Raw genomic sequence first — 115,343 nt, 5'->3', positions numbered from 1 at the left:
GCGGTGGAGTTGGCGTCGCCGGGCGCGCCCGGGTTGTACGCCCAGCTGCCGTCCTGGTTCTGCTGGGCGCGCAGCCAGTCGGTGCCGCGGGTGACGGGCTGCTGGTGGCCGCCGAGCGCGGTGAGCGCCTGGACGGCCAGCGAGGTGGCGTTGGTGTCCTCGGTGGCGGGGGTGCACGGGGTGCCCTCGGCCCGGTACGACGGCCAGCCGCCGTCCTCGCACTGCTGGCCGAGCAGCCACTGCACGGCGGCGTCGGCGGGCTCGACCTTCTCCTGCCGGAGCGCGATCAGCGCCAGCGACTGCCGCCACACCCCGTCGTACTGCGGGTCGCCCTTGCCGTACAGCCCGGCCGGCACGCCCGGGGACGGCGAGGCGGACGACGAGGCGGACGACGCAGCGGGGGAGGGGGAGGCGGTGTCGGCGAGCGCGGGCGCGGCGGCCGCGCCGGCCAGCAGGGCGGCGGCGAGCGCGGTGGCGCCGAGGCGGGCGGTGGTCGGCATGGGGGAGGGGAAGCCTTTCGGTGAGCGGTCGCAGCGGGCCGGGGCGCACCCCGGGTTTTCGCCCGTAGACCCACGACGGATGAGGGCCGCTCGCCCCCGGCCGGGCAGTCCGACTGCGCCGCGCCCCGGCGGTGCGGGGGCGGCTCACGGTTGCGGGTCAGCGCCGGAATCGCACCGGCTTCCCCCGGCCTCGGAGGCGGTTGTGAAGTTGTCGCGCGCCCCGGTCGGGCCGGGCCGCGCCCCCAAGACTCTAGCCCTCGGCGCGGCCGGCCCCGGCCGCAGGTGGTGGAACGGGTTCCAGTTCCGGCCGCTCGGCGGGGCCCGGCCCGGCGGGGGCGAGCAGCCGGGCGGCGGTGTGCAGGTCGGCCCGGACCTCGGCCAGCGAGGCCCGCCCGGAGAGCCAGGCCAGCAAGGTGGCGTGCCAGGTGTGGCCGACCACCCGCAGCGCCGCCTGCTGTTCGGCGGTGGGCGGTCCGGGCAGTCGGGCGGCGGCCAGCACGATGGCGCCGGTCGCCTGGGCGACCTCGTCCACCTCGCTGCCCACCGAGCGGTCCGCGAAGGACAGCGCCCGCACCATCGCCTCCGCCAGTCGGGGTTCGCGCTGCAGCGCGCGGAAGGCGTCGGCGAGCGCCTCGGCGACTCGGGCGGCCGGGTCGGGGCCGGTCGGCGGGTGCCGCCGGACCTGCTCGTGCAGGCGCTCCAACTGTTCGCGCATCACCGCGACCAGCAGGTGCACCTTGGACGGGAAGTACCGGTACAGGGTGCCGAGCGCGACCCGCGCGCCGTCCGCGACCTCGCGCATCTGCACCGCCTCGTACCCGCCGCGGGCGGCCAGCGCGGTGGCCGCCCGCAGGATGCCGCGGCGGCGCTCGGCCTGGCGCGGCGTCAGCGGCCCGCCGGCGGCGCCGGCGGCGGGGGCGGTCACGGGCACTCCAACGGGCACTCCAGGGGCGCGGGCGCGGGGCGGTCGAGGGGGACGGGGCGGTCGGGGAGCGGTGGCGGCGCGGCGTGGTGCGAATCACCCGCCGGGGCTCCTGACCACAAGCTACGGGCCGGTAATCTTCGAGGTCCCTCGTTGTTCACTTTCTCCAACGACGAGCCCGCACCGCTGTGAAACGTGATCTACTTTACCGGTCGGCGGCCGCTGTCCGCCGCCGGTCCCGGTGAGTAGCCGAGAAGGGGACTGGGGATGACCGCTGTGTCGCCGCCACCGCTGCGGATCGCCCTGCTGTCGTACCGCGGCGACCCGTTCTGCGGAGGCCAGGGCGTGTACGTGCGCCACCTGTCGCGCGAACTGGCCCGCCTCGGCCACCACGTCGACGTGATCGGCGCCCAGCCGTACCCGGTGCTCGACGAGGTCGAGGGGCCCGGCTCGGTCCGGCTGGTCGAACTGCCCAGCCTCGACCTGTACCGCGCCGACGACCCGTTCCGGACCCCCGCCGCCGCCGAGTTCCGCGGCCCGGTGGACCTGCTGGAGTACGCGGTGATGCGCACCGGCGGCTTCCCCGAGCCGCTGACCTTCTCGCTGCGCGCCCGGGCCTTCCTGGCCCGGCACAAGGGCCGCTACGACGTCGTCCACGACAACCAGACGCTCGGCTACGGCCTGCTCGGCCTGGCCCGGCACGGCTTCCCGCTGGTCACCACCGTGCACCACCCGGTCACCGTGGACCGGAAGTTGGAGCTCGACGCGGCCCGCACCCGGCTGGAGCGGATCGGCAAGCGCCGCTGGTACGCCTTCACTCGGATGCAGCGCCGGGTCGCCGCCCGGCTGGAGCACGTCATCACCGTCTCGGAGAGCTCGAAGACCGAGATCGCCGAGCAGTTGGGCGCCGCCCCGGGCGCCGTCTCGGTCGTCCCGATCGGCGCCGACACCCGGCTCTGGTCGCCGTCCGACGCCGTCGCCCGGATCCCCGGCCGGATCGTCACCACCTCCAGCGCCGACGTCCCGCTCAAGGGCCTGGTGCACCTGGTCGAGGCGCTCGCCAAGGTCCGCACCGAGCGGGACGCCCACCTGGTCGTGGTCGGCAAGCCGCAGAAGGAGGACGGCCCGGTCGCCGACGCGGTCCGCCGGTTCGGCCTGGAGGCGCACATCGAGTTCCGCACCGGCCTGACCGACGCCGCACTCGTCGACCTGTACCGCTCCGCCGAGGCCGCCTGCGTCCCCTCGCTGTACGAGGGCTTCTCGCTGCCCGCCGCCGAGGCGATGGCCACCGCCACCCCGCTGGTCGCCACCACCGGCGGCGCCATCCCCGAGGTCGCCGGACCCGACGGCGAGACCTGCCTGGCCGTCCCGCCCGGCGACGCCGACGCGCTGGCCGCCGCCCTCGGCCGGCTGCTGGACGACCCCGCGCTGCGCGGACGGCTCGGCGCCGCCGGACGCGCACGCGTCCTGGCCCGGTTCACCTGGGCCCGGGCCGCCGAACTCACCGCCGAACGCTACCGGGCCGCGATCGCCACCGGCGCCGGCGCCGCCGCCCGCTCCGGCCCCGGCTGGCGCTACGTCGGCTGACGCGCCGTCAACCCCGCAGTACCACCCCCTCCGCGAATGGGAGCCCCGCAGTGCTGACCGTCGACTTCTCCCGCTTCCCGCTCGCCCCCGGCGACCGGGTGCTCGACCTGGGCTGCGGCGGCGGCCGGCACGCGTTCGAGTGCTACCGGCGCGGCGCCAACGTGGTCGCCCTCGACCGGAACGCCGAGGAGATCGCCGAGGTCCGCAGGTGGTTCGCCGCCATGGAACAGGCCGGCGAGGCCCCCGCCGGGGCCAGCGCCACCGCGATGGAGGGCGACGCGCTCAACCTGCCCTTCGACGACGACACCTTCGACAAGATCATCATCTCCGAGGTGATGGAGCACATCCCCGACGACAAGGGCGTGCTCGCCGAGATGGTCCGCGTCCTCAAGCCCGGCGGGCTGCTCGCCGTCACCGTGCCCCGCTACCTGCCGGAGAAGATCTGCTGGGCGCTCTCCGACGAGTACCACGAGGTCGAGGGCGGCCACATCCGGATCTACAAGGGCGACGAACTCGTCGACAAGGTCCGCGAAGCCGGCCTCACCCCGTACGGCAGCCACCACGCGCACGCCCTGCACTCCCCGTACTGGTGGATCAAGTGCGCGGTCGGCGTGAACAACGACAAGGCGCTGCCGGTCCGCGCCTACCACCAGCTGCTGGTCTGGGACATCGTCGGCACCCCGGTCATCTCCACCCTCACCAAGGCCGCCGAGAAGGCCCTCAACCCCGTCCTCGGCAAGTCCTTCGTGGTCTACGCGAGCAAGCCCCAGCGGCCCGGGGCCGGCGCGTGACGGCCGCCGTCCCCGCCGCCCTGCTGCTCGACGGCGTCCTGGACGCCGCGCAGGCCGCCGACACCGTCCGCTCGATCCTCGCCCACCAGCAGCCCGACGGCGCCATCCCCTGGTTCCACGGCGGCCACCTCGACCCCTGGGACCACACCGAGGCCGCGATGGCCCTCGACACCGCCGGCGAACACGCCGCCGCCGAAGCCGCCTACCGCTGGCTCGCCGACCGGCAGAACCCCGACGGCTCCTGGTACGCCGCCTACGCCTACGGGCAGCCCGGCACCGCCGACGGCACCGCCACCGACCTGGCCCGCGAGACCAACTTCTGCGCGTACGTCGCCGTCGGCGCCTGGCACCACCACCTCGCCACCGGCGACGACCGCTTCCTCGAACGGATCTGGCCCACCGTCAGCCGCGCCCTCGACCACACCGTCCGGCTCAGCCTGCCCGGCGGCGCGATCGCCTGGCGCCAGGACGAGAACGGCGCGGCCGCCGAGGACGCCCTGCTCACCGGCTCCTGCTCGATCCTGCACGCCCTGCGCTGCGGACTCGCCGTCGCCGACCATCTCGACCGGCCGCAACCCGACTGGGAACTCGCCACCGGACGCCTCCGGCACGCCATCGCCCGCCACCCCGAGCGGTTCCTCGACAAGGACCGCTACTCCATGGACTGGTACTACCCCGTCCTCGGCACCGCCCTGCGCGGCGACGCCGCCACCCGCCGCCTCGACGCCGACTGGGACCGCTTCGTCGTCCCCGGCCTCGGCGTCCGCTGCGTCAGCGACCGGCCCTGGGTCACCGGCGGCGAGAGCGCCGAACTCGCCCTCGCCCTCTGGGCCGCCGGCCAGTCCGACCGGGCCGTCGAGATCCTCCGCTGGATCCAGCACCTCCGCCACCACGACGGCTCCTACTGGACCGGCTACGTCTACGAGGACCACGCGATCTGGCCCGAGGAACGCACCACCTGGACCGCCGGCGCCCTCCTCCTCGCCGTCGCCGCCCTCGGCGGCGACCACGCCACGGTCAGCGTCTTCGGCGGCGAGGAACTGCCGGGCGGACTGGCGGCGGACGACTGCTGCTAGTACTCCAGCCGTAGATCGTGATCTTCATGTCGGGGACGCGGCTTGTCGCCGGTAGTGGCTGGTGCGGGACCGGACTTGATGGACGCGTCGCCAGTCGGACCAGCGCAGTCGGTGGGCTGCGTCGTGGACCGGCCGGACGATGAGCGTTATGAACAGGCGCTGGATCTCGTCGCAAGACAGCGGGACCAGCGACTCCGGGGCGGGGTTGTGCACGTGTTCGTCGGCGCGGACGACGGCGACCTGGGCGTTTTCGATCCTCCCGGCGGTGCCGGTGTACTGGCGCTGGACACCGACGGTGTGCGTGCCCTTCTTCACGTCCCCGGTCTCGTCGACCACCAGCACCGCGTCCTCGTCGTGCAGGTGCTCCAGCACGTACTCGCGCACGTCGGCGCGGACCCGGTCGGCATCCCACTCGGCCCGGCCGAGCAGGTGCTGCATGCCGCCTGGAGTGGCCTCCCCGGCCCACTCCGCGATGCTCCAGCAGTTCTTGTGCGGCAGGTCCGACAGCAGCCCCAAAACCAAGTCCCTCACCCGGCGCCGGGGTTCAACCTGTGCGAACCGGCCTGCTATCCGGGACATCAGGACCTCGAACGCCTCCTGCCAGCGGGCAGGGTCTGCGCTGTGACCTGCGGCCACCGCATGATCCTCAGTCTTCACACACCGATGATCAGCGGTGGCCGCCCCCGTTCCTCAGCCGGTCCCCCAGCAAGACCGCACTGTCCGGCTGGAGCACCAGGTCGCGCTGATACCAGGTGCCCCGACTGGTGCGAGGTGTTCAAGGACTCGCCCGCCGCAGAGGTGCAGGAGGCAAACCTCCGCTGCCGACAGGTGGTGTCCACCGAGTGGCGGCGAATCGTCTGGGACTGAACAACTGCCCCACCCTGCCCCCTCGCCGGGTGGCCAGGGTGGGGCCTTTTGCTGTTTCTGGAGCCTGTACGGGTGGTTCCGACCTGTCGCCCCCGTGCCGAGCCCGCCGATACCGCGCGTCCTGGCGGTCGAGTTGCTGAGGCTCGCCGCGCGGGGATGACGGAGCCCTGCCATCCGGGGTGTGAGCGACGGGGCTCCGTTGCATCGCGGCGTTCTCAGGGCGAGTACTCGTAGCCGATCGTGAATCGAGCCGGAAGGCATGCCTCTGTGTACTCGATCAGGCCCTCATCGTCCGACCAGCGATGCACAAGGGCGAGGATCGGACTGCCGACAGGAACCGCCAGCGCTGCCGCTTCACGCTGGTCAGCCTCTCGCGCATGCATGTCATCGCGGGCCGCCGTAATGGTCCGCCCAGTGGCTTCGAGGACCTTTGCCGTGATTCCGTCATTACGCCCGGGGGCTGTATTGAGCAAGTCCGGAACCAGCGCGGCGAAGTGGGCGGGGTACCACGACACCGCGAAGAGGGTCCGCGATCTGCCTCGGCCTGCGATGTACTCGCGTCGGATCAGTTGGGCCCCGTGTTCCAGATCGAACAGGTCGGCCACGTATAGCGGGGGAGTCACAAGGTCTGCGGCCGTTACGCGACTGGTTTCACCGTCCATCAGACTGGAACGCACGCGCTGGACCCGTTCGAGCCGGTCCCGACTGCTGGCTGTCACGCGGGGGTCGTCTGCAACGAAGGTTCCACGTGGGGACGTTCGAAGGTAGCCCTCCACCTGAAGGTGTTGCAGCGCGCGACTCACTGTCGCAACCGCGACGTTCCAGCGCCCGGAGATCTCCTTGTTGCTGGGGAGCTTGGAGCCGGGTTCAAGCTCGCCCGACAGGATGCGCTGCCGGTAGTGGTCCGCGATGACCGACCAGGTTTTCGAAGTCCCAGCAGACATGTGTCCTCACCGTCGCTCGCGGGGGCAAGTCCCCCTTGGAGTAGACTAGTTCACTCGAAACCGTTGCGGGAGAACTAGGCTGCTCAACATGCTGGACTAGTTCAGTGACTGGCCGTCACAAAGCGTGCGCGATTCGAGGCGGTGCCTTATGCATCTCACGGCTGATCAGCTCCGCCGACAGTGGCGGGACGCCGCACAGGCGGTCGGTCGTAGCCCGTTGTCCGACGACGACCCGAGGTTGAACGCGCAGGTCGGCGCGCGGCCCCTGGTCAGTCGGGATGCTTGCCGGTGCTCCCGGCCGAAGCGTCCGCACCGTTCGGAGCCTGCGGCGTGAACGGGCTGAGCCGGCGGGTCCTCGCGGACAGCGCCCTGGCGGTGGTGGTCGGTGCGGTGCCGGTCTCTCCGGTCGTTCTGGCGGCGCTCGACCCCGACCCGGTACGGCGTTGGGGACGGGTGTTCGTGGCGGTGGCCCTCTGCATGGTCGCGGTCGCGTTCGGGCCGGACTGGTACACCCGACGGCAGTACGTCCGGGGCCGACCGGGGCGGGGCCCGTCCAAGCCGCCGACGACCGCGACAGCCACGACGACGGCTACAGCGCGAAGGGCTCGATCCAGTCGGCCGGCCGGAGCAACCAGAAGGCGGCCGAGTTCGAACGCAAGGGCCGGTGATCCCGGCAGTCGGACTGGCAACACGCAGACCCCGCCCGGTTTCCCCGAGCGGTGCCGAAACCCGGGTCGCTGGGGTGCGCCCGAGTTCGGCAACTCCCGTCCCGGCGGACGGAAAGGGAACACCGCCGGGGCGGGTCGGCACAGCCCCGGTCCGGCCGTCATCCGTGGCAGGTCATCGGCCGGACCGGGGGTTCCCGCAACACCGCACGGCCCGGACGTCAACAGGCGTTCGGAAACCGCACGTTGTGAAGGAGACACCAGTATGAGCACTCCGACCGAGCGTCCGCCGGGCGACACCGGCCCCGGGCTCTTCCCCGACAGCAACCCGCGCAACCTGCTGCCCGCCGCGACGTACGACAGCGTGGTGGGCACCGTGCTGGACAGCAACCCCGGCATGGACGTGGAAACAGCCCGCCGGATCACTGGCGAGGGCATCAAGTTCACCGTCACGGCCGCGATGAACCCGGGGCTCCCGATGGCCCCGAGCCGGACCGTGGACGAGGGGTGGCACGCCCTGATCCTGCACACTGCCCCGTACGCCGCCCTGTGCGCGCAGTTCGGGGAGTTCGTCCACCACTACCCGGGGTACGACCCGGACAACCACGACCCGGACGTGATGAACAGGACCGTGCGGGCCATCGGCGCGGCCGGGTTCGAGGTGGACACGGGCCTCTGGCGGGCTCCGACGGATGCCGGCCTGGTGTCCGTGGCGGCGAACTGCGCGCACTCGCCATGCAACAACACCCCGATCCAGCCCATGCCGACCCCGCAGCCGCTCCCCTCGCCGCGGAAGGACTGACCACCTGCCGCCGGTGCCGACGGTCGGTATCCTCCGGCAGGAGAAGGAGGTACACCCGTGAACGAGTGGACTGACCCTCGGTACGCCGAGGTGGTTGAGCACTTCCGGGGCCTTCCGGTACCGACGGCCAGTGAGCCGGCGGACCCGGAACTGCCCATCGCCCCGTTGGTGGGCGGCACCCCTGCCCGAGGGTTCGTGTTGTACCGCCCCGACCCGGCATAGGCACGTTCCGGCCCCGTCCGCACGAGCAGTGGCGGACGGGGCCCTTGCCGGTCCGTGCCTCTACTCTTTGGGCGACTGCCCGGCGACGAGCGTCCCTCGCGGGTGGTGCACCGACACCCATCCTTGCTGTTCGAGGAGGGCGACGGCCTGGCGGACGGTCGGGCGGGACAGGCCGTAGTGATCGGCCAGCGTCTCCAAGGGGTCGATCCGGCGGCGCGGTGCCCAGCCTCCCCGCCTGATCCGAGCCCGAGGAATGCCCGCCAACTGCTCGTACAGAGCTTCCGGCGCCCGCGCCTGTACGGGTCTGCGGGTGGCACCGGCCGATCCACCTGCACCACCTGACCCGCACCATGCCGCCCATGCCCCTCCCGTTCCGGGTCGGCGGATGGGTCGAGCAGGGGGAGCAGACCCCCGCGACCGAACAGCGCGCGATCCGCGCCGAGCGGGCCGAGCAGCAGCAGACAGCCTGGCTCCGCCGAAAGGCCGACGCGGAGAAGCGCCGCGATACCCCCGCCGCTCGGCGACGCCGCCGTGTCGCCATGTTCGCCGCGGTGGCGGACCTGCCGGACGTGGCCGAGTCCGAGACGGACATGCGAGAGGCGATGGCGGTATGAGCGACACGACCAGCACCCCCGAGGACAGCGACCCCCGAGCCTGCTGCCTGTGCGGTGCTACGGGCCCTGACGAGGCCCCTGCGGGCACCGGAGGACGGCTGAGCGGCCCGCAGTCACCTACTGGTCTGCCCCGACTGCAAGCCCACCGTGGCCCGTATCTGCGGCTCGTAGCAGCACCTGAGAGGCCCCGTCCGGAACCGTCCGGGCGGGGCTTCTTTGCTGTTCAGGAACGGGCAGCCCATTAGTGCGAAGGGTGTATGGTCCACCCCCGCGCGGCCTGTCGGGGCGTGGGATGTGTCGGCGCGCGGTGAAGGTGAGGGGGGAAGCGGAAAGGCCCGCCCCGGGGAGGGGCGGGCCTTTCGCGGGTGGCGGGGCGGGGTGTCAGCCGCGCTGGATGCCGTTGGTGTCGTTCAGGATGCCGTGGGTGCCGTCGGGGAGCTGGGCGACCAGGGCGGTGCCGCGCTGGTCGACGGCGAGGTACCAGGTGCCGGGGACGAGCTCGCCGACCGGCGGGGCGGCCGGGTTGTCCTTGTTGCCGAGCTGGCGGACGGCCGGGACGGCGAACCAGAACGGCGAGAACGGGGCAGCGGACTGGGCCGGGACCTGGTCCTGGATGGCGGGCTGGACCGCGGTCGGCAGCGGGGCGGCGGCCGCGGCGGCCGCGGACGGCGCCGGGGCCTGCTGCTGGGCGGCCTGCGGGTAGCCGTAGCCGCCCGCGGCCGGCTGCGGCTGCTGCTGCTGCTGCTGGCCGAACGGCTGCTGCTGCTGGCCGGGGACGCCCTGCTCGGGCTGCGGCTGGCCGGGGAACGGCTGCTGCTGGGTGCCCGGGTAGCCGTAGGCACCGGGGGCGGCCTGCTGCTGCGCGCCGTACGCCGGGTACTGCTGCTGGCCGACGGCCGGGCCGGCCGCGGCGAGCGGGGCGTTCAGGGCGGGCAGGGCCGAACCGGCGATGACGACGCCGCCCATGACGAGCAGCGAGATCAGGGCGAGCCAGGCGCCGATGCCGATCTTCAGGGCGTCCGGGCCGCCACCGAGCGACCACAGGACGTCCCACACGGCGATGACGACCGCGGCGGTGCCCCACTGGTCCAGGCGGAGACCGACGATCTCCTTGGTGCCCAGGGTCGCCTTCTGGAAGCGGAAGAGCAGGATCAGCACGGCACCGATGATGCCGAGCAGGTAGACCGACTGGAGGACCGGGAAGAAGTCCGACTCCCAGGCGTTGGCGGACGAGTCGACGTTGCCGCAGAACGAGCCGCAGTCGATCTTCCGGTAGGGCAGGAAGGACGAAATCAGGAGCAATACGGCCGCACCGGCGACGGCGGCGTCTCCCCTGGTGAGAGCGCGCAGATTCACTGACGTTCCCCTCATTGGTGTAGTCGTGGTCGGCGGGCGGTTGACCGGGCCCCCGTGGTACCGGGTCGGTACGACGGGGCAAAAGCCTAGAGCCAAGCCGCCGCCGCGTGCACGGCACCCTCCGGATCCGCACCGAATCGGTACGCGGGGAGGGCGCCGGGGATCAGGGTGGAGCGGGATGGGAACGGGTTGGAGCGGGGTGGAGCAGGGGGTCCGACGGGGTCGGGGCGGGGGCGTGCCGGACGGCTCACCCGGTGAGATAGCTGGTCAGGGCGTCGGCGAGGGCCTGCGCGGCGCGCTGGCGCCACTGCGGGTCGGACATCCGCTGGGCGTCGCCCGCGTTGCGCATGTTCCCGCACTCGATGAAGACCTTCGGCACCTTCGACAGGTTCAGGCCGCCCAGGTCGCTCCGGGTGTCCAGGCCCTGCCGGCCGATGTAGCTCGCGAACGGCTCGCCGGTGCCGGCCTTGAAGGTGTCGCGCAGCAGCAGGCCCAGCCGCTGCGAGGGCTCGACGATCGCGGAGGTGTCGGCCGGGCCGGCCGCCACCCGGGCGGGCATGATCACGTGGAAGCCGCTGCCGGAGGCCGGCGCGCCGTCCGCGTGCACCGAGACCGCGGCGTCCGCCTTCGCCTCGTTGCCGATCCGGGCGCGCTCGTCGATGCACGGCCCCCAGGCCCGGTCGCCGTTCTGGGTGAGGACCACGGTGGCGCCCCGGTCCGTCAGGATCCGCTCGGCCCGGTGCACCACGTCCAGGGTGAACTCGGCCTCCGGGTAGCCCGCGTCGGTCGAGGTGCCGGTGGTGTCGCACTCCTTGTGGCTGTTGCCGATGTCGACCTTCCGGTTGATCTCGGCGGTGTGCTTGGCGTTGCCCGTGTTGTGGCCCGGGTCGAGCAGCACCGTCCGGCCCGCCAGCGGCCGGTCCGTCCCGCCCGGCGCGGCCGCCGCCGACGGGGACGGCGCGGCGGCGGACGGGGCCGCGGCGGGCCCGGTCGGATCCGCCGAGTCCGGCGAGGTCGCGGCCCGGGCGTCGTCCCCGCCGTCGCCGACCCGGTCGCCCTCCGCGTAGCTCGGCGCCTGCCGGGCGGACGCGTGCGAGCTGACGTCCCGCGCGCTGTTGGCCACGGCCTGCCAGCCCAGCCAGCCGATCAGGCAGACCGGCAGCACCACGGCCGCCGCCTTCACGGCGGGCCGCCAGGCGGCGGCCCGCCGCGCCGGCTCGGCGTACGGGTCCTGGTCGTCGGGGTCGACGCGGTACGGGGTGGTACGGCCAGTCACGTGTTCCTCAGATCCTGTCCCCGGTACGGGTGGTCAGCCCGTAGCTCTGGGCGATCGGCTTCCACTTCGCCGCGAAGTCCTGCTTCGCCTGGGTGGCCTTCGGGTTGAGGTCGTTGGCCCGGGCCAGGTCCGCGGTGCCCGGCACCTGGTTGTTCGCGCCGCAGCCCTTCTCCGAGACGGTCCGCGCCCAGGCGGCGTACGCCCGGTCGATGTCCGCCGATGTCTGCCAGGCCGTCTTCAGTGCGGAGACCGCCTCGTCGCCGCCCGGCAGACTGTCCGTCTTCAGGCCGGCCAGCTTGGTCAGCAGCGTGTCGCGCTGCTGGGCGCCGGTGTCGAAGACCTGCGCGGCGCTGTCGACCTCGGCCTTCGCCGGGCAGCTGCGCACCTTCGCCACCGCGTTGCCGATCGGCGCCTTCGCGCTCTCGCCCTCGCTCAGCAGCGCGTCCAGCGCCTTCGCCTGCGCCTGCGCCTCCGGGCCCGCCGACGGCGACGCGGACGCCGACGCCGAGGCCGAGGCCGACGGCGAAGCGGGCGCCGACGGGGACGGCGAACCGCCCTGGCCGCCCACGGCGCTGCCCGCGCTCGGCTGCGCGGTCGGCGCGGAGCCGCCGCCGCCCTTCGCGGTCGCGCCGTCCGTCGAGTCGCTGTTCTGCACGGCCCACACCACGGCCCCGCCGATCACCAGCAGCAGCACCGCGGCCGCGCCGATCAGCAGCGGGGTGCGGCGGCGGCGCGGGTCCTCGTCGTAGTCGAACTCCGGCTCCTGGTAGCTGTTGTAGCCGCCCGGCGCGTTGGTGAACTGCTGCTGGCCGCCGAAGCTCGGCTGCGGCGGCTGTGGCGGCTGGAACTGCTGCTGGCCGCCGAAGGTCTGTTGCGGCGGCTGGAACTGCTGCTGCCCGCCGAAGCTCGGCTGCGGCGGGGGCGGCGCAAAGCCCGGCTGCCCGCCGCCGAAGCTCGGCTGCGACTGCTGCGGTGGCTGGAACTGCTGCTGGCCGCCGAAGGTCTGTTGCGGCGGCTGGAACTGCTGCTGCCCGCCGAAGCTCGGCTGCGGCGGGGGCGGCGCAAAGCCCGGCTGCTGGGCCTGCTGGGCCTGCTGGGGCAGCGGTGGCTGCTGCTGTTGCTGCGGCGGGAACGGCGTGGCGGCCGGCGGCGGCACCGGGGCGGGCGCGGGCACCGGGGCGGGCGTCACGGCCTGGATCGGCGGCAGCGGGATCGCCGTGGTGGGCGGGCCCGCCGCGGCGGGGTCGTCCGCCACCGGCCGGCGGACCCAGCCGCCCGCGCCGTTGTTCGCGGTCGGGTCCCAGACGGCCCTCGCCGTACTGCCCTGTTCCGTCATGCCCTGTCCTCGCCCCCAACTGACCGGTGCCCTGCTTCGAACGGCGGCTCCCCGTCCGGACCGTTCGTCGTCTGCCGCCGCCACCGTACCGGCCGCCGGTACGGGCGGTCACGGCGGATCGGCAACGCGTCGCGGAGGGGACGACGCGGCAGCGCCGGTGATCGTTCCCGCCGCGGGGCGGGAATTCCGGGCCCGGACGGCCGCCCGGCGCCGCGCGGCAGGTCAGCGGGGGAGCGGCCGTCAGGCCGCGGCGCGGCGGCGCAGCACCCGGAGCGAACCCGTCGCCGAGAGCTCCTCGAAGCCCTCCGCGAGCGCCCGCAGGTACACCCGGTACGGGGCCTGGCCGCCGTCCGCCGGGTCCGGGAAGACGTCGTGCACCACCAGCAGGCCGGCCGCGGCCAGGTGCGGCACCCAGCCCTCGTAGTCGCCGGTGGCGTGCTCGTCGGTGTGCCCGCCGTCCACGAACACCAGCGCCAGCGGCCCCCGCCACACCGCCGCGACCTGCGGCGACCGGCCGACCAGCGCGATCACGTGCTGCTCCAGGCCGGCCGCGTGCAGGGTGCGGCGGAAGCGCGGCAGGGTGTCCATCAGACCGACCTCCGGGTCGACCAGCGACGGGTCGTGGTACTCCCAGCCGGGCTGCTGCTCCTCGGAGCCGCGGTGGTGGTCGACGGTCAGCGCGACCGTCCCGGCCCGCCGGGCCGCGTCCGCCAGCAGGACCGCCGAACGCCCGCAGTAGGTGCCGATCTCCAGCAGCGGCAGCCCGGTCCGCCCGGCCGCGTCGAGCGCCGCCGCGTACAGCGCCAGGCCCTCGTCCTCGGGCATGAACCCGGTGGCGGCCCGGAACGCGGCCAGCACCCGCTCGGACGGCGGCCCGGACGGGACGGCGGGGGTGGGGTCGGACATCGGGCGCTCCTGCCGGGCCGGGGGTGACTGCCCAGGACCCTACTGGATGGTAGCGAGCGCCCGGCCGCCGGTCGGAGCGGCCGGGCGGCCGGGCGGCCGGTCAGAGCAGCCGGGCGGCCGGTCAGAGCAGCCGGGCGGCGATCCGGGCCCGGTGCGGGGCCAGCTCGGCCTCGATCGCGGCGGCCTGCCCGGCGTCCAGCACCAGCGGGTGCCGGTCGGCCGGCGGCGGGGCGGTGGCCAGCATCCGCAGCCGCAGGTAGGTCGGCGGGTGCGACACGTCGACCGACGACACCTCCCGCTCGGAGACCCGGATCCGGCGCTCCACCTCGGTGGCCGGCACCGAGCGGGCCGCCTCGGCCAGCGACTCCCACAGGCCCGGCTCCGCCGCGGCGGCCGCCCGCCCGGCCCGGCCGCCCCCGCGCCGGGCCGGCAGCGCCCGCTGCCGGACCAGCACCGTCTCCAGCGTCGCCTCGTTGAACAGCGCCACCAGCATGCCCCGGGCGTCCGCGGCCGAGGTCAGCCGGGCCGCCATCCCGTCCGCCCGGTACTCGGCGGCCTGCCCGCTGCGCATGTGCAGCCGGTACATCAGCCCGGTCAGCGCCCGCACCCCGAGGTGCAGCAGGCCCAGCACCAGATTGGCGACGAACGAGGCGATCGCCACCACGAAGTTGCCGTGCACCTCGTTGTCGCGGCCCGGCCGGGTCAGGTACCGCCACTCGGCCAGCGCCCCCACCGCCGCCCCCGTCCACAGGCCGCGCCGGCTGTCGCCGTTCACGCAGTGCCCGAGCTCGTGGCCGAGCAGCGCGACCCGCTGCTGCCGCTCCAGCACCGTCCACAGCGGCAGGCCGATCACCAGCTGCCGGTGGCGGCGCAGCCCGAGCACCCCGAACGAGGCGTTGAAGTCGCCGTCCACCACGATCGAGTCCACCTTCGGCGCGCCCAGCTCCGCCGCGACCCGGTCCACCAGGCCGTACAGCGCCGGGGCGTCCTGCCGCGACAGCCTCCCCGTCCGCTTCGGCCGGCCCAGCCGCGGCCGCAGCAGCACCGCCACCACCAGCGCGACCACCCCCAGCGCCCGCAGCGGCCAGCTCGCCACCGGCCACCCCGCGAGCAGCGCCGCCCCGGTCAGCAGCACCACCAGCGACACCAGGTGCACCAGGCCCGCCAGCAGGAACGCGCCCACCGCCGCGCCGTGCCGCAGCGCCGACTCGCCCGACGCCACCAGCCCGAACACCTGCTCCGTCCGGGCCCTGGTCTCCCGGCGCAGCCGCTCCTCCCGCCGCTCGGCCCGGCGCCTGGCCCGGGCCGGCAGACCCGCCGGGGGCGGCACGGGCGGCAGCAGGTTCCACTCGCAGGACGGGCACCAGGTCGGAAAACGCTCGTGGGCGGCCACCCGGCCGCCGCACTCGGGGCAGCGCTCGGCGACGGCCGCAGGGGTATCGATGTCGGACACGGCGGCGGATGATTCCACTACCGGCGGCCCGCCGGTAGTGCCTCCCGGTCGGCGGACAGCCGGTGCGCCGGCCGGACGGCGGGCTGTACAACGGAGGGCGGACGGTCCGCCGAGGAACCGATCCCTCCACTCCCCACCCCGCCCACACACCCCGGGAGCAGCCCGTGCGCGCAGCGATCCTGCGACAGACCGGACAGGACACCCTGGACGTCCGCGACGACGTCGAGGCGGTCGGCTTCGGCCCCGACCGGGTCAGGGTCCGGATCCGGGCCGCCAGCCTCTGCCACTCCGACCTCTCCGCGATGGCCGGGATCCTGCCGCAGCCCGCCCCGTTCGTCCCCGGCCACGAAGGCGCCGGCGAGATCACCGAGGTCGGCGAGGCCGTCCGCGGCCTCGCCCCCGGCGACCGGGTGGTGCTCTGCTGGATGCCCCCCTGCGGCCACTGCCCCGCCTGCCGGGCCGGCCGCACCCACCTGTGCACCGCCTCGCTGCGCCGCCTCACCACCCCGGCCTTCCGGATCGGCGGCGACACCGACGCGTACGGCTTCTACAGCACCGGCGCGTTCGCCGAGGAGGTCGTGGTCGCCGCCGACAGCGTCATCCCGGTCCCCGCCGACCTGCCCTACGAACTCGCCGCGCTGATCGGCTGCGGCGTCACCACCGGACTCGGCGCGGTCGTCAACACCGCGCGGGTGGAGGCCGGTTCGACCGTCGCCGTGCTCGGCGCGGGCGGCGTCGGCATCGCCGCCGTCCAGGGCGCCCGGATCAGCGGCGCCGCCCGGATCACCGTCGTCGACCCCGTCCCGTCCCGCCGCGAACGCGCCCTCGCCTTCGGCGCCACCGACACCCTCGCCCCCGACGAACTCAAGCGCACCGCGAGGCGGTTGCCCGCCGGCGGCTACGACCACGTGATCGAGGCCGTCGGCCGCGCCGCGACCGTCCGGGCCGGCTACGACGCGGCCCGCCGCGGCGGCGCCGTCACGGTGATCGGCGCCGGCGCGGGCGACGACAAGGTCTCCTTCGACATGGGCGAGCTCTTCTTCAACGAGAAGCGCCTGCTGCCCTCGCTGTACGGCGGCGGCGACGTCCGCCGCACCGTCGACCTCGCCGTCGACCTCTGGCGCGCCGGACGGCTCGACCTGGCCGGCATGATCACCCACCGGCTGCCGCTGGACGGCGTCAACGAGGCGATCGCCCAGATGCGCGCCGGCGAGGCGCTGCGCACCGTCCTGCTCACCGACTGACGGGCGCCGCAAGGCCGTCGAACGGCCGACGCCCCCGGCGCTCCGGTCAGGACGGTGACCGGAACCGGGGGCGTCGACGGTGCGGTGGTGGTCTCTGCTACCCCCGCGACGAGGCGCTCAGCGGCGGTGGCGGCCGTGCGGGTCCGCCTCCGGGGCGTCGTCGCCGGCGTTCCCGCCCCGGTGCCGCCCGTGCGCCCCGGCGTCGGTGCTCTCGTCGGCGCCCGGCGTGCGGTGGTCGTGCTCGGTCGTGTCGTCGATGGACTCGGACATCAGGTCAGTCTTCTCCGTGCGGATGATGGCGGTCTGCGGTCGGTGCCGCCGAAGGGACTCCGGGCAGCACGCAACCGGCCGTCCTCGCGGCGGCCCGTACGGGACGCACGACAACGGCCGAATCGCTCCGGAGCCTACCGAAACCGCCCCCGCCCGCGCGGCCGGGCGCACCAGACGGCGGGGGAGCGGGGGTTGGAGCGGGGGCCCGAGCGGGGGCCGGGCTCACGCCGGGCGGCCGGTGCGGAGGAAAGTGGCGAGGAGCTCGTGCAGGACGGCGGAGCCGTGTTCGGCCAGCAGGTCGTGGCCCGCGCCGGCGGCCTCGACGTAGTGGAAGTCGGTGCCCTCGGCGCGGCCGTGGCGCAGGAGTTCGCCGCGCAGCGCGCGGGACTGGCCGACCGGGACGACGTCGTCCCGGTCGCCGTGCAGGACCAGCAGCGGCGCGGCCAGCCGGGGCACCAGCGGGAGGACGTCCCGGGGGCCGAGGGCGTCGTCCAGCGGGCGGTCGCCGCCCAGCCGCGCGGTCAGCGCCCGGACGGGCGCGGCCGCGTCGGCCAGCAGCCGGGGGCCGGAGAGGAACGGGGCGACCACCGCGCAGCGGGCCACCGAGCCGGCCGGGGCGTGCGCGGTGGCCAGCAGGGCGAGGAACGCGCCGTAGCTCACCCCGAACAGGGCCGGGGCCGGCAGGCCCAGCGCGGCCCGCCGCCCCGCGACCCCGGCCAGCACGGCGAGCACGTCCGCCAGGTCGGGCCCGCCCCACGCGCCGTGGACCGCCGCCGCGTACGGGGCGCCGTAGCCCGTCGAGCCGCGCTGGTTCGGGGCGAGCACCGCCAGGCCGTCCGCCGCCATCCGCTGCAGCACCGGGTCGAACTCCAGCCGCCAGGCGTCCGCCGGGCCGCCGTGCAGCGCCAGCACCAGCCGCGGGGCGGTCAGCCAGGAGTCGCCGCCGTACACCACGGCCTCGATCGGCCCGGCCGGGCCGGCCAGCTCCACGCACCGCGCGGAGTGCCAGCGGCCGCCGTCGCCGGGCGGCGCCGACCCGTCCAGCCGCCAGCCCGCCGAGGGCCCGGCCGGGTCCGCGAGCAGCGCCGGCACGTCCAGGGTGGCCAGCGCGGCCGGGTGGTCCGGCGCCGAGTACGGCATCCGCAGGCCCGCCGCCGACCAGTGGCCGACCGCGCCCAGCCGGCCCGGCGGCACCGGCAGCGGGCGCAGCCGCTTCTCGCCCGCCCGCCACAGCACCAGCGCGGACGCCGCGCCGTGGTCCACCTGCAGCACCACCTGCGGCTCCGACTCCGGCCCGGGCCCCGGCGCCGCCGCGATCGGCCGCAGCAGCCGCCCCGGCTGGTGCAGGCAGTCCGGGAACCGGGCCGGAGTCGGGCCGCCGACCAGCGCCCAGCCGAGCCGGTCCACGCCCGGCGCGTCGCTGCGCAGCATGCCGAAACCGGTCGCCGGGTCGAACAGCACCAGCCGGTCGTTGCTGCGCTCGCCCAGCTCCAACAGCGGTGTGGAGGTGCCCAGTTCGAGGTCCAGCACGACCGTCCGGAGCACCCCGCCGAGCAGCCGGTCCAGGGCCAGCAGCCGCCCCGCCCGGTCCAGCCACACCCCGCCGCCGTACACCCCGGGCAGCTCCGCGACGGCCCCCGCCGCCGCGCCGTCCGCCGTCAGCCGCCACACCGTGGTCACCGGCCGGGCGTCCGTCCCCAGCAGCACCGCGGCGGGCTCCCGGCCCGGCAGCCCGAGCATCCGCAGCCCCGCCGCCCGCAGCCCGGCCAGCGGCGCCTCCGGCTCCCCGGCGGCCAGCAGCACCACCCTGTGCCGCTCCCCGTCCGTGCGGCACACCAGCACCCGGCCGTCCGGCAGCGCGAGCGGCCGGGCCCGCAGGTCCTCCGCGGCCGCGGCCGGCAGCCCGACCGGCACGGCCGGCCCCGCGTCCGGCAGCCGCCAGCCCTCCGCGAACCACCCGCCGTCCGCCCGCGCGGCCAGGCACGCGGCGTGCGAGCCGTCGCCGGCGAACGTGAAACCGACCCGCCGTAGGGGCTGCGCGTCCATCGGAGACCTTTCGGCACACGGGGGAGTACGGGTGCGGGGGAGCGGGCGCGGGCGGTCGGCGGGCCCGGTCAGAGCGTCCACAGGCCGGGCCCGCCGTGGCGCAGCCGGAGGAGGAAGGCGAGCGGCCCGGCGGTGCCGGAGTGGTAGCCGGGGGTGGCGGCGGTGCCGGTGCGGTCGGGGAGGACGAGCAGGCCGTCGCGCAGGGCGGTGCGGGCGGCGATCAGGGCGGCGAGCTCGTGGGCGGCGTGCCGGAACCGGCTCTCGCCGGTCGCCTGGAACAGGTCGAGCAGGTACTCGCCGTCGCCGGCCAGGCCGTGCGCGGTGGTGTCGCGGTGCCAGCGGGCGTCCAGTACGGCGCGGCCGGCCCGCAGCGCGAGCAGCCGGGAGTCCGCGCTGTCGGTCGCCCGCCAGTGGCGGAGCAGGAACGCGCCGATGCCGGCCGTCCCGTCGCCGCGCCGCGCGGGGCGCCCGTCGGGAACGGCACCGGGCACGGCCCCGGGGTCTGCACCGGCGGCCGCGTCCGGGCCGGCGTCCGGCTCGCGCGGCCACCACGCGGTGGGGCCGTGCCGGCGGGCGGTGGCGGCCAGGGTGCGGGCGGCCCGGTCGGCCCCGGCGAGCGCGGCCCGGCCGGTCGACGCGTGCTCGGGCAGGTCGCTGCCGGCCAGGGCCGTCCCGGCGGCGAGCAGGAAGGTGCCGATGCCGGCGGCGCCGTGCGGGTGGTCGAGGCGGGCGGTGCCGGCCCGGGCGGAGTCGAAGTCGGCGGGGACCGGCCAGAGCGTGCCGGGCGGTTCGTCGCGGGTGGTGGCCAGCAGGTGGCGGGCGCAGCGGGCGGCCCGGTCGAGGAAGAGCCGGGCGCCGGTGGCCCGGTGGGCGCGGAGCTGGGCGAGGCCCGCGCCGGCGGCGCCGTGGGCCAGGCCGGGGTCGGGCCAGTCGAGCGGGAGGCGGGCGGCGAGTCCGGCGGCGCGTTCGGCGAGGCCGGGGTCGCCGAGGGCGTCGGCGGCGTCGAACAGGGCCCAGGCGGTGCCGGCCCGGCCGAGGTGCAGGCCCGGCAGGACGACGGGCTCGTCGGCGCAGTGGCGCTCGATCCAGTGGGCGGCCACGGCGGCGGTCGCCCGAGAGCGCTCCCGGGCGGGGTCGGGCAGCGGGGCGCCGGCGGCCCGGGCCAGCAGGGCGAGCACGCCGGCCGCGCCGTACCGGACGTTGCACGGGTCGGTGCGCGCCCCGTCCGGGACGGTCGGCCAGAGCCGGTCGGCGCGCTGCGGGGTGGCGCTCTGCGCGAGGTGGCGCAGGCCGTCGTGCAGCAGCCGGTCCAGCGGCGGCGGGGCGGCGGGCGGGGCCGGCACGGGCGGCGGCGCGGCGGCGAGGGCGGCCCGGACCCGTTCGGCGCTCCAGCGCCGCTCGGCGCTCTCGGCGCGCAGGCCGAGCACCAGCGGGGCGAGCCGGCGGGCGGTGCCGCCCTCGCGGGCGGCCAGCGCCAGCCAGCGGCCGAGGCGCTCGGCGACCGGCCGGGCCAGCGGGAGGTCGTCCGGCAGCAGCGGGTGGTGGCCGGTGGCCAGCAGGAAGTACAGCCCGCCGAGCGCGTATCGGTCGGCGGCCGGGCCGGCCGGGCAGACCCGGCGCAGGCCGCGCTGCTCGGGCGCGAGGTAGCCGGGGGTGCCGCCGGGTCGGGCGGGGGAGCCGGCCGGGACGGTCAGTTCGAGGTCGAGCAGCCGCAGCGTGCCGTCGGGCGAGACCAGTACGGCGTCCGGTGCGAGGCCGCGCAGCACCAGGCCGCGCCGGTGCACCTCCTCGACCAGGTCGAGCAGGGCGAGCACCACCGGGCGGGCCTCGTCCCACGGGACGCCGGGCGTGCCGTCGCGGCGCAGCCGGGCGGCCACCCAGTCGCCGAGCGGCAGGCCGGGCAGGTGCTCGCGGACCAGGAACAGCGCGTCCGGCCGCTCCACCAGGGCGAGCACCCGGGGCGTCAGCCCGCTGTCGGCGAGCCGGTCGAGCAGCGCGGCCTCGCGGCGCAGCGCGGCGCGGGCGTCGGTGCCGGACCGGTCGGTCTCGGTGTGCGCCCGGGCCTGCTTGACCACCACCGGCTCCCCGGTGGCCCGGTCGCGGCCGGTGAACACCCAGCGCCCGCTGCCGGGCCGGGGCACCGCCGCCGCCCAGCGCCCGGCCAGCAGCCCGCTGCCGCCGGGCCGGGCGGGCGGCGCCCCGACGCCGGGCGCGGGCCCGGGGCGCGGCCCGGCGGGCAGGGGTCTGCCGCCGGTGGCCGATCCCGCCCCCTCGACGGGGTCGGCCACCCAGGGCGGCCGCTGCCCCGGCAGGGCCAGGACCAGGGCGCCGCCGGGCGTGCGCAGCACCGGCCGGTAGGCGCCGTCGTTGCCGAGCACGGGCCGGGCGGCGGAGGCGTCGTAGCCGTAGTGCACCAGGCTGCCGGGCCGGTACGGGCGGGCGGCGGGGACGGTCGGCCCCGGCATTCCGGCGGTGGCCAGGTGGAGTTCCGCGGCGAGCCGCCGGAATTGCCCGTCGTCCTGCGGGTGGACGGTGATGAATTTCCCGGACGATTCGAATTCCCGGTCGCGCGCGTTGATGTCGCGCAATTTCCCGCGGTCGGCCGGGAAGGAGAACGGGCACGGGTCCTCGGCGACGGCCGCGGCCACCGCGGACAGCACCTCGTGGGCGACCGAGGAGGCGGCGCTGACGTGCAGCCGCCAGCCCTGGGCGGGGGGTTCGCGGCCGGGCGGCCGTACCGTGCACCAGGAGCCCCCGACCGCGACCGTCCAGTCGCCGCCGCCTCCCCGGGCCCTGCTGCCGGTCACGGCCGCCCGCGCCACCTCCACCAACGTGCCGTCCACACCCGGCTCGTCGTCGACCGGACCCGGCCCCCCCGTCCTGCGCAGCGGTGTGCCCGCCCCCATCTGTGCTCACACCCCTTCGCGGTGGACTGGACCGAACGGCCTGCGGAAGCCACGGGAACCCCGGGGGCGGTCGCCCGAATTCCTCGGGGGAATTCCGGCGGCCCGCCATTTCCGGCCCCCCGGTCCGGGGTAACTCCCGTTCGCAGCACCAGAATTTACTTTCGGGGCGGGTGTGACTCAACACCGGTCGGGTCACTTCACCCGTAAGGGTGATCGGCTCCGGCTTTCGGCTGCGCCCGCACCACCGGGTGTGGCCGGGGAACGCGGCCCGGTCGGGCCCCGGAAGGCGTCCGTCCGGGCCGCCGGGGCCGCAGGCGCCGGGTTGACGTGCAGGTGTACGACGGTCCGGGGCGGCCCGCGAGCGGGCGCGGGGGCGGTGGTGCGGTCGGGCGCGCGGCCGGGCCCGGCCGTGGCACGCGGTAGTCTCGACAGGTGCCGAAACTGTCCGACGTCATCGCCGTGCTCGAAGAGGTCTACCCCCCGCGCTGGGCGGAGTCCTGGGACGCGGTGGGCCTGGTCTGCGGCGACCCGGAGGCCGAGGTCCGCCGGGTGCTGTTCGCCGTCGACCCCGTGCGGGCCGTCGTGGACGAGGCCGTCGAGTGGGGCGCCGACCTGCTGGTCACCCACCACCCGCTCTACCTGCGCGGCACCACCACGGTCGCCGCGACCGGGTTCAAGGGCCGGGTGGTGCACACCCTGATCAAGCACGACATCGCGCTGCACGTCGCCCACACCAACGCCGACCACGCCGCCCCGGGCGTCTCGGACGCCCTGGCCGAGGCCGTCGGCCTGAAGGTCACCGGCCCGCTGGTGGCCGACCCGACCGACCCGGCGGGCCGCCGGGGCAGCGGCCGGATCGGCGAGCTGCCGGAGCCGATGACGCTGGCCGCGTTCGCGGCCCGGGTCGCCGCCGGGCTGCCCGCCACCGCCGCGGGCGTCCGCGCCGCCGGCGACCCGGACCGGCTGGTCCGCCGGGTCGCGGTCTGCGGCGGCTCCGGCGACTCCTTCCTGGCCGAGGCCCGCGAGGCCGGCGTGGACGCGTACGTCACCGCCGACCTGCGGCACCACCCGGCCTCCGAGGCCGTCGAGGCCGTCGAGGCGGCTCCGGTCGCCCTGGTCGACGCCGCGCACTGGGCCACCGAGTGGCCCTGGCTCACCCTCGCCGCCCGCGAACTCACCGGCCGCGCCGACAGCCGCGGCTGGCCGCTGGAGACCCGCGTCTCCACCCGGGTCACCGACCCGTGGACGGCGCACGCGCCGATGCCGTACGCCCCCTGACCTCTCCCGCTTCACCAACTCAACAGGAGCCCTGCCGCGTGAACGCCGCGCCCGCCGACCAGATCCGCCTGCTCGACCTGCAGGCCTTCGACTCCCGCCTCGACCAGCTGGCCCACCGGCGCCGCACCCTGCCCGAGCACGCCGAGATCGACAAGGCCACCGCCGACCACAACGCCCTCAAGGACCTGGTGGTCGCCGCCCAGGCCCAGCTCGGCGACACCACCCGCGAGCAGGCCAAGGCCGAGGCGGACGTCGAGCAGGTCCGCAGCCGGGCCGCCCGCAACCAGCAGCGGATGGACTCCGGCGCGGTCTCGCCCAAGGACCTGGAGAACCTCCAGCACGAGAACACCTCGCTGGCCAAGCGCCAGGGCGACCTGGAGGACATCGTCCTGGAGGTCATGGAGCGCCTGGAGTCCGCGCAGACCCGGGTGGTCGAGCTGACCGCCCGCCTGGAGCACTCCTCCGTCGTGGTCGCCGAGGCCGAGGGCCGCCGGGACGCCAAGACCGCCGAGCTCGACGCCGAGGCCGAGAAGGTCCGCCGCGACCGCGAGGCCGTCGCCAACGTCCTCCCCGCCGACCTGATCAAGTCCTACCTGCGGCTGCGCGAGCAGCAGGGCGGCGTCGGCGCGGCCCGGCTCTACCAGCGCCGCTGCGAGGGCTGCCGCACCGAGTTCTCGATCACCGAGTTCAACGCGATCAAGGCCGAGCCGGCGGACAAGGTGCTGCGCTGCGAGAACTGCGGCCGGATCCTGGTCCGCACCGGCGAGTCGGGCGTCTGACCCGGTGGCGGGCGCCAGGTACCTGGTCGAGGCCGACGGCGGGTCCCGGGGCAACCCGGGGCCGGCCGGCTACGGCGCGGTGGTCCGCGACGCCGACACCGGCCAGGTCCTGGCCGAGGCCGCCGAGTACATCGGCCACGCCACCAACAACGTCGCCGAGTACCGGGGCCTGATCGCCGGCCTGCGGGCCGCCCGCGACCTCGACCCGGACGCCCGGGTCGCCGTCCGGATGGACTCCAAGCTGGTCGTCGAGCAGATGTCCGGGCGCTGGCAGGTCAAGCACCCCGGCATGCGGCCGCTGGCCGCCGAGGCCCGCGGCATCCTGCCCGCCGGGAACGTCACCTACGACTGGATCCCGCGCGAGCGCAACAAGGACGCCGACCGGCTCGCCAACGAGGCGATGGACGCCGGGCAGCGCGGCGGCCAGTGGGAGCCCCCGGCGTCCGCCCCGGCCGCCGGCGCCGCCTCCTCCGGCGCCGACCCGGTGCCCGCCGCGCCCGCGCCCCGGGCCGGCTGGGCCGCGCCCGCCGACCTCGGCACCCCCACCACCCTGGTGCTGCTGCGGCACGGCGAGACCCCGCTCACCCCGCTCAAGCGCTTCTCCGGCAGCACCGGCAGCGACCCGGGCCTCTCCGAGAAGGGCCGCTGGCAGGCCGAGCGGGCCGCCGACGCGCTGGCCGCCCGCGGCACCGTCCAGGCCGTGGTCGCCTCCCCGATGCTCCGCACCCGGCAGACCGCCGAGGCCACCGCCCGCCGGCTCGGCCTGGAGGTGCGGATCGACGAGGGCCTGCGCGAACTCGACTTCGGCGACTGGGAGGGCCTCAGCTTCGCCGAGGTGATGGAGCGCCACCCCGCCGACCTCACCACCTGGCTCGGCTCCGCCCGGGCCAAGCCCACCGGCAGCACCGAGTCCCTCACCACCCTCGCCCAGCGGGTCGCCCAGGCCCGCGACCGGATCACCGCCCGGTACGCCGGACGGACCGTGCTGCTCGTCTCGCACGTCAGCCCGATCAAGACCCTGGTCCGGCTCGCCCTCGGCGCCCCGCCGGACGCCGTGCACCGGATGGAACTGTCCGCCGCCGCGCTCAGCGCCGTCCAGTACTACGGCGACGGCAACGCCTCGCTGCGGCTGCTCAACGACACCTCGCACCTGCGCTGAGGCGCTCCGGGGCGCGGGCTGGGGGGCGCAGCGCTCAGTGGACGTCGGTCACCACGACGTCCAGCTGCCACGGCTTGCGGTCGGTGCCGCGCGCCGAGACCTCCACCCGGTGGCCCAACTGCTCCAGCGCGTCGACCAGTTCGCCGGGGGCGGCCGGCTCCAGGCCGGCCGCCAGCAGGTCGCGGACCAGCCGGCCCTTGGTCGCCTTGTTGAAGTGCGACACCACCGAGCGCTTCGGCACCCCGTCGACCTCGCGCTCCTGCAGCACCCGCACCGTCACCGTCCGGCCCGCGACCGCCCCGGCCGGCTTCCACGCCGCCGCGTACGCCGCACTGCGCAGGTCCAGCACCAGGCCGTCCCCGGCCGCCGCCGACAGCGCCCCGTCCGACTCGCCCCGCCAGTACGCGCCCAGCGCGCCCAGCGGCGGCAGCTTCACCCCCATCGAGCAGCGGTAGGACGGGATCCGGTCACCGATCCGCACCGCCCCCCACAGTCCGGAGAACACCAGCAGCGAACGCTCCGCCCGGGCGTACGCCGCCTCGTCCAGCTTGGCCAGCCCCAGGTTGTCGAACAGCACCCCGGTGTACACCTCACCCGCCGGCCGCGCCCCCGCCGTCAGCAGGCCGGCGTTCTTGTCGACCTCCCCGCGCAGCCCCTTGCTCAGCCCCAGCACCTCGGCCGCCCGGTCCCCGTCCCCCGCGCACAGCCCCACCAGCGCGTCCAGCACCCGCCGCCGCGCCCCGGCCAGCTCCGGCAGCGACAACCCCGCCAGCTCCACCGGCGCCCCCGCCTCCGGCGCGGCCTTCCCCTCCGACGGCGGCAGCAGAACCAGCACGGCGAAACTCCTCGCGACAACCCTCGGCGACCCACGCCACCCGAACCCGCCCCACCCTAACGACCGGCCCGCCCGCACCCCGAATCCCACCGCACCCGCCCGGCCCAGCGCCCGAGCCCGTCCCCGTCCGCGGCCCCTTCCGTCGGTCAACACCCGTACGCCACAACCGCCTTCACGGCAGTTCCAGCGCGCCTTCCACACCGGCGCCGCTTACGCTGCGACCATGCCGCGCCGACACCTCAGCGTCCGGGCCGCCCAGACCGCCAGGATCAACACCGAGCTCGCCGACCTCAGGACCCGTCTGGAGATCCGCACCGACTGGTCGCCGGAGGTGCTCGCGGAGGCCGACCGGGCGGCCGCGCTGCCCCGGCTGCCGGAGTTCGACGCCACCGACCTGGAGCTCTTCACGCTCGACCCGCCGGGCTCGCTCGACCTCGACCAGGCGATGCGGCTGGCCCGCCGCGGCACCGGCTACCGGGTGCACTACGCGATCGCCGACGTCGCCGCGTTCGTCACCCCGGGCGGGGCAGTCGACACCGAGGCCGGGCACCGGGTCCAGACGCTGTACTTCCCGGACGGCAACGTGCCGCTGCACCCGGCCCGGCTCTCCGAGGGCGCGGCCAGCCTGCTGCCCGGCGAGCCGCGGCCCGCGCTGCTCTGGCAGCTCGACCTGGACGCGGACGGCGCCCTGCTGCTGGCCGACCTGCGCCGGGCCCGGGTGCGCTCCCGGCGGCGGCTCGACTACGCGGGGGCGCAGGCGCGGATCGACGCGGGCCGGGCCGACGGGCAGCTCGCGCTGCTCGCCGAGATCGGCGCGCTGCGCGAGGCCCGCGAGGCGGAGCGCGGCGGCGTCAGCCTGCCCGTCCCCGAGCAGGAGGTGTCCGCCGCCGACGGCGGCTACCGGCTCGGCTACCGCGCCCCGCGCCCGGCCGAGGGCTGGAACGCGCAGATCTCGCTGCTCACCGGCATGGCCGCCGCCGAACTCATGCTGGACGCCGGGATCGGCCTGCTGCGCACCCTGCCCGCCGCGCCCGCCGCCGCGTACGACCGGCTGCGCCGCACCGCCGCCGCGCTCGGCGTCGACTGGCCGGCCGGGCTGTCCTACCCGGCGCTGATCCGCTCGCTCGACCCGGCCCGGACCGCCGACGCCGTCTTCCTCAACGAGTGCACCGGCCTGCTGCGCGGCGCCGGCTACCGGGCCTTCGAGACCGCCCGGGGCACCGCCCCGCCCGCCGACCCGGGCCACGCCGCGCTGGCCGCCCCGTACGCGCACTGCACCGCGCCGCTGCGCCGGCTCGGCGACCGGTACGCGCTGGAGGTCTGCGCGGCGGTGGCGGGCGGCACCGAGGTGCCGGGCTGGGTGCGGGACGCGCTGCCGCTGGTGCCGGGGCTGATGGAGTCCGGCGACCGGCGGGCGCACGAGGTCGAGCGGGCCTGCGTCGACCTGGTGGAGACCGAGCTGCTGCGCGGCCGGGAGGGCGAGGAGTTCGAGGCGGTGGTGGTCGACGTGGACGAGCGCCGCCCGACCGTCGGCACCGTGCAGCTGCGCGATCCGGCGGTGGTCGCCAAGTGCGACGCCCCCGGGCGGCTGCCGCTGGGCCACCGGGTCACCGTCCGGCTGGCGCCGGCCGACCCGGCGACCAGGACCGTCCGGTTCGCGCTGGCGGCGGCGCCGTGACCCCGCCGTGCGGACGGGCGCACCGCCGGGTGACCGCCCGTCGAGGTGCCGGACGCCCGGTGCGATGATCGGACGGTGAGTCGACCGAGCACCGCTCCGGACCGCCGTCACAGGCTGCTGATCCTGGCCATCTGCTGCTGCAGCCTGTTCATCGTCGGCCTGGACAACACCGTCGTGAACATCGCCCTCCCCGCCATCCAGCAGGACCTGGACGCGCCCGCCTCCGGCCTCCAGTGGGTGATCGACGCCTACACGCTGGTGCTGGCCGTGCTGCTGATGCCGGCCGGCTCGGTGGCCGACCGGATCGGCCGCAAACGGGTCTTCACGACCGGCCTGCTGCTGTTCGCGCTCGGCTCGCTGCTGTGCAGCCTCGCGCCCGGACTCGGCTGGCTGATCGGCTTCCGCGCGGTGCAGGCGGTCGGCGGGTCGATGATGAACCCGGTCGCCATGTCGATCATCACCACCACCTTCACCGACCGGGCCGAGCGGGCCCGGGCGATCGGCGTCTGGGGCGGCGTGATCGGCATCAGCATGGCGCTCGGCCCGCTGATCGGCGGCTTCCTGGTGGACACCGCGGGCTGGCCGTCGATCTTCCTGGTCAACGTGCCGATCGGGCTGGCCGCCTGGCTGCTCACCCTGCGCCACGTGCCGGAGTCCCGGGCGCCCCGGGCCCGCCGGCTCGACCCGGTCGGCCAACTGCTGATGGCGCTGCTGCTCGGCTGCGGCACCGCCGTGATCATCGAGGGCCCCGGCCACGGCTGGACCTCGCCCGGCATCCTCGCGCTGGCCGCGCTCGCCCTCGGCGCGCTGGCCGCCTTCCCGCTCTGGGAGCGCCGGGTCGCCGAACCGCTGGTCGACCTGCGGTTCTTCCGCAGCGCCCCGTTCACCGGCGCCACCGTCACCGCGGTCTGCGCCTTCGCCTCGCTCGGCGGCTTCCTCTTCCTGAACACCCTCTACCTCCAGGACGTCCGCCACTACAGCCCGGTGGTGGCCGGCCTGTGGACGCTGCCGATGGCCGGGGTCACCCTGCTCGCCTCCCCGCTCTCCGGCCGGATCGTGGCCGCCCGCGGCCCGCGCCTGCCGCTGCTGCTGGCCGGCGGCGCCTTCGCGCTCAGCGGACTGCTGCTGACCCGGCTCACCGCCGACTCCTCCGCGCTCCTGCTGCTGCCCGCGTACGCGCTGTTCGGCCTCGGCTTCGGCATGGTGAACGCCCCGATCACCAACGCCGCGGTCTCCGGCATGCCGCTCTCCCGGGCCGGGGTGGCCGCCGCCGTCGCCTCCACCAGCCGCCAGGTCGGCCAGTCGCTGGGCGTCGCCGTGATCGGCACCGTCGTCACCAGCGCGGTCGCCTCGGCCGGCGGCTTCACCCCGGCCACCCGGGCCGGCTGGTGGGTCATCACCGGCCTCGGCCTGACCGTCCTCGCCCTCGGCCTGCTCACCACCACCCCCTGGGCCGCCGCCACCGCCGCCCGGGTCGCCGCCCGCTTCGACCACCCGCCCGCCCCCGCCCCCGCCCCGGCGGACGCGGCCGGGGCCGCTGACCGCTGACCGCTGACCGCTGACCGCTGACCGCTGAGGCTAGCGGGCGGCCGGGAAGGCGACCGTGACGGTCAGGCCGCCGTCCGGGCCGGGGCCGGTGGTCAGGTCGGCGCCGTGGGCCTCGGCGATCGCGCGGACGATCGAGAGGCCGAGCCCGAGCCCCTCGGTGCGGGCGGCCCGGGTCGTCTCCAGCCGCTGGAAGGGCTGGAACAGCCGCTCGACCTGCTCGGGCGGGACGGCCGGGCCGGTGTTGGCGACGACCAGCACCGCGCGCCCGGCCACCGCCCGGGTGGTGACCTCGACCCGGCCGTCCGGACGGTCGTGCCGCAGCGCGTTGTCGACCAGGTTGGTGAGCAGCCGCTCGGCCAGCGGCCGGTGGCCCGCCGCGCCCCGTCCGCGTCGGCGAACGCCCGCACCGACCCGGCCGCGTACGCCGCCTGCATGCGGCTGAACGGCGTCCCGGAGTTCCCCGACCCCGACAGCTACGGCGGCTACCGCCTCGACCCGGCGTCCGGCGTCGACCCCCGCACCCCCGAGTACCGCTCCGCCCACACCGCCTGCGCACACCTGGCCTGACCCGCGGTGCGGCGGCACCCCGCGGAGCCGATACGATGGCCAGTACGGCGGACGAGCCGGCCGGGCGGTCGCGTCGGGTCCCTTCGGGGGCCCGCCGAGGAACGTCCGGGCTCCACAGAGCAGGGTGGTGGGTAACGCCCACCCGGGGTGACCCGCGGGACAGTGCCACAGAAAACAGACCGCCCCCCGCCTCGGCGGAGGGTAAGGGTGAAACGGTGGTGTAAGAGACCACCAGCGACCGAGGTGACTCGGCCGGCTCGGTAAACCCCACTCGGAGCAAGGTCAAGATCGGTGCCCCCGGGCACCGTGCGCGGGTGTTCGAGGGCTGCTCGCCCGAGCTCGCGGGTAGACCGCACGAGGCTGTCGGCAACGGCAGCCCTAGATGGATGGCCGCCTCCCCCGGCCGCGCGAGCGACCAGGGAGACAGAACCCGGCGTACAGGCCGACTCGTCCGCCGCCTTCCGGGCCCCGCCCGGGAGGCGGTTCGGTTTTTCCGGCCCGGCGGCTTCGCCGGGTGCGTCGGCTCAGCGCAGCAGGCGGCGCTCCTTGGCGATGGCGACCGCGCCGGAGCGGGTGTCGGCGCCGAGTTTGGCGTAGATCCGGCCCAGGTGGGTCTTGACGGTGGCTTCGCTGATGAACAGGGCGCGGGCGATCTCCTTGTTGCCGAGGCCCTGGCCGAGTTGGTCGAGGATGTCCTGTTCGCGGTCGGTGAGCTGGGGGAGCGGGGAGCGCATCTGGGCCATCACCCGGGAGGCGATCGGCGGGGAGAGGGCGGGGCGGCCGGCGGCGGCGGAGCGGATGGCGGCGAAGAGTTCCTCCGGCTTCTCGGCCTTCAGCAGGTAGCCGGTGGCGCCCGCGCTGATCGCCCGGCTGATGTCGGTGTCGGTGTCGAAGGTGGTCAGCACCAGGACGTGGCTGGCGCCGGGGCCGGCCAGGATCCGCCGGGTGGCCTCCACGCCGTCGATGCCCTCGCCCAGTTGGAGGTCCATCAGGACCACGTCCGGCCGGAGGGCGGCGGCCAGCGAGACGGCCTCCTCCCCGGTGCTGGCCTCGCCGACCACCTCGATCGCCGGGTCGCTGGACAGCAGGGCCAGCAGCCCGGCCCGGACCATGGCGTGGTCGTCGCAGATGACCAGCCGCACGGTGTCGTTCATGAACCTCTCCTCGCTCTCCTGCCGTCCCGCCGTCGACGCTACCGCTGCGGGCGCACCCCGCCGGCCGCGGCTCAGCGGCCGGCCAGCGGGATGGCCGCGGAGACGACGGTGCCCTCGCCCGGGGCGGACTCGACGGTCAGGGTGCCGCCGAGCTGGCGCAGCCGGGCCCGCATGGCGGGCAGCCCGTGCCCGCGGCTGCCGTCGGCCGCGCGCTGCTCGCCCCGGCCGGTGCGGCCCGGGGCGAAGCCGCAGCCGTCGTCCGCGACGTCCAGCACGGCCTGGTCGCCCAGGTAGGACAGGGTGATGGTGGCCTGCCCGGCGCGGGCGTGCTCCCGGGTGTTGGCCAGCGCGCCCTGGGCGATCCGGAGCAGCGCGGACTGCGCGGCGGCCGGCATCGGGGCGGGCGTGCCGTCCAGGTGGAAGCGGACGGTCAGGCCGCTCTCGGCGGCCTCCCGGTCGGCCAGCGCCTCCAGCGCGGCCTCCAGGGTGCCCTGCTCGGCGAGGTCGGCGGGGGCGAGGTCGTGGACGAAGCGGCGGGCCTCGGCGAGGTTCCGGGCGGCGATCGAGGCGGCCGTCCGGACGTGCTCCAGGGCGGCTTCCGGGTCGTGCCGCCACGTCCGCTCGGCGGCCTGGAGCAGCATCTGCTGGCTGGACAGGCCCTGCGCCAGGGTGTCGTGGATCTCGACGGAGAGCCGTTCCCGCTCGGCCAGCGCACCCTGCCGGCGCTCCACCGCGGCCAGCTCCCGCCTGGTCCTGATCAGGTCGGTGATCAGCTTGCGCTGCCGGGCGCCCTGCCGCTGCATGTACAGGAACACGGCGGTGGCCAGCGCGGCGACGGCCGGCGGCAGCAGCACCATCGTCGGGTCGAAGCCGCCGGGCAGCCGCAGTTCGGAGACCACCACCAGCACCGTCAGCACCGTCACCAGCGGGATCGCGGCCCGCGGCGGCAGCGCCCGGAGCACCGTGTACACCAGCGGGACGGCGCACCAGGCGAAGCTCGGCGCCATCAGCACCAGCACCGCCCAGCAGGCCAGCACCGCCGCCAGCCAGGCCGGCCGCCGTTCGGACAGCCCGGTCAGGTGGCCCGCGACCAGGGCCAGGCTCAGCCCCACCACCCACGGCGTCAGCGGGCTGTACAGGTGGTGCGCCAGGTACCGGTGCAGGGAGGTGCCGAGCAGCAGCAGGAAGGCCAGCCGCATGACGACGGTGAGCCAGCCCGCGTCCGGGTCTACGGACCGGGACATGGGTTGACGCATCATGGCTGCCTCCTGGCTCGGTGCCCGCCGCCGCCCCGGCCCCGGTGCGACGGGCTGACGCGGTGTCACGTCCGCTCACGGGCGCTCACAGTGCGTCACGCCCACAGGGGGATAGTGGACCTTCGCGGCGCCCCGCGCATCAGCCGATCGGTTGACACGGATGTCCTCCATCATGCTCCGCGGAGCGAGCCGGTCCGCCGATCCGGGCCGGGGGGTCCAGGGCGAAGTATGGGTGGCGAGGCCGGAGCGGACAGGAATCCGGCGACGAACCGCCGCCCCCCGGGGCCACAGCCACAGGAGCCGAAAATGAAGAAGCTGAGCACCCGCACCCGCGTCGTCACCGGTGCCGTCGCGGTCGCCGCGGTCGGAGCCAGCGTCGTCGGCGCCGTCACCGCCAGCGCCGAGACCCCGACCGCGGCCCCCGCCACCGCCGTCAACTCCGACGTGCAGAACAAGAACACCTTCCAGTCCACCCACCTGACGGTCGAGGCCGCCACCAAGGCCGCCCAGGCCAGCCTGGACGCCGCCGCCAAGGCCGGCCAGAAGATCTCCGTCGCCGTCGTCGACCGCAACGGCAACGTGATCGTCGAGCTGCGCGGCGACGGCGCCGGCCCGCAGTCCTTCGAGTCGGCCGAGCGCAAGGCGTACACCGCGGTGTCCTGGAACGCCCCGACCTCCGAGCTGGTCAAGCGGCTGGCCCAGGCCCCGAACCTGAAGGACATCCCCGGCACCCTGTTCCTGGGCGGCGGCGCCCCGGTCCAGGTCAAGGGCGCCCCGATCGCGGCCGTCGGCGTGGCCGGCGCCCCGAGCGCGGACCAGGACGAGCAGTTCGCCCAGGCCGGCGTGGCCGCGCTCGACAAGTGACCCTCCCCGGGTGACGCCGCCCGGCCGACCCCCCTACGGCCGGGCGGCGCACAGCCCCGCGGGCCCGCTCGACGACGAGCGGGCCCGCGGGGTCCTTCGGTGTGCCGGGGCGGGGCCCCGGGCTCAGTCCTCCCGGTAGACGCAGAGCGCCCAGATCACGAACACGTCCAGCGCGATGATCACCAGCGACCACAGCGGGTAGTACGGCAGGTCCAGGAAGCTGCCGATCAGGCTGAGCGAGACCAGGAAGATACCGGCGATCCGGGCCCAGGCCGCGCCCTTGATCACGAAGAAGCCGACCAGCGCCACCAGCACGCCGATCACCAGGTGGATCCAGCCCCAGGAGGTCAGGTCGAACTTGAAGACGTACCGGGGCGTGGTGACGAACACGTCGTCCTCGGCGATCGCCATGATGCCGCGGAACACCTCCAGGATGCCGTCCACCAGCATGACCACACCGGCGAACAGCACCATCCCGGAGACCCAGCCCTTGTTCTGCGGGGGCCTGGCCGCGCCGGCACGTGATCCGGCGGGCGGCGGGGTCGCGGTGGGACCGACAGACGAGCTCATGGAACCTCCTAGGCCGAAGCAGGTCTTGCCCCGACCCTCCGCCACCGACCGCCCCCGGGCATTCGGGCGACTCCATCCGGGTGAACGGCCCGGCTTCCGCCGGTCCCCGCCCGCCCCCGGACCGCCCGGCGGGCCCGTTCGGCCGCCGCTGTGTTTACTGGTCACAGTGCCCGGTCTCCCGGTGCCCGGGCGCCCGGCGAGGAGGTGCGCCCGCCATGGCCGACGACCTCTGGGCCGCGCTGCCCCGCCCGCTGCGCCAGGTGCTGGACGGCACCGCCGCCGGCGTCGCCATCCTCGACACCGGGCTGCGCTACCGGTACGTCAACCCCGCCCTCGCCGGGATGAACGGCGTCCCCGCCGCGCTCCACCTCGGCCGCACCATCGCCGAACTGCTCCCCGACGTCGACGCCCGGGAGGACGTGCTGCGCGCCGTGCTCGCCGACGGCCGCAGCCGCGAGACCACCTCCAGCGGGCACACCCGGGCCGCCGCCCCGCCGCACCGCCGCTTCTGGCACGGCGCCTACCACCGGATCGACGCCGAGGACGGCCGCCCGCTCGGCCTGGTCGGCATCGTGCTGGAGGTCACCGCCTCCCGCCGGCAGCAGCACGAACTCGAACAGGCCCGGGCCCGGCTGGCCCTGCTGGACGCCGCCGCCACCCAGGTCGGCACCACCCTCGACGTCGACACCACCTGCGGCGAACTCGCCGCCTTCCTGGTCGCCCACCTCGCCGACGCCGCCACCGTCGAACTCCTCCCGCACCCCGACAGCGGGCACGCCCGCCCCCGCCCCGGCGGCGGCCGCCGGCTGCGCCGCGCCGCGCTCGCCGCCGACCCCGCCCTGCTGCCGGGGGTCCGCCGGCTCGGCGACCGCGGCGAACACGTCGACTACCAGCCCGGATCGGCCATCCCGCGCTGCCTGGACAGCGGCCGCCCGGTGATCGAGAACCTGCTCGACGACACCGAGCTGGCCCGCTCCGCCCCCAACGCCGCACGCGTCGCGCTCTACCGGGAGCTCGGCATCCACTCCGCCGTGATCGTCCCGCTCACCGCCCGCGGCCAGCGGATCGGCACCGTCACCCTGATGCGGGCCGGCACCTCCCCGGGCTTCACCGGCGACGACGCCGTCGCCGCCCAGGACCTGGCCGGCCGCACCGCCATCACCCTCGACAACGCCGGCCGCTACAGCCGCGAGCACGCCGTCGCCGTCGACCTGCAGCGCGCCATGCTCGCCGAACCCGGCCACCCGCACCCCGACGTCGACGTGGCCTTCCGCTACCGCCCGGCCGGCACCGGCTCGCTGGTCGGCGGCGACTGGTACGAGACGGTGGCGCTGCCCGACGGCCGCACCGTGCTGGCGATCGGCGACGTGATGGGCCACGGCATCGAGGCGGCCGCCCACATGAGCCACTACCAGGCGATGCTGCGCGCGATGGCCCTGCTCGAACCCACCGCCGACCGGCTGCTGACCCGGATGGACGGCCTGGCCTGCGAGGTGCACGACTACCGGCCCTCCACCTGCCTGGTGGTCTACGCCGAACCCGCTCGCGGCCGCTACGCGCTGGCCAGCGCCGGCCACCTGCCGCCCGCCGTGGTCCGCCCCGACGGCGCCCTCACGCTGCTCCCGGTCGAGCCCGGTCCCCCGCTCGGCACCGGCCTGAACGGCTACGTCCCGACCACCGCCGTCCTGCCGCCCGGCCACACCCTGCTGCTGTACACCGACGGCCTGGTCGAGCGCCGCGACGAGGACATCGACCGCTCGCTGGCCCGGCTCACCGCGCTCCGGCTGCCCGCCGGCGCCACCCCCGCCCGGCTGCTGGACGCGGTCCTGGCGCACGCCCCGGCCCCCGCCGAGGACGACATCGCGCTGCTCGCCGCCGCGCCCGCCGCCGCGCTCCGCCCGGGCCGGGGCCGCCGGGCCGGCGAGGTGCTCACCGTCCTGACCGGCGGCCGCCGGGCCGCCGCCCCGGACTGAGGCTCAGGCCCGCAGCGAGCGCAGCGCCAGCGTCCGCAGCGGGGCCAGCCGGCTCCGGTCCCAGCCGTGGTAGACCGCGTTGGTGCAGAGGACCACGTACCGGCCGGTGCCCGGGGCGAGGTAGAGGCTGGTGCCGGTGAAGCCGTGGTGGTAGGCCACCGCGCCGTCCGCGGTGACCAGCCAGGCCAGGCCGCGGCGCAGGCCCGGCTCGACGTCCGCCAGCGGGCGGCGGCTGCGGGCGAACCAGGCGGGCAGCGGCCCGTCCCCGCCGAGCAGGTGCTCGGCGTAGCGGGCCAGGTCGGCGGCGGTGGAGAACACCCCGGCGTGCCCGGCGACCCCGCCGAGCAGCGCCGCGCCCGGGTCGTGCGGGACGCCCCACGTCCGGGGCGCGCCGCCGAGGCGCTGCTCGGTCGGGGCGAGCCGCGGGCCGCGCGGCAGCGGGCCGTACGCGGTGGCGGTCAGGCCGAGGCCGCGCCAGAGCCGGTCGGCGAGCTCGTGCAGCGGGCGGCCGAGCAGGTCGGGCAGCAGCAGGCCGAGCAGCACGAAGCCGCGGTCGACGTACCGGTGCCGCGCGCCCGGGGCGGAGACCAGCGGTTCGGCGCACAGGTGCTCGGCCAGCGGCCGCCCGGTGTGCTCGTACCTGGCCAGCCCGGTGTGCGGGAGCAGCCCCGCGGTGTGGCTCATCAGCTGGGCGGTCGTCAGGTCCGCGCCGGGGGCGGGCAGCCGGGGGAAGGCGGCGCGCAGCGGGGCGTCCGGGTCGAGCAGCCCGGCCCGGACGGCCTCGCCGACCAGCGGCCAGGTGGCGAGCACCTTGGTGAGCGAGGCCAGGTCGTAGCGGGTGTGCTCGTCGGGCCGGGCGTCGCCGCACTCGGGGGCGACCAGGCCGCGCCCGGCCACCGCGCGCCCGGCCCCGGCCTGCCCGGCGACCAGCACCCCGCCCGGGAACCGCCCGCCGTCCACCGCCTCGCCCAGGACGGCGCCCAGCGCGGCGGCGGTCTCCCGCGCCCACTCCTGCGGATCGGTCGGCACGGCGTCCCCCTCCTCCGGGGCCCCCGCCCGGAACCCCTCCCGGATTGTCACCCGCCCCGGCCGCCCGGGCCAGACCGCGCGGGCCAGACCGCCCGGGCCAGGCCGCGCGCCCGGCTCAGGAGCGGGACGCGGCCAGCGAGTTGAGCGCCTCCAGGGCGCGGTCGGCCTCGTGCACGGGGACGAACAGGTGGTCGTGGTGGAAGCCCGCCACCACGTTGCAGCTGATCCCCCGGTCGGCGAGCGCGGTCGCGACGGCGGCGGTCAGCCCGACCGCCTCCAGCGCCGAGTGCACCCGCAGGGTCAGCCAGGCCGCGACGTACCCGTAGGGCAGGCCGAGCGCGTCGGCCTCCTCCTGCGCCACCACGAAGGTGACCCCCTCCGGCTCCGCCACGGTCACCACCGGCCGCAACCCGGCGGGCATCCGCCCGGGAAGGGTGCAGTACACGTAGCGCCCCGGATTGCGCACGGGGCGCATCCCGGAGAGCAGTTCGTCGAGGTCCTGTTCGCCCGCCATGGCGTCACGGTAGTGCGTCCGGCGGAACCCGCGGGCGGCGGCGCACCGGGGGCGGTCCCGGGGCGGGAGCCGGCCCGCGCTCAGAACGGGCCGGCCGCCGCGCTCAGGGACCGCGCGTAGCCCACCCGCGCGTTGTAGTCCTGGACCTGGCCCACCGACGACACGGGCAGTTGGACCTGGTGCAGGAAGCGGGGGCCCTGCACGACGACCTGGACCGTCCCCTCGGTGCGGTCCTCCTTGGCCAGCAGGAAGAGGAGGCCGAGGAGGCAGAACACGAAGAAGACGATCGCGCACACGATCGCCCAGGTGGGGATCGTCCGCGTGGTCCGCGACATGTCCGTGAACGTCCACGTGACCTGGCCGATCGGAGCGGTCCCGCTCGGCGTGACGACCTCCGCCCGGGTGCAGGCGATGTCCCCGATCGTGACCAGTGCCCCCGGCACCGCGGGGGGCGCGGGGACGGACGGCGCGCCGGGCGCACCGGGCGCGGCGGGGTTCTCCCAGCCGGGCCACCCGTGCTCGCGGGGCGGTTCGGAGGGCGGCGGTGGAGTCGTCACTGGGGTTCCGATCGCTGGGGGCGGGTCAGGACCCCATGCTCTTCGGCCGCTGGTCGCCGTGCAGTCCGGGAGGTCCGAGCGGGTCGGCCGCCTCCGGTGTTGAACGTCGGCAATTCGTTCAGTTGTCACACCTGTCACCAGCGGACTGAACGTTTGCCTGCGCAACCTCAGAAGAGAGACGGCGCAGGCAAACGTTCAGTGTGTCAGCGCGGGTACGGCATGGTCAGCCGGCGGCGCTGCCTGAGCGGCTGCCGGCTTCCCCTGGCTTCTTCGCCTTCACGGTGACCCGGTAGGCGGACTGGGCGAGGTCGCTGATCTCCACGGTCTCCATGAGGGGGCGGGTGATCTTCTCCTCGCCGGTGTGGACGGCCACGATCGCGGACTCGCGGAGCAGGTCGGAGAGAGCGCAGATACTTCCGCTGGTACGGTCGTGCAGGTACTGGGCCAGCTTGGCGAGGCTGCCGGCCTCGTGCTGGTACAGGCAGAGGGCGGACTCCAGCGCCAGGACGATCTTGACCCATTCGGTTTTTTCGGCAGTAGTGTTGATCTTGAACGGGGACATCGAGTGCAGGGTGTTGCGCCCACTGGTCTGGGTAGCTCGGACACTCGCGCCACGACCTTCGAGGAACAGCCCGCTCTTTTTCAGATCGACGCCGGTGTAGACGAACGTCGCCGCGACGTGGTTGGCGATGTCCTTCAGGTGGTCGTTGACGATGCGGCCCTCTCGGGCTGACAGGTCGAGAAAATGGGCGTCGTCGATGATGACCAGCTCCGTGCCGCAGAGCCGCATGACGTCGAGGACCCGGGATGTGATCGAACTCTTCGTGCCCCTGGTGGGGTTGGGGATGGCGAGGTAGTGCGCGAGGCTGCTGCTGAGGTCCTTGGGGGTGGCCGCAGCGGGGACGCTCAGGTACACCACTGGGCAGTAGTCCACGATGTACCCGTCGACCACGTAGCCGGGTTCGAACCGCTCCGGGTGCCGGCGCCGAAGGCGCCGCTCGAAGTCGGCCGCGAACCACTTCACCGCCGTGGACTTCCCGATGGTCGGCGGTCCGTCGATGACGATGCCGCGGCGGGCGCCCGCTGCCTGGTGCCGATTGACACGTATGCGCTGGTCGATCGCCTGGTGGATCTCCTGCATGCGGGAGGTCCGGACGAGTGCGAGGGCACTGTGGTGGTCGTCCCGTGCGTCGTTGAAGTCGTCTCGCTCGTCTGGCGTCATCGCCTCGTAGGTGCTGTACGGCGGGAGCTCCGGGCGGGGAGGAGCAGTGTGGTCGACGTAGGCCCGCCATTCCTCCTTGGTGCGCGGCTCGGCGAGGCCTGGGTGCATGAACGGGTGGCGCATCAGCGGGATTCCTGGGTGGGGTCGTAGATCTCGGCCGGCACGATCGTGGTCAGGTCGATGTCGCCCCAGGTGCTGTCGTCCTGGTCGGGAGCAGCGGGGACGACGGTCAGCGGTGGGTGGTTGTCGACGGGGGGCTTCGAGCGCTTCTGGTCGGCGGCCTGGGCGGCGGCGCGGTTCGCGTCGCGGAAGATCCGCTTGCGGTCCGTCTTCCAGGTCTCCGGGGCATCGGTCCGGTTCTGGAGGCCGACCAGTGCGACGGCGACGGCGTCCTGGTCGTCGGTGCCGTGTCCGCGGCTTGTGAGGAGGCGCTTAGCCTCGCGCAGGGTGATGTCCGTGAATGGCGTGTGCTCGGCTAGTGCGTGGACCCACCGCAGGACGTGCCAGGTGCCGTCGGCGGGGTCGAGGAAATAGGCGTTGAGCAGGTTCCTCGGGTCGAACCGGATAGGCCACAGTCCATTCTGGTAGGGGCTCTTCGTGCCCCTATAGCGGTAGAGGACATCCGCGTTGTAGACGAGGTGGTTCAGCTCGATGCCGTAGGGGTGGATGACGCGGTACGCGATCGGCAGCAACTCGAAGTACATACTCGGATCGCGTGGGACGTCGACGTACCCTGCTGCCGCGATGCCGAGACGGTAAGCCTCGTTCGGCGACACGGTGAGCGTCGGGAAGCCGGGGGCGTTCAACCCGCTGTGGTGAGCGCGCTGGTACACGGCGACCACGTACTCCGCGAAGAACTCGGTGATCTCGTCGATCGTCCAGCGGGCTTGCTCTTCGACGGTCAGGCCGCGGTTGGCGATGTTGTTGCCCTTGTAGCCGGCGACGTGCTGCGAGAACTGGACGCGGATCGTGCCGAAAACGCGCTCGACGTGCGGTTTGTCGGTGGGCTTGAGTTTCCTGGCGTCCTGGAGGTCGATCTTCCACCGCAGGCAGGCCCGCTGGACCACCTCCGACGTGTAGGGCTTGCCGTGGTCGAAGACGATCGTCTCCGGGTAGATCACCGGCCGGGCCGCGGCCTGCTGGAGGCGCTCGTCCACGTCGAGGAACCGGTCGGCCGTCGGCGTCAGCATCTGGTACCGCAGGACGTCCGGCCAGTGCGGGCGCATCGGCTCGGGCGTCATCACGTCGGCCAGCAGCAAGCCGATGTCGATCGCCTTCGTGCCTTCGGGGGTGATCCGCCACGCCAGGATCGACCTGGTTGCCACATCCAGCGCGATGGTCAGCTCGATCCGCATCGTGGTCGACGTCACCGGGTCGAACGCCATGACATCCAGCGGTGTCGTGTCCAGCATCACCACCTCACCGGGGCGCGTCGCGATCACGTTGCCGAACGGGCGGTCAGGCTGTTGGGCAGAGGATATGCGCTGGTAAGCAGGGCGTGCTGGTCCTGTCCCGAGGATCTCGGCGACGACACGTCGGAACGTGTCCCGGCCCGGCATGGGAACGACGCCGGCCCCGTATTGCTCCTCCAGCCGGTTCTGTGTCCGCCGCAGGAAGCGTCCTCCGATCGTCCCGGTGGAGTCCAGCCGCTCGGCGGCGGCCTGCTCTCGGATGGCCTGGACCAGCCGGGGGTCGGTGTTCTTCAGCGGGTTGCGTATCTGTGCCTTCCGCTGGTCGACGAGACCCCACAGTCCTTGTTCGGTGCGGCGCTTCCACCACTTCCAGACCCACCGGTCGGTCTTGCCGAGTTCGGTGGCCTTCGCGGCGACGCGGCTGACGACGGGTAGTTCAGGGTCGTACTCGGGTTTCGGCTCACCGGGGAGGGCCTTCATAGGATCGCCGGACCGGTAGCCGGTCATGGCCTCCAGCAGGTGCGCTTCGAGTGAGAGGGCGGCCTCCTGGACTGCTTTCGGCAGGCCTTCGAGCGCGGCGTGGATATCGAGTGTCACCTCGTTGGCGGTCTCCCGGACAGGCTCCGCATCGGCCCGGAAAGTCAGGTCGTTCAGGACCTCGGCCAGCAAGATGGTCTGAAGCCTGCCGGTCTCCGACCTGAGCCGCAGCCTCTCACCGTCCAACCCGGCAACGCGATGCGTCTCGTCCTCGAACGAGATCCAGTCGCCGACTGCTATGCGCCGCGCAGACATCAGCGGTCACCTCCGTGCTCTTGGGCGCGGACCAAGGTGGTGTCCCTGATCGGTCGCGTGATGTCGAAGCTCAGGCGGTTGCCCCACATGAGATGGAAGACAACCGAGCGTGCCAGTTCGGGGACCGCCTGGAAGCCGGTCAGTGCGGCGATCGAGACTGGCTGAGCGGCGAGGCTCAGCAGCGGCTGCACCAAGGCTGCCCCCGCACCCAGCGGCCGACGGTAGCCGGCGAGCCATTCGACGTTCGCCGCGATCTGCTTGTCGGGCTCACCGACCATCTCGTAGTCCCACCCGAGCCGCTCGCACACCAGCGCAGTCCGGTCCCGCTGCCTGACCACGTCCGGACGGTCCAGCAGCCACGCCGCCTTCACGTCGACGAGCCGCACCGAGCCGTCCACCCGGCGCACCCAGATATCTGGTACGTGCCGCCAACTGCCATCGCGGTCGTTGCCGGACAGCTCCATTGCCTGGCTGACGAACACAGCGGTGTCCGGCGCCTGGTCGATGATCTTGAGCCAGCGGGATTCGAGGTGGGACTCGTACCGGACGTGGCGGTCACCCGACGCCGACCAATAGGTCCCAGGGGTATGCCGCTGCCCGGCGTAGGACGGGATCGCCCGGATCGGGAGCGCATTCTCGAAGTCGACGCCCTTCGCGGCCTCGACGTCAGCCAGCCGCTCGACCCCGGACGCATCCGCGTACCGGATCACAACTGCCGACCCGGGCAGCCTGATCGGCCGAATCCTCCCACTCACCCTCGGCTCCCCTCCCAGACGTGATCCACCAGTCTCGCCACAGGCGCCGACACACCATCCACCGCCCCCTCCCGAGAGAGCCCCTGCAACACGCCCGACCGCCTCGCCCGCGCCAGCCACCGCTGTACGAAGCCGCCCGACGACAGGGCTTCAGCGTCAGCAAACAAGGCGGCGAGGAGCGAGGTGAGGGCCGCTGCCTCCACCGCGGAGAGCGGGCCCGACAACAACTCACTGGGACGTACCGATCGTAGGATCACGGGCACCGCGTCGGCGACAGCATCATCGGGCAGCAGCGCCTCGACTTCGCCAGGTATCGCTACCGCCCTGACCAGCGCGACAAGGAACCGTCCTGTGCGGGCCACCACCCATGGCTCTTCGCGGCGGCCCCACAGAGCTCGGTGGCGGCTGTCCATACCTCCCAGGACCGCGTGCTGACGGTCCGCCACTGTCTGCCTGACGATCACGGTTTCGACGGCTCCCAGCGTCTGCCGACAGCGGCCGTCAATGCGGCCAGGACCGGTGATCAGGTTCCCGCACTGCGCGGGGTCGAGGGGAGTCGGGGAAGCTGCTACGCGACCGATCTGCCGTGACTGCACAGACCGTGGTCGGCGTCCACAGGCAGGACAGACGTCGACCAGCAGCACATGGTGCACACGGCACACGCCGACCAGGCCGAACCTCCACTTCGTCTTGAGAACTGGCAGATCCGCCACGCACAGAGGGCAGAACCGCGATGCGAAGACGCTGACCCACTGTCCGGCCTGCCACTGCCTGAGCTGCGCCGGCTTCAGTGGCCGGTCCGGGATGTCGATCGCTGCCGCGTAGGGCTCGAACGTCATCGCAGTGACCGTCGCGGGAGTGAGGCCGGTTGCTTCGGCGAGGTGGGCGGCCGTCGAGTCCGTCACCGCTATCCCGTGACTGGGCAGCGACCCGGCGTCCGAGACGCCGACCGTTCGGAGGAACTGGGCCTGCGACAGCCCGAGCGTGAATGCCGCTCGCCCGACCCAGGACCCGAGCCATTCACCAGCGACGGGCGCTGGGGCAATTGGTAAGCGCCGGGCGAGCATACGGAACCCTTCATGAAGATTTGATCGAAGCCGGTGCGCGAGAAAGGTGCGCTGACCGACTCATCAATCGTATTCGTGTTCGATTTAACGGGGGAAGCGCTTCCCGGATATCCGAGAAATTCCGACAGGGGGTCGAATCACCCGCGGGCCAATCCTGGCGAGACGTACATTTGGGACATGACGGACCGTCGACGCCAGGCACTCAGGCTGCCGCTTGCCGGGGTGGCCATCCTGATCATGAACAAGGGCGGCCACATCCTCATGTGCGACGACGCCCGTAACGCCTTCCTCACCGGCCACGAAGGCCAGCTCTCCATCCTGTGGGAGCCGGTACCGCGCGGAGCCACCGCCGAACGGACCGCGCTCGATCTCCTCGCCGGCACCTGGGCCGACAGCCGCCTCTTCGACCTCACCCTCCTCGGGAAAGCCGAAAGCCTCCCCAGCGGCATCAGCAAGCTCACCGTCTACGCCTGTCAGGCAGACCGCTGGTCCGCTCCCTTCCCCGGGATGCGGCGCCAGGCATGGCTACCACCGACCATCAGCCTCGCGGCGTTCGCACCGATCGCCGCCAGCGCCATCCAGGTCCTCGTCGAGAAGGCGACCCGCGGCGAGACCGCAGCACTTCCCTCCTGGGCAACGGCCGGCTTCACCCGTGACAACCCGGACCGGGAACGGACCAGGCGCCTGGAGCGCCAGGTTGAGCTTCTCCGGCGCGCCCAGCGCACAATCCCGCCCCGCGAGGCAGAGCCAGCCGACCTCGTTCCGGAAGAGTACGTCGGCTCCTCCCGGCCGGACCCCGAGGTCACCGCCACGGCCGCCCGCGCTCTGCGGTACGACCCGAGGCCGCAACGCGGTCTCTCCGACGCCATGGCGACCATCGAGCGCCGCGAGGAAACCCTCATCGCTCAGATGCACGCCACCGCCGAAGCCGACGAGCAGGCCGAACTCCTCCATCAGCGACCAACTCCCGAGGAAGAGCGTCAGCATCGACTCCGGCAGCTCCTCCGGCACGGGACGAATGTCTGACCTGGCTTAGAGTGCGCAAGCTGGATGGCTCACGGCCTCCCCCTGGCTACCTGGGACCCACTGCCGTGACCTGAGCCGAGTTGCTGCGATCCGGCCAATGGCAGCTCGGTTGTCGGGCCTCCCACGTATCCTCATCGAGCTGCGCGAGGTGCCGAGGGAGGGCGCGAAGTGAACCCGGACGATCTGTTCGTGATGACACCAAGCGGGTGGGGCGAGGGGACCGTCAAACGCCTGAACCGTGAGCTGGTGAACAAGCTGCGGCGGGGTCCCGTCGCCACCCACCCGGACGCGGATGTGGCTTACCACATGGTCTGCCTGATCGAGGAGGATATACAGAGCCGCCAGCCCCACAGCCAGCTCGACGATCAGGAGACCGCCGACGTCCTGCGCTGCCTCGACGCGGTCCTCGGCCGGCTCGGGGTTGCACACCGGCTGCCGTTCCGGACGCGGCGAGGCTACTGGGAGGTCGATCGGGAGAATGGCCAACTGGGGAGCATCGCCGATCTCTGCGAGCCGATCCTGACCGAGCTTGCGGATCACGAAAGGCAGATGTCCACGGCCGGGTACCGCGGCCCCAACGGCGACTTGAGGAACGTGATCTTCGCTGCGAGGTACAAGCCGGAGATCGTGATGACCGATGTCGCCAAGGGGATCATCGCCATCACCAAGAACGCCGAGCACTGCCTCCTGTACGACAGGGCGATCACGGCCGAGGGTCTGACCGCAGCGGATCTGATCGAATGGTGGGGGCGACGCGACGAGAACATCATCCTCGACCCGGGGGCCCGGCTGGCACGGTTGGAGGTACGCCTGGAGGAGTCATGCCCCAACAGCGAGCCGGAGCGCCAACTCCTTCGTGTGTACTGGCAGTTGGCTCGCTCTAAAGGATTTGGCAGCGTGCCGGCGATCCTGCCGCAGGTGTACCTGCACTACGACCCGCTGACTCAGAAGCAGCGGGACCAGGAAGGACGCCGCGTCCTCGACAGCCAGGTCCGGGATTTCATGATGTTCCTTCCCGGAGGACGGCGAGTCATCCTGGAAATCGACGGCAAGACGCACCATGCGACCACGGGCGGAAGGGCCGATCCGAGGGCCTACGCCAAGATGGCACGGGACAGCCGACGCCTCACCCTTCAAGGCTACGAGCTGTACCGCTTCGGTGGTTGGGAGTTCATGGACAGCGAGAATCCGGAGAGGATGCTCAACGACTTCTTCGCCGAACTCATCGGGTAACTGCCAGCACCACGTCCACCGGTCAGCGGACCCCGGCCCAGTGCGCCGGGAACGCCGTCCCGGCCTATGGGGCCGGGACGGGTGACGGGAGCAGTCCTTGTCACAGGCGAATCAGGGATGCTGCACGGTGGCCGAGATCAGCGGCTCCTGGGATGCCGCGCCTGGAGTAGACGGCCATGGTCGATCGGACCGACCTGAGTTCTGCGGCTGCCCTCTTGGACGCGACACCGTCCATCAGGTCAAGTCCTTCACCCCAGAGTCCGACGGCCTCCTCGTGCCGGCCTTGGGCGGCGACCGTCTTGGCGAGGTTCGAGACGGTGAGGCCGCGAACGCGGCGGTAGGACTCGGCGAGCCGGCCGTCCAGGGCGGTTCGGTAGTGGCGTTCTGCGGCCTGGTGGTCCTTCATCTCGGTCAGGGTCTTGCCCATGTGCGAGGCAACGGTCGAGGCGACGGGGCCCGATGCGGCGGCATAGGTCGGCAGTTGATCACCCGAGTTGGCGGTCATGGCGTCCTCGGCACCCAGGATGGCGCGGGCGGCATCCCGGGGCCGTCCTCCTGCGCCGTACGCGCGGGCAGCGGTCACCAACAGCAGGGCTTCGGTCCCGCGGTCGACTTTCCCCCGCGCCGCGGCGAGAGCCGCTTCCGCCAGGTCGACGCAATGCTTCGTCTGTCCGAGGTCGAGTGCCTGATGTGTGAGCGCCCGCATCATCCATGCGGCGTGGCCCTGCGAGTCCGCTTCGGAGGCCAGCTGGAATCCGAGCAGGTAGAACTGCTGGGCGGCTCCTTCACGTCCGAGATCGTGGTGCTTCCAACCGACCAGAGTCGCCAGCTCGGCGGCGGCGCCGAAGGCGCTCGCGCGGACGATGGCGGATGTGTAGTTCGCCTTGAGCATCGGCATGACGTCGTCGATCAGGTAGGAGGCCACCATGGCCAGGCCGTGGCCTCCACCGAGTCGTTCGTCGGCGCTCCGGAAGCTCTCGGTCAGGAACCGGACCGTGGCGACCGTCTCGGCGCTGATCCTTCCCTCGGCCTTCGCTGTCCGGAGGCTTGAGGCCGCCGCCGTGTGGTCGTAGGTGAGGGGAAGGCCAACGGCTGCGGCGGAGAAGGCGAGGGCGAGGAAGTCGCGGCGGCGGTTCATGACGAGTCTCCCGAGATCTACGGCTGTGGCCAGTGGGTCTGGAGACAGGGCCTCGCCGATTCCTTCGGAGCGTAGACCGATCTCGGTAGGGGTGACCTTGCGCTTGGCCTTTCTGCTGAGAGCTTCGGCGAGATACTTGACGGTAGCCGGGTTCGGGGTGCCTCCTGAGACCCAGAAGTGCACGGCAGACGGCCCAGTACGAACGGTCTCGCCGGCTTCGGCCGCAACGAGGCGAATTTCCCTGGCCAGAGCGGCATAGGTGCATCCGATTTCCGCGATCAAGGACGCCAGTGCCTCGTTCTTCTCCTTGTCGGCGGTCAACTCACGCCTCCTCTAATGATCTTGAATGGATTGAACGGGATCGTGTTCGATCGGCGCGTCAGATCACCGGCGGACGGCCGAGTTTGGTCATGCGCCACACCGTGGCCCACCTGATCGGCCGTCGCGGCGGGCATGGGACGCGCAGGCCCTCGAAGAAGCCGCCCCACCACGCTGACAGACCGGACATCGGCGGTCGTCTTGCCAGCGTGTAGAGCGCCCACGAGGTGAGGTACAGCGGAACCAGCGGGGCCGGCAGGTGGCGTTTGGCGAGCCACACCCGGTTGCGCGCGGTCAGCCGGTAGTAGAGGGCGTGCCGGGCCGGGTCGGTGCGAGGGTGGCGGAGTACCAGGTCGGCCCGGTAGTGGATCTGCCACCCGGCGTCCAGGGCTCGCCAGGCGAAGTCGGTCTCCTCATGGGCGTAGAAGAACACCGCTGGGAAGTCGCCGACCTGGTCGATGACCGGCATGCGGATGGCGTGCGCGCCACCGAGGAAAGTGGTGACCGCGCCTGAGCGGAGCGGGTCGGAGGAGCCGAAGCGTGGGACGTGTCGACGCTGAGTACGGCCGTCCTCGTCGGCGATTCGGAAGCTGACGATGCCCAGACTCGGGTTCTCGGCGAAGGCGTCCCGCAGCAGCTCGAACGTGTCCGTGGCGGGGAGGAGGCCGTCATCGTCGAGGACCACGACGACATCTGGCTTCGCATGGTCTCGGAGCCACTGCACGCCGGCGTTGCGGCCACCCGGGATGCCCAGGTTCTTCGGTAGCTCCACTGCCGCGACCCCGTCAGGAAGCGCGGGAAGCTCGACGCCTTGGCCGAGTACAACGGTGGTGACTTCTCCTTCGCCTTCCTGAGACCGGACCGACTCAAGGAGTGCTTGCAGCTCCTCGGGGCGGTTTCCCATGGTCAACACCACCACGCCCAGGTTCAGCGGGTTGCCGTCCGTCACCTGATTCACCTCGTCATGATCTTGAAGGGTCGAGAGGACCGCACGGCGCGCGACCGCGAGGCTCAGGTCATGTTGGCGGCCCGCTCGCTGAGGTCTTCGGCGCCGTGTACGCCGCGGATGCGGCGGAGCCGCGCCTGCATGTCGTCAACGGCGTCGGAGACCTTGATGGACCTCACCCCGTTCGCGCAGTCTAGGAAGTCGCCCCACGTGGAGATGGCGGCTTCGTAGTTCTCCTGCCGGAACTGGACGGTGCCGAGGTCGGCCAGAACGATGGCACGGCTTCGTTGGCGGTCGAGTCCGTGGATGTCGAGCGAGTGGTGAAGGTGGTCCTGTGCTGCGTCGTAGTCCCCGAGGCGCGCGAGGATCATGCCGGAGTGGTGGGCCCACCGGCCGATGCTGAAGTGCGAGGCCCACGAGTCGCCTGCCTCGGTGGATGCTCGCTCGATGTGGGCCTGTGAGGCGCTGAGCATCTGCGTGGCGGTCTTGCGGTCGTCGTCCTGGGCCGCGGCGTCGGCGAGGGTCGTCTCGTAGTAGGCGAGTGCCTTGGGGTCGTCCAAGCGCTTGGCCTGGTCGACGCACTCCTCGGCGATCTGGACGGCGGCGGCCCGGTAGCCGAGGTCGATCGCCTGGACGGCGAGTCCTCGCAACGCGGTCGCGGAGAGCTCGGCGTCGCCGGCTTCGGCAGCAAGCCGGAAGGCGTGGGCGTAGTAGCGCTGCGCGAAGCCGTGGTCTCCTTCGTCCTGGGCCATCCAACCGATCAGGTGGACCAGTTGGGACGTGGCGCCGTACAGGTCGCGCCCGACTTCTTCGGTCCAGGAGCCGCTGAGCCACTTCGAGACGGAGGTGGTCAGGTAGTGGACGGCGGTGGAGCGCGCGTGGCCGCCGCCGATCTCCGCTGCCGCGTCACCCAGCGACTTGATCATGGTCCGGACCGCCGCGACCTCGCCGCGGCCGACCTTCACCGCGGATTCGCTCTGCGCGCGTGTCCTGCGGGTGATGCCGTCGAGGTCCGGCAGCCCGAGGGCGGCGAGGGCGTATCCGCCCGATGCGGTCATGAACGTACGGCGGTCCACGTCGTCGCTCCTCCCCAGCTCGATCACTGAGGCCACGGTATCGCCGGGCCGTACTGGGCTTGCATCTTCACTGGATCTTCCCTGCGGGGCTTCGAGTTGAAGCCCAAGGACCTTGACAAGGTAGGGAAGCCAGTAGTCGGGAGTCCGGTCGTCTCCCTTCTCCCAGCGCCACACTGCGTGCCGGCCGGGCCCGTCGCCGCCGCGACCCTCGGCGGCTCCGAGTTCGCGCGCTAAGCGCGCCTTGGACCAGCCGCGTTTCTCTCGGGCCTCGGTGATCTGCTCTGCGATGGGCCGTCCCCCCGACATCGCACCACTCCCTGGACTACAACCTGGCCTACATCTGGCACACGCCTGGCAACTCCCGTACGTACCGCACAGGCTAGTTGACTGTGAGTCACGCCACAGGGGGCAGGTGGACTCAATGATTCGATTCCTTCCCAGTTCGATCCGTGGCAAGCCAACTTCGTACGTGGGGAGCGTGATTCGCATGCCTGTGCCAGTCCGTACCGCACCCATCGACAGCAGCCTCACCGCTTGCGGGCGGCACCGTGGACGGCATCGAGACCCTGTGGGGGCGGCGCTTGCCGGCTTATGGGCGCTCGGCAACGCGGCCGTGATCACCCTCCTGGGCGCCTCCGTGCACAACCAGCTCGACCACCGCACGGGCCCTCACGGCATGGCGCCGGCATCCTCCTCGGACGTCGAACCGTACAGCTGAGGCACCGGTGCTCCGAGCGGCTCCGACGCGGTACTTCCGTCTACTCATCACTCCAATCCGCCACCAGCTCATGCTGGTTGAACCCGTTGAACGGATTGAACAGGACCACGGATTCGAGGCCATACCGCCGGCGTGCGGCCGGAGGTTCACTGAGTTGGCAGGCAAGACGTCCGGGGCGATCTGGGAAGTTCCCCTGCCCGCCGTAGCCCGAAAGGGGTGCCCACATGATCGAGCAGCCGCCACCCGTACAACCCCTGGGTGCCACCTGGGCGCGTTGGAGCGTGGACGTCCAGCAGGAGGACGGCGTCACACGACTTCGCGGCTACGTCCGGCGCAAGCTCACCGAATGGGAGTATCCCGAGGATGCAGAACAGGCGTTCGTCGTCTGCCTCCTGGTGACGGAGCTGGTGGGCAACGCCCTCCGCCACGGCAAGCCGATACTCGACATGGTCGACCTCCTCATCTGGTCCAGCGGCGGGACCGTGGCCGTGATCGTCTCCGACGCGAGCCCCGTAGGGCCGACGCTGACAGAGGCTGGCGACACCGACGAATCCGGGCGCGGCCTTGCTCTGACCGTTGCATCGTCCACCGCATGCGGTTGGTGCCGGAACCGATCCGGCAAGAGCATCTGGGCAACGGTCGGACCTGAGCCGCTCACCCAGGCCGAGCACCGGCTTGGCGATCTCACGGCGGCCAGAGCTTCCTGATCATCGAGGCTGCCCGAAGAGCACAGACCTCGCCCGGCGTCCCATCGGTAGGCGCACCGGACGGAACAGCGCAGATCTCGCGGTCAGCACCGCCACCTGTTCTCATACGTCGACGTTGAACGAGAGGAACCGCCCCGATGCCGCCCAACTCCCGAAGGGAACCCCACCGTTGAAGCTCTTCCCCGTACGAGACCACGCTGTCGAAGTCCTCATCCCCACCGCAGTGAGGCTCGCCGAGACCGCCGCCCCCGCCCTGTCGGCCGAGCACGAGGCCGCCATGGACCGGATGTGGGAGAAGGCCGCCCAGGCGAACCCGTCGCTGTTCGACGGCCCGGCCGTGGTGTGCACCGCCCTGGAGCAGTACGACCGGCAGGTGGAGCTTTCCTGGGCCCGCACCACCTACCGTCGCTTCGCGCTCCGCCGTGTCCCCGGCGCCCCGGTGGTGTCCTCGGTGTTCGTCAGTGTCGCGCAGCCGGTGGAGGACGGCCGACTGGTCATCGGCCGGATGTCCGGGTCGACGGCGGCCCCGGGCCGCTGGCAGCTCCCGGGCGGCAACGTCGAACCGCCGCAGCCGGGCACCGAGTTGGACGAGACAGAGCTGCGGCGCCAGGGCGTGAAGGAGCTGGCTGAGGAGGTCGGCATCACCGCAGCCCCGGACCAGCTCACGCTGCTGGCGATCACGCGCGGCGAAAACGGCAACATCGGGGTGCACTACCTCGCCCCGGCGCTGTCGGAGAAGGACGTGCACGAGAAGTTCGCCGCGCTGGTGGCCTCCGAGCTCTCCCGGGGCAGCACCCCGGAGCTGGACGAACTCACGCTGGCCGCTTTCCCCGGCGAGCTGGAGTCGGCAGTCGGCCAGCACGTCGACTACCTCGCGCCCCTGCTGGAGCGGTACGCCGCCTGGAGGTCCGATGAGTGAGACCGGTAGGACGGCCATAGCCCTGGAGGGCGAGGCGGCGCATGAACTGCGTGCTGCCGAGCTCTCCGGACTCCCGACCCAGGCCATGGCCCGGCAGGTACCGGGCCTCGACCTGGACCTGGCGTACCGCATCCAGCAGCACGGGATTGGCCTGCGGCTCACCGCCGGGGGCCGCCCGGTCGGGCACAAGATCGGCCTGACCTCCGCGGCGATGCAGCGGCAGATGGGCGTGAGCGAGCCGGACTCCGGAGTGCTCCTCGCCGACATGCAGGTTCCCCTCGGCGGTGACCTACTGATGGGACGTCTGCTGGCCCCGCGCGTCGAAGCCGAGATCGCGGTCCGACTCGGCGCTGATCTGGCGGGGCCGCACGTGGACCTGGCCGCTGTCCGTGCCGCGGTGTCCGAGGTGTTCTTGGCCCTGGAGGTCATCGACACCCGCTACGGCGACTGGCAGATCACCCTGGAGGACAGCGTCGCCGACAACGCCTCCGCCGCCCGCTTCGTGACCGGCCCGCCGGTGGTCGCCGACCGGCTCGCGGACCTCGGCGCCGAACGCATCGAAGTGCACATCGACGACGCGCTCGCCTCCACCGGGTACGGCCGCGACGTCCTCGGCGATCCGCTGCGGCCCCTCGTCTGGCTCGCCCAGCGCCTGACTGCCCTCGGCTCCGGCCTGAGCGCCGGTGACGTAGTCCTGCCCGGCTCGGTCCACGCGAGCATTCCCCTCCAGCCGGGGACGACCGTCCGGGCGTCCAGCCCGCACCTTCCCCCGGTGTGGTTCCGGGCGCGCTGACGCCCCACCCCTCTTCCTCGTCCGCCGTTCCTGGGGAGACCCATGTCCACGACCACCCCGCTGAAGGTCGCCGTCCTCGGTGCCGGCCTCATCGGCATCGACCTGCTGCACAAGATCGACCGGTCTCCGTCTCTCGACTGTGTGCTGGTCGTCGGCCGCGACAGCCAGAACACCGGACTCCGGCAGGCCGCCGCGATGGGCCTTGCCACGACAGCCGGCGGTGCCGCCGCGCTGCTGGACTCCGGCCAGCACGTCGACCTCGTCTTCGACGCCTCCAACGCCGACTCCCACGCCGAGCACTGGCGGCTGCTGGAGCCCACCGGCGCCCTGGTCGTCGACCTCACACCGCACAACAGCGGCATCCCCACGGTGCCGACGGTCAATGCCGCCGAAGCACTGACCAGCCGTCACCTCAGCCTGATCAGCTGCGGCGGCCAGGCCGCCGTCCCCCTCCTGCACGCCATAGCCCGACACCGCACGCCCGAGTACGTCGAGGTGGTCTCCACCGGGGCCAGCCGCAGCGCCGGCCGGGCGACCCGCCTGAACCTGGACGAATACATCGCCACCACCCAAGGCGCCATCCGCGCGTTCACCGGCGCCCCCGAAGTGAAGGTGCTGGTCAACGTCAGCCCCGCCACCCCGCCGCCGCCCTTCCGCGTCACCCTGACCGTCCTGGCCTCCGACATCGACCCGGGCACGGTGCGAAACCTGGTCGCCACCACCTCCCACGAAGTCAGTGCGTTCGCCCCCGGCTACGCGGTGACCTCCATCGACGCGGCCAGCGAGAAGGTCATCGTCGCCGTCGAGGTCACCGCAGTTGGCGGACGCATCCCCGCCTACGCGGGCAACCTCGACATCATCAACGCAGCCGCGATCAATCTGGCCGAGATGCACGCCGCCTCCGTACTCGCCGAAGGAGCCGCGGCATGAACCCGTCCGCACCGGCCGTACTGATCCACGACCCCACCCTGCGGGACGGCCACCACGCGGCACGCCACCAGCTCGACCGCAGCCAACTGCACGACTACGCGACTGCTGCCGACCGCGCCGGGGTGCCGGTCATCGAGGTCGGCCACGGCAACGGCCTCGGCGCCTCCTCCCTCCAGATCGGCCGGGCCAAACTGAGCGACACCGAAATGCTCACCACCGTCCGCGACGCCCTGACCCACGCCCGGATGGGCGTGTTCATGGGCCCCGGCTGGGGCACCAGCAGTGACCTGCGAGGCGCGTTCGAGCACGGTGCGCAGGTGTTCCGGATCGCCACGCACTGCACCGAAGCCGACGTCACCGAGCGCCACCTCGGCTTCGTCGCCGAGCACGGCGGCGAGGCCCAGGGCGTCCTGATGATGAGCCACATGGCCGGGCCCGGTCAGCTCGCCGAGCAATGCGCCCTCATGGTCCGCTTCGGCGCGAAGGCGGTCGGGATCTTCGACTCCGCCGGGCACTTCCTGCCCGAGGACGTCCACGCGCGGATCACCGCGATCACCGAAGCCATCGGGGACGTGCCGGTCATCTTCCACGGGCACAACAACCTCGGCATGGCGGTCGCCAACTCGGTGGCCGCCGTGCGGGCCGGCGCGCGGATCATCGACGCCTGCGCGCGGGGCTTCGGCGCCGGGGCCGGCAACACGCAGCTCGAAGTCCTCGTGGCGGTCCTCGAACGCCTGGGGTACTCGACCGGGATCGACCTCAACAAGGTGCTGGCTGCTGCCGACGTGGCCGAGCAGCGGCTGATGAACGCTCCGCCGTTCATCGACTCCGTTGCCGTGATGAGCGGCCGGGCCGGGGTGTTCTCCGGCTTCAAGAACCGCGTCCTGGACGTCGCCGCCCGTGAGGGTGTCAGTCCCGGTGACCTGTTCGACGAACTCGGCCACCGCCAGGTGATCGCCGGACAGGAAGACCTCATTCCCGAAGCCGCCCATCACCTCAAGGAGAAGGCTATGACCGACCACCCCGCCGTCGGCCTCACCCCCGACATCGAAGACCTCCTGGTCCGCGAACTGCGGGTGAAGCCCGACGCGCTCGTTGCCGATGCAGCCCTGGAGGACGCCGGACTGGACTCCCTGTCCCTGGTCGAGCTGTCCGTGATGCTCTCCGAGCACCTCGGGGTGAAGGTCGGCGAGGACGAGATCCACGCCGCCCGCACCATCGGCGGCCTCGCCATGCTGGTCGAGACCAAGCGCCAGGCCCGGTGACCGCCGCCATGCACCCTGCCGCCCTGCGGGCCGCCCGCGCATGGATCAGCGTCCCGGCTCCCGCCGTCAACCGATTCGACACCGCCAAGGACAGCGGCGCCCACGTCGCCCTGGTCGACCTCGAAGACTCCGTCGCCCTCGCCAAGAAGCATCACGCGAGGACTATCGCCGAACGCTTCTTCGACGGCCATGAGACCAGTCAGGCCCTTCTCGGCGTGCGGATGAACGCCCCCGTTCTCCTCGATGGGATCAAGGACCTCGCGACCATCGCCGCCTGGGGAAGCAAACCCGACATCGTGCTCATCCCGAAGGTCGAGTCCCCGCGCGACCTCGACATCGTCGCGGGCGCGCTCGACACCAGCGACTACCGGCCGCACCTGTTCGCCCTCATCGAGACGCCACGCGCCATCGAGCAGATCCGGGAGATCACCCGTGCGGCGCGGATCTGCGGCGTCGTGTTCGGTACCGCCGATTACGCGACCGCCCTCGGCTGCGGAATGAGCTGGGAGCCGATGCTCCACGCCCGCTCCGCGGTGGCCAACAGCGCGGCAGCAGCCGGCCTGGTCGCGATCGACTCGCCGTACTTCCAGATGGACGACCTCGACGGTCTGCGGGTGGAAGCCGAGCGGGCCAAGGCCCTCGGCTTCCACGGCAAGGGCGCCATTCACACCCGGCAACTGCCGGTGATCACCGAGGTGTTCAGCCCCTCCGAGCAGGAGATCGCGGACGCCCGCGCAATCATCGACGCCGGCCGGGACAGCGGCAGCAGCATCACCTCCGTCGGCGGCCAGATGGTCGGCAGGCCCTTCTTCACCCGGGCGCAGAACCTCCTTCAGCAGGCCGATGGCCAGCGAGAGGGGCAGCCGAGTTGAGCACCACCACGCTACCGCCCGGCTACCGCTTGGTCGGCGAAGGCCGCATCCGCGAGATTGTCGGCCTCGGCTACCACGACTTCCCCGAGGGCCTGGTTATCGAGCACCGGCCCGGCCGCACCGTCACCGAGGCCGACAACACGCTGATCACCGCGCTGTCCGGCAACACCGCGCCGATCCATCTGGACGCCCACTACGCCGCCCGCACCGCCCGCGGCCGAATCCTGGTGTGCAGCGGTGTCACCCTCGCCTTCATCGGCGGCATGACGGTGCGCGCCACCAGCGGCCTGACCTTGGCCAACCTGGGCCTGGACGACGTGAGGTTCGAGAACCCCGTCTTCGTCGGCGACACCCTCTACGCCGAGACCGAAATCACCGGCCGTCGGCTGTCCGCCAGCCGGCCCGGCGACGGCATCGTTACCTGCCGCACCTCCGGGCTCAACCAGGACGGCGAGCAGGTGGTCACCTTCACCCGGACGTTCCTGGTGCCCCTCGACCCGGACGCCGTCCGGGACGCCACCAACTACTAGAAGGGGATCGTCGTGGATTCCGACCTCACCTTCACCGAGGCCGACGACGGCCTCCTCCAGCAGTACGACGAGATGGCCACTCGCGCCTTCGGCCACACCGTCGGCGACATCACCCACCTGCGCGGCCACGCGGACGTCCGTGTTGCTCTGCGGGCCGGGCGGGTCGTCGCCGGAGGCCTGGGCATTCTCGCCGACCAGTTCTTCGGCGGTGCCGCAGTGCCCGCCGCGTGCCTGGCCGCCGGCAGCGTCGCCCCCGAGGAACGTGGTGACCGCCTCGCGGCCGACATGGTCCGCGAACGGCTCCGACACCTGCGCGAACACGGCGCCGTGGTCTCCACCATCTCCACCGTCTCCAACGGCTACGCCCGCCATATGGGCTGGGAAGCACCAGTACCGGTCTTCAGCTGGTCGGTCAGCTCCGATGACCTGAAGCGTTCCTTCGCCTCCGGGGGCCTGGAGATCGAGCACGGTCTGACCAAGGACGCCCTTGACCTCCAACAGGAGCTCGCCCGCCAGTGGAACGGCCCCGTGAGGCGGCCCGATTGGTGGTCGACGTGGACGACGGTGAAGAACGCCCTCACCACCTACCGGTTCAACCACCCCGGTGGCCCTGTAGCAGGCTGGATCTCCCTTGCTACCAAGCGCAGTGATCGCCACGGCATGAACCTGGTGGTCCACGACTTCTGGGCCGCCGACCCCGATTGCGCGACGGCGATGCTGGCCTTCCTCGGGCGATACAACAGCCGGGCCGAGACCGTGCAGTTCCGGCGCGGCGCGCTGCCGCCCTACCCGGTGCTACTGCACGGCCTCCACCGGCACCGGGCGAAGGCTGACGCCTGGCACCCATGGATGCTCCGCATCCTCGATCTCCAGGGGGCCATCCGGATGCGGGGTTGGCCGGTTGAACTCGACCTTGAGATGCCGGTCGAGATCGGCGACGAGCGCCCCGGCTCCAGCCACCGCTACCTACTGCGGATCTGCGCCGGATCGGCCGACCTCGCTCCTCACCGCGCCGACGGCGAGGTGACCTTCACCCGAGGCCAGTTCGCTGTTTGGTACGCAGGCGGCTACCGCAGCGCAGCCTCGGCCCGCATGGCCGGCGTCATGGCCCGCTCCGACGCCTCATTGACAACCCTCGTGGCGGTCACCGGCGCCCGGGAGCCATGGCTCCCAGAGCACTTCTGATCCCACGAGGCTGACGACAGACAGCCGAGCCTATCCGCGAGCAGACGCTGACACCATGGCAACTCGCCTGCTGCATCCGCGAATTCACCACATCGAGTACGCATGTGCGATACCCGGCGAGGCGCCGGCCGCGCCGGCGTAGCGTCCTGCTCTCCGACCCAACTACGGCCAAGCTCCCAGCCGCCCCCGTCGTCTCGCAGCACCCTCGCCGGAAGGAGATGTTCTTGTCGCAGGAGATGACCGACGACGATGAAATCGGCCTGATCGAGGAAGGAGACGAGTACTCGCAGCGCCTGGCTTCCATGACGTTCCGACAGATGACGACGAGACTGCCGCTCCTCACGGCACGCTCCGTCGCGCTGGCGTGGCGGGTCGACAGGCCAGCAGTCATCGGCCTGCTCCTCTGTCAGGCGGTGTCCGGGATCGCGGAGGCAACGGGCCTCCTCGCGATGGCCGGCACGATCGGCGCTCTGTTCTCCTCCGGCCGGATCGTCGAGCACCTGTTGGCCGCGTGGGTGTCCGTCCTGATCCTGGTGTCCGCAACCGGCCTGCACGCGATCCTGGGCATCGTTACGAACTGGCTGTCGTCCAGGCTCATCCCGGCCGTCCAGCAGGAAGCCGAGATCCTGTTCCTGGAGGCGACGCTGAACGTCGAGCTGTCCGCCTACGACAGCCCAGGCTTCCGCGACCGCAAGGACGCCGCCGAACGGGGCGCCGAGTGGGCCGGAGATCTCTTCTCCACCGGGCAGAACCTCATCGCCTCGGCGGCCTCCATGGTGGCCGGAGCAGTCGTCCTGGCGGCCTTCCACCCGCTTCTGCTGCCACTCCTGGTCATTGCCGGCATCCCGCAGGGCTGGGCGCAGATCCACGCCGCCAGGACGGCCCGCATGGCCTTCACCAGCACCATGAGCCTCAGCCGAATGCGATACATGCTGCGCTGGCACCTCTCCGCCCGGGAGACCGCCGATCAGATCCGCACCGGGACAATGACACCGTTCCTGATGCGCCGGTACCGGCAGGTCGCGGCGGGCCTCTACGAGTCTCAGCGCCGTTCGTCCGCCCTCGGGGCCCGAGCCTCCCTGATCGGCGCGGCCTTCGGCGGCGTCGCCTCCGGAGCAGTCTGGGCTGTTCTGATCTGGCTGCTGTCCACCGGCCGGCTCTCCGCGGCGTCCGGCGGGGCAGCGGCCTTCGCGCTCCGGTCCGTCGCCTCGGGGACGCGAGGCATCGCGAACGCCGGAGCCCGTATGTTCCGCGACGGACTGTACTTCCAGGACTGGTCGGACTTCCTCACGGAGGCCGGCGGCTATCGGATCAACCGCGGCGAGACTGCTGTGGACCGCGTCCACGAGGTCCAGGTCGAGTGCTTGAGCTACCGGTACGACGGAGCCGAGCGCGACGCCCTCACGGATGTCAGCCTCAGCGTTCGACGAGGCGAGGTGATCGCCCTGGTCGGCGAGAACGGCTCCGGGAAGACCACGCTCTCGAAGCTCCTCGCCGGGCTCTACCTCCCCACCGGCGGCGCCGTGAGATGGGACGGCGCGGACACCCGCGACATGGACCCGCACGCGGCGTGGAAGCACACCGCGGTCGTCCCGCAGGACTTCGCCCGCTGGCCGTTCACCGCCCGCCAGAACATCACCCAGGGCCAGCCGCTCCCGGGCGGCGACAAGGTCATCCGGCAGGCCTGCGAGATCTCCGGCGCGGGCGACGTCATCGACGACCTGGGCAGCGGCCTCGACACCCTCCTCACGCGCGACTGGGCCGGTGGTGAGGCACTCTCCGGCGGCCAGTGGCAGCGCATCGCCCTCGCCCGCGCCTTCTACCGCCCGGCCCCCCTGCTGATCCTGGACGAGCCCACCTCCGCCCTCGACCCTCGCGCCGAGCACCGCATCTTCGCGAACCTCCGTGAACTCGCCCAGGACCGTGCCGTAGTCCTGGTGACGCACCGGCTGGCGAATGTGTCCATCGCCGACCGAATCGTTGTCCTCGAACACGGCCAGATCATTCAGCAAGGCACCTTCGACGAACTCGTCAACCAACCCGGTCGCCTACGCGAGCTCTGGGACTTGCAGAACGACCGAGCGATCGTCCCGCCGCAGCGAGACAACCAGCACACCGAAAGGACGACGCCGTGAGCGGACCGCTTGCCCATCCGATTCCCACCGTTCGCAGGGCAACTCCCGCTGACGCCAGCGAGATTGCCCGACTCCGATCCGAGCTGATCCTCTCCGCTCCCATGGACGCCGAGTGGCTGGCGATCTGCACCGAGCAGTTGGCGGAGCGACTGGCCGACGAGAACGATGCCGTCGCCTACGTCGTCGATGCCCCCGATAGGGGCCTGGCATCGTGCGCGCTCGCGCTCATCCACCGCGTCCTGCCGGCCGCCAAGTACCCGAAGGGACTCGCAGCCCGCATCCACGCCGTAGCCACAGCCCCGGACTACCGGCGCCGCGGGTACGCGACAGCAGTGGTCAAGACAGTCGTCGAGCACCTCGCCGAACACGGCTGCACCCTGTTCGAGCTGTACGCGAGCGACGGCTCCGCGTCGCTCTACCGCGCCGTCGGCTTCGAGAGCGACCCCGCCGCCATGAGGATGACTCGCTTTTCTACCAGGTCGGCTGTGTCGCCCTGATCGCCGGTCGCTGGCCTCGGCGAAGGCTGAGCTGTGTTCAGTCTGTCGATGCGGAGCTTCGGCGTTCCCTGGCGGTACGAGCCGGTGATCTCCACCCGGAGTACCGCCGCATCTGTCGGTTGATATACGTCGAGCCCTGGATCGCGTATTCAAGGCATAGCTCTGCGAGAGGGCGGAGTGGGTTGCTTACCTGCCGGAGCGCCTGGACCTGCCAGTTGGTGTGTACCCAGTCGCTGAGGGCATGCGTGCCGTCGATACGCATTGAAACCGGCAGGATCGCACTGGCCGCTTCCAGCGGGTCATCGGCGGTGAGGACCGGTTCGGACATCAGGACTGCGGCTTCGAGTAACAGGGCGTCCCTCGGCAGCCCTGGCACCCGAGTGCTTAGGTCATACCAGCCCACCGCCTCGTTGGTTGCAGTGAAGTCCTCGAACGACTTCTGGGCGGCAGGCGAGACTCCGGAGACGGAAGCCAGCGAACCGCGTGCCAGCGTCATGAGGAGAACGGCATAGACGTCGTCAGCCGTCATCGACATCATGTCGGTCGCGTCCAGTTGGGACCGCACGACCGAGAGCAAGCGTTCCTGAGCGCGGATCAGATGAGGGTTTTCCACATAGACCGCCGGGAGCGTGCTGAGCGGCCGTCCGCAGCCCTTCTCCGTCCTCGCCCGCGCGCTGCCAGTGATCGGACAGGTGCCGACCTCCATTGTTCGTCGAGGCGGCCTGAAGATCTTGCCGCAGTCGCATGCGTCCCGTAGATAGAGACTGTGGATGGGGCACACGAGCACCCATGGAAGGTGCCAGACGAGAGACCAACGCCCTTGCCGCGCACCTACACAGCTTGGGCAAATACGGATCTGGTCGCGGCTGACGTAGCCGTAGCGCCATGCGTTGCGGCTGCCGTCCTGTAGAGCCGACAGCGGGATGTTCGAGTACAGCCGCTCGAATGTCAGGCCGGAGATCCACTCTGCCGGGAGTCCGGTGCTCTGCGATAGCCCGGCGAGCTGGGGCTCTGTGAGTCTCCGAAGCCACACGTCCGTTGTGGCGTGCATGAATCGACCCCCGCCAAGGCCAAAGAGTCTCGCGGCTTCCGAGCCTTCGATACCTGAGAGCTCCATTACGGCTAGCAACCAACTGGTCAAGGCCTCTCCCGGCAGGGGAGCCACGACCGTCGGCAGTCGTCGGACCCCGATCTCGCCAACCAGCATGCCGGTTCTCCTAACGTGCTGCGAACGAGGCCGCCCGATCCTAGCTAGCCAGCGAGTTCGAAGTGGCCTGGAGTCAGCGGGCCAGGTGGCGAAGTCGATGGCACTGAATGATCGTCTGCGCAACTGAACGACCGACTGAACGATTGAGTGCGCAACTGAACGATCTGCCGTCGTTCGACACTCGCGGTGCTGGCCGAGACGAAGAAGAAGCTGTACCTGATCCTGGCCGAGGAGGCGTGAGCGCCGGGGGAGCCGGTGCTCAGCCCTCGGGGTCGTACTCGTAGCGCCAGCGGTAGCGGCCGCCCTTGGGTCCGTACTCCTTGGCGCGGCGGTAGACCAGGGTGACCGCCGGGGTGTCCCCGTACGCGGGGACGGGCACCCGGTAGACCTTGGGGACGCTGTGCATCATGCCCAGCGGCACGGGCAGGACCCGGCCGTCCAGCGGGCCCCCGATGAACTCGGTGTCGGCGCTCTTCACCCGTCCAGGGTAGGCGGGGCCCGGGGCGCCCGGCCGGGCCGGGTGTGCGGGTCGTGCGGCGGCGGTGTGCCGCGGGTGTGACGGGGGCGGCACCGCCCCCGGTCATCCGGAGGGTCCGGGGAGCCTTATCCTGCTACGTACGCCCCCGGGGTCCACCCGGGTCCGCGGGCCCGTACGGGCCGGGCGGGGCGCGCCGCGGTGCGCCCGTCCGTCGAGCGCCACCGAGCGCCCCGTACCCGCCGCGGACGCCGGCTGCCGGAGACCCCGGCCAGGCCGGCGGCAGGACGCCGGTGCGCGCGGCGGACCCTCGGGAAGCAGCGGGTGGTTCCGTGCGTTGGCGTCGTTTGTTGCGTAGGTGGCCGTGCCGTACCTGGCACGGCAGCTCAGGCAGGTGCGTGCGGAAGGGGCCAGATGGAAGCCAGCAGCAGGTGGACGTCCTGGTGGAGGCGGGACCGGCGGGAACGCCCGGAGGCCGCCGGAGCCGGAGGGGACGCGGCCGCGAGGCTGGACCTGCTGCTGGGGGCGGCCGGGGCGGGGTTCCCGATGGCGCCCGCCGCGCACCCGGCCGGGTACCGCTGTTCGTGCGACCGGGTGGGCTGTCCGGCGCCGGCCCAGCACCCGCTCTCCTTCGCCTGGCAGTCCCAGGCCACCACCGACGCCGAGCAGTTGGCCCGCTGGCTGTCCCGGGACCCGGAGGCGAACTTCGTCACCGCGACCGGCCGCGCGCACGACGTGCTGGACGTCCCGGCCGAGGCCGGCGTGCTGGCCCTGGAGCGGCTGGCGGCGCTCGGCGCGGTCGGCCCGGTGGCCGCGGTCGGCGCCGACCGGTACCTCTTCTTCACCGCGACCCGCGGCACCCCGCAGGACGAGGACGAGTGGTGGACCAGCGCGCTGGACTCCACCCCCGACACCGTCTCCGAGCACCCCGGCCTGCGCTGGCACTGCCGCGGCTCGTACACCCTCGTCCCGCCGGCCGCGCTGCCGGACGGCTCCGAGGTGCGCTGGCTGCGCGGCCCCGAGCACCCGCTGCCGGACCCGCTGCGGGTGCTGGACGTGCTGACCGACGCCTGCACCGAGGTCGGCGCGGTGGCCCAGGAGCAGTGGCTGATCGGCTGAGCCCGCGCGGGGACGGACGGGCGCAGGAACGATACGGCGGCGGCCCGCCACCCCCTCTTCGTCGAGCAGCGGGGGTGGCGGGCCGCTCGCGGTCGCCCGCTCAGGGGAGGGTGAGGATCTCCGCGCCGTCCGCGGTGACCAGCAGGGTGTGCTCGAACTGGGCGGTGCGCTTGCGGTCCTTGGTGACCACCGTCCAGCCGTCCGGCCAGATCTCGTAGTCGTGGGTGCCCAGGGTGAGCATCGGCTCGATGGTGAAGGTCATCCCGGGCTTGATCACCTCGGTGGCCCGCTCGCTGTCGTAGTGCGGGATGATCAGGCCGGAGTGGAACGAGGTGTTGATGCCGTGGCCGGTGAAGTCGCGCACCACCCCGTAGCCGAAGCGCTTGGCGTAGGACTCGATCACCCGGCCGATCACGTTGACCTGCCGGCCCGGCCGGACCGCCTTGATCGCCCGGTTCAGCGACTCCTCGGTGCGCTCGACCAGCAGCCGGGACTCCTCGTCGACCTCGCCGCACAGGTAGGTGGCGTTCAGGTCGCCGTGCACGCCGTGGATGAACGCGGTGGCGTCGATGTTGACGATGTCGCCGTCCCGCAGCACGGTCGAGTCCGGGATGCCGTGGCAGATCACCTCGTTGACGGAGGTGCAGATCGACTTCGGGAAGCCGCGGTAGCCCAGGTCCGACGGGTACGCGCCGTGGTCGCACATGTAGGCGTGCGCGACGGCGTCCAGCTCGTCGGTGGTGACGCCGGGGGCGATCAGCTTCGCGGCCTCGGCCATCGCCCGGGCCGCGATCCGGCCGGCGATCCGCATCTTCTCGATCGTCTCGGCGTCCTGCACCTCGGGGCCGGTGTACGGCGTCGGCGCGGGCTTGCCGACGTACTCCGGACGCGCGATGTGCGCGGGGACCTTGCGGGTGGGGGACAGCGTGCCGGGTACCAGAGCCATGACGGCGAGTGTATCGGCCGCCGTCCGGCCGACCCCGGCCGTGTGCGCGGCCGGGGCGGCGGGAAAGATCACCGGTGACCGCCGCGGCACCCAACGGGACCGGGCGGGACCGAGCGGGACGAGGCAGGACGGGAGGAGCAGACGATGGTGTTCGGCCGAAGCAAGCCCACCGGGCAGCCGGGGGAGTGGTTCTACTGCATCAAGCACGGCAAGGTCGAGGAGGGCCCGGAGTGCCCGGCCAAGGACCGGCTCGGCCCCTACCCGACCCGGGAGGAGGCCGCCCGGGCGCTGGAGACCGCCGCCGAGCGCAACCAGGAGTGGCGGGACGACCCGCGCTGGAACGACGGGGAGCCGCCCGCGCAGGGCTGACGGCCGCCCGTCACACCGCCCCGGCCGCCGCCGCTGCCGCCGCCTGCCGCTCGTGCTGGGCCTTGACCGCCAGCGCGTGCGGGTCGGTGCGCGAGTCCCAGGCGAGCAGCCGCGGGATCGCCGCGGTCAGCGCCAGCACACCCGCCACGCAGAGCAGCCCGCCGGCCCAGATCGAGCCGCGCACGCCGGTCAGCGCGGCCATCCCGCCGGCCCGGACCTGGCCCAGCTGCGGGCCCACCGAGTACGACAGCAGCTCCACCCCGGCGAGCCGCCCGCGCAGCTCGTCGGGGATGGACTGGTTCCAGATCGTCGACCGGGCGACCCCGCTGATCTGGTCGGCGCCGCCCGCCAGCGCCAGGAACAGCAGCACCAGCCAGACGTTCCCGGCCAGGCCGGCCAGCGCCATCGCGCCGCCCCAGCCGATCGCCGCGAACAGCAGCATCCGCCCGTGCCGGTGCACCCGGGCCGTCCAGCCGCCGGTCGCCGCCACCAGCAGCGCCCCGGCCGCCGTCGCCCCGTACAGCAGGCCGAGCGCCCACTCCGCGTCCAGCGACGAGGCCAGGAACGGGTACAGCGCGACCGGGTAGGCGAACAGCATCGCCACCAGGTCGATCGCGTAGGTGCCCAGCAGGTCCTTGCGGCTCCAGGCGTACGCCAGGCCCTGGCCGATGCTGCGCAGCGAGGGCGCGTCGGCGCTCTCGGCGGGCGGTACCGGGCGCATCCGGGCGATCAGCGCCAGCGAGACCAGGAAGGTCAGCAGGTCCAGCGCGTAGGCGCTGCGGGCGCCGGCCACCGCGACCACCACACCGGCCAGCGGCGGGCCGGCCACCGAGGCGACGTTCCGGTACAGCGAGTTGAGGGCGAACGCGGCGGGCAGCTGGTCGTGCGCCACCACCCGGGGGACCATCGAGTCCAGCGCCGGGCGCTGCAGCCCGTCCAGCGCCGCGACCAGGGCCGCGACCAGGTAGATCGGCCACAGCAGCGGCCGCGGCAGCAGCGCGTTGACCAGCATCAGCCCCGACAGCAGCGCCAGCCCGGCCTCGCTGAGCAGCACCAGCCGGCGCCGGTCCAGCGCGTCCGCCAGGGCGCCGCCCCACAGGCCGAACACCACCAGCGGCACCAGCTCGAACGCGCCGACCAGGCCCACCGCGAAGGTCGAACCGGTCAGCTCCTTGATCTGGATCGGCAGCGCGACGAACGTCAGGAAACTGCCGAAGCCCGTGACGCAGCCGGACAGCCAGAGCAGCCGGAACTCCCGGGACGCCCGCCAGGGCGTGAAGTCCGGGAGCAGTCTGCGCAGGAACGGGGCGTCTTCGGTCACATGGCGAGATGCTGCGTCACAGGTCACCGCCGTCGCAACGGGTTTTCCGGCGGCCCGGGCCGGGACTCCCGCCGGGCGGGGCCCGGCCCGGCTACCAGCGCAGCACGGGCGGGGCGGTCAGCCGCTCGGCCAGCCGGGACAGCCGGGAGCGCCGCGGGGCCGCCGAGGCCGCCGAGCTGACCAGGTGCTGCACCAGTTCGAACGGCTCCGGAGCGGCGCCCGGGACGGTCAGCCGCTCGTGGGCCAGGTCGGCCAGCTCCGGGTCGCCGTCGTCCAGCGCCAGCAGCACCGCGCCGGCCCGGCGGGCGTCGTCCAGCCGCTCCAGCAGCGGCGCGTCCGCCGGGCCGGGCGCCACCAGCAGCACCGTCGCGCCCGCGCGCGCCTCCGCGAGCCGGGGCAGGCCGTACGCCAGGTGCCCCGGGGCGCCCGCCGGGACGGAGTGCCGCAGCAGCGTCGGGGCCAGCTCCGGCAGCCCGCCGTACGCGGCCTCGTCGCTCAGGTGCGCCGCCAGGTGCCACGGCTCGTAGCGGGGCGTGCCGACCAGCAGCAGGCCGGTCGCGCTGCGCCGGGTCACCGCGCCGCGCAGGGTGGTGGCGAAGGCGCCCGCCCGCTCGGTCCACCCGGTGCCGGCCAGTGACTGCCGGAGTGCGGAAACTCTCACCGCGTCCATGCGCGACAGCATGCTGCCCCGGCGGCGGATTTGGCAGGATCTCGGGCATGACGCAACCCGATTCAGTGAACGCGACGGCCGGACCGGCCCGGAACCTGCCCGACGTCTCCCAGCTCGTGGTGGGTGTCCTCGGCGGCACCGGCGACCAGGGCCGCGGCCTGGCCCTACGACTCGCCAAGGCCGGACAGCGGGTGGTGATCGGCTCCCGCAGCGCCGAGCGCGCCGAGACCTGCGCCGCCGAGCTGGGCCTCGGCATCCGCGGCGCCGACAACGCGGCCTGCGCCGCCGGGAGCGACGTGGTGATCGTCGCGGTGCCGTGGGACGGCCACGCCGAGACGCTGACCGCGCTGCGCGCCGAACTCGCCGGGAAGATCGTGGTCGACTGCGTCAACCCGCTGGGGTTCGACAAGCAGGGCGCCTACCCGCTCCAGGTGCCCGAGGGCTCGGCCGCCCAGCAGGCCGCCGCGCTGCTGCCCGACTCCACCGTCACCGCCGCCTTCCACCACCTGTCGGCCGTGCTGCTGCAGGACGAGAGCGTGGAGCGGATCGACACCGACGTGATGGTGCTCGGCGAGGACCGGGCCGCCACCGAGGTGGTCCAGGCGCTGGCCTCCCGGATCCCCGGCATGCGCGGCATCTTCGCCGGCCGGCTGCGCAACGCCCACCAGGTGGAGTCGCTGGTCGCCAACCTGATCTCGGTCAACCGCCGCTACAAGGCCCACGCGGGCCTGCGCATCACCGACGTGTGAGCCCGGCGCGCGCCGGGGCCCGCCCCGCGCCCCCGGCGCGCGCCCGTCCCGCTCCACCCCCGGCCCCGGCCGCCCCGTTCGGTCGGCGAGAATGGGCGGGCAGACCGCCAGCCCCGAGGAGCCCCCGCCATGCCCCGCAACGCCCTGTACGCCGTGATCGTCCTCGTCCTGGCGGTGACCGCCGCGGTGGTCTCGTTCCTCAAGGGCAACTGGCTCGGCGTGGTGTGGATCCTGATGGCCGGCGTGGCCAGCAACATCGCCTGGTACCACTTCCGCAAGGACCGCGCCCAGCGCCGCGACCCGGCCGCCGCCGAGCAGGGCTGAGCCCGCCCGCGGCCCGGCCGGGCCGCGCGGGGCCTACGAGTAGGTCTTCCAGAACGAGAACAGGATCCGGCCCAGGTCGATGTACCGGGGGTCGGCGCCGAACAGCTCGAAGACCCACACCGCCGCGTCGCGGATCCACTGCCCGGCCTGGCTCTGCCACATCAGCGCGAACAGCAGCAGCATGGTGTAGGGCGCGTACGGGGCGACCGCCCGCCGCACCTTGTACGACAGCCAGGGCTCGACGATCCCGTAGCCGTCCAGGCCCGGCACCGGCAGCAGGTTCAGGATCGCCGCCGTCACCTGCAGGTAGGCGAGGAAGCCCAGCGCGGCGGGCAGCGGCGAGAACCACAGCTCCTGGCCGTCGTAGTGGGCCGGCACGTCCGGGTTGTCGAACCAGCCCTGGCTGACCAGCACCAGCGTCACCACGCCGAACGCGATGTTCACCAGCGGGCCCGCCGCCGAGACCAGGCTGTGCTTGAACCGGCCCGCGATCCGGTCCCGCTCGATGTAGACCGCGCCGCCGGGCAGGCCGATGCCGCCCATGATCACGAAGATCACCGGCAGCACGAAGCTCAGCACCACGTGCCCGTACTTCAGCGGGTTCAGCGTCAGGTAGCCCTTGGTGCCGACCGTGATGTCGCCGCCCGCCAGCGCCGTGCGGGCGTGCGCGTACTCGTGCAGGCAGAGCGAGACCATCCAGCCGGAGACCACGAACAGGAAGACCCCGAACCGGTCGTTGCCCCAACCGGTGGCCAGGGCCCAGCCGGAGGCGATCAGGGTGGCGGCCAGCGCCAGGAAGATCGGGCTGACCCGGTTCTCCGCGCTGCGCTGGCCGGTGCTGGCGTAGGTCATGGCGAGGGGACTCCGGAAGGTGGTGGCGGGACGGGCGTCCGATCATGCCCCCGACCGGGCGCGCCGGACAAGCGGCCCCGGGTGAACGTCCGGGAGCGGACGGACGTTCCGCCAGCCGCCAGCCGCCAGCCGCCAGCCGCCAGCCGCCAGCCGCCAGCCGCCCGCCGCGCGCTCGCCCCCGCCGCCCGCCGTCAGCCGCTGCGCGGGCCGGTCGTGGCCCGCACTGGCTGCCGCCTCGGCTGCTGCCCGCGTCGGCCGCTGCGCCCGCCCGCCGCCCGCCGCCAGCCGCCAGCCGCCAGCCGCCAGCCGCCAGCCGCTGCGCGGCTGGTCGTGGCCCGCACTGGCTGCGGCCTCGGCTGCTGCCCGCGTCGGCCGCTGTGCCCGTCGGTCTGCTTCCCGCCCGCCGCGCGCCGCGCGCTCGCCCCCGCCGCCCGTCCGTGGCGGCCTTCCGGTCGGGCCGGGCTTCCGTACGGGTGTGCGTCCGGCGGGTCGGCGCGTCCCCCAGAATGGGCGGGTGCACTACGGCATCCTCGGCACCACCACGGCCCACCACGACGACGGCACCCCGGTCGTGCTCGGCGGCGCCCGGCTGCGCGCGCTGCTGGCCGCGCTCGTGCTGCGCGAGGGCCGCCCGGTGCCCGCCGAGCTGCTCGCCGAGGAGGTGTGGGCCGACGATCCGCCGCAGGACGCCGCGGCCGCGCTGCAGACCCTGGTCGGCCGGCTGCGCCGCACCGTCGGCCGGGCCGAGGTCGGTTCCGGCCCGGCCGGCTACTGGCTGACCGACCCGCGCACCGACGTCGCCGAGTTCCGCCGCCGGGCCGCCGACGGCGTCCGCGCGCTGACCGGCGGCGACCCGGCCGCGGCCGCCGAGCAGTTGACCGCCGCGCTCGCGCTGTGGCGCGGCCCCGCGCTCGCCGACCTGCCCGACCGGGCCGCCCCGGCCGCCCGGCTGGAGGCCCAGCGGGCCGAGGCCCGCCGGCACCGGCTGACCGCCGACCTCGGGCTCGGCCGGACCGCCGAGGTGGCCGCCGAGCTCGCCGAGCTCTGCCGGGACCACCCCTTCGACGAGCGGCTCCAGGCGCTGCGGCTGCGCGCCCTGCGCGCGGCCGGCCGGACCGCCGAGGCGCTCGGCGGCTACGAGGAGGTCCGGCGCACCCTGGCCGAGGAGCTGGGCACCGATCCGGGCCCCGAACTGCGCGCCCTGCACCGCGAGTTGCTCCAGGCCGAACCGATCCCGGCGCCGGCCCCCGCCCCCGCCCCCGCGGCCGTGACCGTACCCGCGCCGGCCGGGAACCTCCGGCCCGGGCGGACCAGCTTCGTCGGCCGGGACGGCGAACTCGGCGCCGTCGCCGACGCGCTGGCCGCCGGCCGGCTGACCACGCTGACCGGCCCCGGCGGCTCCGGCAAGACCCGGCTGTCGGTCGAGGCCGGCCGCCGCGAACAGGACGCGGCCCGCTGGCCCGGCGGCGTCTGGCAGGTCGAACTCGCCCCGCTGGAGGACCCGGCCGCCGTCCCGGACGCGGTCGCCTCCGCGCTCGGCCTGCGCGAGACCGTGCTGCACACCGGCGGCGCCGTCGCCGAGGCGATCGAGGGCACCCGCAAGGACCCGGTCTCCCGGCTGGTCGACCACCTCGGCCGCCGCCGCGTCCTGCTGCTGCTCGACAACTGCGAGCACGTCGTCCAGGCCGCCGCCGACCTCGCCGACCGGCTGCTCGCCGACTGCCCCGGCGTCACCGTGCTGGCCACCAGCCGCGAACCGCTCGGCGTCCCCGGCGAGGCCGTGCTGCCGGTCGAGCCGCTGCCCGACCCGGCCGCGCTGCGGCTGCTCGCCGAGCGCGGCGCGGCCGCCCGCCCCGGCTTCCGCACCGACCAGGACCCGGAGGCGTGCGCCGAGGTCTGCCGCCGCCTGGACGGCCTGCCGCTGGCGATCGAGCTGGCCGCCGCCCGGCTGCGCGGCCTCACCCCGCGCCAGTTGGCCGACCGGCTCGACTCCCGGTTCGCCCTGCTCACCGCCGGCTCCCGCACCCTGCTGCCCCGCCAGCAGACCCTGCGGGCCGTCGTCGACTGGTCCTGGGACCTGCTCGGCACCCGCGAGCGCGCCGTGCTGCGCCGGCTCTCGGTGTTCGCCGGCGGCTGCACCCTGGAGGCCGCCGAACAGGTCCTGGCCGACGGCGAGCTGGTCCGCCGCGAGGACGTCGCCGACCTGCTGCTCTCGCTGGTCGACAAGTCGCTGGTGATCGTCGGCCTCGGCGAGCGGCCGCGCTACTGGATGCTGGAGACCATCCACGAGTACGCCGCCGAGCGCCTCGCCGAGGCCGGCGAACCCGGCACCGGCCACCGGCACACCGCGCACTACCGCGAACTCGCCCGCACCGCCTACCTCGGCCTGCACGGCCCCGGCCAGCTCGACGAGCTGGACCGGCTCGACCGCGAGCAGGAGAACGTCCGGGCCGCGCTGCGCCGCGCCGTCGACGGCGGCCAGGAGCAGGAGGGCCTGGCGCTGGTCCTGTCGATGGCCGGCTACTGGATGCTGCGCGACTACCGCGCCGAGTCCCGGGCCTGGTGCGAGGCGGTCGCCGCGCTCGGCCCCGACCCGTACGCCGACGGCGCCCCGCCGCCCGTCCCGCTCACCGCCGACCCGCTGGACGCGCCGCCGCCGATGACGGCCGACCTGCTCGACGAGGCCCGCCGCCAGCTCGGCCTGCACCGGCTGATCGGCATGTTCTCCGGCGACATGAGCCTGCTCGACGACGGCCGCGCGCTGGACACCGCCCGGCGGATCCTGGAGACCTACACCCCCGACCTGCCGCAGTCCTACCGGCAGCCGGTGCTCAGCCGGGTCTTCACCGTCTTCCTCACCGGCGAGATGGAGCGCACCCGGGCCGTGATGGACGACGCGGTGGCCGGCGCCCGGATCCACGGCGGCCCGCTCGACCTGGCGTTCGCCCTGCAACTGCGGGCCCGGCTGCTCAACGACCTGGCGGGCTCGCTCGACCAGGCGATCGCCGACAGCGAGGAGGCGCTCGCCCTCTACACCGGGCTCGGCGACCGCTGGGGCATGGCCGACGCGCTCTCCGGCACGGCCGAGAACGCCACCAAGTCCGGCGACGCCGCCCAGGCCGAGGCGGCCTTCCGGCAGGCCATCGCGCTGTCCGAGCAGCTCGGCGCGCACCAGGAGGTGCCGATGCTGCGGGCCCGGCTCGGCGAGGTGCTGGCCGAACGCGACCCGGCGGGCGGCGAGGCGATGGTCCGGCAGGCCGTCGCCGACGCCGCCGGGGGCGGCACCGACGCCGAGGGCGCCCGGATGTACGGCCGGCTGGTGCTGTGCAACCTGGCGGTGCGCCGCGGCGACCACGCCGAGGCGCTCGCCCTGCTCGACGAACTGCCCGCCGATCCGGGTCGGCGCGGCCCGGTCCCCTCGGTCTTCGCCGGCATCGTCACCTGCATCCGCGGCTGGGTCACCGCCCGGGCCGGCGACCCGGCGACCGGACTCGCGCTGGCCCGCGCGGGCCGCCGCGCGATGACCGAGGTCGAGGGCGGCGCCACCATCTTCGTCGAGCACATGGCGATGATGCTGATGACCCCGATCGCCGGGACCCTGGTCGAGTACGCCCGGCTGCACGGCGAACCCGCCGCCGCCCGCCGGGCCGCCGTCCTGCTCGGCGCCCACGACGGCCTCAGCGGCATGCCCGGCTCGTTCATGGAGCGCGCCGAGCACGCCCGCTGCGTCGCCGCCGCCCGCGAACTGCTCGGCGCGGACGACTACCTGGCCTCGTACGAACAGGGCGGACGCCTCACGCTGCGCGAGGCGTCCGCCCTGATGAACGATCCCGGCTCGTTCTGACCGCCGCACCGGCCGCCGCACCGGTCGAGGTGGCGGCCGCACCGCCGCCGCTCAGGTCCGCTTGCGGAAGCGGGCCACCGCCAGCGGCGCGGTCACCGCGGTGATCGCCGCCGACCAGAGCAGCACCGTGACGACCGAGCCGCCGACCGGCTGGTCGTTGATCAGCGCCCGGCAGGCGTCGGCCAGCGCCGACAGCGGGTTGTGCTCGGTGAAGGCCCGCAGCCAGCCCGGCATGGTGGTCGGGTCGGCGAAGATCGAGCTGCCGAACTGGAGCGGCATCATCACCAGCATCGACATGCCCTGCACCGCCTGGGCGCTGCGCAGCGACATGCCCAGCAGCATCGAGACCCACATCAGCGAGGAGCCGAACACCAGCGACAGGCCGACCGCGGCCAGCAGCTTCAGCGGCCCGCCGGCCACGTCGAGGCCGAGGACCATCGAGAAGCCGATCAGCACCGCGAAGGCCACCACCGCGCGCAGCGTCTCCGCGATCATCTTCGACAGCAGCACCGCGGCCCGCCCGATCGGCAGGGTGCGGAAGCGGTCCATCACGCCGGTCTGGAAGTCGGTGTTCAGGCCGGTGCCGAGCGCCATCGCCAGGTTCAGGCCGGTGGTGCCGAGCAGGCCGGGCACCATGTACTGCATGTAGGTGTGCTGGTCGGAGGCCATCGCGCCGCCGAACACGTAGACGAACAGCACGATCATGATGACCGGGACGAGCAGCGCGTCCAGCATCGACTCCGGGTCGGCCTTGATCCGCATCAGGTTCCGGCGGGTCAGCGCGCCCAGGTGCCGCAGGTTGGCCCGCAGGCCGAGCCGGGGGTCGTCCCGGTCGGCCGGGGCGGTGGCGGGAGCGGGGGTCAGCGTGGCGGCGCTCATGCGACGGCCTCCTTGGCGCGGGGCTGGGCGGGGACGGCGGACTTGCCGGTGATGGTGAGGAACACCTCGTCCAGGCTGGGCAGTTGGGTGTCGATCCCGGCGACCGGGAAGCCGCCGGTGCCCAGCACCCCGATGACGGTGGTCAGTTGGGCGTCGTCGGTGAGGTGCACCGACAGCAGCTCGGACTCGGCGGAGAAGGTCGCCGGGACGCCGGCCCCGTGCAGGGCGCGGGCCATCTCCGGCAGCCGCGCCGGATCGCCCGGGCGGACCTGCAGGCGCCGGCCGCCGACCTGGGCCTTCAGCTCCCGGACGCCGCCGTTGGCGATCACCCGGCCCTTGTCGATCACGGTCAGGGCGTGCGCGAGCTGCTCGGCCTCCTCCATGTACTGGGTGGTCAGCAGCACCGTCGAGCCCTCGGCGACCATCCGCTGCACCTCGTCCCACACCTCGTTGCGGGTGCGCGGGTCCAGGCCGGTGGTGGGCTCGTCCAGGTAGAGCACCTTCGGGCGGCCGATCATCGACGCGGCGAGGTCCAGCCGGCGGCGCATGCCGCCGGAGTAGCCCTTGGCGGGCCGCCCGGCCGCCTCGGTCAGCGAGAAGCGCTCCAGCAGTTCGGCGGCCCGGGCCTTGGCCTGCCTGCCGGAGAGGTCCAGCAACCGGCCGATCAGGTACAGGTTCTCGTAGCCCGACAGCAGCTCGTCCACCGAGGCGTACTGGCCGGTCAGGCCGATGGTGCGGCGCAGCTGCCGGGGCTGCCGCAGCACGTCGTACCCGCCGACGAACGCCGTGCCCGCGTCCGGCTTGATCAGCGTCGACAGCACCCGCACCAGGGTGGTCTTCCCGGCGCCGTTCGGCCCGAGCAGGCCCAGCACCGTCCCCTCGCGCACCGTCAGGTCGACCCCGTCCAGGGCCTTCGTCTCCCCGTAGTGCTTCACGATGCCGTGGACCTCCACGGCGTTCCGCTCGATTCGTGTCATGGGAACACCGTGCCGGGGGCGGCTGTCACCCGGCTGTCAGCCCGCTGTCAGGCTGGCTCCGGGGGTCCGGGGCGGCTGACAGCGGGCTGACGGGGTGTTCGCGGGGCTCAGCTGAAGCTGTGCTCCGGGCCGGGGAAGGTGCCCTCGCGGACGTCGGCGGCGAACTCGGCGGCGGCCCGGGCGAGGGTCCCGCGGAGGTCGGCGTACTGCTTGACGAACTTGGGGACGCGGCCGGCCGTCATGCCGGCGAAGTCGGTCCAGACCAGCACCTGGGCGTCGGTGCCGTTGCCGCCGCCGATGCCGACGGTGGGGATCGCGGAGTGCTCGGTGACCTGGGCGGCGAGGTCGGCGGGGACGGCCTCCAGGACGACGGCGAAGGCGCCGGCCTGCTGGACGGCCTTCGCGTCGCGGAGCAGTTGGTGGGCGGCCTCGTCGCCGCGGCCCTGGACGGGGTAGCCGCCGAAGGCGTGTACGGACTGCGGGGTGAGGCCGATGTGGGCCATCACCGGGATGCCGGCGTCGACCAGCAGCTCGATGGTGCGGGCGCTGCGCTCGCCGCCCTCCAGCTTGACGGCCTGCACGCCGGCCTCCTTCATCAGCCGGGCGGCGTTGTGCATGGCCTGCGCGGGGGACTCCTGGTAGGAGCCGAACGGCAGGTCGGCGACGACCAGCGCGCGCTGGGTGCCGCGGACGACGGCGGCGGAGAGCATCACCATCTGGTCCATGGTCACCGGCACGGTGGTCTCGTAGCCGAGGTGGCAGTTGCCCGCGGAGTCGCCGACCAGCAGGACGGGGATGCCGGCCTCGTCGAAGACCCCGGCGGTGAGGGCGTCGTAGGCGGTGAGCATCGCCCAGCGCTCGCCGGTGCGCTTGGCCTTGGCGAGGTCCCGGACGGTCACCCGGCGGTTGGTGACGCCGCCGTAGAGGCTGGTGCCGACGGGTGCGTCCTGCGTCTGGGCAGGCTGGAGCGGAGAGGCGTTCATCGAACAGACTCCTGGTGTGTGTCGTCTCGTGGCGCCGTGCGGCGTCCCCGGATCTGGCTCCATGCTTGCACGCCCCGGGCCGTGCGCAAAGAGTCGGGAGTCCCGTCCGTGTCGGGCGGCGGGCGGCGGGGTCCCTTGAGGAAAGCTTTACCCTCCCTTGCCCGCGAATCAGCGATACGAGACCGTCTCGTATTGAAAAGCTGTCTAGGCTGTCCGCATGACCTCGCCGACCCCCGCTCCACAGGCCCTCCGGGTGCCGGAAGCCGTGCACCGCCGACGCTGGTGGATCCTGGGCACCCTGGTGCTCTCCCTGCTCGTCGTCGTCCTCGACAACTCGATCCTCAACGTGGCGATGAAGACCATCGCCACCCCCGCCCCGGTGGGCCTCGGCGCGAGCCAGAGCGACCTGGAGTGGGCGATCAACTCGTACACCCTGGTCTTCGCCGGCCTGCTGTTCACCGCCGGCCTGCTCGGCGACCGCTTCGGCCGCAAGTGGGTGCTGCTGGCCGGCATGGTGGTCTTCGGCCTCGGCTCGCTGCTCTCGGCGTTCGCCGGCGGCCCCGGCGAACTGATCACCTACCGCGCGGTGATGGGCCTCGGCGGCGCCTTCGTGATGCCCGCCACGCTGGCCATCATCATGAACGTCTTCGAGCGGCACGAGCAGCCCAAGGCGATCGGCATCTGGGCCGGCGCGGTCGGCCTGGCCATCGCGATCGGCCCGATCACCGGCGGCCTGCTGATCGAGCACTTCTGGTGGGGCTCGGTCTTCCTGGTGAACGTCCCGATCGTGGTCGTGGCGCTCGGCGTGATGGGCTGGCTGGTCCCGGACTCCAAGGACCCCGACCCCGGCCGGCTCGACCCGGTCGGCGTGCTGCTCTCCATCGTCGGCCTGGTGGCGCTGATCTACGGCATCATCAAGGGCGGCGAACTGGCCGACTTCACCGCCCCCGCGGCCTGGGTCCCGACCCTGGTCGGCGTGCTGGCCCTGGTCGGCTTCGTCCTGTTCGAACGGCGCACCCGGTACCCGGCGCTGGACGTCACCTGGTTCCGGAACAAGGTGTTCTCCGCCTCGATCGGCGTGGTCGGCATCGTGTTCTTCGCGCTGATGGGCGTCTCCTTCTTCGGCGTCTTCTACACCCAGAGCGTCCGCGGCTACAGCGCCCTGGAGGCCGGCGAGCTGATGCTGCCGCTGGCCCTCGCCCAGCTGTTCTTCGCGCCCCGGGCCCGGTTCGTGGTCGACCGCTTCGGCGTCCGGGCGACCTGCGCCGGCGGCATGCTGCTGGTCACCGTCGGCTTCCTCGGCTACGCCTTCCTGACCGCGACCAGCCCGATCTGGATCCTGGTCGTGCTCGGCTTCGTGATGGGCGCCGGCATGGCGCACGTGATGCCGCCGGTGACGGTCGCCATCATGGGCGCGCTGCCGCGCGAGAAGGCCGGCGCGGGCTCCGCGCTGAACAACACCTTCCGCCAGGTCGGCGGCTCGCTCGGCATCGCGGTGCTCGGCGCGCTGCTGTCGACGATCTACCGCAACGGCATGGAGGACCACCTGGCGGCCGTCCCGCCGCAGTACCGCGAGCGGGCCGGCGAGTCGATCGAGTCGACCCTCGGGGCGGCCGAGAAGATGCACCTGCCCGGCCTGGTCGACCCGGCCAAGGACGCCTTCATCCACGCCATGCACGTGGTCTCCGGCGTCTCGGCCGCCGTCACCGTGCTCGGCGCCCTGCTGGCGCTGCTCCTGCTGCCCGGCCGCCGCCCCGCCGCCGGGACGCCCGCGGCGGACGGCCCGCAGGACCGGACCGAAACCGGCCCGAGCGCCGCCAAGGTGTGAACCCGAGGGTGGAGAATAGGGCCATGACGAGCGCCGAGACTCCGCTCCAACCGTGCCACGGCCCCGCCGGGGAGCAGGACGCTCCCCGGCGGGGCCGTCCGCGCAGCGAGGCCGCCGAACAGGCCATCTACGCGGCCGTCGAGAAGCTGATGGAGGACGGCAACGGCCTCTTCGAGCTGTCCATCGAGCGGATCGCCGCCGAGGCGGGCGTCGGCAAGGCCACCATCTACCGGCGCTGGCCCAACAAGGAGGCACTGCTGGTCGACGTGGTGGCCCGGCTGGACGAGCCGCCGCCCGCCATGCACGGCCCGACCCACCGCGACGACCTGATCAGCGCCGTCGACTACATGCGCCGGCGCGGCCTGCGCAAGCGCTCCCGGTGGATCATCAAGTCCGCGATGGGCCAGATGAACGCCTGGCCCGAGCTCAAGCACGTCTACCACGAGCGGGTGGTCCGACCCCGCCGCGAGATGATCATGGAGATCGTCCGGCGCGCCGTCGCGGCCGGCGAACTCCGCGCCGACCTGGACGCCGAACTGCTCTGCGAGCTGCTGATCGGCCCGATCCTGGTGCGCACCATCCTCTGGGACGACTCCCCGCTGGACGACCCCGACCTGCCCCGGCAGATGGTCGACGCCGTCCTCCAGGGCATCGGCGCGGTACCCGCCCCGGTGCCCGCGCGCTGACCGCCCGCCCGGCGGCCGGACCCGCCCCCGCCGCGCCGATTGTCCGCGTTCCGTCCCGGTGCCCCCCGTCCGGCGCACGGGCGGAACTCCCGGGACGCTGCGCCGCGTCCATCCCGTCATAGGCTGAGCCGAGAATCGGATCGGATCAGGGCAGGTCGGGGACGGGGTCGGCGGGAGAGCCGGCCGGCACGGCGGCGAGGAGCGGACGATGGTGCGGGCGGACGGCCCGGCGGTGGCGGCAGCGGCGGACGGGCCGGAGGGGGCACCGGGCACTGGGCCGGCCGGCGGACCGGAGGGCGAGCGGCGGGCGTGGGTGCGCCGCTGGTTCGACTGGCGGCGCGGGTGGCCGCTCACCGCGCTCGGCCTGCTGGTCACCGCGCTGCTGGTGTGCCACGCCCAGGTGCCCAACGCGGTCGGCAACCTCGGCAGCCTGCTGGAGACCTTCCTGCCCTGGCTCGGCCTGGCCGTCCCGGTGCTGCTCGGCCTCGCGCTCTGGCGCCGCGCCGGGGTCGCGCTGGTCGCGGCGCTGCTGCCCGGCGCGGTCTGGCTGAACCTGTTCGGCGCGCTGCTGGCCGACAAGGGCAGCGGGCCCGGCGACTTCACCGTGCTCACCCACAACGTGGCCGCCGCCAACGACGACCCGCAGGGCACCGTCCGGATGCTCACCGGCTCCGGCGCCGAGATCGTCGCGCTGGAGGAGCTGTCCGCGGCCGCCGCCCCCGAGTACGCCAGGGCCCTGGCCGGCGCCTTCCCGTACCACGTGGTGGAGGGCACCGTCGGCCTGTGGTCCAGCTACCCGATCGACGAGGTCGAGGTGGTCGACATCAAGATGGGCTGGACCCGGGCCTTCCGCGCCCGGGTCACCACCCCCAAGGGCCCGCTCGCGGTGTACGTCGCGCACCTGCCCTCGGTCCGGGTCAAGTTCGACAGCGGCTTCACGGCCGGCCGCCGCGACGTCAGCGCGCAGGCGCTCGGCGACGCGATCGAGCACGAGCCGCTGCGCAAGGTGCTGCTGCTCGGCGACCTGAACGGCACCATGAACGACCGCAGCCTGGCCCCGATCACCTCGCAGCTGCGCTCCGCCCAGGGCGCGGCCGGCGACGGCTTCGGCTTCTCCTGGCCCGCGTCCTTCCCGATGGCCCGGATCGACCAGATCCTCAGCAAGGGCGGTCTGGTCCCGACCGACTCCCGCACCCTCCCGGCGGACGCCAGCGACCACCTCGCGGTGGCCGCCGACTACCGCTACTGAGCCGCTGCCGGGCCGTGGCCGGGCCACTGCCGGGCCGCTACCGGCTCCGGGTGCCGACCACCACGGTGGCGTCCCGCTCCTCGTCCTGCTCGGTGCGGGCCGCCAGCCCGGCGGCCGTCAGCAGGGCGGCGGTGGCCGGCGCCTGCCGCCCGCTGGTCTCGATCAGCAGCCGGCCGCCGGGGGCCAGCCAGCGCGGCGCGGCCGCCGCGACCCGGCGCTGCACCGCCAGGCCGTCCGCTCCGCCGTCCAGCGCGGTGGCGGGCTCGTGGTCGCGGGCCTCCGGTGGCAGCAGCGGGATCTCGCCGGTCGGCACGTACGGAGCGTTGGCCAGCAGCAGGTCGACCCGGCCGAGCAGGCCGGGCGGCAGCGGCGCGTCCAGGTCGCCCAGGTGCACCCGTCCGCCGTACCGGGCGAGGTTGCGGCGGGCGCAGGCCACGGCCGCCGGGTCGACGTCCGCGGCGTGCAGTTCGACGCCCGGGCCGAGCCGGGCGGCCAGCGCCGCGCCGATCGCGCCGGAGCCGCAGCACAGGTCGAGCAGCACCGCGTCCGGGCGGCCCAGCGCGGCGGCCCGCTCGACCAGGAACTCGCTGCGGCGGCGCGGCACGAACACGCCGGGGGCGAGCGCGACCCGCAGCCCGGCGAACTCGGCGAAACCCACCACCTGCTCCAACGGGTGCCCGGCGCAGCGCAGTCCGACCATCTCGCGGAGCCCGGCGGGGTCGGGCGCGGCGGCCAGCAGCAGCCGGGCCTCGTCCTCGGCGAAGACACAGCCGGCCGCGCGCAGCCGGCCGACCAGGCCGGCCGGGGCGCTGGCGTCGATCGGGTGGGGGAGTGCGGGGGGAGGGGGGAGTGACACGGGGACCTCTCGAAGAGCCTGGCGGGCTCCCCGTCCGGTCAGGCCGCGACCCGGCGGCGGGGGAGCACCTCGACGACCTGCACGGTGATCTCTCCCACCTCCTCGATCCGGGCGCGCCGGGCGCGCACTCGACGCGCCTGGCGCGCGCCACGGCGCTCACCCTATGCCTTCGCGCCCCGGCTGTCAGCCGCTCCCGGGCCGGGCTCCCCCGGCCCCGGCCCGGGCCCCGCGGCTACCCCTGGCGCCAGCGGTTGGTGATCGGCAGCCGGCGGTCGCGGCCGAAGTTCTTCGGCGAGACCTTCGGGCCCGGCGGGTACTGCCGCCGCTTGTACTCGGCGGTGTCCACCAGCCGCACCACCCGGTCCACCACCTCGGCCGGGAACCCGGCGGCGACGATCGCGTCCCGCCCCTCGTCGCCCTCGACGTACCGGGCCAGCACCGCGTCCAGCAGGTCGTAGTCGGGCAGCGAGTCGGTGTCCTTCTGGTCCGGCCGCAGCTCGGCGGACGGCGGCTTGACGATGGTGTTCTCCGGGATCGGCGGCACCTCGCCGCGCGCCTCGGCCGCCTCGTTGCGCCAGCGCGCCAGCCGGAAGACCAGCGTCTTGTACACGTCCTTGATCGGCCCGTACGCGCCGACCGAGTCGCCGTACAGCGTCGAGTAGCCGACCGCCAGCTCGCTCTTGTTGCCCGGCGCCAGGACGATCTGGCCCTCCTGGTTGGAGATCGCCATCAGCAGCGTGCCGCGCAGCCGGGACTGCAGGTTCTCCTCGGCCAGGCCGGTCAGCTCGGTGGCGCCCAGGTACGCGTCGAACATCGGGGCGATCGACACCGTGCGGAAGTGCAGGCCGGTGCGGCGGGCCAGCTCGGCGGCGTCGTCCCGGGAGTGCTGCGAGGAGTAGCGCGAGGGCATCGAGACGCCGTACACGTTCTCCGCGCCGATCGCGTCCACCGCGATCGCCGCCACCAGCGCCGAGTCGATGCCGCCGGACAGGCCGATCAGCACCGAGCGCATCCCGTTCTTGCGGACGTACGCCCGGGTGCCCTCGACCAGCGCCGCGTACACCTCGGCCTCGTCGTCCAGCCGCTCGACGACCTCCGGCGCGATCGGCTCCGCCGGGCGCTCCTTCGGCGCGCCGCCCAGGTCGACCCGGGTCAGCCGCAGGCCGTCGGCGAGGACGGTGCCGTCCGGCAGGCCGTCCTCCTTCGCGGCCGGCAGCTCCAGGTCGAGGACCAGCAGTGCCTCCTCGAACTGCGGTCCGCGGGCCAGCAGTTCGCCGTCCGCCGCGACCACCATCGACTCGCCGTCGAAGACCAGCTCGTCCTGCGCGCCGACCATGTTCAGGTACACCAGCGGGCAGCCCGCCTCGGCGGCCCGGCGCCTGACCAGCTCCAGCCGGACGTCGTCCTTGTCGCGCTCGTACGGCGAGCCGTTCACCGACAGCAGCAGGCCCGCGGCGGCCTGGCCGGTGGCGGCGACCCGGCCGCCCTCCTGCCAGATGTCCTCGCAGATCGCCAGCGCGACGTCCACGCCGTGCAGCCGCAGCACCGTCAGCTGGTCGCCCGGCACGAAGTACCGGTACTCGTCGAACACGCCGTAGTTCGGCAGGAAGTGCTTCGCGAACCGGGTCACCACCTCGCCGCCGCGCAGCACCGCCGCGCAGTTCTGCGGCCTGCCCGCGTACCGCGAGCCCGGCTCGCCGCGGCCCAGGTAGCCGACGACCACCGGGACGTCGCCCAGGCCCTCGGCGGCCAGCCGCGCCGCCAGCTCGACCAGCGCGGCGCGCGAGCCCTCGACGAACGAGCCGCGGAAGGCGAGGTCCTCGACCGGGTACCCGGTCAGCACCATCTCGGGGAAGGCGATCAGGTCGGCGCCGGACGCGGCCGCCCGCTTCGACCAGCGCAGCACCTCCTCGCTGTTGCGGGCGAGGTCACCGACCCAGGGGTCGATCTGGCACAGGGCGAGACGCAGATTCGGCATGCCCCCGAGTGTAATCGTCTAACTGACGCTATGTCGCGGGGGTCCCCCTGTCGGCCCGTCCGCTCCCGGTTTCCTCCCAGCTCCCTCCCAGGTCCGGCGCCAGGTCCGGTCCCAGGTTTGGCCCCCGCCCCGACGCCCGCTCCGGCCCGCGTTCCATCCCGCGGCCGCCAGGGATCGGCAACCGGCCGAAGATCCGCCATGATGGTGGCGACGCGGTCCCGGCGAGGTCTTCGCCGGGCCGGGCCGGCCGGTGCGGGCGGCGTAACACGGGCGTAAAGAGCAGAGGTGAGACTGTCCCCATGGGCAAGCAGCAGGAGTTCGTGCTTCGCACGCTCGAAGAGCGTGACATCCGGTTCGTCCGGCTGTGGTTCACCGACGTGCTCGGGTTCCTCAAGTCCGTGGCGGTGGCCCCGGCAGAACTGGAACAGGCCTTCGAGGAGGGCATCGGCTTCGACGGCTCGGCGATCGAGGGCTTCGCCCGGGTCTACGAGTCCGACATGATCGCCAAGCCGGACCCGACCACCTTCCAGATACTGCCCTGGCGCTCCGAGAACCCCGGCACCGCCCGGATGTTCTGCGACATCCTGATGCCCGACGGCTCCCCCTCCTACGCCGACCCGCGCTACGTCCTCAAGCGCACCCTGGAGAAGGCCTCCAACCTCGGCTTCACCTTCTACACCCACCCCGAGATCGAGTTCTTCCTCCTCAAGGACCTCCCCGGCGACGGCACCCCGCCGACCCCCGCCGACCAGTCCGGCTACTTCGACCACACCCCGCGCGGCATCGGCCACGACTTCCGCCGCCAAGCCATCACCATGCTCGAATCCATGGGCATCTCGGTCGAGTTCAGCCACCACGAGGGCGCCCCCGGCCAGCAGGAGATCGACCTCCGCTACGCCGACGCGCTCTCCACCGCCGACAACATCATGACCTTCCGCCTGGTCATGAAGGAGGTCGCCCTCGAACAGGGCGTCCACGCCAGCTTCATGCCCAAGCCGTTCTCGCACTTCCCCGGCTCCGGCATGCACACCCACGTCTCCCTCTTCGAGGGCGACCGCAACGCGTTCCACGAGTCCGGCGCCGAGTACCAGCTCTCCAAGGTCGGCCGCTCCTTCATCGCCGGCCTGCTCAAGTACGCCGCCGAGACCGCCGCCGTCACCAACCAGTGGGTCAACTCCTACAAGCGCATCTGGGGCGGCTCCCAGCGCACCGCCGGCGCCGGCGGCGAAGCCCCCTCCTACATCTGCTGGGGCCACAACAACCGCTCCGCCCTCATCCGCGTCCCCATGTACAAGCCCGGCAAGCAGGGCTCCACCCGCATCGAGGTCCGCTCCCTCGACACCGGCTGCAACCCCTACCTCGCCTACGCCGTCACCCTCGCCGCCGGCCTCAAGGGCATCGAGGACAACCTCGAACTCCCCCCCGGCGCCGACGACGACGTCTGGGCCCTCACCGACGCCGAACGCCGCGCCCTCGGCATCCAGCCCATGCCCCAGAACCTCGGCGAGGCCATCGACCTCATGCAGCGCAGCGAACTCGTCGCCGAAACCCTGGGCGAGCACGTCTTCGACTTCTTCCTGCGCAACAAGCGCCAGGAGTGGGAGGAGTACCGCTCCGAGGTCACGCCGTTCGAGCTGCGCAAGGTGCTCCAGGTGCTGTAGTCCCTGGTCAGCGGCCCATACGCGGACACGAGAGAGGCCCCGCCCCCGGTGGCGACAACGCGCGCCGGGGACGAGGCCTCTTCCCGTGGGCGGGGCGGGCCGTCTCAGTCCGGGAGCACGTAGAAATCGCCGGGATTCTGCAGGACGTGCCGGGTGCCCCGCCGGGCGAGCGTGCCGGTCACCGACACCGTCGCCCCGCGCTCGTGGGCCTGGGTGGCGATGCCGTAGCTCTCCTCGGGAAGGGTGAACCACACGCGGCGGAGCCGGTCGTTCTGGTCGTCCGCGACGATCCCCGCGATGCTCACTTCGCCCGGCCCCGTCGAGCCTTCCCGGTGGAGCCGGACGACCGCCCCGACCACCCGGACGTCCTCCACCGGAGTCTGCGCCCGCAGTTCCTGGGCGGCTTCGCGCAGGACGGCCGAATGGTTGGACGTGACCACGAGGGGGCGGGTCGGTTCCACCGGCCGGGAGAGAGCCCAGGAGAACTCGATGTCCACCGGCTCCGAGGTCCCGCCGGAAAGCCCGGCGAGCGCCTCGCAGAGGTTGGCGTTCACCCCGGACCCGACGCGCTTCGTGAGGGACTCCACCCCGCGCCCCAGGCTGATCACCTCGTCGGCGGCGGCCACCGCCTGTGCGGTGGAGTCGTGGAGGCAGCGGGAGACGCGGCGCCCGAACGGCTGCTCCGCCTCCGGGAGTTCGGCCGATTCCAAGGCCATCTGACCGAGGAGGGGCGGAACGGGAATGTAGACCGTCATCACGTAGCTGCCTTCGAGCGTGGGCCCGAGGCGGACCGTGCGCATGAAGTCCAGCGCCTGAGCGGGTTTGCGGGAGGGCTGCACCAGGCGGTGCCGGTCGCTGCTCGCCGACACGGCGTTGGCCAGGATCCACTGGTGGAGGCTCTCGAAGGATCTGACCCCGTCCTCGATCGGAGTCGTTCCGGAATCACCGCTCGGCCTCGTCCGCACGTACTGGACGTCCGCGTCCGAACGGGAGATCTCGACGACGACCTGTTTGAGGTTCCGGTCCTCGGCAGTGGCCAGAGTGTTCAGCACATTGTGGATGTACGTTTCGTACCCTCGCATGCGAGGGCTCTTCGGAACGAACACCTCGAATTCACCGGTGTGCGAGACCCAGAGGGTCCCGCCTGGCTCGGGCGCCGGAACCCAGCCGCGCGAGGTGAGATACAAGGAGATGCGCCGGGGGTCGGACGCCTGGGACGAGTGGAAATCCCCGAGGCCTGTGATCATTCTATTCACCACCAATCGCTGTGGGCCCGGTGACGAGCTCGGCGAGGGACCGCACTGTCAGGAGGTTCGCCTTGGGGACGTGCACCGTTTTATGGGACTGCTTCGCCGGGTCGACCGGATCCCTGCGCATCAGATCGACCCAGTAGACAGCGTGCCGGAATCGAATACGAGAAGCTGTCGCCCCCGTAGGTGGGATTGCAGCAGGATTTGATCAGCGCCTCGATGAGTGGGTACCCCATCGTTCCGGACCTGCCCGGGAAGCAGAGCTGGATGTCCACCCCGTCGATGTCCAGGCTCCGCCTGCCGGGGTTCAAGTCGGCGGCGCAGGCAGCGCCCAGACCAGGCCCTCCGCGAAGTGGCCTTGCCACACCTCGCTGTTGAGCGTCACGCCATCGCCTCCCGGGGCGTCCGCCTGCCGGTGTGCCGGTTCTGCGGAGAGTCTAGAGCCGTGGCTGTACCGGGAGCCGACGGTCCGTCAGGTTGTGGGTCGAGTAGCGTACTCGGGCCGGGGTCGGTCGTTTTCGCGGCGGATCCGGGTAGGGGGAACGGGTCGGATCGGTGCGGGGTCGGGAGGGGCTGGGGATGGAGCTGCGGTTGCGGTACGCGCCGGAGGTGGGGAACGCCGGGCGGTTCGCGGCGGACATCGTGGGGTCGGCGGCGCGGGTGAGCGGCGTGGAGCTGGACTACTCGGTGGGGAGCCTGGCGGTGGTCGACGAGATCATCGAGGACTTCCGGGAGAACGGGATCACCGGCGGGCAGGTCGGGGAGACGCTGTTCGGGTTCGGCTGCTACCTGGGGGAGGTGCTGGTCCGCCAGGGCGGCGGCAGTTGGCGGGCGGTGGACGGGCCGGAGGTGGCCGAGTACGGGTTCCCGCTGGTGGTGGAACTGCCGAGCGGACAGGTCGGGAACCCGATCGGCAAGGTCTTCCGGCGGCTGGCGGCCGGGCCGGCGGAGAGCCTGCCGCACTTCTACCGGGAGTTCGCGGAGCCCTGGCGGCGGGGGGAGCGGTAGCGGTCAGGTCGCGTCGTCGTCCGGGGTGGCGGGGGTGCGGTGAGGCCGAGGCTGTGGGCGCTGATGAGGGTGTCGGGGTGGTAGTCGCCGAGAGTGTGGCGTCGGCGCTCGTGGGTGTCCCGGGTGAGGTCGTGCGCGGCTTGGTGGTTGCCGAGGCCGGCGAGGTGGACGGCGAGGCTGTGGGCGCTGGTCTGCTCGGTGAGGAGGTGGTGGTACCGGGCGAGCGGGAGGCCGTTGGCGAGGGTGGCGGCGGCCTGGGAGAGGGCGAGCGGGAGGTGGTCGAGGCGCTCGGCGAGGGCGGCGGCCTCATCCGGGGTGAGGTGGGGACGCGGCGGTGCAGGTAGGGGGTGGACTCGGCGGGTGTGAAGACGTCGACGTCGAGCGGGACGGCGTGGGCCTGCCAGTGCGGGACGCGGGAGGTGATCAGGACGTGGCCGGTCCCGCCGGGCAGGTGGGGGGCGAGGGCGCGCGGGTCCTCGGTGTTGTCGAAGACCAGCAGCCAGCGGTCGTGGGCCCGGAGTTCGGCGGTGAGGGCCTCCCGGGCCTCGGCGGGGGTCGCGGTGGCGGGGGCGACGCTGAGGCGGCCGTGCAGGGCGTGGACGGCGACGGCCCGGCCGGCGGCGAGGCCGCCGCGGAGGCGGAGCAGCAGGTTGTCGCGGCCGGTGAAGGCGGCGCCCCGGTTGGGGACGTTCCACACCCCGGGGGAGCGGCTGCCGGGCAGTTGCGGGCGGGACGCGGCGGCGGGAGGCGCGGGCCCGCCGGGGAAGGGCGGGGGGCTGGTGGGGCGGCGCGGTCCGGCGACGGCGGTGAGCAGGGCGGCGCGGGGGCGTCGTCCAGGCGGAGCGGGACCATCCGGCCGCGGGCGGCGAGCACGGCCGTCCACTCCTCGGCGGTGAACCGGTCCGGTTCGAAAGTAGGCAGCGGAGAACAGCGCGATCATCCGGCCGTGCGCGAGCGCCTCGTTCGTCTTGCGGACGAAGTTCTCGCCCACCGCCCAGTCCCAGTGGTCCAGTTCGACCGTGTAGCCGGCCTCCACCAGCTGCCAGCCGACCCACTCGGCCCAGGCGCGGTCGGCGCCGGCGTGGCTGATGAAGCAGTCGACCCGCCGCGCGCCACCCTCGTCGACCATGCCGCTCCGTGTCTCCTGGCTGGTCCGCGGCCGGCCGTCGGCCGGCCATCGGCCGACCTGCGGATCATCTGCCGCCGGGTCAACTCAAGTGGGAAAGATGGTGTTTGACTGTACGTCGGACGGTCGATCGGGAGGGGCGGGACGGGTGAGCGGGCGCAGGCCCTCGCGGCAGGAGCTGATCCGGCGCCGGCGGCGGAGCGGGTTCGTCGGGCGCGGCAGCGAACTGGAGGCGTTCAACGAGGTGCTGCGGCAGCCGGCCCAGGACCCGGAGCGGTTCCTGTTCCACGTCCGCGGTCCGGGCGGGGTGGGGAAGTCCACGCTGGTACGGCAGTTGGAGAGCGCCGCGCGCGAGGCGGGCGCCGTCACCGCGTACGTGGACGAGTCGGTGGCGGACCCGGTGGAGGCGATGCGGTCGATCGCCGGGCAGTTCGCCCAGCAGGGCGCGCCGCTGAAGGCGCTGGAGCGGCTGCTCGCCGCGCACCGGCAGCGCCGGCACGAGGCGGACGCCGGCGCGGCCGGCGAGGAGCGCTCCGGCGGGCCGTCGCCCGCCGCCGTGCTGGCCTCCCGGGTCGGGCTGGCCGGGGCCGGGATGATCCCGGGCGTGGCGCCGTTCACCGGGGCGCTGGACCCGAACCAGGTCGCCGCCGGGGCGGAGCAGCTGCGCGGCCTGCTGAGCGCGCGCTTCCGCAGCCCGGAGGACGCCCAGTTGGTGCTCTCCCCGCTGCGGGCGCTCACCCCGGTGCTGCTGCGGGACCTCGCGGAGGCCGGGCAGCGGCACGCCTGGCTGGTGCTGTTCTTCGACACCTACGAGCGCACCGGCCCGCTGCTCGACGGCTGGCTGCGGGACGTGCTGGTCAGCGACGCGTACGGCGAGCTGCCGGCGAACGTGCTGGTGGTGCTGGCCGGGCAGGGGCGGCTGGACGCGCAGTGCTGGGGCGACTGGCTGGACCTGGTCACCGACCTGCCGCTGGAGGTGTTCACCGAGAGCGAGGCCCGCCAACTGTTGGCCGCCAAGGGCGTCACGGACGAGCGGGTCACCGCCGAGATCCTGCGGCTGTCCGGCCGCCTGCCGCTGCTGGTCTCCACCCTCGCCGAGGGCAACCCGGCCGGCGCGGCCGACGTCGACGACCCGAGCGGCACCGCCGTCGAGCGCTTCCTGAAGTGGGAGACCCACCCGGCCCGCCGGGCCGCCGCGCTGGCCTGCGCGCTGCCGCAGGAACTCGACGAGGACGTGTACCGGGCGGCGGTCGACGACGAGGAGGCGCGCGAACTCTTCGGCTGGCTGCGGTCGTTGCCGTTCGTCATCGAGCGCTCCGGCCGCTGGCACTACCACGAGGTGGTCCGGACGGCGATGCTCCGCCGCCAACGCGCCGAGTGGCCCACCCGCTGGCAGCGCCAGCACACCGGGCTCGCCGAGACCTTCGCCCACCGGCGCGCCGAACTCCCCTGCGACGGACGGGAGTCGGAGCGCTGGCAGGACGAGCGCTGGCGCTCCCACCGGCTCCAGGAGACCTACCACCGGCTGTGCGCCGACCCCGGGCGGGCACTCGGCCCGGCCCTGCGCGAACTCCTGGACGCCCACGAGCGGGGCGCCGCGGTGCTGCGCCGCTGGGTACGGATGCTGCTCCGGGCGGGCCAGGACACCGACGCGCCGGACGTACTGGCCTGGGGCGAACGGCTGTCGGCGGCCTTGGACACCCCGGAGCCCGGCCCGGCCGCCCTCACGGCACTGCTCGCCGGCGGGGCACTGGACCGCCCCTCCCGAGCCGTCGCCCACCGCCTGCGCGCCTCCGCCCACCTGGCGGCGGCCCGCCGGCCGGAGGCGCTGGCCGACCTGGACCGGGCGGTGGCGGCCGAGCGCGCGGGTTCCTGGGCGTACGGGTGCCGGGGTGCGGTGCTCAAGACGCTCGGCCGCCACGCGGAGGCGCTGGCGGACTTCGACCGGGCGGTGGAGCTGGAGCCGGGGAGTGCGTCCGTGCGCTGTGGGCGGGGCGAAGCGTTCCGGCTGCTGGGGCGGTACGAGGAGGCGCTGGCCGATCTCGACCGGGCGGTCGGGCTGGACCCGGAGGACTCCTGGTGCGCGTACGAGAAGGCCGTGGTCCTGCGCGCGCTCGGCCTGCCGGGCGGGGCGGAGCTGCTGGCCCGGGTGGTCGAGCTGGTCGGTCCGGGCGACGTCCACAGCCTCGGCGACCTGGTGCTCGCGTACGCGGCGGTGCCGGCCGGGGCGGAGGCCGCGGCCGCGCTGGAGCGGTTCCTGGCCGCCGGCCCACCGACCGGGCGGGTCGACGAGCTGTACCTGGGGCTGGAGACGCTGGCCCGGGCGCTCCCGGTGCCGGTGGCGGCGCTGCGGGAGCGGCTGCGGGAGGCCGTTCCGGCGCTGGTGGGCGGCGCGCCCACGGATGGCGGAGGGTGACGACCATGTGACTATCCGTTGTGTTCGATGGGGCGCGGACGACTGTCCGGACGATCGAACACGAGAGGGTGACATGGGCTCCACTGCACGCCGGGTCGGTATTTCTGGTGCCGTGCTCGCGACGCTGGCCGCGCAACTGCTGGTGACGGGAGGGGCGGCGGACGCGCGCGGCTCCGGGAGGACGACGACGCACCGGGCGAACACCGTCGCCTCCAACCCGCTGCCGTTCAAGACCCGCTTCTCCGGCGAGTTCCACGGCTCGATCACGCGGATCAGCAACTCGCTGATGACCTGCGACGAGACCAAGCCGCCGGTCGACCCGGCGCAGCCGCCGTGCGAGGAGGCCCGCACCGGGGCGGGCAGTCGGCCGATCAACAACAACTACGAGATGAAGTACGTCAACATCGACCCGGGTTCGATCGGCCCGTTCGGCGACCCCATCTACTCGGCCAGCTCGGCCGACCTCGGCCTGATCGACGGCTCCACGGTCAAGTACGCCCGGCTGTACTGGGGCGGCACCCGGGGCATCGGCGACACCGTGCTGCCGGAGAGCCAGATCGACGAGGTCTACCTGAAGCTGCCCGGCGACGCGCAGTACACCAACATCGCCAACGACCAGCCGTCGATCGGCTACATCACCACCGACCAGGAGAGCAGCTACCAGGCCTCCGCGGACATCACCGAGCTGGTGAAGGCGCACGGCAACGGCACCTACACCGTCGCCGACATGGACTCGGTGGTGAAGCCGCACAGCTGGGGCGGCTGGACGATCGTGGTGGCGTACGAGAACCCGTGCAAGCCGCTGCGGCAGATCAACCTGTGGGACGGCTTCCAGGTCGAGCTGCCCGACAGCCCGGAGCGCGAGTTCAAGCTGGAGGGCCTGAAGACCCCGCAGAACCTGGCGAAGGTGAAGGGCAAGCTCGGGTTCGTGGTCTACGACGGCGACCTGAAGTGGACCGGCGACACCCTCAAGGTGAAGTCCACCAACGGCCCCGAGACGCTGTTCAGCGACCCGAACCACCAGCCGGACGACGCCTTCAACTCGACCATCGAGGAGCTGACGCCGGCCGACCAGTTCGCCCGCAGCCCGTACTACCGCAACAACTTCGGCTACGACTCCAACCGCTGGGACATCTCCGACTACCTGCGCCCCGGCGACACCGACCTGACCATCAAGTTCGACACCGACAAGGACGGCTACGACCTCGGCGTCTTCTACAGCTACATCAACGAGGACGACTCCTCGGACCTCTGAGCGCGCGACCCGGGCCGCACCACCCCAGCCGGAAGCGGGTGGTGCGGCCCCGTCGCGCCCGGGGACGCGGACCGGCGGCCGCGCAGCAGGCGCTCCAGCGGGCGCTCGACCCAGCGGTGCAGGGCGCCGGCCAGCGCCAGCGAGCCGCCGGCCAGCAGCAGCCAGACGGCGGCGGTGGGCAGGCCGGGGGCCGGGTGGCCGTAGCGGTGCAGCCAGGGGCGGAAGGTGATCTCGTGCACCAGGTACCAGGCGAACGACCAGTCGCCGAGCACCGTCCAGCCCCGCCGCCCCAGCGGCCCCGGCCCGCGCAGGTCGGCCTGCGCGAGGGCGGCGACCAGCGCCCCGAACAGCGGCGCGGAGAGCAACTGCGAGGCGCTGTACGGGCCGTACCAGAGCCGGTCGGGGACGGCCAGGTGCCAGGGCACCAGCGCCAGGTGGAAGGCCGCCACCGCGAGCGCCGCCGGCAGCGGCCGCAGCCGGGGCAGCCGGCCGCGGCGGACGGCCAGGCCCAGCGCCACGCCCAGCAGGAACTGCGGGGTCCGGCTCAGCGGCAGGTAGTCCAGCAGCCAGCTCCGCAGCCCCGGATCGGCCACCGCCGAACCCGCCAGCCACAGCAGCGGCCCCGCCGCGCAGCACAGCGCCGCCGCCCGCCGGCCGGGACGCAGCCGCAGCAGCAGCGGGAACAGCAGGTAGAACCAGCCCTCGTCGCCCAGCGACCAGCCCGCCGGGTTGCCGCCCATCACCGTCGCCCGCCCCCACGGGTGCAGCAGCGGCAGCGACCACAGCGCCGCCGCCACCGGCACCGCCGCGCCCAGCGCCGCGAACACCGCCAGCGAGGCGCCGGTGGTCAGCGCGTGCAGCGGCCAGATCCGGGCCAGCCGCCGCCGGTAGAACCGGCCGGCCGGGACGGGGGAGTCGGCGTACGTCCAGGCCAGCACGAAGCCCGACAGCACGAAGAAGAACGTCACCCCCGAACGCCCGTACCAGGCCAGCGGACTGAGCACCGGCAGGGCGCCGACCTGGCGGGACAGGTGGTAGCAGACCACCAGCAGCGCGGCCGGGAAGCGCAGGCCGGTCAGCGAGGGGAGGCGGGCGGGTATCCGCAGGGGGGTCACCCCGTGGCCAACGAGCCGCCCCCGGGCGGTGTCACGGCCGGGCGGGGAAGCGGTGGACGGGGGGAAGCGGTGGACGGGAAAGCGGTGGGCGGGGAAGCGGTGGACGGTGCGTCACGGCGGGCGCGCGGGGGAAGCGGGAACGTACCCTTCGGACAGGACGGTCACGGGAGGCGGGAACACGGTGGAGGAACGGTCCGGGAGCCGGATCAGCCGGCTGGAGACCCGACTGGTGCGGCGCGGGTTCTCCGACCCCGACCAGGCGGTGCGGCTGCTCGACGAACCGGCGCTGCACGGCCTCGCCGCCGACCCGGTGCTGCTGGACGCGATCGGCGCCGCCGCTGACCCCGACCAGGCGCTGCTCGGCCTGGCCCGGCTGCTGGAGGCGCTCGACCCGCACGAGCGGCACACCCTGCGCGACACCCTGACCACCTCCAAGCCGCTGCGCGACCGGCTGCTCGGCGTCCTCGGCGCCTCCACCGCGCTCGCCGACCACCTGGCCCGGCACCCCCGCGACTGGCACGCCCTGGTCTCCTTCGAACTGCGCGACATCCACCCCGGACGCGGCGAGTTCCTCGGCGAGCTCACCCGCCGGGTGTGGTCCGAGGAGGCCGCCGACCGGGCCGACGCGCTGCGCGCCGCCTACCGGCGCTGCCTGCTCGCCATCGCCGCCCGCGACCTGTCCGGCACCACCGACCTGCCGCAGACCGCCGCCGAACTCGCCGACCTGGCCGGCGCCACCCTGCAGACCGCCCTCGACATCGCCGCCGAACAGGACCCGGACGCCGCCGCGGCCTGCCGGCTCGCCGTGATCGGGATGGGCAAGTGCGGCGGCCGGGAGCTCAACTACGTCTCCGACGTCGACGTGATCTTCGTCGCCGAGGCCCGGGAGGGCGCCGACGAGCAGCGGGCCGTCCAGGCCGCCACCCGGCTCGCCGCGCACGCCATGCGGCTGTGCTCCGACACCACCGGCGAGGGCACCATCTGGCCGGTCGACGCCAACCTCCGCCCCGAGGGCCGCAACGGCCCGCTGGTGCGCACCCTCGCCAGCCACCTCGCCTACTACCAGCGCTGGGCCAAGACCTGGGAGTTCCAGGCCCTGCTCAAGGCCCGCCCGATCGCCGGCGACCCCGACCTCGGCCGCGCCTACGCCGAGGCCGTCGCCCCGCTGGTCTGGCAGGCCGCCGCCCGGGAGAACTTCGTCGCCGACGTCCAGCAGATGCGCCGCCGGGTGGTCGACGCGATCCCGGCCGGCGAACTCGACCGGCAGCTGAAGCTCGGCCCCGGCGGCCTGCGCGACGTCGAGTTCGCCGTCCAACTGCTCCAGCTCGTGCACGGCCGCACCGACGAGGCACTGCGCAGCGGCAACACCCTGGAGGCGCTGGCCGCGCTCAGCGCCGGCGGCTACGTCGGACGGGCCGACGCCGCCGCGCTGGACACCGCCTACCGCTTCCTGCGCACCCTGGAGCACCGGATCCAGCTCCAGCGGCTGCGCCGCACCCACCTGATGCCCACCGACCCCGCCGACCTGCGCCGGCTCGCCCGCACCATGGCCCCGCTGATCGGCGGGGAGACCAGGGACGACCCGGTCGCGGCGCTCCAGCGCGAGTGGAAGCGGCAGGCGGTGGAGGTCCGGCGGCTGCACGAGCGGCTGTTCTACCGGCCGCTGCTGGACGCCGTCGCCGAACTGCCGGTCGCCGAACTGCGGGTCACCGGCTCCGGCGCCGCCGGGCTCAGCGCCGAGGCCGCCAAGCAGCGGCTCGCCGCGCTCGGCTACGCCGACCCGGCCGCCGCGCTGCGGCACATCTCCGCGCTGGCCTCCGGGGTCAGCCGCAAGGCCGCGATCCAGCGCACCCTGCTGCCGGTGCTGCTCGGCTGGTTCGCCGACTCCGCCGACCCCGACGCCGGGCTGCTCAACTTCCGCCGGGTCTCCGACGCGCTCGGCCGCACCCCCTGGTACCTGCGGCTGCTGCGCGACGGGGGCGCCGCCGCCGAACAGCTCGCCCGGGTGCTCTCCGCCGGGCGGCTCGCCCCCGACCTGCTGCTGCGCGCCCCCGAGGCGGTCGCCATGCTCGGCGACGCCGGCGGGCTCGTCCCGCGCGGCCTGGCCGCCTTGGAGGCCGAGGTGCTGGCCGCCGTCGGCCGGGCCGGCACCCCCGCCGCCGGGGTCGCCGCCGCCCGGGCCGTCCGGCGCCGCGAGCTGTTCCGCACCGCCGCCGCCGACGTGCTCGGCCGGCTCGACGAGGACCCGGCCCGCGCCCTCGACCTGGCCGGCGAGGCGCTCACCTCGATCACCGCCGCCACCCTCCAAGGCGCGCTGCGCGCCGCGAGCGACGGCTGGGCGGCCCGCAACGGCGAACCGCCGACCCGGATCGCGATCATCGCGATGGGCCGGTTCGGCGGCCACGAGCTCGGCTACGGCTCCGACGCCGACGTGCTCTTCGTCCACGAGCCGCTGCCCGGCGCCTCCGACGAGGACGCCGCGAGGGCCGCCCGCGAGATCGTCGGCGAACTGCGCACGCTGCTCTCCGCGCCCTCCGTCGAGCCCCCGCTGCTGGTCGACGCCGACCTGCGGCCGGAGGGCCGCAACGGCCCGCTGGTGCGCACCCTCAGCTCGTACGCGGCCTACTACGCGCGCTGGTCGCACGCCTGGGAGAGCCAGGCGCTGCTGCGGGCCGAGGCGATGGCCGGCGACCCCGGGCTGGGCGGGCGGTTCCGCGAGCTGATCGACCCGCTGCGCTACCCCGCGGCGGGCGTCCCCGACCGGGACCTGCTGGAGATCCGCCGGATCAAGGCCCGGATCGAGTCCGAGCGGCTGCCGCGCGGCGCCGACCCCACCACCCACACCAAGATCGGCCGCGGCGGGCTGGCCGACGTCGAGTGGACGGTGCAGCTGCTCCAGCTCCGGCACGGCCACCAGGTGCCCGGCCTGCGCACCACCCGGACCAGGGCCGCGCTGGCCGCCGCGACCGAGGCGGGCCTGGTCGCCCCCGAGGACGCCCGGGTGCTGGACGCCGCCTGGGTGCTGGCCTCCCGGGTCCGGGCCGCGGTCATGCTGGTGCGCGGCCGGGCCGGCGACAGCTTCCCCGGTGACGCCCGGGAGCTCGCCGGGGTGGCGCGCTACCTGGGCTACGGGGTGGGGCACTCGGGGGAGCTGGTCGACGAGTACCGGCGGACGACGCGCCGGGCCCGCCGGGTGGTGGAGCGGCTGTTCTACGACGGCGGGTGAGGGGAGCGGGGGAGCCGGAACGCGGCGGGACCGCGGCGGGGGACGAGGGGTGTCCGTCCGGTGCCGCGGTCCCGGGGAGGCGGTGCCGTGCTACGCGTCGACCCTGGTGTCCCACTGGGTCGGGACGGTGAGCTCCGGCTCGACGCGCTCGCCCGGCGTGCGGGGGAGGCGGAAGGCCCAGGTGTGGTAGATCAGCCGGGCGGCCAGGAAGCCGACGGCGAGGCAGATCAGGCCGCCGACCGCGTCCAGCCAGAAGTGGTTGGCGGTGGAGACGATCACGCTGAGGGTGACCACCGGGTAGGCCAGGCCGAGCAGCCGGACCCAGGTGCGGCGGGCCAGGAAGAAGATCGTCAGGCCGCACCAGGTGGACCAGCCGATGTGCATCGAGGGCATCGCGGCGTACTGGTTGGAGACGTGCGCCCCGGCGCCGGAGGCGAGCGAGCCCCAGGTCTGGTGCAGGGTGACGGTGTCGACGAAGCCGCCGCCGGTCATCAGCCGGGGCGGGGCCAGCGGGAAGCAGTAGAAGCCGACCAGGGCGATGCCGGTGGTGACGAACAGGACCGTCCGGGAGGCGGCGTAGCGGCCGGGGTGGGAGCGGTAGAGCCAGACCAGCACGCCGATGGTGACGATGAAGTGCAGGGTGGCGTAGTAGTAGTTCATCCCGACGATCAGCCAGGTGACCGAGTTGACGCCGTGGTTGATCGAGCGCTCGACGGCGATGCCGAGGGCGTGCTCCAGGTCCCAGACCCAGGTGGCGTGCTTCTGCGCGATCGCGGCCTGTTCCGGGACGGCGTTGCGGACCAGCGAGTACAGCCAGTAGCTGATCCCTATCAGGGCGAGTTCGAAGAGCAGGTGCGGGCGGCGCGGCGTGCGGCGCTGCTCGCGCACCCGGCTGCGGACCGCGGCGGCGGGCGACTGGGCGACGCGGGTGGCTCCGGCGGGCGTGCGGGGGGTGTGCTCCGTGCCCGGGCCGGAACCGTCGTGCGTGGCCCGGTCGGCGTGTTCGGCGCCGGCTGGCTTCTTCTCGGTCGGTTCCCCCATGGACGAGAAGTCTGCCAGACGAGGTGTGGCCGCTTGCTCATCCTCTGGTCGGGGATTCTTCACCGACTGTCCCCCTACGGGGGTAGGGGTCGGTCGGTTTTCGAGGCGCATGCGCTCCATTGTGGCGCGCGGGTTACCAGGGGTCGAACCGGGGTCTGGTGCGGGTACGGACGCGGGCGGCGGCGGGGGGAGCGTTTCAGGTCACGACTCGGTACGACTCGGGCCCGAAATCACTTTCGCATCTTGCTGAAACATCTTGCAGGGCGCTAGGTTCCACGCCACCCACCCCTTGCCCGAGCGCCCCCGAGGGAGAGCCCTGCCGTGGCCGACGCCCCGTTCCGCCCCCAGCGCCGCACCACCCCGCACCGCCGCACCACCCCGTACCGCCGCCCCGGACGGGCCGCCGTCCTGGTCGCGGCCTCGCTGATCGCCGCCACCCTGGGCGCCGCCCCGCTGGCCGCCGCCGCGCCCGCCAAGCCGGCCGCCCCGCCGTCCGACCGGGAGCTGGCGGCCACCGCCGGCCGGCACGACCTGACCCGCGAGCAGTTCTACTTCGTGCTGCCGGACCGCTTCGCCAACGGCAGCACCGGCAACGACACCGGAGGCATCACCGGCGGGCGGCTGGACAACGGCCTCGACCCGGCCGACAAGGGCTTCTACCACGGCGGCGACCTCCAGGGCCTGATCGACAAGCTGGACTACATCCAGGACCTCGGCACCACCGCGATCTGGATGGCGCCGATCTTCAAGAACCAGCCCGTGCAGGGCGCCGGGGCGGACGCCTCGGCCGGCTACCACGGCTACTGGATCACCGACTTCACCCAGGTCGACCCGCACTTCGGCACCAACGCCCAGCTCAAGGAGCTGATCGACAAGGCCCACCAGCGCGGCATCAAGGTCTTCTTCGACGTCATCACCAACCACACCGCCGACGTCATCGACTACGCGGAGCAGACCTACGACTACCGCTCCGCGGGCGCCTACCCGACCCTCGACGCCGACGGCAACCCGGTCGACGAGACCGCCGTCGCCGACGCCCGGGCGCAGTGGCCGTCGACCACCAAGGACTCCTTCCCCTACACGCCGGTGTTCCGGGACCGGGCGGGCAGCACCGCCAAGACGCCGTCCTGGCTGAACGACCCGTCGCTGTACCACAACCGGGGCAACTCGACCTTCGTCGGCGAGTCCGCCACCGAGGGCGACTTCTCCGGCCTGGACGACCTGGACACCCAGAACCCGAAGGTCGTCGCGGGGATGGAGAAGATCTACCAGCAGTGGGTGGCCGAGACCGGCGTCGACGGCTTCCGGATCGACACCGTCAAGCACGTCAACCTGGCGTTCTGGGAGCAGTGGGCGCCCGCGCTGAAGCAGTTCGCCGCCCAGCGGGGCAACCAGAAGTTCTTCATGTTCGGCGAGGTGTACTCCGGCGACCCGGCGGTCACCTCCCCGTACGTCACCCGGGGCAAGCTGCAGGCCACCCTGGACTTCGCGTTCCAGGAGGCGGCCCGCACGTACGTCTCGCAGAACGGCTCGGCCAAGGCGCTCGGCGAGCTGTACGCGCAGGACTACCGGTACACCACCGCCGACACCGACGCCTACGAGCTGCCGACCTTCCTCGGCAACCACGACATGGGCCGGTTCGGCTCCTTCCTGCGCGGCGACAACCCGGGGGCCTCGGACGAGGCGCTGCTCGCCAAGGACCGGCTCGCCAACGAGCTGCAGTTCCTCACCCGCGGCCAGCCGGTGGTCTACTACGGCGACGAGCAGGGCTTCACCGGCGCGGGCGGCGACAAGGACGCCCGGCAGGACATGTTCGCCTCGAAGACCCCCTCGTACAACAGCGACGCCGTGATCGGCGGCACGCCCGGCCCGAAGGACCGCTACGGCACCGACGGCGCGCTCTACCGGGGCATCGCGGGCCTGGCGAAGCTGCGCAAGGACCACCCGGCGCTGGCCGACGGCGCCCAGGTCGAGCGGTACGCGGCGGACGGGCCGGGCGTGTACGCGTTCTCCCGGATCGACGCCAAGGAGCAGGTCGAGTACCTGGCGGCGGTCAACAACGCGGCCGAGCCGAAGACCGTCACGCTGGACACCTTCTCCGCCGGCATGGACTTCGACGGCCTGTACGGCTTCGGCGGCAAGGTCGCCAGCGGCGCGGACGGCAGGGTGACGGTCACCGTCCCGGCGATGTCCTCGCTGGTGCTGAAGGCGCGGCACAAGCTCGCCAAGCCGGCCGCCGGCCCGTCGGTCACCGTGAGCGCGCCGGCCGACGGTTCGTACGGCACGGTGACGCTGGGCGCGAGCGTGCCCGGCGGCGGGTTCAACCGGGTCACCTTCGCCGCGCAGGTCGGGGACGGGGCCTGGCAGACGCTGGGCACCGCCGACAACGGGGTCTACCGGGTCACCCGGAACCTGGACGGGGTCGCGCCCGGCACGGTCGTCCGGTTCAAGGCCGTCGTCGAGGACTCGGCGGGCCGACTCGCCTCCAGCACCGGGCAGTTCACCACCGGGCAGCAGCCGCCCGCGCCCGCGCCGAGCGCGGTGACCCGCGAGTACGCGGTGGTCCACTACCAGCGGCGGGACGGGGACTACGACGGCTGGAACCTCTACGCCTGGGGCGACCTCGCCGACGGCGAGGCGACCACCTGGCCGGAGGGGCACGGCTTCGTCGGACGCGACGCGTACGGCGCGTTCGCGTACGTGAAGCTGAAGGGCGGGGCGTCCGACGTCGGGTTCGTGGTGGAGAAGAACGGCACCAAGGACGTCGACCAGGACCGGCACGTCGACGTCTCCGCCACCGGCGAGGTGTGGATCAAGGAGGGCGACGCCACCGTCCGCACCGCCAACCCGGACGCCGCGCAGCCGGTGCCCGCGGGCAAGGCGGTCATCCACTACCGGCGGGCCGACGGCGACTACACCGGCTGGGGCCTGCACGACTGGACCGGCGCGGCCACCCCGACCGACTGGGGCAACCCGCTGATGCCCGTCCGGCAGGACGCGTACGGCGCGGTCTTCGAGGTGCCGCTGGCCGAGGGCGCGACCAGCCTCAGCTACATCATCCACAACGGCGGCGACAAGGACCTGCCGCAGGACCAGTCGCTGGACTTCGCCACCTCCGGCCGGGAGATCTGGATCGTCGGCGGGAAGGAGGGCCACCTGCTGCCGCAGAGCGCCGGCACCTCCTCGCAGCTCGACCTGGGCGCGGCCAAGGCCCAGTGGATCGACGCGAAGACCGTCGTGGTGCCCGCCAACTACGGTGCGGCCGACGCCCAGTTGAAGGGCGGCACCAGCGCCCAGCTGATCTACGACCCCGAGGGCGGGCTGACCGTCGACAAGGGCGTGCTCTCCAAGCCCGGCCACTGGATCCGGCTCAACCCGGCGGTCGGCCTCACCGACGCCCAGAAGGCCAGGTTCCCGCACCTGGCCGGGTACCGGGCGTTCACCGTCGACCCGCGCGACGCGGCCCGCACCACCGCCGCGCTGCGCGCCCAGCTGGTGTTCACCGAGCACCTGCCGAGCGGCGCCGCGCTGGCCGCGACCGGCGTGCAGACGCCCGGCGTGCTGGACGACCTGTACGCGGCGAAGGCGGCGTCCGCGCAGCTCGGCCCGGTGTACGCGGAGGGTGACGGCAAGGACAAGCGCAAGGGCGACAAGCGGAAGGTGACGCTGTCGCTGTGGGCGCCGACCGCGACCGACGTCGCGGTGCAGCTGTTCGACCGGGCGACCGGTGGCACCCCGAGGACCGTGCCGCTGAAGCGGGACGACGCGTCCGGCGTCTGGTCGCTGACCGGGGACGCGAAGGACCTGGACGGCAAGTACTACCTGTACCAGGTGGAGGTGTGGGCGCCGAGCGTCCAGCGGACGGTCACCAACTTGGTCACCGACCCGTACTCGACCGCGCTGTCCACCGACTCGAAGCGCAGCCTGGTCGCCGACCTGTCCTCGGCCGCGACCAAGCCCAAGGGCTGGGACCAGCACCGCAGTCCGGAGGCGATCCCGGCCGTCAGGCAGCAGATCCAGGAGCTGCACGTCCGGGACTTCTCGGCCGCCGACAGCACGGTGCCGGCCGACGAGCGGGGCACCTACCTGGCGTTCACCCGTTCCAAGTCGGCGGGCATGCAGCACCTGAAGGACCTGGCGAAGGCCGGGGTGACCACCATCCACCTGCTGCCGACCTTCGACATCGCCACCATCCGGGAGAACCGGGCCGACCAGAAGCTCCCGGCCTGCGACCTGGGCGCGCTGGCCGCCGACTCCGAGGAGCAGCAGGAGTGCGTGGCGGCCGTGCAGGCCGACGACGCGTACAACTGGGGCTACGACCCGCTGCACTACACCGTCCCGGAGGGCTCGTACGCCACCGACCCGAACGGCACCGCGCGCACCGAGCAGTTCCGGGCGATGGTGCAGGCGATGCACGAGGCGGGCCTGCGGGTGGTGCTGGACGTGGTCTACAACCACACCGCCGCCGCCGGGCAGGACGACAGGTCGGTGCTCGACAAGGTCGTCCCCGGCTACTACCAGCGGCTCAGCGACAGCGGGAAGGTCACCACCGACTCCTGCTGCGCCGACACCGCGCCCGAGCACGCCATGATGAACAAGCTGGTCGTCGACTCGGTGGTGACCTGGGCCAGGCAGTACCGGGTGGACGGCTTCCGGTTCGACCTGATGGGCCTGGACCCGAAGTCGACCATGCTGGACGTGCGTTCGGCACTGCGCGCGCTCACCCCGGAGAAGGACGGCGTCAGCGGCAAGGACGTCTTCCTGTACGGCGAGGGCTGGAACTTCGGGACGGTCGCCAACGACGCCCGGTTCGTCCAGGCCACCCAGGCCAACATGGCGGGCACCGGCATCGCGACCTTCAACGACCGGATCCGGGACGCCGGGCGCGGCGGCAACTACGAGCTGTCCTCGGCGCCGCAGCAGGGCTTCGCCTCCGGCCTGTTCACCGACCCGAACGGCTCGGACGCCAACGGCACCCCCGAGCAGCAGAAGGCCCGGCTGCTGCACCAGATGGACCAGGTCAAGGTCGGCTTGACCGGCAACCTGGCGGCTTACCGGTTCACCGACAGCGCCGGGAAGCCGGTCACCGGCGGCGGCGTCGACTACAACGGCTCGCCGACCGGCTACGCGGCCGAGCCGGGCGAGGCGGTGGAGTACCTGGACGCGCACGACAACGCCGACCTGTACGACGCGCTGGCGTTCAAGCTGCCGCAGGGCACCGCGCCCGCCGACCGGGCCCGGATGCAGGCGCTCGGCCTGTCGCTGACCGCGCTGAGCCAGGGCCCGGGCTTCGCCCAGGCCGGCAGCGACCTGCTGCGCTCGAAGTCGCTGGACGCCAACTCCTTCGACTCCGGCGACTGGTTCAACGCGATCGGCTGGGACTGCGGGCAGGGCAACGGCTGGGGCCGCGGCCTGCCGATGGCGGCCGACAACCGGTCGATGTGGGCCCGCGACAAGCAGCTGCTGGCCGACCCGAAGCTGCGGATGGGCTGCAACGAGACCGGCGCGAGCACCGCGATCTACCAGCAGTTCCTGACGATCCGGCAGTCCTCGCCGCTGTTCGCGCTGCCGACCGCGGCGGAGGTGCAGCGCCGGCTGTCCTTCCCGCTGTCCGGCACCGCCGGGGAGGACCCGGGCGTGATCACCATGCACCTGGACGGCACCGGGCTGAAGGGCGCCGAGAAGGGCCTCACGGTGGTCTTCAACGCCACCCCGAGCGAGCGGACCCAGACCGTGGCGGGCCTGCGCGGCAGCCGGCAGGAGCTGCACCGGACGCAGGCGAAGGGCGCCGACCCGGTGGTGAAGCGGGCCTCCTTCGACCCGGCGACCGGCACCTTCACGGTGCCGGCCCGGACGGTGGCGGTGTTCGTCCAGAACTGACGGTTTCCGCGCGGTAACAGGGGCCTCACCTCCGGGTGGGGCCCCTGGCCGTGGTGGCCGAAAACCGACGCCGCGCCGCGATGTTTGGCATGGACCTTCCCGAATCCGTCCCACCTGCCGGACCATGGGTGGCCAACGGGCGGTCCCGGGCGCGGTCATTAATCAGTCAATCCCTGGCATGCATCTGTCATTCGCATGGTGTTTGCTGCCAGGATTCCCCCGGCTGCGGACCTGACAGGCAGCCAGACCCCCGCCGGAGCAGCCCTCCCCAGGACCCCGGCGGCCGCAGCCCGGCACGCGCGTACCCCACGTGCCCGCACCGCGCACGCGCACCGCAACCGCAACCGCACCCTGCACCGCACCCCGCGCCGCGAACCGGCGGCAGGGGCCCCCGCTGCGCCGCAACCGCGGCCAGATTCTCTCCACCGCTCGTGACCCCGCGACGGTCGGTAAAGGAGTCCCGCATGTCTCGCCGCACGCATGCCCGCGTGAGCATGGCCGCCCTCGCGGCCACCACCGCCCTGCTGGTGACCGCGATCCCCGCCACGCTGGCCCAGGCCGCCCCGGCCGGCGCCCCCGCCCCGAGCGGCCAGGTCGCCGCCGAGCAGGCCGCCGCCGGCCACGCCCAGCTGATCTCCGCCGCGGACACCCGCGCTGCCGGGTTCGCCCAGGGCCTGGGCCTCGGCGCGACCGAGAAGCTGGTCGCGAAGGACGCGTTCAAGGACGCCGACGGCACCCAGCACTTCCGCTACGAGCGCACCTACGGCGGACTCCCCGTCCTCGGCGGCGACCTGATCGTCCACCAGGCCGCCAACGGCACCACCAAGGGCGTCGACCGGGCCTCCACCGCCACCCTGGACGGCCTCTCCACCACGCCCAAGCTGGCCGCCGCCAAGGGCCAGGCCGCCGCGCTCGCCGCGCAGGCCGGCTCCGCCCTGGAGACCGCGCCCCGGCTGGTGGTCTGGGCCGCCGACAACAACCCGCGGCTGGCCTGGGAGACCGTCGTCTCCGGCGCCCAGGAGGACGGCACCCCCAGCAAGCTGCACGTGCTCACCGACGCCACCAGCGGCGCCGTGATCCAGAAGTGGGAGGGCGTGCAGACCGGCACCGGCAACGGCGTCTTCGTCGGCAGCGTCACCCTGGGCACCTCGCAGTCGGGCTCGAACTACCAGCTCAAGGACCCGACCCGCGGCAACATGTACACCACCAACCTGAACAACGGGACCAGCGGCACCGGCACGCTGTACTCGAAGACCACCGACAGCTGGGGCGACGGCACCGTCTCCAACAAGGAGTCCGCGGCCGTCGACGCCCACTACGGCGTCGCCGCGACCTGGGACTACTACAAGAACACCTTCGGCCGCAGCGGCATCCGCAACGACGGCGTCGGCGCGTACAGCCGGGTCCACTACGGCAGCAACTACGTCAACGCGTTCTGGGACGACAGCTGCTTCTGCATGACCTACGGCGACGGCTCGGGCAACACCCACCCGCTGACCGAACTCGACGTCGCCGGCCACGAGATGACGCACGGCGTCACCTCCAACACGGCCGGCCTGAACTACTCCGGCGAGTCCGGCGGCCTCAACGAGTCCACCTCCGACGTGTTCGGCACCCTGGTCGAGTTCTACGCCAACCTGCCGAAGGACAACCCGGACTACCTCATCGGCGAACTGATCGACATCAACGGCAACGGCACGCCGCTGCGCTACCTGGACAAGCCCTCCAAGGACGGCTCCTCCGCCGACTCCTGGTACAGCGGCGTCGGCAACCTCGACGTCCACTACTCCTCCGGCGTCGGCAACCACTTCTTCTACCTGCTGTCCGAGGGCAGCGGCGCCAAGGTGATCAACGGCGTCAGCTACAACTCGCCCACCGCCAACAGCATCACCGTCACCGGCATCGGCCGGGACAAGGCCGCCGCCATCTGGTACCGGGCACTGACCACCTACTGGACCTCCACCACCAACTACGCCAGCGCCCGGGCCGGCACGCTCTCCGCCGCCACCGACCTGTACGGCGCCGGCTCCGCCGAGTACAACGCGACCGCGACCGCCTGGGCCGCCGTCAACGTCGGCTCGCTGCCCAGCACCGGCGGCCCGACCGTCACCAGCCCCGGCAACCAGTCGACCGCGCTGAACGGCGCCGCCAGCCTGCAGATCCAGGCCAGCGGCGGCACCGCGCCGCTCGGCTACACCGCCACCGGGCTGCCCACCGGCCTGTCGATCAACGCCTCCACCGGCCTGATCAGCGGCACCGCCACCGCCGCCGGCACCTACAACGTCACCGTCACCGCCAAGGACGCCGCCAACAAGACCGGCACCGCCTCCTTCACCTGGACCGTCACCAGCGGCGGCGGCACCGGCTGCACCCCGGCCCAGCTGCTCGGCAACCCCGGCTTCGAGACCGGCACCGCCAGCCCCTGGACCGCCTCCGCCGGCGTGGTCGACAACTCCTCCGGCCAGGCCGCGCACGGCGGCACCTGGAAGGCCTGGCTGGACGGCTACGGCTCCGCCCACACCGACAGCCTCTCGCAGACCGTCACCATCCCGGCCGGCTGCAAGGCCACCCTCAGCTACTGGCTGCACATCGACACCGCCGAGACCGGCAGCACCGTCTACGACAAGCTCACCGTCACCGTCAACGGCACCACGGTCGCCACCCACTCCAACGTCAACGCGGCCACCGGCTACACCCAGAAGAGCGTCGACCTGTCGGCCTACGCCGGGCAGAGCGTCACGGTGAAGTTCAACGCGGTCGAGGACGCCTCGCTGCAGACCTCCTTCGTGATCGACGACACCGCCGTCCAGACCAGCTGACCCACCCTCACCAGCCGTTGCCCGGCAGCCGCCCCGCGGCCGCCGGGCAACGGCGCGGGTGCGTCCAGGGGCGTCCGGGGGCGTCCGGGCGGTGAGATTCCGGAAACCCCCGGGCAACACGAAACACCGTCGAAACACCCGTGACGGCGGCGCGAAATCCGGCCCGGCGACACTCCCCGCATGCTCCTCGCTGACACCCCACCCACCCTGGACAGCGGCGACACCGCCTGGCTGCTGGCCTGCACCGCGCTCGTGCTGCTGATGACCCCGGGCCTGGCGCTGTTCTACGGCGGCATGGTGCGCACCAAGAGCGTGCTCAACATGATCATGATGAGCTTCGTCTCGATCGCCGTGGTCACCGTGGTCTGGCTGCTGGCCGGCTACTCGCTGGCCTTCGGCAAGGACGCCGGCTGGGGCCTGATCGGCTCCCTCGACCACCTCGGGATGGCCGGGATCACCCCGCACGACCTCACCGGGGACGTCCCCACCCTGCTGTTCGCGACCTTCCAGCTGACCTTCGCGATCATCACCGCCGCGCTGATCTCCGGCGCGATCGCCGACCGCGCCAAGTTCGGCTCCTGGGTCGCCTTCACCGCCGTCTGGACGCTGCTGGTCTACGTGCCGGTCGCGCACTGGGTGTTCGCTCCCGACGGCTGGATCCTCAAGCACCTCGGCGCCCTCGACTTCGCCGGCGGCACCGTCGTCGAGGTCAACTGCGGCGCCAGCGGCCTCGCCCTCGCCCTGCTGCTCGGGCCGCGGCTCGGCTTCAAGAAGGAGGCGATGCGCCCGCACAACCTGCCGCTGGTGCTGCTCGGCGCGGGCCTGCTCTGGTTCGGCTGGTTCGGCTTCAACGGCGGCTCCGCGATGGGCGCCAACGGCCTGGCCGCCGCCGCCGTCCTCAACACCCAGGCGGCCGGCTGCGCGGGCCTGCTCGGCTGGCTGCTGGTCGAGAAGAAGCGCGACGGCCACGCCACCACCCTCGGCGCCGCCTCCGGCGCGGTCGCCGGACTCGTCGCCATCACCCCCTCCTGCGGCAGCGTCGACCTGTTCGGCGCGCTGGTCATCGGCCTCGCCGCCGGACTGGTCTGCTGCTACGCCGTCAGCTGGAAGTTCCGCTTCGGCTACGACGACTCGCTCGACGTGGTCGGCGTGCACTTCGTGGCCGGCGTCCTCGGCACCGCGCTGATCGGCCTGTTCGCCACCTCGGTGATGACCGGCGGCCCCGCCGGACTGCTGCACGGCGGCGGCCCCGGCCAGCTCTGCAAGCAGCTGGTCGCCGTCCTGGCGGTCGCCTGCTACGCGTTCGGCGCGACCTACGGCATCGGCCGGGCGATCGACCGGCTGATCGGCTTCCGGGCCGAGCCCGAGCACGAACTGACCGGCCTCGACCTCGCCGTGCACGCCGAGAACGCGTACGATCACGGCGTCCTGGGCCACGGCTCCGCCAGCGCCCACGCCACCAGCGTGCACCCGCACGGTGCGCCCGCCTCCGACAGGACCCGCACGGTATGAAGCTGATCACCGCCGTCGTCAAGCCGTTCAAGCTGGACGAGGTCAAGACCGCGCTGCAGGAGCTCGGCGTGCACGGCCTGACCGTCACCGAGGCCAGCGGCTACGGGCGGCAGCACGGCCACACCGAGGTGTACCGCGGCGCGGAGTACCGGATCGACCTGGTGCCGAAGGTCCGGATCGAGGTCGTGGTGGAGGACGAGGACGCCGAGCGGGTCACCGACGCGATCGTCGCCGCCGCCCGGACCGGGAAGATCGGCGACGGCAAGGTGTGGGTGGTGCCGGTGGACGGCATCGTCCGGGTCCGCACCGGCGAGCGCGGGCCGGACGCGGTCTGACGACCGGTCAATCCGCTTGAGGCTCCCGGGGTTTCCGGCCCCCGGGAGCCTTCCGCGTTCCGCGGGGCGTTCTGCGGGGCGTTCCGCGGGGCGTCCGTTAATCGGATGCGGGGCGGGCGGTTCCGGGTTAGGGTCCCGGCATGTCCTCCTTCCAGCAGATCTACGGCTGACGCGGCCGGGGCAGTGCCCCGAGCCCACGCGTCCCGCCCGCCCGCGCGCGCCCGAACGACGGTGCCCCGGCGGTGCGGTGTGTTGTCCACGCCCCCGTAGAACGGAAGCAGGTGCTCTCCGCATGACCCGTGTACCCCGTCGCGCCCACATCGCCATGGTCGGCATCCCGGCCGTCAGCCACGTCCGCCCGAGCCTGGAGGTGATCCGCGAACTCGTCGCCCGCGGCCACCGGGTGACGTACGCCAACGACCCCTCGGCCGCCGAACTGATCGCCCCCACCGGCGCCGAGCTCGTCCCCTGCCCCTCCACCCTGCCGGTCGCCGACCACGACTGGCCGGACGACCCGATCGCCGCGATGCGGGTCTTCCTGGAGGACGCCATCGCCATGCTGCCCCGGCTGCGCGCGCACTACGACGCCGACCCCGCCGACCTCTACCTGTACGACATCGGCGCGTACGCGGCCCGGGCGCTGGCCGAGGCGCAGCGGCGGCCGATCGTGCAGCTCTCGCCGACGATCGTCGGCTGGGACGGCTACCAGGACGAGATCGGCGGCCGGCTGCGGCAACTGCCGGGTGCCGACGCCTACTTCGCCCGGTTCGCGGAGTGGCTGGCGGGCAGCGGCGCCACCACGCTCGACGTCGACGCGTTCTCCGGGCGGCCCGAGCGGGCCGTCGCGATGATCACCGAGGCGATGCAGCCGCACGCCGACCGGGTCGACCGGAAGGCGGTGGACTTCGTCGGCCCGTGCTTCGACCTGCGGGCCGAGCAGGGGAGTTGGCGGCGTCCCGCCGGGGCGGAGCAGGTGCTGCTGGTCTCGCTCGGCTCGGCCTTCACCCGGCAGCCGGAGTTCTACCGCAACTGCCTGGCCGCCTTCGGCGACCTCCCCGGCTGGCACCTGGTGCTGCAGATCGGGAAGCACACCGACCCGGCGGAGCTGGGGGAGGTCCCGGCCGGCGTCGAGGTGCGCTCCTGGGTGCCGCAGCGCGCGGTGCTGGCGCAGGCCGACGCCTTCGTCACGCACGCCGGCATGGGCGGCTGCGGGGAGGGCCTGCTCGCCGGGGTGCCGATGATCGCGGTGCCGCAGGCCGCCGAGCAGTTCATGAACGCCGACCGGCTGGTCGAGCTCGGCGTCGCCCGCCGGATCGACACGGCGGACGCCACCCCGCAGGCGCTGCGGGCGGCGCTGGCCGAGCTGGTCGGCGACCCGGCGGTGGCGGCCCGCTCGCGCGAACTGCGCGCGCGGGCGGCGTCCGAAGGCGGCACCGCCCGGGCCTGTGACCTGATCGAGCGGCAGTTGGGCTGAGCCGCGGCGGCCGCCGCGGCCGCGCCGGGAGCGCCGGTCCACCGTTGACGAACCGTCAGCGGGGGCCGGCGCTGCCGTTCGCGCGGGGGACCAACGGCAGGTCACGGGCGTGCAACCTCCCTTGACGGGGGTCCGAGCGAACCCTATGGTCATGCCACTGCAAGTTTCCAGCAAGTTTCAACGTGTTTGCAGCGTCCTTGCAGTAGCGACCCTCCCCCCGTCGCGCTGACGGCACCACCCCCGCCGTCGCGGCCCCCCACCCTGCCGCCCTCCCGTTCCGTGACCTGCGTCCGCGGCCCGGGTCTCCCCCCAGGAGCTCCCCCTTGCCCACTTCCGCCCCCACCCGCAGAAGGCGCCTCGCCGCCGCCGGCACCGCGCTCGCCGCCCTCGGCCTCTCGGTCGGCGCCGGGTTCGCGCTCGCGCCCACCGCCACCGCCACCCCGCCGGGCGGCAAGGACGTCACCGCCACCCTGTTCGAGTGGAAGTTCGACTCGGTGGCCAAGGCGTGCACCGACACCCTCGGCCCCAAGGGCTACGGCTTCGTCGAGGTCTCCCCGGCCGAGGAGCACGTCCAGGGCAGCCAGTGGTGGACCTCCTACCAGCCCGTCAGCTACAAGATCGCCGGCCGGCTCGGCGACCGCGCCTCGTTCCGGAACATGGTCGCCGCCTGCCACGCCGCGGGCGTCAAGGTGATCGCCGACGCGGTGGTCAACCACATGAGCGCGGGCAGCGGCACCGGCACCGGCGGCACCAACTACACCAAGTACACCTACCCGGGTTACTACCAGGACCAGGACTTCCACTCCTGCCGGACGTCGATCAGCAACTACGGCGACCGCTCCAACGTGCAGAACTGCGAGCTGGTCGGCCTCTCCGACCTCAACACCGGCTCCGCCTACGTGCAGCAGACCATCGCCGACTACCTGAGCGACCTGCTGACCCTGGGCGTCGACGGCTTCCGGATCGACGCCGCCAAGCACATCGCCGCGAGCGACCTGGCCGCGATCAAGTCCAAGGTGAGCAACCCGAACGCCTACTGGGTGCAGGAGGTCATCTACGGCGCGGGCGAGGCCGTCCAGCCCGGCGAGTACACCGGCACCGGCGACGTCGACGAGTTCCGCTCCGCGACCTGGCTGAAGAGCGCCTTCAACGGCGGGAGGATCTCCGACCTGCAGAGCTGGGGCAGCGGCCTGCTCGGCTCCGCCCAGGCCCGCACCTTCGTCGACAACTGGGACACCGAGCGCAACGGCTCCACCCTCACCTACAAGTACGGCTCCGCGTACACGCTGGCCAACGTCTTCATGCTGGCCAACCCGTACGGCTCGCCGAACGTCTACTCCGGCTACGCGTTCAGCGGCAACGACGACGGCCCGCCCAACGGCGGCACCGTCAACGCCTGCTACCAGGACGGCTGGAACTGCACCCACGCCTGGCGGCAGGTCGCCAACATGGTCGGCTTCCGCAACGCGGTCGCCGGCACCGGCCTCACCAACTGGTGGTCCAACGGCAACAACGCGATCGGCTTCGGCCGCGGCGACAAGGGCTACGTCGCGATCAACCGGGAGTCCGGCGCGATCACCCAGACCTTCCAGACCTCGCTGCCGGCCGGCGTCTACTGCGACGTCCAGCACGGCGACCCGGTGAACGGCGGCGGCTGCACCGGCCCGACCCACACCGTCGGCACGGACGGCAGGTTCACCGCCACCGTCGGCGCGGGCGACGCGGTCGCGCTGTACGTCGGCGCGGGCGGCGGGTCCGCCGCGACGCCGACCCCGACCCCGTCCGCTTCCGCCTCGGCCTCGGCCTCGGCCACTGGCACCGGGAACAGCGCCACCGTCTTCTACTCGACGAACAGGAACTGGTCGGCCTACGACCTGCACTACGCGCCCACCGGCGGCAGTTGGACCACCGTGCCCGGCGTCGCGATGGACGCGGCGTGCACCGGCTGGGTGAAGAAGACCGTCGCCCTGGGCGGCGCCACCGGCCTCACCGCCACCTTCAACAACGGCAACGGCACCTGGGACAACAACGGCGGCAACAACTACCCGCTGGGCGCCGGGAACGTCACCGTCAAGGACGGCGCGGTCGGCTCCGGCGACCCGTGCGCGACGGCGTCGGCTTCGGCGTCGGCGTCCGCTTCGCCGTCGGCCACCGCTGCGCCGTCGGTCGGGACCGGCGCGTCCTTCGCGGTGAACGCGACCACCGTGGTCGGCCAGAACATCTACGTGGTCGGCGACGCGGCCGAGCTCGGCGGCTGGGACACCTCGAAGGCGCTGCCGCTCTCTGCCGCGGCCTACCCCGTGTGGAAGCTGGACGCGGCGCTGAACCCGGGCACCGCGATCCAGTACAAGTACGTCCGCAAGGACGCCGCCGGGAACGTCACCTGGGAGAGCGGCGCCAACCGCACCGCGACCGTCCCGGCGAGCGGCAAGGTGGTGCTGAACGACACCTGGCGGGGCTGAGCCCGGCGGGTGGCGCGCGGAATCCCGGCTCCGGGGGAGCCGGGATTCCGGCGCGTCCGGGGCGGGGCGGGGCGGGGCGCCGTCCGGGCGGAGGCGTCAGCCGCGGCCGATGTACGGCATGGCGGTGGCCATCACGGTGGCGAACTGCACGTTCGCCTCCAGCGGCAGCTCCGCCATGTGCCGCACCGTCCGGGCCACGTCCGCGACGTCCATGGTCGGCTCGGGCGCGGTCCGGCCGTCGGCCTGCCGGACGCCCGCGCCCATCGCCGAGGTCATGTCGGTGGCCGCGTTGCCGATGTCGATCTGCCCGCAGGCGATCCGGTACGGGCGGCCCTCCAGGGAGAGGGCGCGGGTCAGGCCGGTGACGGCGTGCTTGGTCGCGGTGTAGGCGATCGCGTGCGGGCGGGGCACGTGGGCGGAGACCGAGCCGTTGTTGACGATCCGGCCGCCCTGCGGGTCCTGCGCCCTCATCCGGCGGAACGCGGCCTGCGCGCAGAGGAACGCGCCGGTCAGGTTGAGGTCGACCACGGCCCGCCAGTCGGCCGCCGCGACCTCCTCGACCGGGGCGGACGGGCCGAACATCCCGGCGTTGTTGAACAGCAGGTCGACCCGGCCGAAGTGCCCGGTCGCGGCGTCGAACAGCGCCTCGACCTGCCGTTCGTCGGTGACGTCGGCGGGCACCGCCAGCACCCGTCCGGGCCCGAGCCCGGCGGCGGTCTCCGCGAGCGGCCCGGCCCGGCGCCCGGCCAGCACCAGCCGCCAGCCGGCCGAGGCGAGTTCGCGGGCCACGGCGCGGCCGACGCCGCTGCCCGCGCCGGTGATGACGGCAACCTGCTGGGACACGCGCACACTCCTCGGGGTGGTTCACGGACGCGGACCCCCATGATCGCCGGGCCGGGCCGCCGCGTCAGCCGGAGGAACGTCCAGGCCGCGCCGCGCCGGGCCCGGGGGCCCGCGAGTCGCGCCGCGCCGGGCCGGCGTTCCGGTCGACCGGCCGGGTCGGGGCGGGCCGTGCCCGGTCGGCACCCCCGCCGACCGGCCGGAACCACCCCCGCCGACCGGCGGGTTGTGGGTCCCGGCGCAACCGCTTCGGGGGGCGCCACGTCATAGGATCACGGGAGGTCCGGACCGCCGCAGCGCCGTGCGGCCGGGGCCCTACCCCGGGGGAGGGCCGGTGACCGCGTCGCGGCCGTCCCCCGACCACTGACCAGGGCCTGCACCCGGCTGCCGGGTGCGCCCCCGCCCGGAGAGACCACCGTGCTGCCGCAGCCCCGCCCCGCCGCCCGCCGCCCGCTGGCGGCCGTCGCCCTGCTCGCCCTCGCCGTCCCGCTCACCGCCTGCGGCAGTGCCGGCACCGGCACCGGAGCCGGGGACGCCCGGGCGGCGATCTCCGCCAACCAGGGTTCCGGCAGTGCCACGCCCTCCGCCCCCGCCAGCAGCAGCGCCCCGCCCAAGCCGACCAAGGTGCTGATGCCGACCGGCCCGGCCACCCAGTTCTCCAAGGCCCGGGACACCTCGGCCGGCCCGATCCTGATGACCACGCTGGCCGGCCCCAAGTCCGGGGTCAGCGGCAAGGTGTGGGTCTGGCTGCCCCCGCAGTACAACGACCCGAAGTACGCGAACACCGGCTTCCCGGTGCTCACCCTCTACGCGGGCGGGCAGAGCGCCGGCTACAACACCTGGACCGACAACCAGCTGCCGATCCAGGAGATCGACCAGCAGATGGTCACCCAGGGCAAGGCCCACCCGTTCATCATGATCATGCCGGTGCAGAACCTCGACTCCAACGAGGCCAAGGCGCTGGAGTGCGCCGACATCCCCGGCCAGCCGAAGATCGGCACCTGGATGTCCCAGGACATCCCCGACTTCGTCCGCGCCAACTTCCGCACCCTCAAGGGCCGCGACGGCTGGGCCGTGATGGGCGCCTCCACCGGCGCGTTCTGCAGTGCCAAGCTCGCCCTGCAGCACCCCGACGTGTTCAAGGCCGCGGTGCCGATCGACGGCTACTGGAACCCCGACTCGCCGCTCTGGAAGGGCCACGAGCAGGAGCGCCTGGCCAACAGCCCCGACCAGCTGATCGGCACCGGCACCGCCGACGTGCGGATGCTGGCCACCGCCGGCGGCGCCAACGGGTACGAGACCAAGCTGGTGAAGAACTGGATCGCCAAGGCCAAGGCGCCCACCACCGTCGAGTACTACGAGCAGCCCGGCGGCAAGCACCTCACCTCCGACTTCAAGAAGATGATCCCGACCACGCTGGAGTGGCTGACCGCCAACACCGCCGGGCCGGAGGCCGACTGAGCCGGGGCCGACTGAGTCGGGGCCGGAGGCCGATCGAGCCGGGGCCGACTGAGACGGGGCGGGGTGGGTAGGCGGTGGGGGCGAAAGTCCGTCAGAACCGCGCCGGAGCGGCCGGAAAACGTGCTGACCTGCACAGCAATCGGTCGTTCATTCGTCCCTGATGGACTGTGGTCACCCTGGAGCCGCGAACCGGAGAACCGGACCGGGGCGCCGCACCGCGGCCCCCTCCGGCAAGCCCAGACCGTCCCGAAGAGAGCGCCATGTCCCGTCACCTGCTGTCCGTCGGCCCCACGACCGTCCCCGCGCCGCAGGGCAGCGACACCGCGGTCCGCCGCGACGGGGCGTCCGCCGCTCCCGCGGTCGAGCCCTTGGCGTTCGCCGGGCTGCGCCTGGTGCACGCCGCCGTCCGCCGCGACCTCGCCCGGATCCCGCAGGCGCTGCGCCTGCTCCAGCCCGACGACCACGAGACCGCCCAGGCGCTGAAGCGGCACTGGGACTTCGTCACCGCGATGGTCACCTGCCACCACGAGCAGCAGGACACCCGGCTCTGGCCGGTGCTGCGCCGCTTCGCGCCCGAGCTGCGGCTGCTGCTCAACTGGCTGGAGTCCGACCACCACAACCTCGACCAGTGCTTCACCCGCACCACCACCCTGGTCGGCATCGCCACCCGCGACCCCGCCAGCTCCTGGCCGGTCTCCTACGCGGTCGAGGAACTGGCCGCCCGGGTGGAGACCCACCTGCGGATCGAGGAACGCCAACTGCTGCCCCGGATGGAGGGCGTCTTCCAGCCCGGATCCCGGATCGGCACCCTGCCCGAACTGCTCGACCTGCTGCGCTTCGCCGACGGCCCGTCCGCCTCCGACGCCCTGGTCTGGCTGCTGGAGGGCGTCGAGCCCGCCCAGATCGACCGGCTGCTCGCCGACTGCGACGACGAGACGGTGCGCCACTGGCCGCACTGGCGCGACACGTACGCCCGCTGCACCGACCTGCTGTGGGGGCCGGCCGGTCAGTGAGGCGCGTCCCGGACCCGTCCGGGACGTGAGCAGCACGACCCGGGCCGGAATGTCCCGGCGGGACTGATGTCTCGCCGGGACATTTTCAGTAGTACGGTGAGGGCATGAGCAGCGAACAGCCCGCACCCCCGGCCGCCGTGGTCTCTTCGGCCGGCCCCGCGGCGGCGGCGGACGGGCGGCGCGGGCGGAAGGCCCGTCGCACCCGGGAGGCGATGGCCGCCGCCGCGCTGCGCCGCACCCTGGAGCACGGCCTCGCCGCGCTCGCCGTCGAGGACGTCACGGACGCCGCCGACGTCTCCCGGCGCACCTTCAGCCGGCACTTCGCCTCCCGCGAGGACGCCGTGCTGGACTGCCTGCGCGCCGACTTCGCCCGGATCAACGAGGCGCTGGCCGCCCGTCCGGCCGCCGAACCGCCGGTCGCCGCGTACCGGGCCGCCGTCGCCGCCTGGGCGCGCGACCCCGAGCACCCCGCCTGGCACCGCCGGCCCGGCATGCGCGACCTGTTCGTGCTGATCGACGAGGAACCCGCGCTGACCGCCGCGTTCCGCCGGATCGCCGTCGCCGAGGAGGAGCGGTCGATCCGGCTGGTCGCCGCCCGGCTCGGCCTCGACCCGGCCACCGACCTGCGGCCCGCCGTCGCCGTCGGCCTCGGCGTCGCCGCGCTGCACGCCGCCACCCGCACCTGGGTGCGCGACCCCGAGGGCGACCTGCCCACCCTGCTCGACCGCGCCTTCACCCTGGCCGCGGCCGAACCCCCGAGCTGACCGACCACCGGCCGACCGGGAACCGCACCACCCGCGCCCACCCCTTCGCGCGGCGTACGAGAGGAAGCAACCATGACCACCCAGGAGTTCGCCGGCCGCACCGCCCTCGTCACCGGAGCCGCCTCCGGCATCGGACTGGCGACCGCCACCCTGCTCGTCGAGCGCGGCGCGAACGTCGCCGTCGCCGACTACGACCTCGACGGCGCCCGCGCGGCCGCCGACACCCTCACCGCGGCCGGCGCCGCCACCGGCGCGAAGGCGCTGGCCGTCCGGGTCGACGTCACCGACCCGGCCTCGGTGCAGGCCGCCGTCCGCGCCACCGTCGAGGGCCTCGGCCCGCTCAGCCTCGCCGTCAACAACGCCGGGATCGGCGGCCCGGTCGCCCCCACCGGCGCGTACGACCCGGAGGCGTGGCGCCGGGTGCTGGCCACCAACCTGGACGGCGTCTTCTACTCGATGCGCTACGAACTGCCCGAGATCCTGGCGGCCGGCGGCGGTGCGATCGTCAACATGGCGTCCATCCTCGGCACCAACGGCTTCGCCGGCTCGCCCGCGTACGTCGCCGCCAAGCACGGCGTGGTCGGCCTGACCAAGACCGCCGCCGTCGAGTACGCCCCGCAGGGCGTCCGGGTCAACGCGGTCGGCCCCGGCTTCATCGACACCCCGCTGCTCAAGGACACCGACCCGGCCGGCCGCGAACTGCTGATCTCGCTGCACCCCGCCGGACGCCTCGGCCGCGCCGAGGAGGTCGCCGAGCTGACCGCGTTCCTGCTCTCCGACCGGGCGTCCTTCGTCACCGGCGGCTACCACCTGGTCGACGGCGGCTACGCGGCCCGCTGAACCCACCACCAGCAGGGGGGCCGGGCGTACGCGAACGCGCCCGGACGCGAAGGAGCGTCGAAACCATGAAGGCAGTCCAGTACCGCACCGTCGGCGGCCACCCCGAGGTGGTCACCGTCCCCGATCCCGAACCCGGCCCCGGGCAGGTCCTGCTGAAGGTCACCGCCGCGGGCGTCTGCCACTCCGACATCGCCGTGATGAGCTGGCCGGCCGAGCAGTTGCCGTTCCCGCTCCCGCTCACCCTCGGGCACGAGGGCGTCGGCACCGTCGCCTCGCTCGGCGCGGGCGTCACCGGCCTCACCGAGGGCGAGTCGGTCGCCGTGTACGGCCCGTGGGGCTGCGGCGCCTGCGCCAAGTGCGCCGAGGGCAAGGAGAACTACTGCCTGCGCGCCGCCGAACTCGGCATCATGCCGCCCGGGCTGGGCGCGCCCGGAGCGATGGCCGAGTACATGGTCGTCGACGACCCGCGGCACCTCGTCCCGCTCGGCGACCTCGACCCGGTGCGCACCGTCCCGCTCACCGACGCCGGGCTGACCCCGTACCACGCGATCAAGCGCTCGCTGCCCAAGCTCGTGCCCGGCTCCACCGCGGTCGTCATCGGCACCGGCGGCCTCGGACACGTCGCGATCCAGCTGCTGCGCGCGATGACCGCGGCCCGGGTGATCGCCCTCGACGTCACCGAGGAGAAGCTCGCGCTGGCCCGCACCGTCGGCGCCCACGAGGCGGTCCTCTCGGACGGCGCGGCGGCTGGCCACGTCCGCGAACTCACCGCCGGACTCGGCGCGCAGGCCGTCTTCGACTTCGTCGGCGCCCCGCCCACCACCGCCCTGGCCGGACAGCTCGCCGCCGTCGAGGGCGACGTCACCATCGTCGGCATCGGCGGCGGCACCCTGGCGGTCGGCTTCGGCGCCCTGCCGTACGAGGTCTCCGTCACCTCCCCGTACTGGGGCAGTCGCGCCGAGCTGATCGAGGTCCTCGACCTGGCCCGGGCCGGCGCGGTCGACGTGCACGTCGAGACGTACGGCATCGACGAGGCGCCGCTGGCCTACGAGCGGCTGCACGCCGGGAAGATCAACGGGCGGGCGGTGATCCTGCCGAACGGCTGACCGGGCGACCGGTTGGTGGGGTGGCGGCTCGCGTGTGGCGGCTCCGGTGTTCGGACGGGGGCCGCCATCATCGGTGTTGTGACATCGATGCTGCGTCATGCGTGCCGTGACACTGATGTCGTGACATGGATGATGTGGCATGGATGTCGCAACATTGGTGTCAGGTCATCGATGCCGCGACATCGATGCTGCGACATTGATGTTGTGTCACCGATGCCGTGTCACCGATGTCGTGTCACCGAGGGTGTCGGTGCCGGGTCCTACACTCGGCCGGATGGAGACCTACATCGCCTTCCTGCGGGCGATCAACGTCGGTGGCCGCACCGTGAAGATGGACCGGTTGCGGG

95 protein-coding genes, 1 other RNA gene and 2 pseudogenes (2 of these 98 only partly in view) are annotated in these 115,343 nt (G+C 73.4%); 54 read left to right on the top strand and 44 right to left on the bottom strand.

Translation table 11 applies throughout. The annotated features are described in order from the left end of the window. Together KSE_RS45765 and KSE_RS11860 are read right to left on the bottom strand one after the other, a co-directional pair. A protein-coding gene (locus KSE_RS45765; RefSeq protein ID WP_014135555.1) for a prenyltransferase/squalene oxidase repeat-containing protein crosses the window boundary here: on the bottom strand, positions 1 to 500 show its 5' portion. The gene continues 883 nt to the left of window position 1, outside the view; the window shows 500 of its 1,383 coding nt (coding positions 1-500); it begins with the start codon at positions 498 to 500; its stop codon lies beyond the left edge, outside the window. A 250-nt stretch (positions 501 to 750) separates the two neighbouring features. Then, positions 751 to 1,425, bottom strand: coding sequence for a TetR family transcriptional regulator (locus KSE_RS11860; RefSeq protein ID WP_014135554.1), 675 nt, complete (start codon positions 1,423 to 1,425; stop codon positions 751 to 753). A gap of 264 nt (positions 1,426 to 1,689) precedes the next feature. Here KSE_RS11860 and KSE_RS11855 point away from each other — a divergent pair, with 264 nt between their 5' ends. From KSE_RS11855 to KSE_RS11845, 3 genes are read left to right on the top strand one after another with little or no spacing between them, the layout of a single operon-like run. Further along, complete coding sequence (locus tag KSE_RS11855) at positions 1,690 to 3,009, top strand: glycosyltransferase family 4 protein (RefSeq protein ID WP_033258058.1); 1,320 nt, start codon at positions 1,690 to 1,692, stop codon at positions 3,007 to 3,009. A 50-nt stretch (positions 3,010 to 3,059) separates the two neighbouring features. Continuing rightward, positions 3,060 to 3,800 carry a class I SAM-dependent methyltransferase gene (locus KSE_RS11850; RefSeq protein ID WP_014135552.1) on the top strand — a complete coding sequence of 247 codons (741 nt, stop codon included), beginning with the start codon at positions 3,060 to 3,062 and terminating at the stop codon, positions 3,798 to 3,800. Further along, positions 3,797 to 4,876 carry a prenyltransferase/squalene oxidase repeat-containing protein gene (locus KSE_RS11845; protein WP_014135551.1) on the top strand — a complete coding sequence of 360 codons (1,080 nt, stop codon included), beginning with the start codon at positions 3,797 to 3,799 and terminating at the stop codon, positions 4,874 to 4,876. Before KSE_RS11850 ends, KSE_RS11845 begins: the two co-directional genes overlap by 4 nt. Positions 4,877 to 4,900: 24 nt before the next feature. On the opposite strand, the gene KSE_RS39930 is transcribed toward KSE_RS11845, so the two are convergent. Further along, the gene (locus KSE_RS39930) at positions 4,901 to 5,512 is read right to left on the bottom strand and encodes an IS701 family transposase (protein ID WP_014135550.1); all 612 of its coding nucleotides are present in this window, start codon (positions 5,510 to 5,512) and stop codon (positions 4,901 to 4,903) included. 446 nt (positions 5,513 to 5,958) lie between these two features. After that, complete coding sequence (locus KSE_RS11835; RefSeq protein ID WP_014135549.1) at positions 5,959 to 6,687, bottom strand: GntR family transcriptional regulator; 729 nt, start codon at positions 6,685 to 6,687, stop codon at positions 5,959 to 5,961. Between the two features lie 930 nt (positions 6,688 to 7,617). On the opposite strand from KSE_RS11835, the gene KSE_RS11830 reads away from it, so the two are divergent. After that, positions 7,618 to 8,154: a glycine-rich domain-containing protein gene (locus KSE_RS11830; protein WP_014135547.1), complete on the top strand. Its 537-nt coding sequence runs from the start codon at positions 7,618 to 7,620 to the stop codon at positions 8,152 to 8,154. A gap of 282 nt (positions 8,155 to 8,436) precedes the next feature. Here KSE_RS11830 and KSE_RS44565 read toward each other — a convergent pair whose 3' ends face one another. After that, the gene (locus KSE_RS44565; protein ID WP_014135546.1) at positions 8,437 to 8,640 is read right to left on the bottom strand and encodes a GntR family transcriptional regulator; all 204 of its coding nucleotides are present in this window, start codon (positions 8,638 to 8,640) and stop codon (positions 8,437 to 8,439) included. Between the two features lie 95 nt (positions 8,641 to 8,735). Between KSE_RS44565 and KSE_RS43240 the strand changes: the two genes are divergently transcribed. Continuing rightward, positions 8,736 to 8,990 carry a hypothetical protein gene (locus tag KSE_RS43240; protein ID WP_014135545.1) on the top strand — a complete coding sequence of 85 codons (255 nt, stop codon included), beginning with the start codon at positions 8,736 to 8,738 and terminating at the stop codon, positions 8,988 to 8,990. A 381-nt stretch (positions 8,991 to 9,371) separates the two neighbouring features. Here the strand turns inward: KSE_RS43240 and KSE_RS11820 are convergent, their stop codons facing one another. The 5 genes from KSE_RS11820 to KSE_RS11800 all read right to left on the bottom strand — a co-directional run bounded on the left by KSE_RS11820 (position 9,372) and on the right by KSE_RS11800 (position 15,317). After that, positions 9,372 to 10,292 carry a hypothetical protein gene (locus KSE_RS11820; protein WP_051055189.1) on the bottom strand — a complete coding sequence of 307 codons (921 nt, stop codon included), beginning with the start codon at positions 10,290 to 10,292 and terminating at the stop codon, positions 9,372 to 9,374. Positions 10,293 to 10,593: 301 nt separating this feature from the next. Next, positions 10,594 to 11,622, bottom strand: coding sequence for an N-acetylmuramoyl-L-alanine amidase (locus KSE_RS11815; protein WP_014135543.1), 1,029 nt, complete (start codon positions 11,620 to 11,622; stop codon positions 10,594 to 10,596). 7 nt (positions 11,623 to 11,629) lie between these two features. Then, a complete protein-coding gene (locus tag KSE_RS11810; protein ID WP_014135542.1) occupies positions 11,630 to 12,958 on the bottom strand; it encodes a hypothetical protein in 1,329 nt (442 codons plus the stop codon). Positions 12,959 to 13,198: 240 nt separating this feature from the next. Beyond that, positions 13,199 to 13,864 carry a class I SAM-dependent methyltransferase gene (locus tag KSE_RS11805; RefSeq protein WP_014135541.1) on the bottom strand — a complete coding sequence of 222 codons (666 nt, stop codon included), beginning with the start codon at positions 13,862 to 13,864 and terminating at the stop codon, positions 13,199 to 13,201. Between the two features lie 121 nt (positions 13,865 to 13,985). After that, positions 13,986 to 15,317 carry a M48 family metallopeptidase gene (locus KSE_RS11800; RefSeq protein WP_014135540.1) on the bottom strand — a complete coding sequence of 444 codons (1,332 nt, stop codon included), beginning with the start codon at positions 15,315 to 15,317 and terminating at the stop codon, positions 13,986 to 13,988. A gap of 164 nt (positions 15,318 to 15,481) precedes the next feature. Here KSE_RS11800 and KSE_RS11795 point away from each other — a divergent pair, with 164 nt between their 5' ends. Beyond that, positions 15,482 to 16,561, top strand: coding sequence for a Zn-dependent alcohol dehydrogenase (locus tag KSE_RS11795; protein WP_014135539.1), 1,080 nt, complete (start codon positions 15,482 to 15,484; stop codon positions 16,559 to 16,561). 117 nt (positions 16,562 to 16,678) lie between these two features. On the opposite strand, the gene KSE_RS43360 is transcribed toward KSE_RS11795, so the two are convergent. The 3 genes from KSE_RS43360 to lanL form a co-directional block, all read right to left on the bottom strand. Then, the gene (locus KSE_RS43360; RefSeq protein ID WP_167544091.1) at positions 16,679 to 16,831 is read right to left on the bottom strand and encodes a hypothetical protein; all 153 of its coding nucleotides are present in this window, start codon (positions 16,829 to 16,831) and stop codon (positions 16,679 to 16,681) included. Between the two features lie 222 nt (positions 16,832 to 17,053). Continuing rightward, the gene (locus KSE_RS38325; RefSeq protein WP_014135537.1) at positions 17,054 to 18,877 is read right to left on the bottom strand and encodes an alpha/beta fold hydrolase; all 1,824 of its coding nucleotides are present in this window, start codon (positions 18,875 to 18,877) and stop codon (positions 17,054 to 17,056) included. Positions 18,878 to 18,945: 68 nt separating this feature from the next. Further along, positions 18,946 to 21,720: a class IV lanthionine synthetase LanL gene (lanL, locus tag KSE_RS11785; RefSeq protein ID WP_014135536.1), complete on the bottom strand. Its 2,775-nt coding sequence runs from the start codon at positions 21,718 to 21,720 to the stop codon at positions 18,946 to 18,948. 495 nt (positions 21,721 to 22,215) lie between these two features. Here lanL and KSE_RS11780 point away from each other — a divergent pair, with 495 nt between their 5' ends. The 3 genes from KSE_RS11780 to KSE_RS11770 are packed head-to-tail and all read left to right on the top strand — an operon-like array spanning position 22,216 to position 24,999. After that, on the top strand, positions 22,216 to 23,061 hold the full coding sequence (locus KSE_RS11780) for a Nif3-like dinuclear metal center hexameric protein (protein ID WP_014135535.1): 846 nt from the start codon (positions 22,216 to 22,218) through the stop codon (positions 23,059 to 23,061). Positions 23,062 to 23,099: 38 nt separating this feature from the next. After that, a complete protein-coding gene (locus tag KSE_RS11775; RefSeq protein ID WP_014135534.1) occupies positions 23,100 to 23,840 on the top strand; it encodes a zinc ribbon domain-containing protein in 741 nt (246 codons plus the stop codon). Between the two features lie 4 nt (positions 23,841 to 23,844). Beyond that, positions 23,845 to 24,999, top strand: coding sequence for a bifunctional RNase H/acid phosphatase (locus KSE_RS11770; protein ID WP_014135533.1), 1,155 nt, complete (start codon positions 23,845 to 23,847; stop codon positions 24,997 to 24,999). 34 nt (positions 25,000 to 25,033) lie between these two features. Here KSE_RS11770 and yaaA read toward each other — a convergent pair whose 3' ends face one another. Continuing rightward, complete coding sequence (gene yaaA / locus KSE_RS11765) at positions 25,034 to 25,834, bottom strand: peroxide stress protein YaaA (protein ID WP_014135532.1); 801 nt, start codon at positions 25,832 to 25,834, stop codon at positions 25,034 to 25,036. 223 nt (positions 25,835 to 26,057) lie between these two features. Between yaaA and KSE_RS11760 the strand changes: the two genes are divergently transcribed. Together KSE_RS11760 and KSE_RS11755 are read left to right on the top strand one after the other, a co-directional pair. Further along, a complete protein-coding gene (locus KSE_RS11760) occupies positions 26,058 to 27,512 on the top strand; it encodes an RNB domain-containing ribonuclease (RefSeq protein ID WP_014135531.1) in 1,455 nt (484 codons plus the stop codon). Between the two features lie 75 nt (positions 27,513 to 27,587). Continuing rightward, positions 27,588 to 29,060, top strand: a complete 1,473-nt coding sequence (locus KSE_RS11755) for an MFS transporter (RefSeq protein WP_014135530.1) — start codon at positions 27,588 to 27,590, stop codon at positions 29,058 to 29,060. Between the two features lie 30 nt (positions 29,061 to 29,090). Here the strand turns inward: KSE_RS11755 and KSE_RS44560 are convergent, their stop codons facing one another. Then, positions 29,091 to 29,381 (bottom strand): sensor histidine kinase, encoded by a 291-nt coding sequence (locus KSE_RS44560; RefSeq protein WP_231873359.1) that lies wholly within the window; start codon positions 29,379 to 29,381, stop codon positions 29,091 to 29,093. On the opposite strand from KSE_RS44560, the gene KSE_RS44555 reads away from it, so the two are divergent. Beyond that, the gene (locus KSE_RS44555) at positions 29,373 to 29,627 is read left to right on the top strand and encodes a hypothetical protein (protein ID WP_051738410.1); all 255 of its coding nucleotides are present in this window, start codon (positions 29,373 to 29,375) and stop codon (positions 29,625 to 29,627) included. The genes KSE_RS44560 and KSE_RS44555 overlap by 9 nt on opposite strands. 52 nt (positions 29,628 to 29,679) lie before the next feature. Then, positions 29,680 to 30,081: RNase P RNA component class A (rnpB, locus tag KSE_RS39250), an RNA gene on the top strand. A gap of 70 nt (positions 30,082 to 30,151) precedes the next feature. Here rnpB and KSE_RS11745 read toward each other — a convergent pair. Continuing rightward, complete coding sequence (locus KSE_RS11745) at positions 30,152 to 30,781, bottom strand: response regulator (protein ID WP_014135527.1); 630 nt, start codon at positions 30,779 to 30,781, stop codon at positions 30,152 to 30,154. Positions 30,782 to 30,852: 71 nt separating this feature from the next. Next, the gene (locus KSE_RS11740) at positions 30,853 to 32,025 is read right to left on the bottom strand and encodes a sensor histidine kinase (RefSeq protein ID WP_106437646.1); all 1,173 of its coding nucleotides are present in this window, start codon (positions 32,023 to 32,025) and stop codon (positions 30,853 to 30,855) included. 318 nt (positions 32,026 to 32,343) lie between these two features. Here KSE_RS11740 and KSE_RS11735 point away from each other — a divergent pair, with 318 nt between their 5' ends. Beyond that, positions 32,344 to 32,901, top strand: a complete 558-nt coding sequence (locus KSE_RS11735; RefSeq protein WP_014135525.1) for a GlcG/HbpS family heme-binding protein — start codon at positions 32,344 to 32,346, stop codon at positions 32,899 to 32,901. Positions 32,902 to 33,024: 123 nt separating this feature from the next. Here the strand turns inward: KSE_RS11735 and KSE_RS11730 are convergent, their stop codons facing one another. Continuing rightward, on the bottom strand, positions 33,025 to 33,471 hold the full coding sequence (locus tag KSE_RS11730; RefSeq protein WP_033258056.1) for a DUF7144 family membrane protein: 447 nt from the start codon (positions 33,469 to 33,471) through the stop codon (positions 33,025 to 33,027). Positions 33,472 to 33,686: 215 nt separating this feature from the next. On the opposite strand from KSE_RS11730, the gene KSE_RS11725 reads away from it, so the two are divergent. Continuing rightward, a complete protein-coding gene (locus KSE_RS11725) occupies positions 33,687 to 35,444 on the top strand; it encodes a SpoIIE family protein phosphatase (protein ID WP_014135523.1) in 1,758 nt (585 codons plus the stop codon). Between the two features lie 3 nt (positions 35,445 to 35,447). On the opposite strand, the gene KSE_RS11720 is transcribed toward KSE_RS11725, so the two are convergent. The 7 genes from KSE_RS11720 to KSE_RS11690 all read right to left on the bottom strand — a co-directional run bounded on the left by KSE_RS11720 (position 35,448) and on the right by KSE_RS11690 (position 42,792). Beyond that, positions 35,448 to 36,473 (bottom strand): serine hydrolase domain-containing protein, encoded by a 1,026-nt coding sequence (locus tag KSE_RS11720; RefSeq protein ID WP_014135522.1) that lies wholly within the window; start codon positions 36,471 to 36,473, stop codon positions 35,448 to 35,450. A gap of 115 nt (positions 36,474 to 36,588) precedes the next feature. Continuing rightward, positions 36,589 to 36,987: an ACT domain-containing protein gene (locus KSE_RS11715; RefSeq protein WP_014135521.1), complete on the bottom strand. Its 399-nt coding sequence runs from the start codon at positions 36,985 to 36,987 to the stop codon at positions 36,589 to 36,591. 80 nt (positions 36,988 to 37,067) lie between these two features. Next, the gene (locus KSE_RS11710; RefSeq protein WP_197540708.1) at positions 37,068 to 37,322 is read right to left on the bottom strand and encodes a hypothetical protein; all 255 of its coding nucleotides are present in this window, start codon (positions 37,320 to 37,322) and stop codon (positions 37,068 to 37,070) included. Between the two features lie 445 nt (positions 37,323 to 37,767). Next, positions 37,768 to 38,874 (bottom strand): TniB family NTP-binding protein, encoded by a 1,107-nt coding sequence (locus KSE_RS11705; RefSeq protein WP_157850051.1) that lies wholly within the window; start codon positions 38,872 to 38,874, stop codon positions 37,768 to 37,770. Between the two features lie 14 nt (positions 38,875 to 38,888). After that, positions 38,889 to 40,970 carry a Mu transposase C-terminal domain-containing protein gene (locus KSE_RS11700; protein ID WP_014135518.1) on the bottom strand — a complete coding sequence of 694 codons (2,082 nt, stop codon included), beginning with the start codon at positions 40,968 to 40,970 and terminating at the stop codon, positions 38,889 to 38,891. Next, positions 40,970 to 41,680, bottom strand: a complete 711-nt coding sequence (locus KSE_RS11695; RefSeq protein ID WP_033258081.1) for a TnsA-like heteromeric transposase endonuclease subunit — start codon at positions 41,678 to 41,680, stop codon at positions 40,970 to 40,972. Before KSE_RS11695 ends, KSE_RS11700 begins: the two co-directional genes overlap by 1 nt. A 41-nt stretch (positions 41,681 to 41,721) precedes the next feature. Then, the gene (locus KSE_RS11690; RefSeq protein ID WP_014135516.1) at positions 41,722 to 42,792 is read right to left on the bottom strand and encodes a TniQ family protein; all 1,071 of its coding nucleotides are present in this window, start codon (positions 42,790 to 42,792) and stop codon (positions 41,722 to 41,724) included. Between the two features lie 177 nt (positions 42,793 to 42,969). On the opposite strand from KSE_RS11690, the gene KSE_RS11685 reads away from it, so the two are divergent. Further along, the gene (locus KSE_RS11685; RefSeq protein ID WP_014135515.1) at positions 42,970 to 43,818 is read left to right on the top strand and encodes a hypothetical protein; all 849 of its coding nucleotides are present in this window, start codon (positions 42,970 to 42,972) and stop codon (positions 43,816 to 43,818) included. A gap of 168 nt (positions 43,819 to 43,986) precedes the next feature. Continuing rightward, a complete protein-coding gene (locus KSE_RS11680; protein ID WP_051055187.1) occupies positions 43,987 to 45,051 on the top strand; it encodes a hypothetical protein in 1,065 nt (354 codons plus the stop codon). A 100-nt stretch (positions 45,052 to 45,151) separates the two neighbouring features. Here the strand turns inward: KSE_RS11680 and KSE_RS11675 are convergent, their stop codons facing one another. The 3 genes from KSE_RS11675 to KSE_RS11665 all read right to left on the bottom strand — a co-directional run bounded on the left by KSE_RS11675 (position 45,152) and on the right by KSE_RS11665 (position 48,556). Beyond that, on the bottom strand, positions 45,152 to 46,510 hold the full coding sequence (locus tag KSE_RS11675) for a tetratricopeptide repeat protein (RefSeq protein WP_033258055.1): 1,359 nt from the start codon (positions 46,508 to 46,510) through the stop codon (positions 45,152 to 45,154). Positions 46,511 to 46,568: 58 nt separating this feature from the next. After that, a complete protein-coding gene (locus tag KSE_RS11670; protein WP_051055789.1) occupies positions 46,569 to 47,411 on the bottom strand; it encodes a glycosyltransferase family 2 protein in 843 nt (280 codons plus the stop codon). 107 nt (positions 47,412 to 47,518) lie between these two features. Further along, positions 47,519 to 48,556, bottom strand: coding sequence for a tetratricopeptide repeat protein (locus KSE_RS11665; RefSeq protein WP_231873160.1), 1,038 nt, complete (start codon positions 48,554 to 48,556; stop codon positions 47,519 to 47,521). A 915-nt stretch (positions 48,557 to 49,471) separates the two neighbouring features. Between KSE_RS11665 and KSE_RS11660 the strand changes: the two genes are divergently transcribed. The 11 genes and pseudogenes from KSE_RS11660 to KSE_RS11615 all read left to right on the top strand — a co-directional run bounded on the left by KSE_RS11660 (position 49,472) and on the right by KSE_RS11615 (position 59,080). Next, a complete protein-coding gene (locus KSE_RS11660) occupies positions 49,472 to 49,954 on the top strand; it encodes an ATP-binding protein (RefSeq protein ID WP_014135509.1) in 483 nt (160 codons plus the stop codon). Positions 49,955 to 50,177: 223 nt separating this feature from the next. Next, positions 50,178 to 50,873, top strand: a complete 696-nt coding sequence (locus KSE_RS11655; protein ID WP_231873159.1) for an NUDIX domain-containing protein — start codon at positions 50,178 to 50,180, stop codon at positions 50,871 to 50,873. Then, complete coding sequence (locus KSE_RS11650; protein ID WP_014135507.1) at positions 50,866 to 51,666, top strand: 2-keto-4-pentenoate hydratase; 801 nt, start codon at positions 50,866 to 50,868, stop codon at positions 51,664 to 51,666. The genes KSE_RS11655 and KSE_RS11650 overlap by 8 nt, the downstream gene beginning before the upstream one ends. A 42-nt stretch (positions 51,667 to 51,708) precedes the next feature. Further along, positions 51,709 to 52,596 carry an acetylating acetaldehyde dehydrogenase gene (locus KSE_RS11645; protein ID WP_014135506.1) on the top strand — a complete coding sequence of 296 codons (888 nt, stop codon included), beginning with the start codon at positions 51,709 to 51,711 and terminating at the stop codon, positions 52,594 to 52,596. Continuing rightward, positions 52,593 to 53,603: pseudogene (gene dmpG, locus KSE_RS11640) on the top strand (4-hydroxy-2-oxovalerate aldolase); the annotation flags it as partial. The gene KSE_RS11645 and the pseudogene dmpG, both read left to right, overlap by 4 nt. Before the next feature lie 3 nt (positions 53,604 to 53,606). Beyond that, the gene (locus tag KSE_RS44550; protein WP_231873358.1) at positions 53,607 to 53,861 is read left to right on the top strand and encodes an acyl carrier protein; all 255 of its coding nucleotides are present in this window, start codon (positions 53,607 to 53,609) and stop codon (positions 53,859 to 53,861) included. Then, positions 53,858 to 54,733, top strand: coding sequence for an HpcH/HpaI aldolase/citrate lyase family protein (locus tag KSE_RS11635; RefSeq protein WP_014135504.1), 876 nt, complete (start codon positions 53,858 to 53,860; stop codon positions 54,731 to 54,733). The genes KSE_RS44550 and KSE_RS11635 overlap by 4 nt, the downstream gene beginning before the upstream one ends. Further along, the gene (locus KSE_RS11630) at positions 54,730 to 55,263 is read left to right on the top strand and encodes a MaoC family dehydratase (RefSeq protein WP_014135503.1); all 534 of its coding nucleotides are present in this window, start codon (positions 54,730 to 54,732) and stop codon (positions 55,261 to 55,263) included. The genes KSE_RS11635 and KSE_RS11630 overlap by 4 nt, the downstream gene beginning before the upstream one ends. Positions 55,264 to 55,275: 12 nt before the next feature. Further along, positions 55,276 to 56,448 (top strand): GNAT family N-acetyltransferase, encoded by a 1,173-nt coding sequence (locus KSE_RS11625; RefSeq protein ID WP_014135502.1) that lies wholly within the window; start codon positions 55,276 to 55,278, stop codon positions 56,446 to 56,448. A 218-nt stretch (positions 56,449 to 56,666) separates the two neighbouring features. After that, the gene (locus KSE_RS11620) at positions 56,667 to 58,583 is read left to right on the top strand and encodes an ABC transporter ATP-binding protein (RefSeq protein ID WP_106437645.1); all 1,917 of its coding nucleotides are present in this window, start codon (positions 56,667 to 56,669) and stop codon (positions 58,581 to 58,583) included. After that, positions 58,580 to 59,080: a GNAT family N-acetyltransferase gene (locus tag KSE_RS11615; protein WP_051055184.1), complete on the top strand. Its 501-nt coding sequence runs from the start codon at positions 58,580 to 58,582 to the stop codon at positions 59,078 to 59,080. The genes KSE_RS11620 and KSE_RS11615 overlap by 4 nt, the downstream gene beginning before the upstream one ends. A gap of 37 nt (positions 59,081 to 59,117) precedes the next feature. Here KSE_RS11615 and KSE_RS39910 read toward each other — a convergent pair whose 3' ends face one another. Beyond that, positions 59,118 to 60,287 carry a TniQ family protein gene (locus KSE_RS39910; protein ID WP_014135499.1) on the bottom strand — a complete coding sequence of 390 codons (1,170 nt, stop codon included), beginning with the start codon at positions 60,285 to 60,287 and terminating at the stop codon, positions 59,118 to 59,120. Positions 60,288 to 60,546: 259 nt separating this feature from the next. After that, on the bottom strand, positions 60,547 to 60,765 hold the full coding sequence (locus KSE_RS11605) for a hypothetical protein (RefSeq protein ID WP_014135498.1): 219 nt from the start codon (positions 60,763 to 60,765) through the stop codon (positions 60,547 to 60,549). A gap of 411 nt (positions 60,766 to 61,176) precedes the next feature. Here KSE_RS11605 and KSE_RS11600 point away from each other — a divergent pair, with 411 nt between their 5' ends. Next, on the top strand, positions 61,177 to 61,881 hold the full coding sequence (locus KSE_RS11600; protein ID WP_014135497.1) for a bifunctional DNA primase/polymerase: 705 nt from the start codon (positions 61,177 to 61,179) through the stop codon (positions 61,879 to 61,881). A 100-nt stretch (positions 61,882 to 61,981) separates the two neighbouring features. Here the strand turns inward: KSE_RS11600 and map are convergent, their stop codons facing one another. Continuing rightward, positions 61,982 to 62,827 (bottom strand): type I methionyl aminopeptidase, encoded by an 846-nt coding sequence (map, locus tag KSE_RS11595; protein ID WP_014135496.1) that lies wholly within the window; start codon positions 62,825 to 62,827, stop codon positions 61,982 to 61,984. A gap of 144 nt (positions 62,828 to 62,971) precedes the next feature. Here map and KSE_RS11590 point away from each other — a divergent pair, with 144 nt between their 5' ends. Then, the gene (locus KSE_RS11590) at positions 62,972 to 63,196 is read left to right on the top strand and encodes a hypothetical protein (RefSeq protein ID WP_014135495.1); all 225 of its coding nucleotides are present in this window, start codon (positions 62,972 to 62,974) and stop codon (positions 63,194 to 63,196) included. A gap of 10 nt (positions 63,197 to 63,206) precedes the next feature. Here KSE_RS11590 and KSE_RS11585 read toward each other — a convergent pair whose 3' ends face one another. Next, a complete protein-coding gene (locus tag KSE_RS11585) occupies positions 63,207 to 64,517 on the bottom strand; it encodes an MFS transporter (RefSeq protein WP_014135494.1) in 1,311 nt (436 codons plus the stop codon). Between the two features lie 91 nt (positions 64,518 to 64,608). Continuing rightward, the gene (locus tag KSE_RS11580; RefSeq protein WP_033258073.1) at positions 64,609 to 65,187 is read right to left on the bottom strand and encodes a hypothetical protein; all 579 of its coding nucleotides are present in this window, start codon (positions 65,185 to 65,187) and stop codon (positions 64,609 to 64,611) included. 47 nt (positions 65,188 to 65,234) lie between these two features. Between KSE_RS11580 and npdG the strand changes: the two genes are divergently transcribed. Together npdG and KSE_RS11570 are read left to right on the top strand one after the other, a co-directional pair. Beyond that, the gene (gene npdG / locus KSE_RS11575) at positions 65,235 to 65,936 is read left to right on the top strand and encodes an NADPH-dependent F420 reductase (protein WP_033258052.1); all 702 of its coding nucleotides are present in this window, start codon (positions 65,235 to 65,237) and stop codon (positions 65,934 to 65,936) included. Positions 65,937 to 66,065: 129 nt separating this feature from the next. Further along, the gene (locus KSE_RS11570) at positions 66,066 to 66,260 is read left to right on the top strand and encodes a hypothetical protein (RefSeq protein WP_014135491.1); all 195 of its coding nucleotides are present in this window, start codon (positions 66,066 to 66,068) and stop codon (positions 66,258 to 66,260) included. 33 nt (positions 66,261 to 66,293) lie between these two features. On the opposite strand, the gene KSE_RS11565 is transcribed toward KSE_RS11570, so the two are convergent. Next, on the bottom strand, positions 66,294 to 67,112 hold the full coding sequence (locus KSE_RS11565) for a site-2 protease family protein (protein ID WP_014135490.1): 819 nt from the start codon (positions 67,110 to 67,112) through the stop codon (positions 66,294 to 66,296). A gap of 514 nt (positions 67,113 to 67,626) precedes the next feature. Between KSE_RS11565 and KSE_RS11560 the strand changes: the two genes are divergently transcribed. Continuing rightward, complete coding sequence (locus tag KSE_RS11560) at positions 67,627 to 70,956, top strand: ATP-binding protein (protein WP_014135489.1); 3,330 nt, start codon at positions 67,627 to 67,629, stop codon at positions 70,954 to 70,956. 51 nt (positions 70,957 to 71,007) lie between these two features. Here the strand turns inward: KSE_RS11560 and KSE_RS11555 are convergent, their stop codons facing one another. The 3 genes from KSE_RS11555 to panB form a co-directional block, all read right to left on the bottom strand. After that, positions 71,008 to 71,835 carry an ABC transporter permease gene (locus KSE_RS11555; protein WP_014135488.1) on the bottom strand — a complete coding sequence of 276 codons (828 nt, stop codon included), beginning with the start codon at positions 71,833 to 71,835 and terminating at the stop codon, positions 71,008 to 71,010. Beyond that, complete coding sequence (locus KSE_RS11550; RefSeq protein WP_033258051.1) at positions 71,832 to 72,812, bottom strand: daunorubicin resistance protein DrrA family ABC transporter ATP-binding protein; 981 nt, start codon at positions 72,810 to 72,812, stop codon at positions 71,832 to 71,834. The genes KSE_RS11555 and KSE_RS11550 overlap by 4 nt, the downstream gene beginning before the upstream one ends. A gap of 107 nt (positions 72,813 to 72,919) precedes the next feature. Further along, entirely contained in the window at positions 72,920 to 73,795 is an 876-nt protein-coding gene (panB, locus tag KSE_RS11545) for a 3-methyl-2-oxobutanoate hydroxymethyltransferase (protein ID WP_014135486.1), read from the bottom strand. 217 nt (positions 73,796 to 74,012) lie between these two features. Here panB and KSE_RS11540 point away from each other — a divergent pair, with 217 nt between their 5' ends. The 3 genes from KSE_RS11540 to KSE_RS11530 all read left to right on the top strand — a co-directional run bounded on the left by KSE_RS11540 (position 74,013) and on the right by KSE_RS11530 (position 77,558). Continuing rightward, a complete protein-coding gene (locus KSE_RS11540) occupies positions 74,013 to 75,623 on the top strand; it encodes an MFS transporter (RefSeq protein ID WP_014135485.1) in 1,611 nt (536 codons plus the stop codon). Positions 75,624 to 75,646: 23 nt separating this feature from the next. Then, positions 75,647 to 76,309, top strand: coding sequence for a TetR/AcrR family transcriptional regulator (locus KSE_RS11535; protein WP_014135484.1), 663 nt, complete (start codon positions 75,647 to 75,649; stop codon positions 76,307 to 76,309). A 208-nt stretch (positions 76,310 to 76,517) separates the two neighbouring features. After that, positions 76,518 to 77,558, top strand: coding sequence for an endonuclease/exonuclease/phosphatase family protein (locus tag KSE_RS11530; RefSeq protein WP_014135483.1), 1,041 nt, complete (start codon positions 76,518 to 76,520; stop codon positions 77,556 to 77,558). Between the two features lie 37 nt (positions 77,559 to 77,595). Here the strand turns inward: KSE_RS11530 and KSE_RS11525 are convergent, their stop codons facing one another. Continuing rightward, positions 77,596 to 78,414: a putative protein N(5)-glutamine methyltransferase gene (locus KSE_RS11525; protein ID WP_014135482.1), complete on the bottom strand. Its 819-nt coding sequence runs from the start codon at positions 78,412 to 78,414 to the stop codon at positions 77,596 to 77,598. 232 nt (positions 78,415 to 78,646) lie between these two features. Next, on the bottom strand, positions 78,647 to 80,392 hold the full coding sequence (locus KSE_RS11520; protein ID WP_014135481.1) for an NAD+ synthase: 1,746 nt from the start codon (positions 80,390 to 80,392) through the stop codon (positions 78,647 to 78,649). 299 nt (positions 80,393 to 80,691) lie between these two features. Here KSE_RS11520 and glnA point away from each other — a divergent pair, with 299 nt between their 5' ends. Further along, complete coding sequence (gene glnA, locus KSE_RS11515; protein WP_014135480.1) at positions 80,692 to 82,053, top strand: type I glutamate--ammonia ligase; 1,362 nt, start codon at positions 80,692 to 80,694, stop codon at positions 82,051 to 82,053. A gap of 104 nt (positions 82,054 to 82,157) precedes the next feature. Here glnA and KSE_RS11510 read toward each other — a convergent pair whose 3' ends face one another. Then, positions 82,158 to 83,300, bottom strand: coding sequence for a hypothetical protein (locus tag KSE_RS11510; protein WP_014135479.1), 1,143 nt, complete (start codon positions 83,298 to 83,300; stop codon positions 82,158 to 82,160). A 582-nt stretch (positions 83,301 to 83,882) separates the two neighbouring features. On the opposite strand from KSE_RS11510, the gene KSE_RS11505 reads away from it, so the two are divergent. Further along, positions 83,883 to 84,311, top strand: coding sequence for a hypothetical protein (locus KSE_RS11505; protein WP_014135476.1), 429 nt, complete (start codon positions 83,883 to 83,885; stop codon positions 84,309 to 84,311). A gap of 53 nt (positions 84,312 to 84,364) precedes the next feature. Beyond that, positions 84,365 to 84,655, top strand: a complete 291-nt coding sequence (locus KSE_RS11500; protein WP_041293886.1) for a hypothetical protein — start codon at positions 84,365 to 84,367, stop codon at positions 84,653 to 84,655. Positions 84,656 to 85,230: 575 nt separating this feature from the next. Here KSE_RS11500 and KSE_RS46320 read toward each other — a convergent pair. Continuing rightward, positions 85,231 to 85,440: pseudogene (locus KSE_RS46320) on the bottom strand (toll/interleukin-1 receptor domain-containing protein); the annotation flags it as partial. 145 nt (positions 85,441 to 85,585) lie between these two features. On the opposite strand from KSE_RS46320, the gene KSE_RS11490 reads away from it, so the two are divergent. Continuing rightward, positions 85,586 to 87,853, top strand: coding sequence for a tetratricopeptide repeat protein (locus tag KSE_RS11490; protein WP_014135475.1), 2,268 nt, complete (start codon positions 85,586 to 85,588; stop codon positions 87,851 to 87,853). A 73-nt stretch (positions 87,854 to 87,926) separates the two neighbouring features. Further along, the gene (locus KSE_RS11485; RefSeq protein WP_148283089.1) at positions 87,927 to 89,108 is read left to right on the top strand and encodes a hypothetical protein; all 1,182 of its coding nucleotides are present in this window, start codon (positions 87,927 to 87,929) and stop codon (positions 89,106 to 89,108) included. Here the strand turns inward: KSE_RS11485 and KSE_RS11480 are convergent. Then, complete coding sequence (locus KSE_RS11480) at positions 89,075 to 90,223, bottom strand: acyltransferase family protein (protein WP_014135473.1); 1,149 nt, start codon at positions 90,221 to 90,223, stop codon at positions 89,075 to 89,077. The genes KSE_RS11485 and KSE_RS11480 overlap by 34 nt on opposite strands. Positions 90,224 to 90,404: 181 nt before the next feature. Here KSE_RS11480 and KSE_RS11475 point away from each other — a divergent pair, with 181 nt between their 5' ends. Continuing rightward, positions 90,405 to 93,449 carry a bifunctional [glutamine synthetase] adenylyltransferase/[glutamine synthetase]-adenylyl-L-tyrosine phosphorylase gene (locus KSE_RS11475; protein ID WP_014135472.1) on the top strand — a complete coding sequence of 1,015 codons (3,045 nt, stop codon included), beginning with the start codon at positions 90,405 to 90,407 and terminating at the stop codon, positions 93,447 to 93,449. A gap of 90 nt (positions 93,450 to 93,539) precedes the next feature. Here KSE_RS11475 and KSE_RS11470 read toward each other — a convergent pair whose 3' ends face one another. Next, positions 93,540 to 94,490 carry a phosphatase PAP2 family protein gene (locus KSE_RS11470; RefSeq protein WP_014135471.1) on the bottom strand — a complete coding sequence of 317 codons (951 nt, stop codon included), beginning with the start codon at positions 94,488 to 94,490 and terminating at the stop codon, positions 93,540 to 93,542. A gap of 321 nt (positions 94,491 to 94,811) precedes the next feature. Between KSE_RS11470 and pulA the strand changes: the two genes are divergently transcribed. From pulA to KSE_RS46225, 6 genes are all read left to right on the top strand, one after another. Beyond that, positions 94,812 to 100,370: a pullulanase-type alpha-1,6-glucosidase gene (gene pulA / locus KSE_RS11465; protein ID WP_014135470.1), complete on the top strand. Its 5,559-nt coding sequence runs from the start codon at positions 94,812 to 94,814 to the stop codon at positions 100,368 to 100,370. A 464-nt stretch (positions 100,371 to 100,834) separates the two neighbouring features. Further along, the gene (locus KSE_RS11460; RefSeq protein ID WP_014135469.1) at positions 100,835 to 103,189 is read left to right on the top strand and encodes a M4 family metallopeptidase; all 2,355 of its coding nucleotides are present in this window, start codon (positions 100,835 to 100,837) and stop codon (positions 103,187 to 103,189) included. A gap of 180 nt (positions 103,190 to 103,369) precedes the next feature. Next, positions 103,370 to 104,701 (top strand): ammonium transporter, encoded by a 1,332-nt coding sequence (locus KSE_RS11455; protein WP_014135468.1) that lies wholly within the window; start codon positions 103,370 to 103,372, stop codon positions 104,699 to 104,701. After that, positions 104,698 to 105,036: a P-II family nitrogen regulator gene (locus tag KSE_RS11450; protein WP_014135467.1), complete on the top strand. Its 339-nt coding sequence runs from the start codon at positions 104,698 to 104,700 to the stop codon at positions 105,034 to 105,036. Before KSE_RS11455 ends, KSE_RS11450 begins: the two co-directional genes overlap by 4 nt. Before the next feature lie 292 nt (positions 105,037 to 105,328). Continuing rightward, positions 105,329 to 106,510: a macrolide family glycosyltransferase gene (locus KSE_RS11445; RefSeq protein ID WP_014135466.1), complete on the top strand. Its 1,182-nt coding sequence runs from the start codon at positions 105,329 to 105,331 to the stop codon at positions 106,508 to 106,510. Positions 106,511 to 106,833: 323 nt separating this feature from the next. Further along, positions 106,834 to 108,972 carry a carbohydrate binding domain-containing protein gene (locus tag KSE_RS46225; RefSeq protein ID WP_014135465.1) on the top strand — a complete coding sequence of 713 codons (2,139 nt, stop codon included), beginning with the start codon at positions 106,834 to 106,836 and terminating at the stop codon, positions 108,970 to 108,972. A gap of 96 nt (positions 108,973 to 109,068) precedes the next feature. Here KSE_RS46225 and KSE_RS11435 read toward each other — a convergent pair whose 3' ends face one another. Continuing rightward, entirely contained in the window at positions 109,069 to 109,815 is a 747-nt protein-coding gene (locus KSE_RS11435; RefSeq protein ID WP_014135464.1) for an SDR family oxidoreductase, read from the bottom strand. 414 nt (positions 109,816 to 110,229) lie between these two features. Here KSE_RS11435 and KSE_RS11430 point away from each other — a divergent pair, with 414 nt between their 5' ends. The 6 genes from KSE_RS11430 to KSE_RS11405 all read left to right on the top strand — a co-directional run. Then, a complete protein-coding gene (locus KSE_RS11430) occupies positions 110,230 to 111,273 on the top strand; it encodes an alpha/beta hydrolase (RefSeq protein ID WP_014135463.1) in 1,044 nt (347 codons plus the stop codon). Between the two features lie 260 nt (positions 111,274 to 111,533). Continuing rightward, positions 111,534 to 112,286: a hemerythrin domain-containing protein gene (locus KSE_RS11425; RefSeq protein ID WP_014135462.1), complete on the top strand. Its 753-nt coding sequence runs from the start codon at positions 111,534 to 111,536 to the stop codon at positions 112,284 to 112,286. Positions 112,287 to 112,390: 104 nt separating this feature from the next. Further along, positions 112,391 to 113,050: an acyl-CoA-like ligand-binding transcription factor gene (locus KSE_RS11420; RefSeq protein ID WP_014135461.1), complete on the top strand. Its 660-nt coding sequence runs from the start codon at positions 112,391 to 112,393 to the stop codon at positions 113,048 to 113,050. A 72-nt stretch (positions 113,051 to 113,122) separates the two neighbouring features. After that, positions 113,123 to 113,890 carry an SDR family NAD(P)-dependent oxidoreductase gene (locus KSE_RS11415; protein WP_014135460.1) on the top strand — a complete coding sequence of 256 codons (768 nt, stop codon included), beginning with the start codon at positions 113,123 to 113,125 and terminating at the stop codon, positions 113,888 to 113,890. A gap of 65 nt (positions 113,891 to 113,955) precedes the next feature. After that, positions 113,956 to 114,996, top strand: a complete 1,041-nt coding sequence (locus tag KSE_RS11410) for an NAD(P)-dependent alcohol dehydrogenase (protein WP_014135459.1) — start codon at positions 113,956 to 113,958, stop codon at positions 114,994 to 114,996. A 274-nt stretch (positions 114,997 to 115,270) separates the two neighbouring features. Next, a protein-coding gene (locus KSE_RS11405; RefSeq protein WP_014135458.1) for a DUF1697 domain-containing protein crosses the window boundary here: on the top strand, positions 115,271 to 115,343 show its beginning. It continues 479 nt past the right edge of the window; the window shows 73 of its 552 coding nt (coding positions 1-73); its start codon is at positions 115,271 to 115,273; its stop codon lies beyond the right edge, outside the window.

This window comes from Kitasatospora setae KM-6054 (genome assembly GCF_000269985.1).
GTDB lineage: Bacteria > Actinomycetota > Actinomycetes > Streptomycetales > Streptomycetaceae > Kitasatospora > Kitasatospora setae.
This window is presented reverse-complemented; position numbering and strand designations above follow the sequence as displayed.

Bases quoted from the DNA above. Each gene is read 5' to 3' on its own strand.
- KSE_RS11855 (WP_033258058.1), top strand. From the start codon at position 1,690: ATGACCGCTGTGTCGCCGCCACCGCTGCGGATCGCCCTGCTGTCGTAC.
- KSE_RS11835 (WP_014135549.1), bottom strand. From the start codon at position 6,687: ATGTCTGCTGGGACTTCGAAAACCTGGTCGGTCATCGCGGACCACTAC.
- KSE_RS11830 (WP_014135547.1), top strand. From the start codon at position 7,618: ATGAGCACTCCGACCGAGCGTCCGCCGGGCGACACCGGCCCCGGGCTC.
- KSE_RS43240 (WP_014135545.1), top strand. From the start codon at position 8,736: ATGCCCCTCCCGTTCCGGGTCGGCGGATGGGTCGAGCAGGGGGAGCAG.
- KSE_RS11810 (WP_014135542.1), bottom strand. From the start codon at position 12,958: ATGACGGAACAGGGCAGTACGGCGAGGGCCGTCTGGGACCCGACCGCG.
- KSE_RS11805 (WP_014135541.1), bottom strand. From the start codon at position 13,864: ATGTCCGACCCCACCCCCGCCGTCCCGTCCGGGCCGCCGTCCGAGCGG.
- KSE_RS43360 (WP_167544091.1), bottom strand. From the start codon at position 16,831: ATGTCCGAGTCCATCGACGACACGACCGAGCACGACCACCGCACGCCG.
- KSE_RS38325 (WP_014135537.1), bottom strand. From the start codon at position 18,877: ATGGACGCGCAGCCCCTACGGCGGGTCGGTTTCACGTTCGCCGGCGAC.
- KSE_RS11760 (WP_014135531.1), top strand. From the start codon at position 26,058: ATGCCGCGCCGACACCTCAGCGTCCGGGCCGCCCAGACCGCCAGGATC.
- KSE_RS11745 (WP_014135527.1), bottom strand. From the start codon at position 30,781: ATGAACGACACCGTGCGGCTGGTCATCTGCGACGACCACGCCATGGTC.
- KSE_RS11740 (WP_106437646.1), bottom strand. From the start codon at position 32,025: ATGTCCCGGTCCGTAGACCCGGACGCGGGCTGGCTCACCGTCGTCATG.
- KSE_RS11735 (WP_014135525.1), top strand. From the start codon at position 32,344: ATGAAGAAGCTGAGCACCCGCACCCGCGTCGTCACCGGTGCCGTCGCG.
- KSE_RS11730 (WP_033258056.1), bottom strand. From the start codon at position 33,471: ATGAGCTCGTCTGTCGGTCCCACCGCGACCCCGCCGCCCGCCGGATCA.
- KSE_RS11725 (WP_014135523.1), top strand. From the start codon at position 33,687: ATGGCCGACGACCTCTGGGCCGCGCTGCCCCGCCCGCTGCGCCAGGTG.
- KSE_RS11715 (WP_014135521.1), bottom strand. From the start codon at position 36,987: ATGGCGGGCGAACAGGACCTCGACGAACTGCTCTCCGGGATGCGCCCC.
- KSE_RS11710 (WP_197540708.1), bottom strand. From the start codon at position 37,322: ATGTCGCGGACCACGCGGACGATCCCCACCTGGGCGATCGTGTGCGCG.
- KSE_RS11705 (WP_157850051.1), bottom strand. From the start codon at position 38,874: ATGCACCCAGGCCTCGCCGAGCCGCGCACCAAGGAGGAATGGCGGGCC.
- KSE_RS11700 (WP_014135518.1), bottom strand. From the start codon at position 40,970: ATGTCTGCGCGGCGCATAGCAGTCGGCGACTGGATCTCGTTCGAGGAC.
- KSE_RS11690 (WP_014135516.1), bottom strand. From the start codon at position 42,792: ATGCTCGCCCGGCGCTTACCAATTGCCCCAGCGCCCGTCGCTGGTGAA.
- KSE_RS11685 (WP_014135515.1), top strand. From the start codon at position 42,970: ATGACGGACCGTCGACGCCAGGCACTCAGGCTGCCGCTTGCCGGGGTG.
- KSE_RS11670 (WP_051055789.1), bottom strand. From the start codon at position 47,411: ATGGGAAACCGCCCCGAGGAGCTGCAAGCACTCCTTGAGTCGGTCCGG.
- KSE_RS11660 (WP_014135509.1), top strand. From the start codon at position 49,472: ATGATCGAGCAGCCGCCACCCGTACAACCCCTGGGTGCCACCTGGGCG.
- KSE_RS11650 (WP_014135507.1), top strand. From the start codon at position 50,866: ATGAGTGAGACCGGTAGGACGGCCATAGCCCTGGAGGGCGAGGCGGCG.
- KSE_RS11645 (WP_014135506.1), top strand. From the start codon at position 51,709: ATGTCCACGACCACCCCGCTGAAGGTCGCCGTCCTCGGTGCCGGCCTC.
- KSE_RS44550 (WP_231873358.1), top strand. From the start codon at position 53,607: ATGACCGACCACCCCGCCGTCGGCCTCACCCCCGACATCGAAGACCTC.
- KSE_RS11620 (WP_106437645.1), top strand. From the start codon at position 56,667: ATGTTCTTGTCGCAGGAGATGACCGACGACGATGAAATCGGCCTGATC.
- KSE_RS39910 (WP_014135499.1), bottom strand. From the start codon at position 60,287: ATGCTGGTTGGCGAGATCGGGGTCCGACGACTGCCGACGGTCGTGGCT.
- KSE_RS11600 (WP_014135497.1), top strand. From the start codon at position 61,177: ATGGAAGCCAGCAGCAGGTGGACGTCCTGGTGGAGGCGGGACCGGCGG.
- map (WP_014135496.1), bottom strand. From the start codon at position 62,827: ATGGCTCTGGTACCCGGCACGCTGTCCCCCACCCGCAAGGTCCCCGCG.
- KSE_RS11590 (WP_014135495.1), top strand. From the start codon at position 62,972: ATGGTGTTCGGCCGAAGCAAGCCCACCGGGCAGCCGGGGGAGTGGTTC.
- KSE_RS11580 (WP_033258073.1), bottom strand. From the start codon at position 65,187: ATGGACGCGGTGAGAGTTTCCGCACTCCGGCAGTCACTGGCCGGCACC.
- npdG (WP_033258052.1), top strand. From the start codon at position 65,235: ATGACGCAACCCGATTCAGTGAACGCGACGGCCGGACCGGCCCGGAAC.
- KSE_RS11570 (WP_014135491.1), top strand. From the start codon at position 66,066: ATGCCCCGCAACGCCCTGTACGCCGTGATCGTCCTCGTCCTGGCGGTG.
- KSE_RS11565 (WP_014135490.1), bottom strand. From the start codon at position 67,112: ATGACCTACGCCAGCACCGGCCAGCGCAGCGCGGAGAACCGGGTCAGC.
- KSE_RS11555 (WP_014135488.1), bottom strand. From the start codon at position 71,835: ATGAGCGCCGCCACGCTGACCCCCGCTCCCGCCACCGCCCCGGCCGAC.
- KSE_RS11550 (WP_033258051.1), bottom strand. From the start codon at position 72,812: ATGACACGAATCGAGCGGAACGCCGTGGAGGTCCACGGCATCGTGAAG.
- panB (WP_014135486.1), bottom strand. From the start codon at position 73,795: ATGAACGCCTCTCCGCTCCAGCCTGCCCAGACGCAGGACGCACCCGTC.
- KSE_RS11540 (WP_014135485.1), top strand. From the start codon at position 74,013: ATGACCTCGCCGACCCCCGCTCCACAGGCCCTCCGGGTGCCGGAAGCC.
- KSE_RS11535 (WP_014135484.1), top strand. From the start codon at position 75,647: ATGACGAGCGCCGAGACTCCGCTCCAACCGTGCCACGGCCCCGCCGGG.
- KSE_RS11530 (WP_014135483.1), top strand. From the start codon at position 76,518: ATGGTGCGGGCGGACGGCCCGGCGGTGGCGGCAGCGGCGGACGGGCCG.
- KSE_RS11520 (WP_014135481.1), bottom strand. From the start codon at position 80,392: ATGCCGAATCTGCGTCTCGCCCTGTGCCAGATCGACCCCTGGGTCGGT.
- glnA (WP_014135480.1), top strand. From the start codon at position 80,692: ATGGGCAAGCAGCAGGAGTTCGTGCTTCGCACGCTCGAAGAGCGTGAC.
- KSE_RS11510 (WP_014135479.1), bottom strand. From the start codon at position 83,300: ATGATCACAGGCCTCGGGGATTTCCACTCGTCCCAGGCGTCCGACCCC.
- KSE_RS11505 (WP_014135476.1), top strand. From the start codon at position 83,883: ATGGAGCTGCGGTTGCGGTACGCGCCGGAGGTGGGGAACGCCGGGCGG.
- KSE_RS11485 (WP_148283089.1), top strand. From the start codon at position 87,927: ATGGGCTCCACTGCACGCCGGGTCGGTATTTCTGGTGCCGTGCTCGCG.
- KSE_RS11470 (WP_014135471.1), bottom strand. From the start codon at position 94,490: ATGGGGGAACCGACCGAGAAGAAGCCAGCCGGCGCCGAACACGCCGAC.
- KSE_RS11460 (WP_014135469.1), top strand. From the start codon at position 100,835: ATGTCTCGCCGCACGCATGCCCGCGTGAGCATGGCCGCCCTCGCGGCC.
- KSE_RS11455 (WP_014135468.1), top strand. From the start codon at position 103,370: ATGCTCCTCGCTGACACCCCACCCACCCTGGACAGCGGCGACACCGCC.
- KSE_RS11450 (WP_014135467.1), top strand. From the start codon at position 104,698: ATGAAGCTGATCACCGCCGTCGTCAAGCCGTTCAAGCTGGACGAGGTC.
- KSE_RS11445 (WP_014135466.1), top strand. From the start codon at position 105,329: ATGACCCGTGTACCCCGTCGCGCCCACATCGCCATGGTCGGCATCCCG.
- KSE_RS11425 (WP_014135462.1), top strand. From the start codon at position 111,534: ATGTCCCGTCACCTGCTGTCCGTCGGCCCCACGACCGTCCCCGCGCCG.
- KSE_RS11420 (WP_014135461.1), top strand. From the start codon at position 112,391: ATGAGCAGCGAACAGCCCGCACCCCCGGCCGCCGTGGTCTCTTCGGCC.
- KSE_RS11415 (WP_014135460.1), top strand. From the start codon at position 113,123: ATGACCACCCAGGAGTTCGCCGGCCGCACCGCCCTCGTCACCGGAGCC.
- KSE_RS11410 (WP_014135459.1), top strand. From the start codon at position 113,956: ATGAAGGCAGTCCAGTACCGCACCGTCGGCGGCCACCCCGAGGTGGTC.